General features: G+C 70.0%; 109 protein-coding genes, 5 tRNA genes, 1 pseudogene and 1 riboswitch (1 of these 116 cut by a window edge). Of the genes and pseudogenes, 56 read left to right on the forward strand and 59 right to left on the reverse strand.

Annotated features, from left to right (window positions below; all coding sequences use genetic code 11):
- Positions 1-130 precede the first annotated feature (130 nt).
- Complete coding sequence (locus AB0G47_RS31845; protein WP_360777109.1) at positions 131-583, reverse strand: GNAT family N-acetyltransferase; 453 nt, start codon at positions 581-583, stop codon at positions 131-133.
- A 40-nt stretch (positions 584-623) separates the two neighbouring features.
- Complete coding sequence (locus AB0G47_RS31850) at positions 624-1,082, reverse strand: MarR family transcriptional regulator (protein WP_135331205.1); 459 nt, start codon at positions 1,080-1,082, stop codon at positions 624-626.
- Between the two features lie 140 nt (positions 1,083-1,222).
- Here AB0G47_RS31850 and AB0G47_RS31855 point away from each other — a divergent pair, with 140 nt between their 5' ends.
- Positions 1,223-2,434 carry an MFS transporter gene (locus tag AB0G47_RS31855; protein WP_360777111.1) on the forward strand — a complete coding sequence of 404 codons (1,212 nt, stop codon included), beginning with the start codon at positions 1,223-1,225 and terminating at the stop codon, positions 2,432-2,434.
- Between the two features lie 57 nt (positions 2,435-2,491).
- Positions 2,492-2,917 carry a heme-binding protein gene (locus tag AB0G47_RS31860; protein WP_360777113.1) on the forward strand — a complete coding sequence of 142 codons (426 nt, stop codon included), beginning with the start codon at positions 2,492-2,494 and terminating at the stop codon, positions 2,915-2,917.
- Between the two features lie 124 nt (positions 2,918-3,041).
- Here AB0G47_RS31860 and AB0G47_RS31865 read toward each other — a convergent pair whose 3' ends face one another.
- Positions 3,042-3,911 (reverse strand): GNAT family N-acetyltransferase, encoded by an 870-nt coding sequence (locus AB0G47_RS31865; protein ID WP_360777115.1) that lies wholly within the window; start codon positions 3,909-3,911, stop codon positions 3,042-3,044.
- A gap of 5 nt (positions 3,912-3,916) precedes the next feature.
- A complete protein-coding gene (locus AB0G47_RS31870; protein WP_360777117.1) occupies positions 3,917-4,468 on the reverse strand; it encodes a DUF2269 domain-containing protein in 552 nt (183 codons plus the stop codon).
- Between the two features lie 76 nt (positions 4,469-4,544).
- Between AB0G47_RS31870 and AB0G47_RS31875 the strand changes: the two genes are divergently transcribed.
- Together AB0G47_RS31875 and AB0G47_RS31880 are read left to right on the forward strand one after the other, a co-directional pair.
- A complete protein-coding gene (locus AB0G47_RS31875; RefSeq protein ID WP_360777119.1) occupies positions 4,545-5,177 on the forward strand; it encodes an HAD-IB family phosphatase in 633 nt (210 codons plus the stop codon).
- A 396-nt stretch (positions 5,178-5,573) separates the two neighbouring features.
- A complete protein-coding gene (locus AB0G47_RS31880) occupies positions 5,574-7,115 on the forward strand; it encodes a globin domain-containing protein (protein ID WP_360777120.1) in 1,542 nt (513 codons plus the stop codon).
- A 20-nt stretch (positions 7,116-7,135) separates the two neighbouring features.
- Here AB0G47_RS31880 and AB0G47_RS31885 read toward each other — a convergent pair whose 3' ends face one another.
- From AB0G47_RS31885 to AB0G47_RS31905, 5 genes are all read right to left on the reverse strand, one after another.
- Complete coding sequence (locus AB0G47_RS31885) at positions 7,136-7,618, reverse strand: NUDIX hydrolase (protein ID WP_266864526.1); 483 nt, start codon at positions 7,616-7,618, stop codon at positions 7,136-7,138.
- Positions 7,619-7,677: 59 nt separating this feature from the next.
- Positions 7,678-8,583, reverse strand: a complete 906-nt coding sequence (locus tag AB0G47_RS31890) for a LysR family transcriptional regulator (protein ID WP_360777123.1) — start codon at positions 8,581-8,583, stop codon at positions 7,678-7,680.
- Between the two features lie 224 nt (positions 8,584-8,807).
- Entirely contained in the window at positions 8,808-10,031 is a 1,224-nt protein-coding gene (locus tag AB0G47_RS31895) for a cystathionine gamma-lyase (protein ID WP_360777124.1), read from the reverse strand.
- A complete protein-coding gene (locus AB0G47_RS31900) occupies positions 10,028-10,516 on the reverse strand; it encodes a low molecular weight protein-tyrosine-phosphatase (protein ID WP_360777443.1) in 489 nt (162 codons plus the stop codon). The genes AB0G47_RS31895 and AB0G47_RS31900 overlap by 4 nt, the downstream gene beginning before the upstream one ends.
- A gap of 15 nt (positions 10,517-10,531) precedes the next feature.
- The gene (locus AB0G47_RS31905) at positions 10,532-10,912 is read right to left on the reverse strand and encodes a phage holin family protein (protein ID WP_135331215.1); all 381 of its coding nucleotides are present in this window, start codon (positions 10,910-10,912) and stop codon (positions 10,532-10,534) included.
- A gap of 71 nt (positions 10,913-10,983) precedes the next feature.
- Here AB0G47_RS31905 and AB0G47_RS31910 point away from each other — a divergent pair, with 71 nt between their 5' ends.
- From AB0G47_RS31910 to AB0G47_RS31925, 4 genes are all read left to right on the forward strand, one after another.
- Positions 10,984-11,301 (forward strand): cupin domain-containing protein, encoded by a 318-nt coding sequence (locus tag AB0G47_RS31910; RefSeq protein WP_266864536.1) that lies wholly within the window; start codon positions 10,984-10,986, stop codon positions 11,299-11,301.
- 167 nt (positions 11,302-11,468) lie between these two features.
- The gene (locus AB0G47_RS31915) at positions 11,469-11,690 is read left to right on the forward strand and encodes a DUF5326 family protein (protein ID WP_360777127.1); all 222 of its coding nucleotides are present in this window, start codon (positions 11,469-11,471) and stop codon (positions 11,688-11,690) included.
- 234 nt (positions 11,691-11,924) lie between these two features.
- On the forward strand, positions 11,925-12,650 hold the full coding sequence (locus AB0G47_RS31920) for an IclR family transcriptional regulator C-terminal domain-containing protein (protein ID WP_360777445.1): 726 nt from the start codon (positions 11,925-11,927) through the stop codon (positions 12,648-12,650).
- Positions 12,651-12,753: 103 nt separating this feature from the next.
- Positions 12,754-13,197 (forward strand): SsgA family sporulation/cell division regulator, encoded by a 444-nt coding sequence (locus AB0G47_RS31925; protein WP_266864540.1) that lies wholly within the window; start codon positions 12,754-12,756, stop codon positions 13,195-13,197.
- Between the two features lie 122 nt (positions 13,198-13,319).
- Here the strand turns inward: AB0G47_RS31925 and AB0G47_RS31930 are convergent, their stop codons facing one another.
- Positions 13,320-14,738, reverse strand: coding sequence for a YibE/F family protein (locus tag AB0G47_RS31930; protein WP_360777129.1), 1,419 nt, complete (start codon positions 14,736-14,738; stop codon positions 13,320-13,322).
- A 71-nt stretch (positions 14,739-14,809) separates the two neighbouring features.
- Positions 14,810-14,965, forward strand: a riboswitch (TPP riboswitch).
- Here AB0G47_RS31930 and thiC point away from each other — a divergent pair.
- Complete coding sequence (gene thiC / locus AB0G47_RS31935) at positions 14,958-16,745, forward strand: phosphomethylpyrimidine synthase ThiC (RefSeq protein WP_360777131.1); 1,788 nt, start codon at positions 14,958-14,960, stop codon at positions 16,743-16,745. (Overlaps the previous riboswitch by 8 nt.)
- Positions 16,746-16,850: 105 nt before the next feature.
- Here thiC and AB0G47_RS31940 read toward each other — a convergent pair whose 3' ends face one another.
- The 3 genes from AB0G47_RS31940 to AB0G47_RS31950 form a co-directional block, all read right to left on the reverse strand.
- Positions 16,851-17,729: a hypothetical protein gene (locus AB0G47_RS31940; RefSeq protein WP_360777133.1), complete on the reverse strand. Its 879-nt coding sequence runs from the start codon at positions 17,727-17,729 to the stop codon at positions 16,851-16,853.
- A 182-nt stretch (positions 17,730-17,911) separates the two neighbouring features.
- Positions 17,912-19,015: a metallophosphoesterase gene (locus AB0G47_RS31945; RefSeq protein ID WP_360777135.1), complete on the reverse strand. Its 1,104-nt coding sequence runs from the start codon at positions 19,013-19,015 to the stop codon at positions 17,912-17,914.
- Positions 19,016-19,260: 245 nt separating this feature from the next.
- The gene (locus AB0G47_RS31950) at positions 19,261-20,382 is read right to left on the reverse strand and encodes a LacI family DNA-binding transcriptional regulator (protein WP_266864548.1); all 1,122 of its coding nucleotides are present in this window, start codon (positions 20,380-20,382) and stop codon (positions 19,261-19,263) included.
- Between the two features lie 378 nt (positions 20,383-20,760).
- On the opposite strand from AB0G47_RS31950, the gene hisC reads away from it, so the two are divergent.
- Positions 20,761-21,840, forward strand: a complete 1,080-nt coding sequence (gene hisC, locus AB0G47_RS31955; protein WP_360777138.1) for a histidinol-phosphate transaminase — start codon at positions 20,761-20,763, stop codon at positions 21,838-21,840.
- Positions 21,841-21,876: 36 nt separating this feature from the next.
- Here hisC and AB0G47_RS31960 read toward each other — a convergent pair whose 3' ends face one another.
- The gene (locus AB0G47_RS31960; protein WP_360777140.1) at positions 21,877-22,251 is read right to left on the reverse strand and encodes a cyclophilin-like fold protein; all 375 of its coding nucleotides are present in this window, start codon (positions 22,249-22,251) and stop codon (positions 21,877-21,879) included.
- 256 nt (positions 22,252-22,507) lie between these two features.
- On the opposite strand from AB0G47_RS31960, the gene AB0G47_RS31965 reads away from it, so the two are divergent.
- The 5 genes from AB0G47_RS31965 to AB0G47_RS31985 all read left to right on the forward strand — a co-directional run bounded on the left by AB0G47_RS31965 (position 22,508) and on the right by AB0G47_RS31985 (position 31,673).
- Complete coding sequence (locus tag AB0G47_RS31965; RefSeq protein ID WP_360777142.1) at positions 22,508-24,046, forward strand: cytochrome ubiquinol oxidase subunit I; 1,539 nt, start codon at positions 22,508-22,510, stop codon at positions 24,044-24,046.
- Between the two features lie 15 nt (positions 24,047-24,061).
- A complete protein-coding gene (gene cydB / locus AB0G47_RS31970) occupies positions 24,062-25,066 on the forward strand; it encodes a cytochrome d ubiquinol oxidase subunit II (RefSeq protein ID WP_360777144.1) in 1,005 nt (334 codons plus the stop codon).
- Between the two features lie 39 nt (positions 25,067-25,105).
- Positions 25,106-28,615 (forward strand): thiol reductant ABC exporter subunit CydD, encoded by a 3,510-nt coding sequence (gene cydD / locus AB0G47_RS31975; protein ID WP_360777146.1) that lies wholly within the window; start codon positions 25,106-25,108, stop codon positions 28,613-28,615.
- 101 nt (positions 28,616-28,716) lie between these two features.
- Entirely contained in the window at positions 28,717-30,453 is a 1,737-nt protein-coding gene (locus AB0G47_RS31980; protein ID WP_360777148.1) for a GAF domain-containing protein, read from the forward strand.
- Between the two features lie 182 nt (positions 30,454-30,635).
- Positions 30,636-31,673 (forward strand): M23 family metallopeptidase, encoded by a 1,038-nt coding sequence (locus tag AB0G47_RS31985; protein WP_360777150.1) that lies wholly within the window; start codon positions 30,636-30,638, stop codon positions 31,671-31,673.
- A gap of 66 nt (positions 31,674-31,739) precedes the next feature.
- Here AB0G47_RS31985 and AB0G47_RS31990 read toward each other — a convergent pair whose 3' ends face one another.
- The 7 genes from AB0G47_RS31990 to AB0G47_RS32020 form a co-directional block, all read right to left on the reverse strand.
- Entirely contained in the window at positions 31,740-32,627 is an 888-nt protein-coding gene (locus AB0G47_RS31990; protein ID WP_360777152.1) for a Cof-type HAD-IIB family hydrolase, read from the reverse strand.
- A gap of 61 nt (positions 32,628-32,688) precedes the next feature.
- Positions 32,689-33,612: an LLM class flavin-dependent oxidoreductase gene (locus tag AB0G47_RS31995; RefSeq protein ID WP_360777154.1), complete on the reverse strand. Its 924-nt coding sequence runs from the start codon at positions 33,610-33,612 to the stop codon at positions 32,689-32,691.
- Positions 33,613-33,696: 84 nt separating this feature from the next.
- The gene (locus AB0G47_RS32000) at positions 33,697-34,260 is read right to left on the reverse strand and encodes an RNA 2'-phosphotransferase (protein WP_360777447.1); all 564 of its coding nucleotides are present in this window, start codon (positions 34,258-34,260) and stop codon (positions 33,697-33,699) included.
- A 154-nt stretch (positions 34,261-34,414) separates the two neighbouring features.
- A complete protein-coding gene (locus tag AB0G47_RS32005) occupies positions 34,415-35,368 on the reverse strand; it encodes a MerR family transcriptional regulator (RefSeq protein ID WP_360777449.1) in 954 nt (317 codons plus the stop codon).
- Between the two features lie 61 nt (positions 35,369-35,429).
- On the reverse strand, positions 35,430-36,362 hold the full coding sequence (locus AB0G47_RS32010) for a metal-dependent hydrolase (RefSeq protein WP_360777156.1): 933 nt from the start codon (positions 36,360-36,362) through the stop codon (positions 35,430-35,432).
- Complete coding sequence (locus AB0G47_RS32015; protein WP_360777158.1) at positions 36,359-38,152, reverse strand: SDR family oxidoreductase; 1,794 nt, start codon at positions 38,150-38,152, stop codon at positions 36,359-36,361. The genes AB0G47_RS32010 and AB0G47_RS32015 overlap by 4 nt, the downstream gene beginning before the upstream one ends.
- Positions 38,149-39,000: a M24 family metallopeptidase gene (locus AB0G47_RS32020; protein WP_360777160.1), complete on the reverse strand. Its 852-nt coding sequence runs from the start codon at positions 38,998-39,000 to the stop codon at positions 38,149-38,151. The genes AB0G47_RS32015 and AB0G47_RS32020 overlap by 4 nt, the downstream gene beginning before the upstream one ends.
- Before the next feature lie 260 nt (positions 39,001-39,260).
- Between AB0G47_RS32020 and AB0G47_RS32025 the strand changes: the two genes are divergently transcribed.
- From AB0G47_RS32025 to AB0G47_RS32045, 5 genes are all read left to right on the forward strand, one after another.
- A complete protein-coding gene (locus AB0G47_RS32025; protein WP_360777451.1) occupies positions 39,261-40,262 on the forward strand; it encodes an ABC transporter ATP-binding protein in 1,002 nt (333 codons plus the stop codon).
- On the forward strand, positions 40,252-41,157 hold the full coding sequence (locus AB0G47_RS32030; RefSeq protein ID WP_360777161.1) for an ABC transporter permease: 906 nt from the start codon (positions 40,252-40,254) through the stop codon (positions 41,155-41,157). Before AB0G47_RS32025 ends, AB0G47_RS32030 begins: the two co-directional genes overlap by 11 nt.
- Positions 41,154-42,065, forward strand: a complete 912-nt coding sequence (locus tag AB0G47_RS32035) for an ABC transporter ATP-binding protein (protein ID WP_360777163.1) — start codon at positions 41,154-41,156, stop codon at positions 42,063-42,065. The genes AB0G47_RS32030 and AB0G47_RS32035 overlap by 4 nt, the downstream gene beginning before the upstream one ends.
- An 11-nt stretch (positions 42,066-42,076) precedes the next feature.
- Positions 42,077-42,796, forward strand: a complete 720-nt coding sequence (locus tag AB0G47_RS32040; RefSeq protein WP_360777165.1) for an ABC transporter permease — start codon at positions 42,077-42,079, stop codon at positions 42,794-42,796.
- A 346-nt stretch (positions 42,797-43,142) separates the two neighbouring features.
- Positions 43,143-43,229: transfer RNA gene (locus AB0G47_RS32045), tRNA-Ser, on the forward strand.
- Between the two features lie 52 nt (positions 43,230-43,281).
- Here the strand turns inward: AB0G47_RS32045 and AB0G47_RS32050 are convergent.
- From AB0G47_RS32050 to AB0G47_RS32090, 9 genes are all read right to left on the reverse strand, one after another.
- On the reverse strand, positions 43,282-44,106 hold the full coding sequence (locus AB0G47_RS32050; RefSeq protein WP_360777167.1) for an HAD family hydrolase: 825 nt from the start codon (positions 44,104-44,106) through the stop codon (positions 43,282-43,284).
- On the reverse strand, positions 44,103-45,380 hold the full coding sequence (gene serS / locus AB0G47_RS32055) for a serine--tRNA ligase (RefSeq protein WP_360777169.1): 1,278 nt from the start codon (positions 45,378-45,380) through the stop codon (positions 44,103-44,105). Before serS ends, AB0G47_RS32050 begins: the two co-directional genes overlap by 4 nt.
- Positions 45,381-45,965: 585 nt before the next feature.
- Positions 45,966-46,901: a prephenate dehydratase gene (gene pheA / locus AB0G47_RS32060; protein WP_266864587.1), complete on the reverse strand. Its 936-nt coding sequence runs from the start codon at positions 46,899-46,901 to the stop codon at positions 45,966-45,968.
- Between the two features lie 142 nt (positions 46,902-47,043).
- On the reverse strand, positions 47,044-48,315 hold the full coding sequence (efeB, locus tag AB0G47_RS32065; protein ID WP_360777171.1) for an iron uptake transporter deferrochelatase/peroxidase subunit: 1,272 nt from the start codon (positions 48,313-48,315) through the stop codon (positions 47,044-47,046).
- Between the two features lie 6 nt (positions 48,316-48,321).
- On the reverse strand, positions 48,322-50,559 hold the full coding sequence (locus tag AB0G47_RS32070) for a copper resistance protein CopC (protein WP_360777173.1): 2,238 nt from the start codon (positions 50,557-50,559) through the stop codon (positions 48,322-48,324).
- Between the two features lie 14 nt (positions 50,560-50,573).
- Entirely contained in the window at positions 50,574-51,077 is a 504-nt protein-coding gene (locus tag AB0G47_RS32075; RefSeq protein WP_360777175.1) for a copper chaperone PCu(A)C, read from the reverse strand.
- Positions 51,074-51,724 carry an SCO family protein gene (locus AB0G47_RS32080; RefSeq protein WP_360777177.1) on the reverse strand — a complete coding sequence of 217 codons (651 nt, stop codon included), beginning with the start codon at positions 51,722-51,724 and terminating at the stop codon, positions 51,074-51,076. The genes AB0G47_RS32075 and AB0G47_RS32080 overlap by 4 nt, the downstream gene beginning before the upstream one ends.
- A 78-nt stretch (positions 51,725-51,802) precedes the next feature.
- On the reverse strand, positions 51,803-52,531 hold the full coding sequence (locus AB0G47_RS32085) for a YcnI family protein (RefSeq protein ID WP_360777453.1): 729 nt from the start codon (positions 52,529-52,531) through the stop codon (positions 51,803-51,805).
- A 178-nt stretch (positions 52,532-52,709) separates the two neighbouring features.
- Positions 52,710-53,507, reverse strand: coding sequence for a hypothetical protein (locus tag AB0G47_RS32090; RefSeq protein WP_360777179.1), 798 nt, complete (start codon positions 53,505-53,507; stop codon positions 52,710-52,712).
- 257 nt (positions 53,508-53,764) lie between these two features.
- Here AB0G47_RS32090 and AB0G47_RS32095 point away from each other — a divergent pair, with 257 nt between their 5' ends.
- Positions 53,765-54,205: an ATP-binding protein gene (locus AB0G47_RS32095; RefSeq protein WP_360777181.1), complete on the forward strand. Its 441-nt coding sequence runs from the start codon at positions 53,765-53,767 to the stop codon at positions 54,203-54,205.
- A gap of 21 nt (positions 54,206-54,226) precedes the next feature.
- Here AB0G47_RS32095 and AB0G47_RS32100 read toward each other — a convergent pair whose 3' ends face one another.
- Entirely contained in the window at positions 54,227-55,693 is a 1,467-nt protein-coding gene (locus tag AB0G47_RS32100; RefSeq protein WP_360777183.1) for a PLP-dependent aminotransferase family protein, read from the reverse strand.
- 47 nt (positions 55,694-55,740) lie between these two features.
- Here AB0G47_RS32100 and AB0G47_RS32105 point away from each other — a divergent pair, with 47 nt between their 5' ends.
- Positions 55,741-56,217, forward strand: a complete 477-nt coding sequence (locus AB0G47_RS32105) for a carboxymuconolactone decarboxylase family protein (protein WP_360777185.1) — start codon at positions 55,741-55,743, stop codon at positions 56,215-56,217.
- 136 nt (positions 56,218-56,353) lie between these two features.
- On the opposite strand, the gene AB0G47_RS32110 is transcribed toward AB0G47_RS32105, so the two are convergent.
- On the reverse strand, positions 56,354-57,850 hold the full coding sequence (locus AB0G47_RS32110) for an aminopeptidase P family protein (protein ID WP_360777187.1): 1,497 nt from the start codon (positions 57,848-57,850) through the stop codon (positions 56,354-56,356).
- A gap of 122 nt (positions 57,851-57,972) precedes the next feature.
- A complete protein-coding gene (locus AB0G47_RS32115) occupies positions 57,973-59,415 on the reverse strand; it encodes a PP2C family protein-serine/threonine phosphatase (RefSeq protein WP_360777188.1) in 1,443 nt (480 codons plus the stop codon).
- 538 nt (positions 59,416-59,953) lie between these two features.
- Here AB0G47_RS32115 and AB0G47_RS32120 point away from each other — a divergent pair.
- A complete protein-coding gene (locus tag AB0G47_RS32120) occupies positions 59,954-60,667 on the forward strand; it encodes a bifunctional DNA primase/polymerase (RefSeq protein ID WP_360777190.1) in 714 nt (237 codons plus the stop codon).
- Positions 60,668-60,724: 57 nt separating this feature from the next.
- Entirely contained in the window at positions 60,725-61,327 is a 603-nt protein-coding gene (locus tag AB0G47_RS32125; protein WP_360777192.1) for a hypothetical protein, read from the forward strand.
- 205 nt (positions 61,328-61,532) lie between these two features.
- On the opposite strand, the gene AB0G47_RS32130 is transcribed toward AB0G47_RS32125, so the two are convergent.
- From AB0G47_RS32130 to AB0G47_RS32140, 3 genes are all read right to left on the reverse strand, one after another.
- Positions 61,533-62,501, reverse strand: coding sequence for a DUF5926 family protein (locus tag AB0G47_RS32130; RefSeq protein WP_360777194.1), 969 nt, complete (start codon positions 62,499-62,501; stop codon positions 61,533-61,535).
- A 128-nt stretch (positions 62,502-62,629) separates the two neighbouring features.
- Positions 62,630-63,247 (reverse strand): ATP-binding protein, encoded by a 618-nt coding sequence (locus AB0G47_RS32135; protein ID WP_360777196.1) that lies wholly within the window; start codon positions 63,245-63,247, stop codon positions 62,630-62,632.
- A 62-nt stretch (positions 63,248-63,309) separates the two neighbouring features.
- Positions 63,310-64,122 (reverse strand): glycerophosphodiester phosphodiesterase, encoded by an 813-nt coding sequence (locus tag AB0G47_RS32140; RefSeq protein WP_360777198.1) that lies wholly within the window; start codon positions 64,120-64,122, stop codon positions 63,310-63,312.
- 185 nt (positions 64,123-64,307) lie between these two features.
- Between AB0G47_RS32140 and AB0G47_RS32145 the strand changes: the two genes are divergently transcribed.
- Both AB0G47_RS32145 and AB0G47_RS32150 read left to right on the forward strand, forming a co-directional pair.
- Entirely contained in the window at positions 64,308-65,687 is a 1,380-nt protein-coding gene (locus AB0G47_RS32145; RefSeq protein WP_360777200.1) for a trypsin-like peptidase domain-containing protein, read from the forward strand.
- Between the two features lie 42 nt (positions 65,688-65,729).
- Positions 65,730-65,814: transfer RNA gene (locus AB0G47_RS32150), tRNA-Ser, on the forward strand.
- Positions 65,815-65,956: 142 nt separating this feature from the next.
- On the opposite strand, the gene AB0G47_RS32155 is transcribed toward AB0G47_RS32150, so the two are convergent.
- The 17 genes from AB0G47_RS32155 to AB0G47_RS32235 form a co-directional block, all read right to left on the reverse strand.
- Entirely contained in the window at positions 65,957-67,366 is a 1,410-nt protein-coding gene (locus AB0G47_RS32155) for a site-specific integrase (protein WP_360777202.1), read from the reverse strand.
- Positions 67,367-67,427: 61 nt separating this feature from the next.
- The gene (locus AB0G47_RS32160) at positions 67,428-67,616 is read right to left on the reverse strand and encodes a helix-turn-helix domain-containing protein (protein WP_360777204.1); all 189 of its coding nucleotides are present in this window, start codon (positions 67,614-67,616) and stop codon (positions 67,428-67,430) included.
- Positions 67,617-67,794: 178 nt separating this feature from the next.
- Positions 67,795-68,943 carry a DUF3631 domain-containing protein gene (locus tag AB0G47_RS32165; protein WP_360777206.1) on the reverse strand — a complete coding sequence of 383 codons (1,149 nt, stop codon included), beginning with the start codon at positions 68,941-68,943 and terminating at the stop codon, positions 67,795-67,797.
- On the reverse strand, positions 68,940-69,293 hold the full coding sequence (locus tag AB0G47_RS32170; RefSeq protein ID WP_360777208.1) for a hypothetical protein: 354 nt from the start codon (positions 69,291-69,293) through the stop codon (positions 68,940-68,942). The genes AB0G47_RS32165 and AB0G47_RS32170 overlap by 4 nt, the downstream gene beginning before the upstream one ends.
- A complete protein-coding gene (locus AB0G47_RS32175; protein WP_360777210.1) occupies positions 69,290-70,183 on the reverse strand; it encodes a bifunctional DNA primase/polymerase in 894 nt (297 codons plus the stop codon). Before AB0G47_RS32175 ends, AB0G47_RS32170 begins: the two co-directional genes overlap by 4 nt.
- The gene (locus AB0G47_RS32180; protein WP_360777212.1) at positions 70,180-70,908 is read right to left on the reverse strand and encodes a DNA methylase; all 729 of its coding nucleotides are present in this window, start codon (positions 70,906-70,908) and stop codon (positions 70,180-70,182) included. Before AB0G47_RS32180 ends, AB0G47_RS32175 begins: the two co-directional genes overlap by 4 nt.
- 89 nt (positions 70,909-70,997) lie before the next feature.
- Positions 70,998-71,243, reverse strand: coding sequence for a hypothetical protein (locus AB0G47_RS32185; protein ID WP_360777214.1), 246 nt, complete (start codon positions 71,241-71,243; stop codon positions 70,998-71,000).
- Between the two features lie 26 nt (positions 71,244-71,269).
- Positions 71,270-71,746 (reverse strand): hypothetical protein, encoded by a 477-nt coding sequence (locus tag AB0G47_RS32190; RefSeq protein ID WP_360777216.1) that lies wholly within the window; start codon positions 71,744-71,746, stop codon positions 71,270-71,272.
- Positions 71,747-71,950: 204 nt separating this feature from the next.
- Positions 71,951-74,074, reverse strand: coding sequence for an FtsK/SpoIIIE domain-containing protein (locus tag AB0G47_RS32195; RefSeq protein WP_360777218.1), 2,124 nt, complete (start codon positions 74,072-74,074; stop codon positions 71,951-71,953).
- A gap of 67 nt (positions 74,075-74,141) precedes the next feature.
- Positions 74,142-74,462, reverse strand: a complete 321-nt coding sequence (locus AB0G47_RS32200) for a hypothetical protein (RefSeq protein ID WP_360777220.1) — start codon at positions 74,460-74,462, stop codon at positions 74,142-74,144.
- Between the two features lie 2 nt (positions 74,463-74,464).
- The gene (locus tag AB0G47_RS32205; protein ID WP_360777222.1) at positions 74,465-74,869 is read right to left on the reverse strand and encodes an RRQRL motif-containing zinc-binding protein; all 405 of its coding nucleotides are present in this window, start codon (positions 74,867-74,869) and stop codon (positions 74,465-74,467) included.
- The gene (locus AB0G47_RS32210) at positions 74,869-75,762 is read right to left on the reverse strand and encodes a DUF2637 domain-containing protein (protein WP_360777224.1); all 894 of its coding nucleotides are present in this window, start codon (positions 75,760-75,762) and stop codon (positions 74,869-74,871) included. Before AB0G47_RS32210 ends, AB0G47_RS32205 begins: the two co-directional genes overlap by 1 nt.
- Positions 75,759-75,959 (reverse strand): hypothetical protein, encoded by a 201-nt coding sequence (locus tag AB0G47_RS32215; RefSeq protein ID WP_360777226.1) that lies wholly within the window; start codon positions 75,957-75,959, stop codon positions 75,759-75,761. The genes AB0G47_RS32210 and AB0G47_RS32215 overlap by 4 nt, the downstream gene beginning before the upstream one ends.
- On the reverse strand, positions 75,956-76,405 hold the full coding sequence (locus tag AB0G47_RS32220) for a Pycsar system effector family protein (RefSeq protein ID WP_360777228.1): 450 nt from the start codon (positions 76,403-76,405) through the stop codon (positions 75,956-75,958). Before AB0G47_RS32220 ends, AB0G47_RS32215 begins: the two co-directional genes overlap by 4 nt.
- Positions 76,402-76,668, reverse strand: coding sequence for a DUF6284 family protein (locus AB0G47_RS32225; protein WP_360777230.1), 267 nt, complete (start codon positions 76,666-76,668; stop codon positions 76,402-76,404). The genes AB0G47_RS32220 and AB0G47_RS32225 overlap by 4 nt, the downstream gene beginning before the upstream one ends.
- Positions 76,669-76,795: 127 nt before the next feature.
- Positions 76,796-76,966, reverse strand: a complete 171-nt coding sequence (locus tag AB0G47_RS32230; protein WP_360777232.1) for a pRL2-8 — start codon at positions 76,964-76,966, stop codon at positions 76,796-76,798.
- Complete coding sequence (locus tag AB0G47_RS32235) at positions 76,963-77,112, reverse strand: hypothetical protein (RefSeq protein ID WP_360777234.1); 150 nt, start codon at positions 77,110-77,112, stop codon at positions 76,963-76,965. The genes AB0G47_RS32230 and AB0G47_RS32235 overlap by 4 nt, the downstream gene beginning before the upstream one ends.
- Positions 77,113-77,511: 399 nt before the next feature.
- Between AB0G47_RS32235 and AB0G47_RS32240 the strand changes: the two genes are divergently transcribed.
- Together AB0G47_RS32240 and AB0G47_RS32245 are read left to right on the forward strand one after the other, a co-directional pair.
- The gene (locus AB0G47_RS32240; protein WP_360777236.1) at positions 77,512-78,282 is read left to right on the forward strand and encodes a GntR family transcriptional regulator; all 771 of its coding nucleotides are present in this window, start codon (positions 77,512-77,514) and stop codon (positions 78,280-78,282) included.
- Positions 78,272-78,826 carry a GNAT family N-acetyltransferase gene (locus tag AB0G47_RS32245; RefSeq protein WP_360777455.1) on the forward strand — a complete coding sequence of 185 codons (555 nt, stop codon included), beginning with the start codon at positions 78,272-78,274 and terminating at the stop codon, positions 78,824-78,826. The genes AB0G47_RS32240 and AB0G47_RS32245 overlap by 11 nt, the downstream gene beginning before the upstream one ends.
- Positions 78,827-78,890: 64 nt before the next feature.
- Here AB0G47_RS32245 and AB0G47_RS32250 read toward each other — a convergent pair whose 3' ends face one another.
- On the reverse strand, positions 78,891-79,118 hold the full coding sequence (locus tag AB0G47_RS32250; RefSeq protein ID WP_360777237.1) for a hypothetical protein: 228 nt from the start codon (positions 79,116-79,118) through the stop codon (positions 78,891-78,893).
- Positions 79,111-79,992, reverse strand: coding sequence for a RelA/SpoT domain-containing protein (locus AB0G47_RS32255; RefSeq protein WP_360777239.1), 882 nt, complete (start codon positions 79,990-79,992; stop codon positions 79,111-79,113). Before AB0G47_RS32255 ends, AB0G47_RS32250 begins: the two co-directional genes overlap by 8 nt.
- 282 nt (positions 79,993-80,274) lie before the next feature.
- Here AB0G47_RS32255 and AB0G47_RS32260 point away from each other — a divergent pair.
- A tRNA-Ser gene (locus tag AB0G47_RS32260) sits at positions 80,275-80,350 on the forward strand.
- A 249-nt stretch (positions 80,351-80,599) separates the two neighbouring features.
- Positions 80,600-81,316: a sensor domain-containing protein gene (locus AB0G47_RS32265; RefSeq protein ID WP_360777241.1), complete on the forward strand. Its 717-nt coding sequence runs from the start codon at positions 80,600-80,602 to the stop codon at positions 81,314-81,316.
- 7 nt (positions 81,317-81,323) lie between these two features.
- On the opposite strand, the gene AB0G47_RS32270 is transcribed toward AB0G47_RS32265, so the two are convergent.
- Complete coding sequence (locus AB0G47_RS32270) at positions 81,324-82,190, reverse strand: bifunctional DNA primase/polymerase (RefSeq protein ID WP_360777242.1); 867 nt, start codon at positions 82,188-82,190, stop codon at positions 81,324-81,326.
- A 370-nt stretch (positions 82,191-82,560) separates the two neighbouring features.
- Here AB0G47_RS32270 and AB0G47_RS32275 point away from each other — a divergent pair, with 370 nt between their 5' ends.
- The 9 genes from AB0G47_RS32275 (at position 82,561) to AB0G47_RS32315 (ending at position 91,412) form a co-directional block, all read left to right on the forward strand.
- Positions 82,561-82,872 (forward strand): hypothetical protein, encoded by a 312-nt coding sequence (locus AB0G47_RS32275; RefSeq protein WP_360777244.1) that lies wholly within the window; start codon positions 82,561-82,563, stop codon positions 82,870-82,872.
- 228 nt (positions 82,873-83,100) lie between these two features.
- Positions 83,101-84,291, forward strand: a complete 1,191-nt coding sequence (locus tag AB0G47_RS32280; protein WP_360777246.1) for an acyl-CoA dehydrogenase family protein — start codon at positions 83,101-83,103, stop codon at positions 84,289-84,291.
- Positions 84,288-85,196, forward strand: a complete 909-nt coding sequence (locus tag AB0G47_RS32285) for a bifunctional MaoC family dehydratase N-terminal/OB-fold nucleic acid binding domain-containing protein (RefSeq protein WP_360777248.1) — start codon at positions 84,288-84,290, stop codon at positions 85,194-85,196. Before AB0G47_RS32280 ends, AB0G47_RS32285 begins: the two co-directional genes overlap by 4 nt.
- Position 85,197: 1 nt before the next feature.
- On the forward strand, positions 85,198-86,364 hold the full coding sequence (locus AB0G47_RS32290) for an acyl-CoA dehydrogenase family protein (protein ID WP_360777250.1): 1,167 nt from the start codon (positions 85,198-85,200) through the stop codon (positions 86,362-86,364).
- Positions 86,365-86,378: 14 nt separating this feature from the next.
- On the forward strand, positions 86,379-86,834 hold the full coding sequence (locus AB0G47_RS32295; protein ID WP_360777252.1) for a MaoC family dehydratase: 456 nt from the start codon (positions 86,379-86,381) through the stop codon (positions 86,832-86,834).
- On the forward strand, positions 86,831-87,997 hold the full coding sequence (locus AB0G47_RS32300; RefSeq protein WP_360777254.1) for a lipid-transfer protein: 1,167 nt from the start codon (positions 86,831-86,833) through the stop codon (positions 87,995-87,997). The genes AB0G47_RS32295 and AB0G47_RS32300 overlap by 4 nt, the downstream gene beginning before the upstream one ends.
- Before the next feature lie 72 nt (positions 87,998-88,069).
- Positions 88,070-88,903: a DUF1906 domain-containing protein gene (locus AB0G47_RS32305; RefSeq protein ID WP_360777256.1), complete on the forward strand. Its 834-nt coding sequence runs from the start codon at positions 88,070-88,072 to the stop codon at positions 88,901-88,903.
- A 151-nt stretch (positions 88,904-89,054) separates the two neighbouring features.
- Positions 89,055-89,618 (forward strand): SigE family RNA polymerase sigma factor, encoded by a 564-nt coding sequence (locus AB0G47_RS32310; protein ID WP_209446289.1) that lies wholly within the window; start codon positions 89,055-89,057, stop codon positions 89,616-89,618.
- Between the two features lie 144 nt (positions 89,619-89,762).
- Positions 89,763-91,412: a long-chain fatty acid--CoA ligase gene (locus AB0G47_RS32315; RefSeq protein ID WP_360777258.1), complete on the forward strand. Its 1,650-nt coding sequence runs from the start codon at positions 89,763-89,765 to the stop codon at positions 91,410-91,412.
- A 102-nt stretch (positions 91,413-91,514) separates the two neighbouring features.
- Here the strand turns inward: AB0G47_RS32315 and AB0G47_RS32320 are convergent, their stop codons facing one another.
- Positions 91,515-92,651 carry an MFS transporter gene (locus tag AB0G47_RS32320; RefSeq protein ID WP_360777457.1) on the reverse strand — a complete coding sequence of 379 codons (1,137 nt, stop codon included), beginning with the start codon at positions 92,649-92,651 and terminating at the stop codon, positions 91,515-91,517.
- 241 nt (positions 92,652-92,892) lie between these two features.
- On the opposite strand from AB0G47_RS32320, the gene AB0G47_RS32325 reads away from it, so the two are divergent.
- Positions 92,893-93,468, forward strand: coding sequence for a TetR family transcriptional regulator (locus AB0G47_RS32325; RefSeq protein WP_360777260.1), 576 nt, complete (start codon positions 92,893-92,895; stop codon positions 93,466-93,468).
- Positions 93,469-93,529: 61 nt separating this feature from the next.
- Here the strand turns inward: AB0G47_RS32325 and AB0G47_RS32330 are convergent, their stop codons facing one another.
- Positions 93,530-97,945, reverse strand: coding sequence for a PAS domain-containing protein (locus AB0G47_RS32330; RefSeq protein ID WP_360777262.1), 4,416 nt, complete (start codon positions 97,943-97,945; stop codon positions 93,530-93,532).
- Between the two features lie 188 nt (positions 97,946-98,133).
- On the reverse strand, positions 98,134-98,577 hold the full coding sequence (locus AB0G47_RS32335) for an SSI family serine proteinase inhibitor (RefSeq protein ID WP_360777264.1): 444 nt from the start codon (positions 98,575-98,577) through the stop codon (positions 98,134-98,136).
- A 213-nt stretch (positions 98,578-98,790) separates the two neighbouring features.
- Between AB0G47_RS32335 and AB0G47_RS32340 the strand changes: the two genes are divergently transcribed.
- The 16 genes and pseudogenes from AB0G47_RS32340 to AB0G47_RS32415 form a co-directional block, all read left to right on the forward strand.
- A tRNA-Ser gene (locus tag AB0G47_RS32340) sits at positions 98,791-98,881 on the forward strand.
- 191 nt (positions 98,882-99,072) lie between these two features.
- Positions 99,073-99,145 (forward strand) — tRNA-Arg (locus AB0G47_RS32345).
- A 120-nt stretch (positions 99,146-99,265) separates the two neighbouring features.
- Positions 99,266-99,661 carry a VOC family protein gene (locus AB0G47_RS32350; protein ID WP_360777266.1) on the forward strand — a complete coding sequence of 132 codons (396 nt, stop codon included), beginning with the start codon at positions 99,266-99,268 and terminating at the stop codon, positions 99,659-99,661.
- 22 nt (positions 99,662-99,683) lie between these two features.
- Positions 99,684-100,235, forward strand: a complete 552-nt coding sequence (locus AB0G47_RS32355; RefSeq protein ID WP_360777268.1) for a GNAT family N-acetyltransferase — start codon at positions 99,684-99,686, stop codon at positions 100,233-100,235.
- 157 nt (positions 100,236-100,392) lie between these two features.
- Positions 100,393-100,812: a hypothetical protein gene (locus AB0G47_RS32360; RefSeq protein WP_360777270.1), complete on the forward strand. Its 420-nt coding sequence runs from the start codon at positions 100,393-100,395 to the stop codon at positions 100,810-100,812.
- Between the two features lie 38 nt (positions 100,813-100,850).
- Positions 100,851-101,651, forward strand: a complete 801-nt coding sequence (locus tag AB0G47_RS32365) for an ATP-binding cassette domain-containing protein (RefSeq protein ID WP_360777272.1) — start codon at positions 100,851-100,853, stop codon at positions 101,649-101,651.
- Entirely contained in the window at positions 101,651-102,952 is a 1,302-nt protein-coding gene (locus AB0G47_RS32370) for a hypothetical protein (protein WP_360777274.1), read from the forward strand. The genes AB0G47_RS32365 and AB0G47_RS32370 overlap by 1 nt, the downstream gene beginning before the upstream one ends.
- Positions 102,953-102,999: 47 nt before the next feature.
- A complete protein-coding gene (locus AB0G47_RS32375) occupies positions 103,000-103,605 on the forward strand; it encodes a hypothetical protein (RefSeq protein ID WP_360777276.1) in 606 nt (201 codons plus the stop codon).
- Positions 103,606-103,705: 100 nt separating this feature from the next.
- Positions 103,706-104,560 (forward strand): DUF2797 domain-containing protein, encoded by an 855-nt coding sequence (locus tag AB0G47_RS32380; protein ID WP_360777278.1) that lies wholly within the window; start codon positions 103,706-103,708, stop codon positions 104,558-104,560.
- Positions 104,561-104,674: 114 nt separating this feature from the next.
- Positions 104,675-105,019 (forward strand): antibiotic biosynthesis monooxygenase, encoded by a 345-nt coding sequence (locus tag AB0G47_RS32385; protein ID WP_360777280.1) that lies wholly within the window; start codon positions 104,675-104,677, stop codon positions 105,017-105,019.
- A 94-nt stretch (positions 105,020-105,113) separates the two neighbouring features.
- Positions 105,114-105,915: pseudogene (locus tag AB0G47_RS32390) on the forward strand (amidohydrolase family protein).
- Positions 105,916-106,003: 88 nt separating this feature from the next.
- Entirely contained in the window at positions 106,004-106,765 is a 762-nt protein-coding gene (locus tag AB0G47_RS32395; protein WP_360777282.1) for a response regulator transcription factor, read from the forward strand.
- Between the two features lie 10 nt (positions 106,766-106,775).
- Positions 106,776-108,401 carry a HAMP domain-containing sensor histidine kinase gene (locus AB0G47_RS32400; RefSeq protein ID WP_360777284.1) on the forward strand — a complete coding sequence of 542 codons (1,626 nt, stop codon included), beginning with the start codon at positions 106,776-106,778 and terminating at the stop codon, positions 108,399-108,401.
- 26 nt (positions 108,402-108,427) lie between these two features.
- The gene (locus AB0G47_RS32405; protein WP_360777286.1) at positions 108,428-109,738 is read left to right on the forward strand and encodes a bifunctional glycosyltransferase family 2/GtrA family protein; all 1,311 of its coding nucleotides are present in this window, start codon (positions 108,428-108,430) and stop codon (positions 109,736-109,738) included.
- Positions 109,735-111,807 (forward strand): glycosyltransferase family 39 protein, encoded by a 2,073-nt coding sequence (locus AB0G47_RS32410; protein ID WP_360777288.1) that lies wholly within the window; start codon positions 109,735-109,737, stop codon positions 111,805-111,807. Before AB0G47_RS32405 ends, AB0G47_RS32410 begins: the two co-directional genes overlap by 4 nt.
- Before the next feature lie 104 nt (positions 111,808-111,911).
- A protein-coding gene (locus tag AB0G47_RS32415) for an MFS transporter (RefSeq protein WP_360777290.1) crosses the window boundary here: on the forward strand, positions 111,912-112,774 show its 5' portion. It continues 643 nt past the right edge of the window; 863 of the gene's 1,506 nt are visible here — the first part of the coding sequence; the start codon lies at positions 111,912-111,914; the stop codon falls past the right edge of the window.

Raw genomic sequence — 112,774 nt, forward strand, 5'->3', positions numbered from 1 at the left:
TTTGGTGTTGTGCTTATCGCCGTTCCCCCTCCCGTCGGGGCCGGCCCACACCCCCCGCGCGCCCGGGGGGGGGCCGTCCTCAACCCCCCACCCCCCCCCCCCCCGCCCGTACGACACGTCAACGGTAGCGTCAGAGCTGCAACTTGAAGCCCACATGCGATGCCGTGAACCCGAGCCGCTCGTAGAAGCGATGGGCATCGGTGCGGGTGGCGTCGGAGGTCAGCTGCACCAACTGGCAGTTCTGGCGCCGGGATTCCTCGATGGCCCACTCGATGAAGCGGGTGCCGAGGCCGCTGCCTCGTTCGTCGGCGTGGATGCGTACGGCCTCGATGATCGACCGGGTGGCCCCCTTCCGGGACAGCCCGTGAATGATCGTGAGCTGAAGGGTGCCGACGACGCGTCCTTCGCGTACGGCGACGACCTGGTGCTGGTTCGGGTCGCCGGCCAGTCGCTCGTACGCGGCGAGGTACGGCGTGAGGTCGTCCGGCGACTCGCGATGGTTGCCCAGCGAGTCATCGGCGAGCATCTTCACGATGGCGGGGATGTCGTCGGCCACGGCCGGGCGTATCTCAAGATCTCCCATGAGCCGCAGCCTATGCGGCCAGCTGCCGGTCGGTCGGTCCTTACGCCGGTACGCGCACCGCTTCCACGGCCCTGACCAGCGGCGCGAGCTCCGGTTCCAATGCCGCCGCGTCGAGCGCCTCGCGCAGCGCGGTGTCATTGGTGGGCCGCGCCTCGGCGAGCAGCGCGGCGCCCGACTCGCTGACGTCCGTGTAGATGCCCCGGCGGTCGGTCGGGCACAGGTAGCGGGCGAGCAGCCCGCGGTCCTCGAGCCGGGTGACCAGGCGTGTGGTGGCGCTCTGGCTGAGCACGACGGCGTCGGCGACCTGCTTCATCTGCAGATGGCCGCCCTCTCCGTCGTGCTGTCGGCTGAGGACGTCGAGCAGGGAGTACTCGCGCACGCTCAGGCCGTGTTTGGCCTGCAGGGCGCGCTCGATGTGGGTCTCGATCTTCCCGTGAAGCAGGGAGAGCGCGCACCAGCCCTGTGCAAGGGCGGTCAGTGCGGGGTCCGTCGCTGTCATGGCTCTTGTTCCTCCGTCCCGGAGCGGCTGAAACCAGGATAGTGCACGTACGCAATATCCAGCGGTTGCAAGTATCCCGCGTCTGCAACTATTGTGTACGCAAGCTAAGCGCACCTGCAATCGTCTTGGAAGGTCGAACCATGCCTCTCGCGCTACTGGCCCTCGCGATCGGGGCCTTCGGAATCGGGACCACAGAGTTCGTGATCATGGGACTGCTCCCTGAGGTCGCGGGTGACTTCGGCGTCTCCATCCCCACGGCCGGTCTCCTCGTGACCGGCTACGCACTCGGCGTCGTCCTCGGCGCTCCCCTGATGACCGTTCTCGGCACCCGTATCTCACGCAAGCGGATGCTGATGATCCTTATGGGCCTGTTCATCGCGGGCAATCTGCTCTCCGCCGTGGCCCCGGCCTTCGGCGTGATGCTGGCGGGCCGGGTCGTCGCCTCGCTCGCCCACGGCGCCTTCTTCGGCATCGGCTCGGTCGTCGCGGCCGAACTGGTCGCACCGGAGAAGAAGGCCGGAGCGATCGCCATGATGTTCACGGGCCTCACCGTGGCCAATGTGGTCGGTGTGCCGCTCGGCACGCTCGTCGGGCAGACCCTCGGCTGGCGCATCACCTTCGCCATCGTGGCCGGCCTCGGCGTCATCGGCCTCGTGGGCATCGCCAAGCTGGTCCCGGACCTGCCCAAGCCCCAGGGCGTACGGCTCCGCCATGAGCTGGCCGCATTCCGCAACGTACAAGTACTGCTCGCCATGGCGATGACGATCCTCGGCTTCGGCGGTGTCTTCGCGGCCGTCACCTACCTCGCGCCGATGATGACGGACGTCGCGGGCTATGCGGACTCCTCCGTGACCTGGCTGCTCGTCCTCTTCGGCCTCGGCATGGTCGCGGGCAACCTGATCGGCGGGAAGTTCGCGGACCGCGCGCTGATGCCGCTGCTCTACGTCTCGTTGAGCGGGCTTGCCGTGGTGCTCGCCCTCTTCACCTTCACCGCGCACAACAAGATCGCGGCAGCCGTGACCATCGCCCTGATCGGCGCCCTGGGCTTCGCGACCGTGCCGCCGCTGCAGAAGCGGGTGCTCGACCAGGCCTCCGGCGCGCCCACGCTCGCCTCGGCCGTGAACATCGGCGCCTTCAACCTCGGCAACGCCCTCTCGGCCTGGCTCGGCGGCCTCGTGATCTCCGCGGGCCTCGGCTACACCGCCCCGAACTGGGTGGGCGCGGTCCTCGCGGGCTCCGCGCTCGTCCTGGCCGTGCTCTCGGCCGTGCTCGAGCGCCGCTCGGCCACCCCGAGCCTGGTCGTCGCGGGAGCGGCCCCGCTGGAGCAGCCGACGCCCGTCCTCCACCACTGACCCCACCCCCCCATAGCCCCCCCCCCGCGCAAGCACCACCGCACAAGGAGAATCCCCATGAGCACCACCGCCACCGCTGTCGCCCCGCTGACCATCGAGGACGCCGAGGCGCTCGTCTCCGCGGCCCATCGTGTGGCCGAGGCCGCCGGTGTCACGGTCAGCGTCACCGTCCTCGACGCGGGCGGGCATCTGCTGGCCTTCCGGCGTGACGACCGGGCCGTACTGATCTCCGGAGAGACCAGCACCCGCAAGGCGTATACGGCGCTTCAGCTCAACGCCCCGACCGCCGACCTCGTCGACCTGGTCAAGCCTGATGGCCCCTTCCACACCCTGCCGACCGCCCTCGACCGGCCGCTGCTCTTCATCGCCGGCGGCATCCCGGTCCACCGCGACGGCCGGCTGATCGGCGCCATCGGCATCGGCGGCGGAGCGCCCGAGCAGGACCACGGGTTCGCTACGGCGGCCGTGGAGGCCCTCGCGTAGTACGCCGCCATACGTCGCCGCGCGAGCACATGACGAAAGGCCCACCCCCAAGCGCCGAGATCTGTCCGGAACTTGGGGGTGGGCCTTTCGTCATGCGGTGGCCGCGTGGGTACGTGCTCGCCGCTCAGCCGGCCGCCACCGTCAGCGGCGCGAAGCGACGCGACCAGTCGCCGGGCAGCTCGGGGATGCCGTACGTCATCACGGCGTTGAAGGCGATGGGCTCCAAGCCGCGTTCCTTCACCCAGGCGAGCAGCTCTTCATGGCGTACGTCGATGTCGGTGCGCAGCGGTCGGTCCGAGCCGGCGGCGAGGGAGCCGATGAGGGCCTTTGCCGTATCCGTGTCGCGGGCGATCAGCGGGCCGATGACGTGGGTCTCCATGTTCGGCCAGGCGCCCGCGTAGCCGATGATCTCGCCGTCGGCCTCCGCGACCCGCAGCTGGTCGACGAAGGCCGGAAGGCGGGTGATCATGTGCGTGCGGTCGACGCCGAAGACCTCGTGGTCGAGCCGGAGGATCGCGGTCAGGTCCTCGGCGGTGGCTGGCCGGGTGGCGACGTCGGGCAGCGGGCCGTCCGCGGTGAACCGGCCGCGGACCATTTCGGCGCGGCCGGTGGTCTTGAAACCGAGCTCCTCATAGAGAGGGCGGCCGTTCGGCGTCGCATGAAGGGTGAGCGGGGTGGTGCCTGCCTCTTCGACGACGTGGCGCATGAGGCGGCGGCCGATGCCCTTGCGGGCGTGCCGCTCGGCGACGAGGACCATACCGATCGCTCCGAGGCCCGGGCGCTCATGCGGTCCGTACTCGGTCACCACACAGGCGGCGATGAGGCCGCTGCCGTCGGGGTCGTCGATGCCGAGGCCCGTACCGGCCGAGAGCAACAGCCCCCATTTGTGGTCCTCGCGTGGCCAGCCCCGGTCCTGGGAGAGGTCGGCGCAGGCGGTGACGTCGCGGAGGGTCAGCCGGCGGATGGGCAGTGCGGAGAGGGAAGGTGTCGACACTCGGGTCAGGCTGTCTGACGTACGTCCGTGACGTCCACCGGTTTGTGGGCAGAAGCACGCTGGTTCCGGCCACGTTGCTTCCGGCCACGGCGGGTCAGACCCCAGGGCTTGAGCACCGAGACGACCGTCATGAAGAGATAGGCGCTCAGGGAGACGATGGGCCCCGCGATCAGGTCGGTCGGATCCGCCACCGGTGAGCCCGCGGCCACCGTGGCGACCGTGTCGTTGATGCCCGGGCGCAGGGCGAAGGCCGATGCGGCGGTGGTGGCCAGGGTCAGCCAGAACTTCGTGTAGACCCAGCGGTGCTTGGCGAGTCCCCAAGGAGTTCCGAGGGAAAGCAGCAGTCCGCTCAGCAGCGTGAGCAGCGCCAGGGGGAGCACCAGCCAGTCCGCGAAGAGCTTCATGGAGCGGGCGGCGGCTTCGGTGGTCGCGGCTGAATCCGTGGTGATGGCGGCGAAGGCGAGCGCGAGCAGCCCGAGCGTGAGCCCGAGCCAGCCCGCGGCGGCGGCTACGTGGACGACGAGGGTGGCCCGGCGAGCGGGGCGGCTTAGTTTCACGTGAAACACGGTGCCGGGAAAGGCGGCCGGAGGCGTCTGACAGCGGGAGTAACCGTGGCTACTAGCCTCGGCGTACATGCCACGCCTTCACCTCTTCGACCTGGACGGAACGCTGCTGCACGGCACGGCAGCCCCCGTGGAGATCTCCCGTCGGCTCGGTCTCGACGCGGAGATCGCGGAGCTGGAACGCGACTTCGTGGCCCGGCGTATCGATCCGCCTCAGTACGCGGTCCGGGTGCGTGCCCTGTGGGCGGATCTCACCGAGGCGCACGTGACGGCGGCCTTCGAAGGGGCTCCCTGGCTCTCCGGGATACGGGAGACCTGGGCCGAGATCCGCGAGGGCGGTGACTATTGCGCCGTGATCTCGCTGTCGCCGTCGTTCTTCGTCGAGCGGCTTCTGGCATGGGGAGCGCATGCCGCGTACGGATCGCGATTTCCCTCCGTGCCGTTCACCGAGCCGGTGAATCCGGCGGGCATTCTCAATGCCGCGGCCAAGGTGAAGATCGCGGACCGGCTCTGTGAAGAGTTCGGGGTGGGCAGGTCCGATTGCGTCGCATATGGCGACTCGCTCTCGGACGTGGAGTTGTTCGGGACGGTGCCGGTTTCGGTCGCCGTCAATGCGGATCAGCGGCTGGTTGGGCTCGCTACCCACTCTTATGCCGGGCGGGATCTGCGTAAGGCGTATGAATTGGTGTGCCCCGCCCGGTAATTGGCGCAATTGGCAGGCGTGGTCCGCTGAATTCCAGGTGAAGGATGGCGGACTTGTGTGCCGGACGGCTGCCGGTATGGTCGAGTCCGGTTCGTGCCGGGTGTATCTCTGCGCACCCCTGGGGGCACGGACAGAGGTCAACGCAGCCTAACGGGGCGAAGAGATCGAAGACCTGAACTTTCGGTTATGCGGCCGGCGCGATGGCGATGGATGGGACGCTGCGGGGAGATGACTGCGGCCAATGTCACATTCCATCCCTACTTGTCCGTAGGGTCCGGAATCCAAGGTTCAATGCGGGCACACGGGGACACGGGGCGAGACGAAGCGGGGAAAGCAGGCAGCTTCCTACAGGGAAGTGCGCGGACCGACCGAGAGATGTTCGAGGCGAGGCACAGCATGGACTCTCCGACCACCACGTCGGCGGGCAACGGCACTTCCGGCGACAACGGCGGTGGAGGCGGCTGGTTCACCCCACGCAAGGCGCCGCAGCGCCCGGAGGACGTCGAGGCGTCGCGTCCCGCGGCCGATGAGTCCGAGACCCCCGAGGGGCGCCGTGTGGCGTCGATACGCCCCCTGAACAGGCCCGCCGCGGGGCCCGCCCCCGCGTCCCCCGCAACGGAATCCGCCGCTCCCGTGGAGCCCGCGCGCGACTCCGGGCCCCGGCCTGTGACCGAGGGGCGAATACCGGATGCACCCGAGCAGAGCGAGCCCGTCCGGAACGTGGTGGGAACGGCCACGGAGGCACCCCGCGCGGAGCCTCGTCCGGAGCGCGTGCCGGAACCACGCCCGATGCCGGAAGCCACGCCGCGGCCCGCGCCCGCCCCCCAGGGATCCCCCGACGCGATCCTCGTCCAGCGCACCATGGCCGAGATCGGCCCTGTCGCCGACAAGGTGACCTCGTACTTCTACGCGCTGCTCTTCACCCGGTACCCCGATCTGCGGCCCCTCTTCCCGGCGGCCATGGACACCCAGCGCGACCGGCTGCTCAAGGCGCTGCTGACCGCCGCCGAGAACGTGGACAACACCGCTGTGCTCGTCGCGTATCTGAAGAACCTCGGCCGCGGCCACCGCAAGTACGGGACGCAGCCCGAGCACTATCCGGCGGTCGGCGAGTGCCTGATCGGCTCGCTCAGCCGCTACGCGAGCGCGGTCTGGGACGACGAGACCGAGGCCGCCTGGGTCCGGACGTACACGACGATCTCCCAGGTCATGATCGACGCGGCGGCCGCGGACGAACTGCGCGCCCCCGCCTGGTGGTTCGCCGAGGTCGTCTCGCACGACCTCAGAACGCCCGACATCGCTGTCGTCACCGTCCGGCCCGACCAGCCTTATCCCTTCCTTGCCGGGCAGTACACGAGCCTGGAGACGCCGTGGTGGCCGCGGATCTGGCGGCACTACTCGTTCGCTTCGGCGCCGCGCTCCGACGGGCTGCTCTCGTTCCATGTGAAGGCCGTCCCCGCCGGCTGGGTGTCCAACGCCCTGGTGCACCACGCCCGCCCCGGTGACGTCATGCGGCTCGGCCCGCCCGCCGGTTCGATGACCGTCGACCACACCACCGACAGCGGACTGCTCTGTCTGGGCGGCGGCACTGGCATCGCCCCCATCAAGGCGCTCGTCGAGGACGTCGCCGAGCACGGCGAGCGGCGGCCCGTCGAGGTCTTCTACGGCGCTCGCACCGACCACGACCTGTACGACATCGACACGATGATGCGGCTCCAGAAGACCCATCCCTGGCTCGCGGTCCGCCCCGTCGTCGACGACCACGCACAGTTCCCGGACGCCGTGCGCGAGTACGGCCCCTGGAACGAGTACGACGCCTACCTCTCGGGTCCGCCCGGCATGATCCGCAGCGGTGTGGACGCCTTGCGGGACCTCGGCATTCCGGCCGGCCGGATCCGCCACGACTCCGTAGAGGAACTGGTGGCCGCGGGCGACTAGCCCGGTCCGGGAGCGTGCGGCTAGCCCAGGTCAGGCGCGTGCATCGCGCGTACGCCCTCGATGTTGCCGTCCAGATAGTGCCGCAGCGACAGCGGCACGAGATGGACCGAGGCGATCCCGACGCGGGTGAAGGGCACGTGGACGATCTCGTACTCGCCGCACGGCTCCTCCACCTCGGGGCCGTGCCGCAGTGCGGCGTCCATGGACTCCAGGCGGCAGACGAAGAAGTGCTGCACCTTCACACCGGTCGCGCCACCGTCCTCGCCGATGTGCTCGACGGTGTCGACGAAACAGGGCACCACATCCGAGATCTTGGCGCCGAGCTCTTCATGGACCTCGCGGTGGAGCGCGTCGACGACGGTTGCGTCCTCCGCCTCCACGCCGCCGCCCGGAGTGACCCAGTACGGATCGACGCCGGGCTTGGTCCGCTTGATCAGGATCAGGTCGTTGCCATCGAGCAGGACGGCGCGTGCGGTGCGCTTGACCACGGGTCGGACGGTCATGGGAGAAATGTGGCCCGGACTGTTCCACGTGAAACATCGCGAACCAGGCGGAGACCCCGTCAAGCCCAGTCGACGGCAGCACGCAGCAGCCACTCGTGCGCCCGCGCGATGTGCGGCATGGCCAGCGTGCCGGTGCGTACGACGAGGAAATAGGTGCGCAGCGGGGGCACCGCCGGGTCGTGCAGGGCCACGACCTCGCCACTCTCCAGGGCGGGCGCGCACAGATAGCGCGGCAGTACGGCGAGGCCCGCACCGGAGGCGGCGCAGGCGAGCACCGCCCGCAGGTCGGGCACGATGACGGCGCCCGATGCCGCCGGACGGGTGTCGAAGACGGCGGCCCAGTAACGGGCGACCAGCGGCAGCGACTCGTGAACCTCGACCACCGGCAGGTTCTCGAGGGCGGACGCGCCCTTCCGCCGCAGCTTCCCGGGGCCGATACGGGCGGCCCAGCGTGGGCCCGCGACCAGGACATGCTCCTCGTCGCAGAGTGGTGTCGCGGTCAGCAGGGCGCCGCGTGGACGGGCCGTGGTGATGGCCAGATCGTGGTGCCCCGCGGAGAGCCCTTCGAGGACCTCCTCCGCATTGCCGAACGAAGCACGCAGCGCGAAGCCCTGGCCGTCCTGCCCCGTCAGCGCGGTGAGGGCGGGCAGCGCAAGGGCAGCCGTGAACTCCGGTGGCCCCGCGAGGTGGAGCGTGCGCACCGAAGAGTCCTCGTCGAGCCCGGTCTCGGCGATCTCCACCAGGGCGTCGAGATGCGGGGCGGCCTTGTGCGCGAGTTCGTCGCCGATGGTCGTGGGGGTCACGCCGCGCGCCTGGCGCAGGAACAAGGGGCGGCCCAACTGCCGCTCAAGGGTGCGTATCTGGGAGGTCACCGCGGGCTGAGACAGGCCGAGCAGGGCGGCGGCGCGCGTGAAGGAACCGGCCCGGTGCACGGTGACAAATGTGCGCAGCAGGGCCAGATCCATGGCAGCGCCCTCCCCTCCAGGCCCCCGGGCCGCGCCCAACTATAAATATGTCGATAGGTCTCTGTCGCTACTGTGATTGGACACTGACACAGAGTCAACTAGCCTTGTTCGCGCGGTTCTTCGCGCGCAGAACCGGGACGGTCCGAGCCACGAGGGGGGAGGCTCGGGCCGTTCGTTGTGCGTAGCGGGGTACTAGCCGGGGGCCGGCAGAGCACCGGAATCGGTCAGTTGTCCGGCTCGGCGGACGCGGCCGCCTCGTCTGCTTCGTCGAGTGCCCGCAGCACGTCCGCCACCAGATCCGCCGGGTCCTCGGCCCCTGCGGAGAAGCGGACGAAGCCCTCCGCGACCGCGTCCCCGCCCCAGCGGCCGCGCCGCTCGGCAGTGGACCGTACGCCGCCGAAGCTCGTCGCGTCGTCCACCAGACGCAGCGCGTCGAGAAAACTATCGGCACGCGCGCGTGAGGGCAGCGTGAACGAGACCACGCACCCGAAGCGCCGCATCTGCTGCGAGGCGATCTTGTGCGAGGGATCGTCGGGCAGCCCCGGATAGCGAAGCCCCGTCACCTCGTCGCGGCCGCGCAGCGCTTCGGCGACGGCCAGGGCGTTGGCGTTCTGCCGCTCGGCGCGCAGCTGGAGTGTGGCGAGCGAGCGGTGCGCGAGCCAGGCCTCCATCGGGCCCGGAATCGCGCCGACGATCTTGCGCCAGCGCTTCACGGAAGCGGCCAGCTCGGCATCGCGGCAGACGACGTACCCGAGAAGGATGTCGCCGTGCCCCGTGAGCTGCTTGGTGCCGCTGGCCACGGAGAAGTCGGCGCCGAGCTCCAGGGGACGCTGGCCCAGCGGCGTGGCCAGGGTGTTGTCGACCGCGACCAGGGCGCCACGCGCGTGTGCCGCGTCGGCGAGGCGCCGCACGTCGCACACGTCGAGCCCCGGGTTGGACGGGGTCTCGATCCACAGCAGCTTCGCGCCGTCCAGGACGTCGAGCTGGGCGTCGCCGCCGGTCGGGGCGGTGCGCACCTCGATGCCGTACGCGGCGAGCTGCTCGTGGACCAGGGGCAGTGCTTGGTAGCCGTCGTTCGGCATGACCACCACGTCGCCGGCGCGCAGTTGCGAGAAGAGCACCGCCGAGATCGCGGCCATCCCGGAGGCGAAGACCAGGGTCTCGACGTCGTCGCCGGACTCCGGCGCCTCCAGCTCGCCGATGGCCCGCTCCAGGAGCGTCCAGGTCGGGTTCTCGTCGCGTCCGTAGGTGTACGGCCCCATGGGGTCGCCCGGCAGGTGGAAGTGCGCGGCGAACACCGGGCCCGGCAGCGTCGGCTCGTGTTTCACCGGCTCGGGGAGGCCGGCCCGCACCGCTCTCGTGCCGTCGCCGATCCCTGAGCCGATCCCTGAGCCGATCCCAGAGCCCGTTCCTGCGGCTGTGCCTGCGGTTCGTGCGGAATCCGTCATGCCGCCCGCCCTTCCATTACTTCGCGTACGGCGTCGAGCAGACCGTCGCTCGCCGCCTCGACCATTCTCAGGCACGCCTCGAAGCCGTCGTCGCCGCCGTAGTACGGGTCGGGAACGTCCAGGTCGGTCGCGGCGGGGTCGTACGAGCGCAGCAGCCGGACCTTGTCCGCGTCCGCGGATGTCGGCGCGAGGCGGCGCAGCGTACGCAGGTGGCCGGCGTCCAGGGCGATCACCAGATCGAGGCGCGGGAACCAGGAGACCTGGAAGCGCCGCGCCAGATGATCGCTCTCGTAGCCGGCCGCCTCCAGGACCGAGACGGTGCGCGGGTCGGCGCCGTCCCCCTCGTGCCAGCCGTCGGTGCCCGCGCTGTCCACCTGCACCAGGCCGCCGAGTCCGACCTCGTCGACCCGCGCGCGGAAGACGGACTCGGCGATGGGTGACCGGCAGATGTTGCCGGTGCAGACAAAACACACGGAGAAGGGCAGGGCCATCGGGCGGGCTCAGTCCTTGTCGTCGGGCAGGACGACGTTCATCGCCCAGGACACGACCGAGATGATCAGGCCGCCCAGGACGGCGGTCCAGAACCCGTCGACGTGGAAGCTCAGATCGAACTTGTCGGCCAGCCACGACGTGAGCAGCAGCATCAGGGCGTTGACCACGAGGGTGATCAGACCCAGGGTCAGGATGAACAGCGGGAAGGTGAGGACCTTCACGATCGGCTTGACCAGGAAGTTCACCAGGCCGAAGAGCAGGGCGACGACGATCAGCGTGCCGGCCTTCTTGCCGGTGCTGTCGCCGGTCAGGGTGATCTTGTCGAGCAGCCATACGGCGACGGCCAGGGCCGCCGCGTTGGCGATCGTCTTGACTACGAAATTCTTCATGTGTCTGATCGTGGCAGACGTAGGGCCGGAGCGGTCGGTCCGCGATCAGTGGCGAGGGGCGTACACGGACGATGAAGGCATTCCGACTGGATGAGCTGGAGGCGGAGCGCGCCGCGAACGACGGTGCGTATCTGCAGTTTCTGCGTGAGCGGAACATGTCGGTCGGGCTGTACGCGCTCGATGCCGGGGAGTCCGACCCCCAACTGCCCCACCAGCAGGACGAGGTGTACATGATCGTCAGCGGCAGGGCGTCGATCACCGTCGGCATGGAGACCACCCAGGTCGCGCGGGGCAGCGTCGTCTATGTGCCCGCGGGCGTGGCCCACAAGTTCCACCACATCAGCGAGGACCTGCGCGTCCTCGTGGTCTTCTCGCCGCCGGAGGGATGACTTCTCAGGGCCGGGACCTCGGGGTTCCCTAAGGGACGGATCAGGGGAGGACAAGGGATCCGAGGCCCCCGTCGAGGACTTCGCCGCCCTAGCATCGAATGCAGGAAGTCAGAGATGCAGAGACGCAGAGATGCGGAGATGCAAAGACGCGCAGAGAGGTAAGGAAGATGGCAGCACAGGAGATCTTCTCGGGATTGCCGTGGTGGGTGAAGTGGATCGCGGTGCCGGTCATCGCCCTGGTCGTGTTCGGCAGCGTGATAGCGACCGTTGTCGGATTCGTCGTCGGCCTGTTGTTCAAGGCACTGATTTTCGTGGCGCTCGTCGGTGGACTCATCTACGTCGTACGGAAGTTCATATCGGGATCGGCCTCGTCACGCAGCGATTGGTGACTTCTCGCAACAGTTCCCTCGGGCGGGGGAAGTTTCCCCGCATGGGGTCTCGGGCCGGTGTCCAGCGGTTAGAGTCCGAAATCCGACGCCGGGTCCGTCCCGCGCGCGGGCGCAATGCGCTTCCTCCCGCGTGATCGCGGGCACGGGCAGACATCCCACGCGCTTCGGGAGTGAACCTTGGCCACGGTTGATGCCGCACTTTCAACTGCCGCCGCGCCGACCCTCATCGGCTCCGTGCAGCGGGCGACGCGACTGCTGGAGGCCGCCGCCGCGCATGAGGGCGGGGCACCCGCCAAGCAGTTGGCCCGTGAGTCGGGGCTCGCGCTTCCCACGGCCTATCACCTGCTGCGCACGCTGACGCACGAAGGCTATCTGCGCCGGGAGAAGGGGCTGTTCGTGCTCGGTGAGGCCGCCGAGCGGCTGAGTGCCAGCGGGGCGCAGCAGAATCGTCGCGGCATGATCAGCGAGGCCTTGGCGCACTGGCGCGACGCCATCGGCGTACCGGTCTATTTCGCCGTCTACCGCGAGGGTGAGATCGAGATCGTGGCCGTCGCGGACACGCCCGGGAATCCGGCCGTCGAAGAGTGGGCGGACTTCCGCGAGACCGGTCATGCCCATGCGATCGGCCAGTGCCTGCTCGGCCAACTCGACGACGAGCAGCGCAAGGACCATCTCGACCGTCATCCGGTGCAGTCGATCACGCGGTACTCGGTCCGTGACGACCGGAGCTTTCTGCGCCGCCTGGACGCGATGGGCCGGATGAAACCCGTGGTGGAGCGGCAGGAGTACGCGCTGGGAACGGTCTGCGCCGCCATTCCGATCACGGCGGGCAACACGGCCGCCACGATGGCGATTTCCGTTCCCTCCTATCAAGCCGACCGGCTGCTGCCCGCAGCAGACCGGTTGCAGAATGAGATCGGAAAGCTACTAGGGACACTCGCCTTCTCTATCAGCATCTGAAAACTCACTCCTTGTGATCTGATGTGTACGTTAAGCAAGATGCCATGGGTGTCAGGGAGTTGGTTCCTGGCCGGTCGAGGTTTAGCGACGGGGTAGGCGGGCGATGCGAGAGCGCGAGTCGGTGCAGGCAGAGGTCATGATGAGCTTCCTTGTTTCCGAGGAGCTGTCGTTTCGCATCCCGGTGGAGCTGCGCTACGAGACCGGAGATCCCTATGCCGTCCGGCTGACCTTCCACCTTCCCGGCGACGCTCCTGTGACCTGGGCGTTCGGGCGGGAGTTGTTGATCGACGGGGTGGGCAGGGCGTGCGGCGACGGGGATGTGCGCATCGCGCCCACCGATCCCGAGCTGCTCGAAGAGGTCCTCATCAGGCTTCAGGTCGGCGGTGACCAGGCGTTGTTCCGGGTGGGGATTCCGCCGCTGCTCGCATTCCTCGACCGTACGGACAAGTTGGTGCCGCTCGGGCAGGAGCGGGCGCTCGCCGACTTCGAGACACACCTGGACGAGGCGTTGGACCGGATCCTCGCGGAGGAGCAGAGCGCGGGCTGACCTCCGGGGGGCCAACGGGCACAGCCGGATGGCAGATTGGTGCATTTCGCGGCATTGCCCTGAGGGCTCGGCGTCGGCTCCCCGTTGGCTGGCTCCCGGCCCCGGTTCGCGGCCCCGCCCCCTCACGGCTTGCGGCGTCGGCCACCGCCTCCGCCGCGGCGCTGCTTGGTGGCCGAGGGAGCCGCGGGGGCCGGGGCGGCCGACGCGGCGGTGGTGCCTCCGGTGCGGTCGGCCGAGACGACCAGGGCGGCCAGTGCCGTCGTCACCGGGACCGAGGCGACCAGGCCGATCGAGCCGATCAGGGTGCGCACGATCTCCTCGGCGACCAGCTCGCTGTTGGCCACCGTGCCCACGCTGCTCTGTGCGATCGAGAAGAGCAGGAGCAGCGGCAGCGCGGCGCCGGCGTACGCGAGGACCAGGGTGTTGACCACCGAGGCGATGTGGTCGCGGCCGATGCGGATGCCCGCCCGGTAGAGGCCGCGCCAGCCCATCGTCGGGTTGGCCTGGTGCAGTTCCCAGACCGCGGACGTCTGCGTGACGGTCACGTCGTCGAGGACACCGAGTGAGCCGATGATGACGCCCGCGAGCAGCAGACCGCTCATGTCGATATCCGGAAAAAGGCCGTGGATCAGGCCCGTGTTGTCGTCCGTGTTGCCGGTCAGCGAGGCCCAGCCGATGAAGACCGAGCCGAGCAGCCCGATGAGGAGGAGCGAGATCAGCGTGCCGATCACCGCGACCGATGTACGGGCCGTGAGCCCGTGGCACAGATAGAGCGCGATCAGCATGATCGCGCTGGCCCCGACCACCGCCACCACCAGCGGATTCGAGCCCTGAAGGATCGCGGGCAGGATGAAGAAGGTCAGTACGAAGAAGCTCAACGCCAGCGCCACCAGGGCCATGACGCCGCGCATCCGTCCCACCACGACGACGACGAGGGCGAAGATCCCGGCGAGCAGTGCCATGGGGACCGTGCGGTCCACATCGGTGACCGAGTACTGCAGCGCCTCCGGGGCCTTGGGCTCATAGGCGACCACCACCTCTTGCCCCTCGCGCAACTGCCGAGGCGAGTCCGGCTGGACGATCTCGGTGAACGTGCGGCCCTTGTCCTTGCCGCTGGTCACCTCGACCGTCGCCTTCTTGCACATGCCCTCCGCGCGCGACTGCGCGGTCTGGCCCTCGGGAGTGGAGGTGTCCCCGGTGGGCGGCGGCTGCGAGGCGTTCACGTCCTTGCAGGGCAGCTCCTGCACCTTCGTCACCGTCGCCGACTCGGTCTGCCGGTCGAAGCCGACCCCGGTGCGCTCATGGCCCGGCGCGCCACCGGGCCAGAGCACGACGAGGCCCACGACGACCGCCGTGGCGAAAGGAATCAGCACCGCGGCGATGACCTTGCGCAGATGCTTGGAGACGGGCGCCGCCGGGCCGTGGCTGTGCGAGTGCCCGTGCCCGTCCCCGCCCCCGGGCGGGTTCGAGAAGGGCGGCTGGGACGGCGGCTGAGACGGCGGCTCGGACGGCGGGCGGGGCGGCGGCTCTGTGGTGGTCACTGCCCGATCATCGCAAGAACGGAGGGGGCCCTCTGTTCAGCACGCCCGATATGACGCTAGCGTGGGGGCACCTTTGCAAACGCGGGAGCTCGGAGCACCGGGCTGAGAGGGCGCTGACCTCCGTACGAAACGGCACGAATGGTGCCGGTGCCGTACGGGATCCGCTGCGTCGACCGCCGAACCTGTTACCGGGTAATGCCGGCGTAGGGAGTAGGTCTCATGACCACATCGGACGCACGCACGCCTGCCTCGACGCAGAACCAGAGCGACGAGGCCGGGAAGTCCATCGGCTGGCACAAGGCGTACGTCGAGGGCTCACGCCCCGATCTGCGCGTGCCGGTCCGCCAAGTGCACCTCACCAACGGCAAGGCCGTGACCCTGTACGACACTTCGGGGCCGTACACCGACGAGTCCATCGACACCGACGTCCGCAGGGGTCTCGCACCCCTCCGCGAGAACTGGATCATCGCCCGCGGCGACACCGAGGAGTACGTGGGCCGCCCGCCCCGTCCCGAGGACGACGGCATCAAGCACACCTCGCCCCGCGGCGGGCTGAAGAACCTCGACGCGGTCTTCCCCGGCCGTCCCCGCCAGCCACGCCGCGGCCGTCAGGGTCAGGCGGTGACGCAGCTCGCGTACGCCCGTCGCGGCGAGATCACGCCCGAGATGGAGTTCATCGGGATCCGCGAGAACCTCGACCCCGAGGTCGTGCGCGCGGAGGTCGCCGCGGGCCGCGCGGTGATCCCGGCCAACGTCAACCACCCGGAGATCGAGCCGATGATCATCGGCAAGAAGTTCCTGGTGAAGGTGAACGCCAACATCGGCAACTCCGCGGTCACCTCCTCCATCGAGGAGGAGGTGGACAAGATGACCTGGGCCACCAAGTGGGGCGCCGACACGGTCATGGACCTGTCCACCGGCCGCAACATCCACACCACCCGCGAGTGGGTCCTGCGCAACTCCCCCGTCCCCATCGGCACCGTGCCGCTCTACCAGGCCCTGGAGAAGGTCGACGGCCAGGCCGAGGCGCTGACCTGGGAGATCTACAAGGACACGGTCATCGAGCAGGCCGAGCAGGGCGTGGACTACATGACGGTGCACGCGGGTGTGCGCCTTCCGTACGTCCCGCTCACCGCGCGCCGCAAGACCGGCATCGTCTCGCGCGGCGGCTCGATCATGGCCGCCTGGTGCCTGGCGCACCACAAGGAGAGCTTCCTCTACGAGAACTTCGAGGAGCTCTGCGAGATCCTCGCGGCGTACGACGTGACGTACTCGCTCGGCGACGGCCTGCGCCCCGGATCGATCGCGGACGCCAACGACGAGGCGCAGTTCGCCGAGTTGAAGACCCTCGGGGAACTCAACACGATCGCCAAGCGTCATAACGTACAGACGATGATCGAGGGCCCCGGTCACGTCCCGATGCACAAGATCAAGGAGAACATCGACCTCCAGCAGGAGATCTGCGAGGAGGCGCCGTTCTACACGCTCGGCCCGCTCACCACGGACATCGCGCCCGCCTACGACCACATCACCTCCGGCATCGGCGCCGCGATGATCGGCTGGTGGGGCACGGCGATGCTCTGCTACGTCACGCCCAAGGAGCACCTGGGCCTGCCGAACAGGGACGACGTGAAGACGGGCGTCATCACGTACAAGATCGCCGCGCATGCGGCGGACCTCGCCAAGGGGCACCCGGGCGCGCAGGACTGGGACGACGCGCTCTCGGACGCGCGCTTCGAGTTCCGCTGGGAGGACCAGTTCAACCTGGCCCTCGACCCGGTCACCGCACGGGAGTTCCACGACGAGACGCTGCCGGCCGAGCCCGCGAAGACGGCGCACTTCTGCTCGATGTGCGGGCCGAAGTTCTGCAGCATGAAGATCTCGCAGGACATCCGCCGCCAGCACGGCGGTGACCTTGAGCAGGACGAGATCGAGGCGGGCATGGAGCAGAAGTCCAAGGAGTTCGCCGCGGCGGGCAACCGGGTCTATCTGCCGATCGCGGACTGAACCGAGCAGGCCACTGAAACGGCCCACGAGGTTCCGGACAGCGCGAATCTGTGGGTCTCCCAACAGCCGTTGGGGGACCCACAGCCGTGCTCGCCCGCGGCCCCGCTACTCCGGCTTGTGGTCGGGCCCGCCGAAGTCGGGGCTTGAGAAGTCCGGACTCGAGTAGCTCGGCCGCGGCCCCGCTGAGGGACCGCCGTCCGGGCTGCTGAACCCGGGCCGGTGGTAGCCCAGTTGAGGCATGCGGCTGCTCGGGTCCGCCGACGGCGTACGGGCCACCTGTGCAGCCCCCGGATCCGCGAGCGCCTCCCGCAGGAACGGAAGGACGCCGCGCTCCAGAAGTGCCTCGCCCCAGGCTTCCCTGGCGCGGACCACCTCCTCGTTCCGTTCGCCGTGCGAGCCGGCCTGGAGCGAGGTCGAGCCATTGCGCAGAGCGGTCAGGAGCAGGCCGATCGCAGCGACCAGGATGCCCCCTGCGGTGAGCGCGCCGAACAGCCATCCCGCGGTGAGCAGGGTGTCCGCGAAGGCGGGCTCGGGGTTGAGCATCTTCAGGATGTAGCCCACGAGCAGGAAGATCGCGGCGGCCGCCCCGGCGAGCACGGGTGCGAGCACCGCGACCACGGCGATCGCCCCCGCCCCCGCCCCTGTCTCGGCGGTGACCTCCCCCATCGTGGTGGCGAGACCGAGGCCGCCCGAGCCGGCTTCCGCCTCGCTCTGGCTGCTCCGTTCCCGTATCGATGGTGCGGCAGATCCGCTTTCGCGCAGCTTCTCGCGGACCTTCACATAGTGCGTGTACTCGGTCGTGGCAGCGGCAGTGATCAGCGCAGTAGCGTTCAGTGCCATGGTGCGCAGCTGCTCGGGATTGAGCCGCTCGCCCACTGCGGCGAGATCCGGACGGTTCGGTGCGGTGCGCAGCGCCTCATCGAGGATCCGCTCGAACTCGGGGCGGTCCTCATTGAGCAGGTGTGGAGCGCTGTTCATGTGCATCCCCCGATGCTCCGTAGGGCTTGGTGGCTCGCATGGGTACGAGCCGTCGGGCAGAAACGGAGGGGAGCCTGCTACGGATAAGCCGATGGTAGAGCCGTGACGGCACGCGGTGACAGGGGGTTTCCAGAAATAGGCCCCCTGGCCAGCGTGATCCTGTAATGGATCGCCTGCCCAGCGAACGCTCAGCTATCCAAGGGGAGTTGGCAGACCAGTAGCTTTCCGGCCATGGTCACTCCGCCGTCCATGGCGATGGCCAGTCCGCCTGCGTAGATGTGCGGTCCCTCGATGACGGGCCCGCCGCCGTCCGAATCGTCCTCGGAGCCGACATCGCCCAGCAGATACGGGATGGGGCTGTGGCCATGGACGATGCGGTGGCCGCCGTACATGTCGAGGAGTTCGCGTACGGCCGCGGGGCCGGACTCGTCGCGGAAGGCGAAGCGCTTGGTGAACTTCCGGAAGAGGTCCCAGCACTCGTCCGCGTCGTTGCGCGTGAGTGTCTCGCGGACGGTGTCGTTCACGGCCTCGATCGAGTCGCCGTAATCCAGATAGGCGGTGGTGTCGGAGTGCATCAGGAGATGACCGTCCTCCGCCTCGATCGCGTCCAGGCGGGCCATCCACTGCAGGTGGTGGTCCTCCAGGCGCTCCATGTCGGTCTTCTGGCCGCCGTTGAGGAGCCAGGCGGCCTGGAACGTGGCGGTGCCCGCGCCCGAGTTGACCGGGGTGTCCCCGAACCGCTTGGCGCCGAGAAGGAGCAGCTCGTGGTTGCCCATCAGGGCCTTGCAGTAGCCGCCGGCTGCGGCGGCCTGGGCGGACAGGCGCATCACGAGGTCGATGACGCCGATGCCGTCGGGGCCGCGGTCGGTGAAGTCGCCGAGGAACCACAGTCGCGCGTTGCCCGCGGACCAGTTGCCGTCGGCGTCGATGAGGCCCTGCTCCTGGAGGGCCGCGAGCAGCTCCTCCAGATAGCCGTGCACATCGCCCACGACGTACAGCGGACCGTGCTCGTCGGACGCCGGCGCCTGTGGAGGCTCGGGCATGGCCTGCACCTCCACTTGCACGGTGTCGCCGCGGTTGATGACGGGCAGGTCGCGCTGGGTGGGGGTGTAGCCGTTGTCCGGCACCCCGGGAACCTCCCCGGAGCCGCCAGGACCCGCCGCGTCCCCCGCACTTCCCTCGACCGGACCGGTCTCATGGACGTACGCCGGTACGCGGAAGTCGCGCAGCGTCGCCGTCCGCACATCGGGTCCCTGACCGGCCCCCTGAGTCATCGACCCCTCCACCACCATTGCGCCGCATCTGCACCGAGATCGGACTGCCTGGTCGCAGCGGCCCGCGGTGTCGTCCGCCCATCATAGGAATGCGGCTCGCGCTGTGTGGTGCACCAGGGGTGGTGAATCAGTACTGAACCCCAGTTCACCGAGGTTTTCTCCCGAATTGGGTAGGGGTTTCCCCGTAGATCATGACCGGGCTGTGCTGGTGGGCGCCGGGCAGCGCGGGCCGACAGGGTGTCTCTCCCCGCCGGCCGGCACCGTCAACCAGGTCCTGGCGAACGGGGTGAGCTGACCGTCGTACGCGGTGGACGTCGCTCGGACGAGGTGCGCACGATCAGCTCCGTCGGTATCACCTGCTCGACCGGGCGGCCCGAATCGAGCCCTTCGATGGCGTCGATGAGCAGTTGGACGACGGCTGTGCCGATGCGCCGGGGTTTCAGCGAGAGCGTGGTGATGGGCGGTTCGGTGGTGGCGTAGACCGTCGACTCGCTGCAGCACACGAGCAGCAGATCGTCAGGGACGCGCAGTCCGTACCGGCGGGCGGCCGCGAGGAGATCGGTTCCGTTCGGATCGAACAGGCCGTAGACGGCGTCGGGCCGGTCGGGCCGGGCGAGCAGCCGGTCGGCCGCGACGGCGCCGGCGCACGGGTCGTGGGCCGGATAGGACTCGTACACCGGGTCCTGTCCGACGCGCTCGCACCAGCGCAGATAGGCGGTTGTGGACAGGTGGGTGTACGTGTCGGTGGTGGTCCCGGTGAGCAGTCCGATCCGCCGGGCGCCGGCCGCCGCGAGGTGGTCGAGGATCTCCAGGACCGCCGCCTCGTGGTCGTTGTCGACCCAGGCGGTGACGGGGAGAGACCCGGCTGGGCGGCCGTCGGAGACCACGGGCAGGCCCTGGCGGACCAGCTCGCTGACGACCGGGTCGTGGTCTGAAGGATCGACGACGACTGTGCCGTCGAGCGCGACGTTCGACCAGACGTCGACCGGGCTGCGCCGGGAGGTGGCGGGCAGGATGACAAGGGCGTAGCCGCGGGCCAGCGCGGCCGAGGTCGCGGCTCTGGCCATCTCCGCGAAGTACGCGAATTCGGTGAAGGTGAAAGGTTCATCCCCGTATGTCGTCACGGTCAGGCCGATGAGGCCCGACTTGCCGGTACGGAGCGTTCGGGCCGCCGCGGAGGGGCGATAGCCCAGCCGTTCGGCGACCTCGCGGACATGGCGTCGGGTGGCGTCCGGGAGGCGTCCCTTGCCGTTAAGAGCGTCGGAGACAGTCGTGATGGAGACACCGGCTGCGGCGGCGACGTCTCTGATGCCCGCTCGGCTCTGCCGGTTGCCCCGGCGGGCGGTCTCCGCTCGGCTCACCTGGTGGTTCCCTGCTGCTGTCATGGCGAGCCGATAGTAGGGCTCATGAGGGTGGGTAGTGCGGGCGCATATTCACTCGTTGACAGGCACGTTTCTGCATGGTGAGTACGGGCCAATGACCTTGGAATGCAAGGGAGTTGGCGGGATTCGGGGGAGTCGGTCCCTTGTCGTCGCGCACAGGCCTGCCAAATGAGCGATGTTTCGAAGAGGTCTCAACTCACCTTCACGGGTGATGCGCGCCACGGAGTGAGCCACCGGCGCGTGACGTAACGGGGAGCGCTCCCCCCTCATCGTGCGCCTTCGTATCTCGATGCCCCGGAACCCATTCGCAGCGGGGCTGAATCCTCATAAGGTGAGCAGTATTGAAGTCAGGGTGTTCAGGTGTTCAAGAGGAGGACTGCGGTGAGCGAGACGAACCCGAGGCTGCGCGCCGAGCTGGAGGGTATCCCCACCTACAAGCCCGGCAAGCCTGCCGCGGCCGATGGTCCGGTGGCGTACAAGCTGTCCTCGAACGAGAATCCGTACCCGCCGCTCCCCGGTGTCATGGAGAGCGCGCTCGCCGCGGCCGGTTCCTTCAACCGGTACCCGGACATGGCCTGCACCGGCCTGATGAGTGAGATCGCCGACCGCTTCGGGGTGCCGGTGTCGCATGTGGCGACGGGCACCGGTTCCATCGGCGTCGCGCAGCAGCTGCTTCAGGCCACGTGCGGACCGGGTGACGAGGTCATCTACGCCTGGCGGTCCTTCGAGGCGTACCCGATCATCACGCAGGTGAGCGGGGCCAAGTCGGTGAAGGTACCGCTGACGGCGGACGAGGTGCACGACCTGGACGCGATGGCCGAGGCCATCACCGACCGGACGCGGCTGATCTTCGTCTGCAACCCGAACAACCCGACCGGCACGGTCGTGCGCCGGGCCGAGCTCGAGCGGTTCCTCGACCGGGTGCCGAGCGATGTCCTTGTCGTCCTGGACGAGGCGTACATCGAGTTCATCCGTGATGTCGAGGTGCCGAACGGCATCGAGCTCTACCGCGAGCGTCCGAACGTCGCCGTGCTGCGTACGTTCTCCAAGGCGTACGGCCTGGCCGGCCTCCGCGTCGGTTTCGCGATCGCCCATGAGCCGGTGGCGGCCGCCCTGCGCAAGACGGCGGTGCCCTTCGGGGTGAGCCAGGTCGCGCAGGACGCGGCGGTGGCCTCGCTGCGGGCCGAGGACGAACTGATGGGCCGGGTCGGCTCGTTGGTGTCCGAGCGCACGCGGGTGGTCGAGACGCTGCGGGCGCAGGGCTGGACGGTCGCCGAGACGCAGGCGAACTTCGTGTGGCTGCGGCTCGGGGAGCGCACCGCCGACTTCGCGGACGCCTGCGAGAAGGCCGGTGTGGTCGTGCGGCCGTTCGCCGGCGAGGGGATGCGGGCCACGATCGGGGAGACCGAGGCCAACGACATCTTCCTGCAGACGGCGGAGGCGTTCCGCAAGGAGCTCTGAGCCTGCGCGGCTTTGCTGCAGCGCGGTTCGGCGTGGTCAGCCGGTGGTGAGCTCGACGCGGACGGGATCGCCGGAGCGGACGGTGGCCAGCAGGCGCGGGTCGCCGTCGATCCGGCCGAGGAGATTGCACGGGCTCGCGAGGCGGCACTCGTCGCCCCGTGAGATCGGGGTGGGTCCGTAGGGGAGGGCGAGCGCGTCGCCGTCGGTCCAGAAGGCGACCGTGCCGGGCTCGACGACCTGCTGGGCGCCGTCCTCGATCGGGACGCTCACGCCCGTGTCGAAGTAGACCTCCTCGCCCCAGGTGTGGGCGGTGGAGGCGAGCGGCAGGACCTTGCCCAGGGCCTGGGCGGTCGGGGTGTCCTCGATCGTCGCGGTCAGGTGGCCTGAGGGCCAGGAGATCCGTATCTGCATGGCGCGGATTCAACAATATGTTGAAGCCGTTGGGAAGGCCCCGGGGGACGCACCCCGGGGGCTTTCTTCGCGTTCCTGTCGATACGTCCCTGTGTACCGCCCGGTAGGGGACCCCCCCCTTACGGGTACCGACAGGCGGTACGACATAATGCTTGTGAATGTGAACGCGTTCACAAGCGTGTCTCGTTCATCCCGGAATCAGTGGGATTAAAAGCGCAAACTGCCGATGTGACTACGGCACGTAAGGAGAAGTCGCGTGGACCTGGCTCTGGCGCCGGAAACACTGGCGCGCTGGCAGTTCGGCATCACCACCGTCTACCACTTCCTGTTCGTACCGCTCACGATCTCGCTGGCCGCTCTCACGGCGATCCTCGAGACCGCCTGGGTGCGCACGGGCAAGGAGCACTACCTCAGGGCCACCAAGTTCTGGGGGAAGCTGTTCCTGATCAACATCGCGATGGGCGTCGTCACCGGCATCGTCCAGGAGTTCCAGTTCGGCATGAACTGGTCCGACTACTCGCGCTTCGTCGGTGACGTCTTCGGGGCCCCGCTCGCCTTCGAAGCCCTCATCGCCTTCTTCTTCGAGTCGACCTTCATCGGCCTGTGGATCTTCGGCTGGGACAAGCTCCCCAAGAAGCTGCACTGCGCCACGATCTGGATCGTCTCCATCGGGACCGTCCTGTCGGCGTACTTCATCATCGCGGCGAACGCCTTTATGCAGCACCCGGTCGGCTACAAGATCGTGGAGCGGGACGGCACCAAGCGCGCGGAGCTCACCGACTTCGCGGCGGTGCTCTTCCAGGAGACGACGCTCGTCAACTTCTTCCACGTCATCTCGGCCGCCATCCTGGTCGGTGGCGCCTTCATGACCGGCATCGCGATCTTCCACCTCCGTAAGAAGCAGCACATCCGCACCATGCGGATGTCGATGCGACTCGGCCTGGTCACCGCGTTCGTCGGCACGCTGCTCACCGTCATCAGCGCCGACACCCTCGGCAAGGTCATGTACGAGCAGCAGCCGATGAAGATGTCGGCCGCCGAGGCCCTGTGGGAGACGGAGAAGCCGGCGCCGTTCTCGCTCTTCGCGTACGGCGATGTCGCCAAGGGCCACAACACGGTCGCCATCGAGATCCCCGGGATACTGTCCTTCCTCGCCAAGAACAACTTCAGCGCCGAGATCCCGGGCATCAACGACATCAACAAGGAGTCGCAGGAGAAGTTCGGGCCCGGCGACTACCGGCCCAACATCCCCACCACGTACTGGTCCTACCGCTGGATGATCGGCTTCGGCGGCGTCTCGATGGCCCTGTGCACCGCCGGCCTCTGGCTCACGCGCAAGAAGTTCTGGCTCGCTCCGGAGCACCGCACCGGCGAGGACGACATCCCCAAGCTGATGCTCACCAAGAACAAGCAGCTTGCGCCGAAGCTCGGCAAGTGGTGGTGGCTGCTCTCCCAGTGGACGCTGATCTTCCCGCTCATCGGCACCGCCTGGGGCTGGATCTTCACCGAGACGGGGCGTCAGCCCTGGGTGGTCTACGGCGTGCTGCGCACCAGGGACGCGGTCTCGCCGGGAGTCTCGCAGGGTGAGGTGCTCACCTCGCTGATCGTGTTCACCGCGATCTACGCGATCCTCGCCGTGATCGAGGTGAAGCTGCTGCTCAAGTACGTCAAGCAGGGGCCGCCCGAGCTGACCGAGGCCGATCTCAACCCGCCGACCAAGATCGGCGGCCCGGGGTCGGGCAAGGACTCCGACGCAGATGACGACGCCGACCGGCCCATGGCCTTCTCGTACTGAAGGAGCTGATCGGACATGGAACTCCACGACGTCTGGTTCGTACTGATCGCCGTCCTGTGGATCGGCTACTTCTTCCTGGAGGGCTTCGACTTCGGGATCGGCATCCTGACCAAGCTGCTCGCCCGCGACCGGGTCGAGAAGCGGGTCCTGATCAACACCATCGGTCCCGTCTGGGACGGCAACGAGGTGTGGCTGCTCACGGCGGGCGGCGCGACCTTCGCCGCCTTCCCCGAGTGGTACGCGACGCTCTTCTCGGGCTTCTATCTGCCACTGCTGATCATCCTGCTCTGCCTGATCGTGCGCGGTGTCGCCTTCGAGTACCGCGCCAAGCGGCCCGAGGAGAACTGGCAGCGCAACTGGGAGCACGCGATCTTCTGGACCTCGCTGGTCCCCGCGGTGCTGTGGGGTGTGGCCTTCGGCAACATCGTGCGCGGCGTGAAGATCGATGCCCACAAGGAGTACGTGGGCAACTTCTGGGACCTGCTCAACCCGTACGCGATCCTCGGCGGGCTCGTCACGCTGACGCTCTTCACCTTCCACGGCGCGGTGTTCGCCTCGCTCAAGACGGTGGGCGACATCCGGGTCCGGGCACGGAAGATGGCGCTGGGGCTCGGCCTGGTCACGGCCGTGCTCGCGCTCGGCTTCCTGACCTGGACGCAGGTGGACAAGGGTGACGGCAAGAGCCTGGTCGCGATGATCGTGGCCGTGGCCGCGCTGGTGGGAGCCATCGGGGCGATCAAGGTCGGGCGCGAGGGCTGGTCGTTCACGCTGTCGGGCATCACGATCGTGGCCGCTGTCGCGATGCTCTTCCTGACGCTCTTCCCGAACGTCATGCCGTCGTCGCTGAACGAGGAGTGGAACCTCACAGTCACCAATGCCTCGTCGAGCCCGTACACCCTGAAGATCATGACCTGGTGCGCGGCGATCGCGACGCCGATCGTGCTGCTCTACCAGTCGTGGACCTACTGGGTGTTCCGCAAGCGGATCGGTACGCAGCACATCGCTGACGCCGCTCACTAGGTTCTGACGTCCCGTGGTTTCCCGGAAGGTGTGTTTCACGTGAAACCGATCGACCCGCGTCTGCTCCGGTACGCCCGTGCCACCCGGTTCTTCCTGATCGCGGTGGTGGTCCTCGGCGTCGCCGGGGCGGGCCTGGTCGTGGCCCAGGCGATGCTCATCGCCGAGGTCGTCGTGGGCGCCTTCCAGCGAGGGCTCTCCGTAGGCGACTTGGGGACCCCGCTCGTCCTGCTCGCGGTGGTCGCGGCGGGACGGGCCCTCGTCTCCTGGCTGACCGAACTCGCGGCGCACCGGGCGAGCGCGGCGGTCAAGTCGGAGCTGCGGGGGCGGCTGCTCGAACGGGCCGGACAGCTGGGTCCGGGGTGGCTGACCGGGCAGCGGGTCGGCTCGCTCGTCTCGTTGGCCACGCGCGGTGTGGACGCGCTCGACGACTACTTCTCGCGCTATCTGCCGCAGTTGGGGCTCGCGGTGGTCGTGCCGGTGGCGGTGCTCGCGAGAATCGTCACCGAGGACTGGGTGTCGGCGGCGATCATCGTCGTGACGCTGCCGCTGATCCCGGTCTTCATGATCCTGATCGGCTGGGCGACACAGAACAGGATGGACCGTCAGTGGCGGCTCCTCTCCCGCCTGTCGGGGCACTTCCTGGACGTGGTGGCGGGCCTGCCGACCCTGAAGGTGTTCGGGCGCGCCAAGGCGCAGGCCGAGTCGATCCGGCAGATCACGGGCGAGTACCGGCAGGCGACGATGCGTACGTTGCGCATTGCCTTCTTGTCGTCGTTCGCGCTGGAGCTGCTCGCGACGCTGTCGGTGGCGCTGGTCGCGGTGACCATCGGGATGCGGCTCGTCCATGGAGACATGGATCTGTACGTGGGGCTCGTCATCCTCGTCCTGGCGCCCGAGGCCTATCTGCCGTTGCGTCAGGTCGGTGCGCAGTACCACGCGGCGGCGGAGGGGCTCTCGGCCGCCGAGGAGATCTTCGAGGTCCTTGAGACTCCGGTGCGGGTCACGGGGGAGGCGGCGGCGCCTACGGGGACGCTGAGCGTGGAGGGCGTGACGGTCCGGTATCCGGGGCGGGCGTCGGACGCGGTCTCCGGAGTGTCGTTCGCGGTGGAGCCGGGCGAGACGGTGGCTCTGGTCGGGCCGAGCGGCGTGGGCAAGTCGACGCTGCTCGATGTCGTCCTTGGCTTTGTGGAACCCGCCGAGGGGCGGGTTCGGGTCGGCGGCGTCGACCTCGCGGACGTCTCGCCGGATCTGTGGCGTGAGCGCATCGCCTGGGTTCCGCAGCGGCCTCATCTGTTCGCCGGGTCCATCGCGGAGAACGTACGGCTCGCGCGGCCGGACGCGGACGATGCTTCCTTGCGGGGCGCATTGCGGGCCGCGGGGGCGTGGGAGTTCGTGTCCGCGCTGCCGGGCGGGGTGGAGACCGTACTCGGGGAGGACGGGTCGGGGCTTTCCGCGGGGCAGCGGCAGCGGCTTGCGCTGGCGCGGGCTTTCCTGGCCGATCGGCCTGTGGTGCTCCTTGATGAGCCGACCGCGGCTCTGGACGGGGAGACCGAGGAGGGGGTTGTCGAGGCGGTTCGGCGGTTGGCTGTCGGGCGGACGGTGCTGCTGGTGGTGCATCGGCCGGCGTTGCTTGGCGTTGCCGACCGGGTCGTACGGCTGGACGCCTTGGACATCGCGGCCGCCCGGGTGCCCGTCCAGATGGGCGGGGCGGCCGACGGACAAGGGGCTGCCGAAGGCACTTCTGGCGACCCGGTGGTGACGGGTGATCAGGCGGGGGCCTGGGGTGGCTCGCACTCCGGGGGCGGGGTTCTGGCCCGGCTGCGGGGGACGGCGCGCCAGCGGAAGGGCAAGCTCGGGCTCGCCCTCCTGCTGGGCGCCCTCGCGATCGGCAGCTCCGTAGGGCTGATGGGCACCTCCGGGTGGCTGATCAGCCGGGCTTCGGAGCAGCCCCCGGTGATGTACCTGATGATCGCCGTGACGGCGACCCGCGCCTTCGGCATGGGGCGCGCCGTCTTCCGCTACGCCGAGCGCCTCGTCTCGCACGACGCCGTCCTGAGGATGCTGGCCGACACCCGTGTCGCCGTCTACCGGCGCCTGGAACGCCTCGCCCCCGCCGGGCTCAGAAACCGCCACCGCGGCGACCTCCTGTCCCGTCTCGTCGCGGACGTCGACGCCCTGCAGGACTACTGGCTGCGCTGGCTGCTTCCCGCGTCGGCAGCCGCCGTCGTGGGCGCCGGAGCCGTCGGCTTCACCGCCTGGCTGCTGCCGGAAGCGGGCGCCGTCCTCGCCGTCGGCCTGCTGCTCGCAGGCGTGGGCGTACCGCTGCTCTCCGGAGGCGTCGCCCGCCGCGCCGAGCGGAAGCTCGCTCCCGCGCGCGGGGTGCTCGCCACAAGGGTGGCCGATCTGCTCACCGGGACCGCCGAGTTGACGGTTGCGGGCGCGCTGCCCCGGCGTACCGCGGCGGCGAAGGAAGCCGATGCCGAGCTGACCCGGATCGCGTCACGGACCGCCACGGCCACCGCGCTCGGCGACGGACTCGGTGCGCTCGCGTCCGGGCTCACCGTGGCCGCCGCCGCCCTCGTCGGCGTACAGGCGGTGCACGAGGGCCGGTTGAGCGGGGTCGCGCTCGCCGTCGTCGTCCTCACGCCGCTCGCCGCCTTCGAGGCGGTCATCGGGATGCCGCTCGCCGTGCAGTACCGCCAGCGCGTCAGGAAGAGCGCTGAGCGCGTCTACGAGGTCCTCGACGCCCCCGAACCCGTACCCGAGCCTGCCGAGCCGGCACAGCGTCCGCAGTCACCCTTCCCGCTCCGTCTCGAAGGACTGCACGCCCGCTACGAGGGACAGGACCGGGACGCCCTCGCGGGTGTCGGCCTGACGCTGGAGCAGGGCCGGCGGATCGCCGTGGTCGGCCCGTCCGGCTCCGGCAAGACGACGCTCGCCCAGGTCCTGCTGCGCTTCCTGGGGACGACCGAGGGCACGTACACGCTGGGCGGCACCGAAGCGGCCGTCCTGGACGGTGACACCGTGCGCGAACTGGTCGGGCTCTGCGCCCAGGACGCGCACATCTTCGACAGCTCCGTACGCGAGAACCTGCTCATCGCGCGGAAGGACGCGAGCGACGCCCAACTGCGCGACGCCCTGACGCGGGCCAGGCTCACGGAGTGGACCGACTCGCTGCCCGAAGGCCTCGACACCCTGGTCGGTGAGCACGGGGCGCGCCTCTCCGGAGGCCAGCGCCAGCGCATCGCCCTGGCCCGCGCGCTGCTCGCCGACTTCCCCGTCCTCGTCCTCGACGAGCCGGCCGAGCACCTCGACCTGCCGACCGCGGACGCCCTCACCGATGACCTGCTGGCTGCCACCGAGGGGCGTACGACGCTGCTCATCACGCACCGTCTCGCCGGGCTCGACGCGGTGGACGAGGTGATCGTCCTCGACGCGGGCCGGATCGTGCAGCGCGGCGCGTACGCGGACCTCGTGGCGGTGGACGGGCCGCTGGCGCGCATGCGGGAGCGGGAGAGCGCGGCGGACCTGCTGCTGACCGCCGGGTAGGGCGGGACTCCGGTGCCGACCGGGCAGGGGCGTCAGCCCCGACTTTCCTCGCCAAACAGCCCCGACTTTCCTCGCCAAATAGGACTAACTACTCTCAAAGCATGTCAGCCCCATCGGCCTCCGCCGCCTCACCGCCTCCCGACGGCACTCCGGACCCGATCGAGGCGGCGAAGCGGGCGACCCGCAGCCTCCAGGGGCTCTCCCCCGAGCTGACCGCGCGGGTGCCGCAGCTGCTCGAGGCGATGCGGTCTGTCGGCGCAGGGCTCGAACTGCACACCACGCTCGACCGCATCTGCGAGACGGCCGCCGAGCTCGCGGACGCCCGTTACGCGGCCATCGGCGTCGTCTCCGAGGACGGCAAGGGGCTCTCGGACTTCGTCCACACCGGCATCGACGAGGAGACGGCCGAACGGATCGGGCACCTCCCCGACGGACACAAGGGGCTGCTCGGCGCCCTCATCCACCAGCCCGAGACCCTCCGCCTCGCGGACCTCTCCGCCGACCCGCGCTCCTGCGGCTTCCCGGCGAACCACCCGCCGATGCGGACCTTCCTCGGCGTCCCCATCCGCGTCCAGGGCGAGATCTTCGGCAACCTCTATCTCACCGAGAAGCGGGACGGCGCCGAGTTCAACGAGTACGACGTGCACATGGTCCGCGTGCTCGCCACGGAGGCGGGCATCGCCATCGGCAACGCACGCCTCTACGAAGCAGCCATGCAGCGCGAGCGCTGGATCGACGGCTCCGTGGCCGTCACCACGGCGCTGCTCTCGGGCAGCGATGCGGAAGAGGCCCTCTCCGTAGTGGCCGAACAAGCCCGGCATCTCGCCGACTCGGCCGCCGGGATCGTGCTGCTGCCCGAGGACGAGGGCGGCATGGAGATCGTCGCCGTCTCCTCGGACGAACCCCTGGGCGCGCTCGGCATGGTCATCCCCGCGGAGAGCCGGATCGTCACCGATCTCCTGGCCGGGGAGTCCGTGTTCGTCGACGACGCGGCCACGGACCCGCGGATCATGACCGACCTGGCCCGCGGCTACGGCCCAGTGATGATGCTGCCGCTGCAGAGCGACGGCCGTGTCATGGGGACGCTCGTGACGCCACGCGCGCGTGGCGCCCGCCCGTTCAGCGAGACCGAGCGGACGCTGGCCACCCAGTTCGCCTCGCAGGCCGCGCTCGCCCTGATGATGGCCGAGGCGCAGCGCGACCGTGAACGGCTCGCCGTGTACGAGGACCGGGACCGCATCGCACGGGACCTGCACGACCTGGTCATCCAGCGCCTGTTCGCCACCGGGATGATGCTGGAGAGCGCACAGCGCAGGTCCGTCGTCCCCGAGGTGCGGACCGGTGTGGGCAAGGCCGTCGACGAGCTCGACGTGACGATCCAGGAGATCCGTACGGCGATCTTCGCCTTGCAGCAGGGGCCCGCTGAGGCCCCTTCGGGGCTGCGCACACGTGTCCTGCGCGAGATCAACATGGCCGCCGTGCCGCTCGGCTTCAAGCCGTCGCACCACTTCGTGGGGCCCGTCGACACGGTGGTCGGCGAGCTCGCGGGCAAGAACCTCATCGCCGCGCTCCGGGAGGCGCTGTCCAACGCGTTCCGGCATGCGCGGGCCGACCACATCGACGTCGTCGTCGACGCGACGGTGATCCTGCCCGACGGGCAGCAGGGCGTCCGTCTGACGGTCTCGGACGACGGCGTCGGCATCGCGCAGGGCGGCCGGCGCAGCGGCCTGAAGAACCTCAAGAGGCGTGCGGAGTCGCTGGGCGGCGACAGTTGGTACGGCCCGGGCATCGGTGAGGACGGCGGCGGTACGACGGTGGTGTGGCAGGCGCCGTACTGAACCGGTCTCTGCGGCGGATCTGCGGGGACTGAATCGACCTCTACGGGTGGGGCGTTACCGAACCCGGCCTCTCCGTAGAGCCCTGTTCGGCCGTACGGCAGTGGGCCGTTCGGGGCACCGGGTGCCCCGGGTGTACGAGTTGAGCAGGACCGGGTGAGGGTGGCGGGACAACGATCCGTGACATGCGCCTGAGCCACCGCGGTATCCACCCTCTCGTCACCGTGTCGGTACTGCTGTGCGCACTCCTTGTCCCCACGCCGGCCCCTGCCTCCGAAGGGCCGGGCGCCAGTGCCGAGGTGGCGCGGCTCTACGAAGAGGCGTCCGCGGCGACCGTGCACTACGAAGCGGGGCAGCGGGCCGCAGAGGTGCAGCGGGCCGAGGTCCGGAAACTGGACCGACTCCTCACGAAGGAGCAGCACGCCGTCGCGGTGCTGCAGGGCGACCTCGGCCGGATGGCCAGCGCGCAGTACCGCACCGGTGGCGGACTCCCCCAGACCGCCCAACTGCTGCTCGCCGACAGCCCCGAGGAACTGATGCGAGGTCAGCGGGTCCTGTGGCAGGTGGATCTCGCGGTCAGCAACGCCGTCGTCAAGACCCAGCGGGCAGCAGCCAGACTCGCCGACGCCAAGCACGCGGCGGACCGGGCCAAGCGCACGCTCGACCGGCGCAACGCACATCTGGCGAGACTGAAGCGCGGCATCGAGAGCAAGCTGGCGTCGGCGCAGTGGGCCCTGCAGGGCGAGGCCGACCGGTCCGCGGCCGCCGGGCAGTGCCGCGGTGCCGTACGCCTGGAGCAGCCGCACATCGTCGACACGCGCGCGTGGGTGCCGCCTGTGGAGACGTACGAACTCTCGGCGGGCTTCGCCAGTGCGGGCGCGCGCTGGGCGAGCCGGCACACGGGGCAGGACTTCGCGGTCGGCATCGGGACACCGGTGCGGTCGGTCGGCGCGGGCCGGGTGGTGAAGGTGTCGTGCGGGGGCGCCTTCGGCATCGAGGTCGTGGTGGAGCACGAGGGCGGCTACTACACGCAGTACGCGCATCTGGCCGCCGTCACCGTCGACCAGGGGGACCTGGTGGCTCCGGGGCAGTGGGTCGGGCAGGCGGGCACGACGGGCAACTCGACGGGGCCGCACCTCCACTTCGAGGTGCGGCTCACGCCGTATCTGGGGTCCGGGATCGATCCGGCGACGTGGCTGGCCGAGCGGGGGGTGCCGCTCTGACGCCGGGTGGCTCAGCCGCTCAGGCGGTCAGGCGCTCGGGGCGGTCCCACAGGATCGGTCAGTCGGTCAGCCGGTCAGTCGGTCCTGCAGGATCTGCTCGATGACGACCGCGACGCCGTCTTCGTTGTTGGCCACCGTGCGCCCCGACGCGGCGGCGATCACGTCCGGGTGCGCGTTGCCCATCGCGTACGAAGTGCCCGCCCAGGAGAGCATCTCGATGTCGTTCGGCATGTCCCCGAAGGCGACGACCTCAGCGGGCGTGATGCCGCGCTCGGCGCAGCACAGCTCCAGGGTGCTGGCCTTGGAGACGCCGGGGCCGCTGATCTCCAGGAGCGCGCTCGGGCTCGAGCGGGTGATCTCGACGCGGCCGTCCACAGCGGTGCGGGCCACGGCGAGGAACTCATCGGGGGCGAGCTCGGGGTGGTAGGCGAGGACCTTCAGGACGGGCTGGTCCACGGCGTCGGAGTCCTCCGCCAGGAGCTTCTCGGCGGGCGCGACGCTCTCCCCGGGCTCCAAGTGCAGGGGCGGGTACGTCGGTTCGTGGTGCAGCCCGCCGGTGCGCTCGACCGCGAAGGACGTACCGGGGGCCGCGTCGCGCAGGACGTGCACGACGTCGAGCGCGTCCTCGCGCCGAAGCTCCCGCAGCTTGACGAAGCTATGGCTGCCGGCGCCGCCGTGCAGATCGACGACGGCCGCGCCGTTGCCGCAGATGGCGAGGCCGTGGCCGTGGACATGGTCGCTGACGACATCCATCCAGCGGGCCGGTCGGCCGGTGACGAAGAAGACCTCGATGCCGGCCTCCTCGGCGGCGGCGAGCGCGGCCACGGTGCGGTCCGATACGGACTTGTCGTCGCGCAGCAGAGTGCCGTCCAGGTCCGTGGCGATCAGCCGTGCCTTGGGTCGGTGCGGGACGGAGGCGGCCGGGGTCTGGGGCCGTGGGGTAGCTGAGGTCACGCCACCGATTGTCCCGCATCTGGGTGCACGGGCGTGCGCTGGGGCGCACATTTGAGTGCCTTTACGCCTCTGGTGTGGCGCCGCCCAGCTGGACCAGGGCCTCCGTCGCGATCCGCTCGAAGAGCTTCTCGTCCGCCGCGAAGTCCGTCCCCGGCAGCGGCCAGTGCAGCACGATCTCGTTGAAGCCCAGCTCAGCGTGGTTGCCGGCGAAGTCGATGAACGCGTCGAAGGAGTCGAGAGGGCGATCCGGCGTGAAACCGGTGAGAAGGATCTTGTCGAGCTCGGCGACATCGCGGCCGATCGCCTCGCATGCGGCGCCGAGCTTCTCGGCCTGGCCGCGAATGGCTTGAAGTGACTGCTCCGGGGTGCCGTTCTCGAAGAGCTTCGGGTCGCCGGTGGTCACCCATGCCTGGCCGTGGCGCGCGGCCAGCTTCAGCCCGCGCGGTCCGGTGGCGGCCACCGCGAAGGGCAGCCGGGGGCGCTGCACGCAGCCCGGGATGTTCCGCACCTCGGACGCCGAGTAGTACTCGCCGTCGTACGAAACGACGTCTTCTGTAAGAAGGCGGTCGAGCAGCGGAACGAACTCTCCGAAGTGGTCGGCCCGCTCGCGCGGCGTCCAGGGCTCCTCGCCGGTCTTGAGCAGCGAGGTGGCGTCGAAGCCGTTGCCGCCCGCGCCGATGCCGAGGGTGATCCGGCCGTCGGACACATCGTCGAGGGTGATCAGGTCCTTGGCGAGGGTCACCGGATGCCGGAAGTTCGGCGAGGTGACCAGCGTGCCCAGGCGCAGCCGGTCTGTGGCGGCCGCGGCGGCGGTCAGGGTCGGCACCGCGCCGAACCAGGGCCCGTCACGGAAGGTCCGCCAGGAGAGGTGGTCGTAGGTGTACGCGGTGTGGAAGCCCAGCTCCTCGGCCCGCTGCCAGCGCTGCTTGCCGCCCTCGTGCCAGCGGGTGACGGGCAGGATCACTGTGCTCAGACGCAAACTCATGTATCAGAGCGTATGCCCGGTCAGTCCCGGTCGGGAAAGTGATCATTGCCGGTCGGGGAAGCGGTCAGTGCCGGCTGGGAAGGATCAGTGCCGGTCGGGGAAGCGGATATAGCCGGGTGGCACGGCGGCGGTGAGCCAGACGCCGTTGGCGCTGACCTGGAAGGTGTGCCCGTCGCGGTGCATCGCCCCCGCGTCCACGGAGAGCACGACGGGGCGGCCACGGCGGGCGCCGACCCGGGTGGCGGTCTCGCGGTCGGGCGAGAGATGTACGGCATGGCGGTTCATGGGCCGCAGGCCCTCGGCGCGGATCGCGGCGACATTGCGGGCCACTGTGCCGTGGAAGAGATACGCGGGCGGGGTCGCCGGCGGCAGTTTGAGGTCCACGTCGATCGAGTGGCCCTGGCTGGCGCGGATCCGGCCGTTCTCGACGGCGAAGCGCTGTTTGTCGTTGGCGGCCACCACATGGTCGAGCTCGGCGCGGGTGAAGCGGAATCCGTGCCGAGCGGCCGCGGCGATGAGGGTGTCGATCTCCACCCACCCGCTCTCGTCGAGCGCGAGACCGATCCGCTCGGGCTGATGGCGCAGGTGTTTCGACAGGTATTTCGACACCTTCACGGTGCGTCGTTCGTCGGTGGGGGGTTCTTCAATCACCCGTTCAGAGTCGCGCACGGGCCGTTCTCCCCGCACTTGATTTTCGTCCACCGACTTTTCATCGGTCGATTTGCGTCCACAGGTTTGATCCACAGCCAAGTCCAGTTATCCACAGGGGAATTGGCGATTCTGTGGACAACACACAGGCTGTTTAGGTGCTTTGGGCAACAGATCCTGGATTGGTATGAGTTGCGGCAAGTGAGTCCAATGTCCTGGCCTGCAGCTCACGTTCGGTGGCCGCCGCGATGAACGCCGCGACGTTCTCCCGACCAACCAGGGCCTCCACGGCCCGGGTTGTCGACGCGGGCAGCGCTACGGGAAGCGCCTCATCCGTACGAGATGCCGGCATCCCCGATGTGAGGTGCTGCTGGAGGTGGCGGGTGGCGAACAGGCGCATGGCTCGGGCCAGTTCGGCGTCGACCGACTGCTGCGCCAGCGGCCGCAGCCGACGGACGAGCGAGGCGGCCTCCGCGGCATCTGCGTCGGTCGGCGGGTGGTGTCCGAGATAGCGCGCGAAGACATGCTCGGTGGTGAACTCGAGGAAACGGGAGGCTATGTGCTCCACCTGCCCCCTCAACTCCCGCAGATGGCCGGAGATTGCCAGAAGCGGAACTCCCGCCGCGTGCAACTCCACTGCCACAGCGAGCTCTTGGGGACTCGGAACCAAGTACTCGTCGTCCCGCCCCGGCATCGGCTCCAGCACACCGAGCGCGACCGCGTCGGCGACCGCCGCGTCGTCCGGCTTGCCGCCGAACGCCGCGTCCAGCTCAGCCCGCGTGATCCGGTCGGCCTTCTCGTCCGTCCACGGACCGCCGACCTCCGCGGCCAGCCCCAGCACACCGCCGAGACCCCGGCCCGCGTCCCAGGCCTCAAGCAGCTCCTTGATGGAGGCCAAGGTGTAGCCGCGGTCGAGCAGATCGGCTATCTGCCTCAACCGCGCCAGATGCGCGTCGCCGTACACATTGGCCCGCCCGCGCCGCTCGGGCCGGGGGAGCAGCCCTCGGTCCTGGTAGGCGCGGATCGTGCGCACCGTGGCGCCGCTGTGATGTGCCAGGTCCTCGATGCGGTACTCCACCGGTCTGTGCCCGGTGCCGTCGTGCTCCACCAGTCTGTGCCCGGCGCCCGACTGCTCGTCCACGCTCCCCGCCCCTCCACGAACCCTTGTGCTAGGCGATGGCCGCCCTGCCGACAGCGGCCGCCGCGGCCCGCGCCGCGGGCGACTCGGCCAGATACTCCACGGCCCTGCGCAGGGAGCCCTCCTGCGAGGGATGGTACGACCGCCGCAGATAGCGGGGTATCGCCGCACCCAGCTCACGCCATGTGGGCAGCAGACCCTTGCGCACCGCCCTGTTGTGCTCGGCCAGGGAGTAGCGCAGGCGTCCCGCCAGCTGCGGGTCGCGGCGCATCAGGTAGGCCGTGCCCCAGACCCACAGGTACAGCATCACGGGTGCCGTGACCGCCATGCCCGCGATACGACGGGCGTAGCGGGGCAGGCCCTCGCCGCCGCAGTGCTGGTACATGTCGAAGGCGACCGAGCGGTGCTCGACCTCCTCCGCGCCGTGCCAGCGCAGCAGGTCCAGCATGACCTCGTCGGCGTCCGCGTGGTCCAGGCCGTCGGCGTGCAGCACCCAGTTGCCCAGGACGGCGGTGAACTGCTCGATCGCCGCGACGATCGACAGGCGGTAGCGCAGCCACTCCTGCGTCGGTATCGGCACTCCGAGCGGCGGCTTCTCGCCGAGGATCTTCTCGAAGAGCAGGTCGACGTACTTGGTGAACGCCGCGGTGTCGAGCCGCTGCGCCGCCAGGTGGTCGAGCACATGCGCGTGCTGCACGCTGTGCGTGGCCTCCTGGCCCATGAACCCTTTGACGTCCTTGAGCAGCACCGGATCGGTGACCAGGGGCAGGCCTTCCTTGAAGACCTTCACGAACCACCGCTCCCCCGCCGGAAGCAGCAGATGCAGCACGTTGATGACGTGGGTGGCGGTGGGCTCGTCCGGTATCCAGTGCAGCGGGGTCTCTTCCCAGTCGAAGGAGACCCGGCGCGGAACGATCGTGTAGTGCTCCTCGGTGCTCGTCTCGGCGTTCTTCTCCGTGCTCACAACGGTGGCTCCAATCGGGCTATCGCACGCAGGGCCTTGGGAGTGAAGCGGGACATGAGGTGGGCGCCGCGGGCCTCCGGGGTGACCGGGACCACCGCCTGGTTCTTGACGACCGCGCGCAGGACCGCGTCGGCGACCTTCTCCGGCGGGTAGTTGCGCAGGCCGTACAGCCGCGACGTCTTCTTCTGGCGGCGCTTCTCCTCGTCGGTGTCGACACCGACGAAGCGGGACGTCGCCGTGATGTTCGTGTTCACGAAGCCCGGGCATATCGCGGAGACCCCGATGTCCTGGCCCGCGAGCTCGGCGCGCAGGCACTCGCTGAGCATCAGGACCGCCGCCTTGGACGTGCTGTAGGCGGGCAGCGCCTTCGACGGCTGGTACGCCGCAGCGGACGCGGTGTTCACGATGTGACCGCCCTGGCCGCGCTCGGCCATCTGCCTGCCGAAGAGCCGGCAGCCGTGGATCACGCCCCACAGATTGACGTCCAGGACCTTCTTCCAGTCCTCGGCGCTCGTGTCGAGGAACGAGCCGGAGAGGCCTATGCCCGCGTTGTTCACCAGGACGTCGACGATGCCGTACTCCCTGGCGACCTTCTCGGCGAGCTTCTCCATGGCCTGCTCGTCGCTGACGTCGACCGTCTCGCCCCAGGCCTGCGGGGCGCCGATCAGGCGGGACATCTCCGCGGTGCGCGCCGCGCTCTCCGCGTCCCGGTCGACGGCCACCACGCGAGCTCCCGCCTCGGCGAACGCGAAGGCGGTGGCCCGGCCGATGCCGCTGCCCGCGCCCGTGACCAGGACCAGTTGGCCGCCGAAACGATCGGCGTGCTTCCCTGTGGCCACACTGTCGTTGGCGGGCACGCCGTCCTCGTTGGTCGTCACGAACTCGCTGATCCAGCCGGCCAGTTGGTCGGGGCGGGTGCGCGGCACCCAGTGCTTGGCCGGCAGGCTGCGGCGCACCAACTGCGGGGCCCACAGCTCCAGTTCGTCATAGAGCCGCTCCGAAAGGAAGATGTCCCCGGACGGCGTGATGAGCTGCACGGGCGCGTGCGCGTAGGCGTCCGCGCGGGGCCTGCGCAACCGGGCGCGGACGTTGTCCCGGTAGAGCCAGGCGCCGTGCGCGGCGTCGGAGGGCAGCGACGGCGTCGGATAGTCACCCGCCGGGACCTTCTCCACGCGCTGGAGGATCTTCGGCCACTGCTTGCCGAGCGGCCCGCGCCAGGCCAGCTCGGGGAGCACCGGCGTGTGCAGCATGTACACGTACCAGGACTTGGCGCCCTGGCCGAGCAGCTGACCCACCTTGCGCGGAGTCGGCCGTGACATCCGCTTCTTGATCCAGTGCCCGAAGTGGTCGAGCGAGGGTCCCGACATCGAGGTGAAGGAGGCGATCCGCCCCTCCGTCCGCCTGACCGTGACGAACTCCCAGGACTGCACCGACCCCCAGTCGTGCCCGACCAGGTGCACCGGCTTGTCCGGGCTCACCGCGTCGGCGACGGCCAGGAAGTCGTCGGTCAGCTTCTCCAGGGTGAAGCCGCCGCGCAGCGGCTTCGGGGCCGTCGACCTGCCGTGTCCGCGCACGTCGTACAGGACGACATGGAAGCGGTCGGCGAGACGCTCGGCGACCTCAGACCACACCTCCTTGGAGTCCGGATAGCCGTGCACGAGCAGCACCGTGGGCAGCGTCGGGTCACCGAGCTCGGCGACGCACAGCTCCACTCCGCCCGTACGCACCCAGCGCTCGCGCGCGCCGTTGAGTCCCTTGGCGACTCCGTTGGTGAATCCCCCCGCGCTCATGCGACGGCCCTTTCCTCAGCCCAGCGCCGCACATGCGGCAGATCGTCGTCCAGCCAGAAGGCGCTCTGCTCGGGGTCCTTGGAGTCGGTGACGACCAGGATCTCCTCGAACTTCGCGCCCGTGCCCCGGAATCCGAGGTGCGGCTCGACCGCCCACAGCCCCTTCTGGGGCGGGTGGTCGGAGAACTTGTACGGCGACCAGAGCGGCGACCAGCCGTCCCGGTGGCCATGGATCGCGTCGCTCGCCAGGCCCTTGAGGGACTGGGTGCCGAAGCCGAAGACATGCGGCGTCAGGCGGCGCTCCTTCACACGGTCGACCTTGTGCGCGATGACGCCGAAGGGATACGCGCGGTGGCGGTTGGCGTACCCCTGGCGGACCATGAGGCGGTCCACGTCCTCATAGATCTCGCGCAGCGGGCGGCGCTCACGCACCTCGCGCAGGATCAGCTCACGGTGCGCCTCGAGGTCCGCGAGCAGCTTGTCGTGCACGGGGTTGAGGCCGAGACAGCCCGAGTAGCCGATATCCGCCGTATATCCCTTGTAGACCGGGGCCATGTCGAGGATGAAGGGCATCCCCGGCTCCAGCCTGCGGTTGGTGGGAAAGAACTGCAGTGGTATCCGGAAGTTCACGAACGCCGTGCGGTCCCCGAACCAGGCGAAGGGCAGGTGGAACCAGTCCCGCACGCCCCGCTCGCGCAGCCACTCACGCTGCATCCGCGCCGCCTCGCGCTCGGTCACCCCGGGCTTGAGCTGCGCCGCGACCGCCTCCGCGCATTCATACGCGAGGGTCTGCACTTCCCTGAACCCCCGCAGTTCCGCCGAGAGTTCGCCTGCCACTGCTGAGGTCATGCCACCGTCCGTCCCGTGTCCGGTCCACCCGTGTCCGGTCCATCGCCGTACGCGGTCGTAACTTGACACTGATGAATGTGACAATGCTCAGCGGCTGCGTCAATAGTTCTGCACAACCCTGCGGGACAGGTCCGGAAGATCCCCCAGGGGTCGACTTCCGGACGACCCTTACGGGCCCGTAATACTCCAGAGTGAGGGCAGGGCAAGCCCGTGGTCTGACGACTGGTGTGGTCTGCGCCACTACCGTCGAATGCGTGACTGTGATCGCGACCGAAAGCCTGAGCAAGCGGTTCCCGAGGGTGACCGCGCTTGACCGGCTCTCCATGGATATCGGGCCCGGTGTGACCGGACTCGTCGGAGCCAATGGAGCCGGCAAGTCCACACTGATCAAGATCCTGCTGGGTCTGTCCCCCGCCACGGAGGGCACGGCCGCCGTGCTCGGACTCGACGTCGCAACGCGCGGCGGCCAGATCCGTGAGCGCGTCGGCTACATGCCCGAGCACGACTGCCTGCCGCCCGACGTGTCGGCCACCGAGTTCGTCGTCCACATGGCGCGCATGTCGGGGCTGCCGCCCGCCGCGGCCCGCGAGCGCACGGCGGACACCCTGCGGCACGTGGGCCTGTACGAGGAGCGCTACCGCCCCATCGGGGGCTATTCGACGGGCATGAAGCAGCGCGTGAAACTCGCGCAGGCGCTTGTGCACGACCCCGACCTGGTCTTCCTGGACGAGCCGACCAACGGCCTCGATCCCGTGGGCCGTGACGAGATGCTGGGCCTGATCCGCCGGGTCCACACGGACTTCGGCATCTCCGTCCTGGTCACCTCGCACCTCCTCGGCGAGCTGGAGCGCACCTGTGACCACGTCGTCGTCATCGACGGCGGCAAGCTGCTGCGCTCCAGCTCCACCACCGACTTCACCCAGACCACCACGACGCTGGCCGTCGAGGTGACGGACACCGACGAGCACCCGGACGGCACCAGCGCGTTGCGCGAGGCGCTGAAGGGACGCGGAGTCGCCACCCACGAGGGCGGCACCCTCCCCGGCGCCGGGCACACCGTGCTGCTCGAAGCGGAGAGCGAGGAGACGTACGACCTGGTGCGCGACCTCGTCGCGGACCTCGGCCTCGGCCTCGTCCGGATGGAACAGCGCAGGCACCACATCGCGGAGGTCTTCCACTCCGGTCAGTCCGATCAAGCCGATGACGCCGATCACGCCGATCACGAAGCAGAGGGGAAGGAGGCGGTCCGTCATGGCGGTTGAGCAGACCCCGGCACGCGCCGGTGAACAGACCCGGATCCACAACATCGGGTATCGCAACTACGACGGTCCGCGCCTTGGCCGCGCCTACGCCACCCGCTCGCTCTTCTCACAGAGCCTGCGCGGCGCGTACGGCCTGGGCCGCTCCGCCAAGTCCAAGGTCCTCCCCATGATCCTCTTCGCGGTGATGTGCGTCCCCGCAGCGATCATGGTGGCGGTCGCCGTGACCACGAAGGCGAACGACCTCCCCCTCGACTACACGCGCTACGCGATCGTGCTGCAAGCCGTCATCAGCCTCTACCTGGCGGCCCAGGCCCCGCAGACCGTCTCCCGCGACCTGCGCTTCAAGACCGTTCCGCTCTACTTCTCCCGGCCCATCGAGCACAGTGACTACGTACGCGCCAAGTTCGCGGCGATGGCATCCGCCCTCTTCATCCTCACGGCCGCCCCGCTGCTCGTGCTCTACGTAGGGGCGCTGCTCGCCAAGCTCGACTTCGCGGACCAGACGAAGGGCTTCGGCCAGGGACTGGTCTCCGTGGCGCTGCTCTCGCTCCTCTTCGCCGGCATCGCCCTGGTCATCTCGGCGATCACCCCCCGCCGCGGCTTCGGGATCGCCGCCGTCATCGCCGTGCTGACCATCTCCTACGGAGCGGTGTCCACGGTCCAGGCGATCGCCTACGAACAGGGCAGCACCGATGCCATCGCCTGGCTCGGTCTCTTCTCGCCGATCACGCTCATCGACGGCGTACAGACCGCCTTCCTCGGCGCGACCTCCGCCTTCCCCGGAGGGGAAGGCCCCTCGTCCGGCACGGGCGTGGTCTACGTGATCGTCGTCCTCGCCCTCATCGCGGGCTGCTACGGCGCGATGATGCGCCGCTACCGGAAGGTCGGACTGTGAGCACCATCAACATCGATCACACCTCACGCTGGTTCGGCAACGTGGTGGCGGTCAACGACATCACGATGAACGTGGGCCCCGGCGTCACCGGCCTCCTCGGGCCGAACGGCGCGGGGAAGTCCACCCTCATCAACATGATGGGGGGCTTCCTCGCCCCCTCCACCGGCAGCGTCACGCTCGACGCCAAGCCGATCTGGCGCAATGAACAGATCTACAAGGACATCGGCATCGTCCCCGAGCGCGAGGCGATGTACGACTTCCTCACGGGCCGCGAATTCGTCGTCGCCAACGCCGAGTTGCACGGCCTGGACGAGCGCGCCGCCCACCGGGCGCTCGCCACGGTGGAGATGGAGTACGCGCAGGACCGCAAGATCTCGACGTACAGCAAGGGCATGCGCCAGCGCGTGAAGATGGCATCTGCCCTCGTCCACGAGCCGTCCGTGCTGCTGCTCGACGAGCCGTTCAACGGCATGGACCCCCGCCAGCGCATGCAGCTGATGGACCTCCTGCGGCGCATGGGGGACGAGGGCCGCACGGTCCTGTTCTCGTCGCACATCCTCGAAGAGGTCGAGCAACTGGCCTCGCACATCGAGGTGATCGTGGCCGGACGGCACGCGGCGAGCGGCGACTTCCGCAAGATCCGCCGCCTGATGACGGACCGCCCGCACCGCTACCTGGTCCGTTCCAGCGACGACCGCGCTCTGGCCGCCGCACTGATCGCCGACCCGTCGACCGCCGGCATCGAAGTCGACCTCAAGGAAGGCGCGTTGCGCATCCAGGCCGTCGACTTCGGCCGTTTCACCGCCCTGTTGCCACGCATCGCCCGCGATCACGACATCCGGCTCCTCACGGTCTCGCCCTCGGACGAGTCCCTCGAGTCGGTCTTCTCCTATCTCGTCGCGGCCTGAAGGGAGCCACCGTGTACGACCCCACTGTCGCCCGGCTCACCTACCGGGCCCTGCTCGGCCGCCGCCGGGCTCTGATCCTCTTCGCCCTGCCCGTCCTGCTGATCGTGATCGCCGCGGCGGTCCGCGGATTCAGCGGCGCCGACGACCAGATCGCCGTCGACCTCCTGGGCGGATTCGCGCTCGCCACGATGGTGCCGATCATCGGCGTCATCGCCGGCACCGGCGCGATCGGTCCCGAGATCGACGACGGTTCCGTCGTCTATCTCCTGTCCAAGCCGGTCAAGCGGCCGACGATCATCTTCACCAAGCTGATCGTCGCCATCGCCGTGACCATGGCCTTCTCGGCGATCCCGACCTTCATCGCGGGCATGATCCTGAACGGCAACGGCCAGCAGATCGCCGTGGCGTACACCATCGCCGCCCTGGTCGCCTCCATCGCGTACGCGGCGATGTTCCTGCTCCTCGGCACGATCACCCGGCACGCGGTGGTCTTCGGCCTGGTCTACGCCCTCGTCTGGGAGGCCGTCTTCGGGTCGCTGGTCTCCGGGGCGCGCACGCTCAGCGTCCAGCAGTGGTCCCTCGCCGTCGCGCAGAGGACAGCGGAGGGCGATCTGGTCACCTCGGACGTCGGCCTGCCCGTCGCCACGGTCCTCCTCGTCGGCGTCACGGTGCTCGCCACCTGGTACGCGGGACAGAAGCTGCGGTCGCTGACGCTGGCCGGGGAGGAGTAGCCGCCCGGTTCGGTCTTGACGGCGTCTTCACCCTCCTGCCAGGACACTGGTGGGAGGGTGCGCTGTTTCCAGGGAGCCGTCGGCGGCGGCTCCGCCAGGGCGGATTAATTCGGTGGCGGTGAACTTCCGGCGCGGGCAGAGTAGTTGATGTCACCGCGCCACAGCCTGGCGCCCACCTTCTGGGAGAGGAGCCGACGTGTCCATCAGCAGTAGTCCGTCGAGTTCCCAGCAGGGCAGCCCGCGGCAGGCTTCGGAGTAGTTACTCACTCCGTAGAGCCCCGCCCACGGGGGAGATGCCCGGGGCGGCCGCTTCGAGCGCGCACTTCGCTGCGCGGGCCGCCCACCCGGAGGATTGGCCGAGTGGTAAGGCAGCGGCTTGCTAAGCCGTCGTCAGGGCTGACACCCTGCGCGCGTTCGATCCGCGCATCCTCCGCGAGACGTTGCACTGGGCTTGGGCCCCATCAAGGCGCCCGGGGTGAAACCCCTCAGCCCAGCATCCGTTCCAGCACCGCCGCGATTCCGTCGTCCTCGTTGGATGCCGTCACCTCGTCCGCCACCGCCTTGAGTTCCTCGTGGGCGTTGGCCATGGCTACGCCATGTGCTGACCAGCCGAACATCGGGATGTCGTTGGGCATGTCGCCGAAGGCGATCGTGTCCGCGGCCTTCGCGCCCAGGCGGCGGGCCGCCAGGGAGAGGCCGGTCGCCTTGGAGAGGCCGAGCGGGAGCAGCTCGACGATGCCCTCGCCGGCCATCGTCACGCCGACCAGACCGCCGGCCACCTCCCGCGCCACAGCGGCCAGCGCGTCATCGCTCAGGCCCGGATGCTGGACGTACACCTTGTTCAAAGGAGCCGCCCACAGCTCGGCGACATCGGTGAACGGGACGGCGGGCAGCGGGCCGTCCTGGACCGCGTACCCGGGACCGACGATCACTTCGCCGTCGAGGCCGTCCCGGCTCGCGGCCAGTGCAAGCGGGCCGATCTCCGCCTCTATCTTGGCGAGCGCGATGCCCGCAAGCTGCCGGTCGAGCGTGACCGACGTCAGCAGGCGGTGCTCCCCCGCGTGGTAGACCTGCGCGCCCTGCCCGCAGACCGCCAGGCCCTCATAGCCCAGGTCGTCGAGGATGTGCCGGGTCCAGGGCACGGCACGGCCGGTGACGATGATGTGCGCGGCGCCCGCCGCGGTGGCCGCGGTGAGCGCGTCGCGCGTACGCGCCGAGACCGTGTCGTCGGAGCGCAGGAGCGTTCCGTCGAGGTCGGTCGCGACGAGTTTGTACGGGAAGGACGGGACGTCGGGAGCAGGGTGGCTCACTTGTTGATGGGCTCCAGGATCTCTCGTCCCCCCAGGTACGGACGCAGCACCTCGGGCACCCACACGGAACCGTCGGCCTGCTGGTGATTCTCCAGGATGGCGACGATGGTGCGCGGGACGGCGCAGAGCGTGCCGTTCAGCGTCGAGAGCGGCTGCACCTTCTTGCCGTCGCGGACCCGGATCGAGAGGCGGCGGGCCTGGAAGCCGTCGCAGTTCGAGGCGGAGGTCAGCTCGCGGTACTTGCCCTGGGTGGGGATCCACGCCTCGCAGTCGTACTTGCGCGACGCCGAGGAACCGAGGTCACCGGTGGCCACATCGATCACCTGGAAGGGCAGGCCGAGGCCGGTCAGCCACTGCTTCTCCCACTCCAGGAGCCGCTTGTGCTCGTTCTCCGCGTCCGCCGGGTCGACGTACGAGAACATCTCGACCTTGTCGAACTGGTGCACGCGGAAGATGCCGCGGGTGTCCTTGCCGTACGTGCCGGCCTCGCGGCGGTAGCAGGGCGAGAAGCCCGCGTACCGCAGGGGCAGCTTGTCGGCGTCGATGATCTCGTCCATGTGGTACGCCGCGAGCGGGACCTCGGAGGTGCCGACCAGGTAGTAGTCGTCCTTCTCCAGGTGGTACACGTTCTCGGCGGCCTGGCCGAGGAAGCCCGTGCCCTCCATGGCGCGCGGGCGGACCAGCGAAGGCGTCAGCATCGGGATGAACCCGGCCTCCGTGGCCTGCGCGATCGCCGCGTTGACCAGGGCCAGCTCGAGCAGCGCGCCGACGCCCGTCAGGTAGTAGAAGCGCGATCCGGAGACCTTCGCGCCGCGCTCGACGTCGATGGCGCCGAGCGCCTCGCCGAGCTCCAGGTGGTCCTTCGGCTCGAAGCCCTCGGCCGCGAAGTCGCGCGGGGTGCCGATGGTGTCGAGGACGACGAAGTCCTCCTCGCCGCCGACCGGGACGTCCGGGTGGACGATGTTGCCCAGCTGCTTGAGGAGGTGCTTGGTCTCCTCGTCGGCCTCGTCCTGGGCGGCGTCGGCCGCCTTGACGGCGGCGGAGAGCTCGCCGGCCTTCTTGAGGAGCTCGGCCTTCTCGTCACCCGAGGCCTTGGGGATCAGCTTGCCGAGCGCCTTCTGCTCGGAACGGAGCTCGTCGAAGCGGAGCCCGGACGACCTGCGCCGCTCGTCGGCGGAGAGCAGGGCGTCGACGAGGGCGACGTCCTCTCCACGGGCGCGCTGGGAGGCGCGAACACGGTCGGGGTCCTCACGGAGCAGGCGAAGGTCAATCACCCCACAAGGCTACCGGTGCCCGCTTCCGGCCCACGACTCGATATTCCACTCTGTGTGGTTATGTCCCATTTGCCGGAGTGTGAATTCCGGATAGAGGTGCGGCTGGAATGGTTCGCCATGGGGCGACAAGTGTCGATCGGGTGCCGGTCGGGCGCCGGTCAATAAAAAGGGCGTCATTCCCCGAAACGGGGCAGAGGAGGCGCACTGCCTTGACTCGATCCCCTTGTGGGAAGCGGGACTTGAGGGTGCCGTTGTCCACAGGAATGGGCGCTCCGGAAAAGTTATCCACAGGGTGTGCGAAAGATCTGTGGATGCCGGAAGTGATCATTCCGAAAGCCGCATGTGCGACGAAGGATTCCCGCCCCAAACCATCTCCACACCCACTTTCGAGTGGAAATGGTTCGCTCCAAAGAGTTGATCAAAGGAAAAGGGTGGACGAGGGGTGACGTGCTCGGCTGTGGATGGACTTGCGGGGTGTAGGGCGATTTGTCGACCATGTCGTGGATCGTTGTCGACTTGTCCCCAGGTCGAGAACCCAGCCTGTGGATAACTTTGTGGACAACGTAAATCTGCAGGTAAGACTGGTCAGAACCGGCCGTCTTGGCACTGCGTCAGCCAGTCCGACGCCGCAAGGAACTCGCTGTCGGACGTACCGGGCCGCAGCGTGCGTACGTCGTCGGGTGCGACCCCCGCACGCGGGTACGAGCCGAGGAAGCGCACCTGTGGGCAGATCCGCTTCAGACCCATCAGGGCCTCGCCCACACGGCGGTCCGTGATGTGTCCCTCGGCGTCCACGGAGAAGCAGTAGTTGCCGATGCCCCGACCGGTCGGCCGCGATTCGATCCGCATCAGGTTGACCCCGCGAACGGCGAACTCCTGGAGCAGTTCGAGCAGGGCGCCCGGGTGGTCGTCGCCGAGCCAGATGACCACCGAGGTCTTGTCCGCGCCGGTCGGCGCCGCGGGGCGGGCCGGGCGGCCGACCAGGACGAACCGGGTCTCGGCGTTCGCCGCGTCGTGGATCTCGCTGACCAGCGGCTGAAGGCCGTACGTCGCCGCCGCGAACTCGCCCGCGAAGGCCGCGTCGAAGCGTCCCTCCTGGACCAGGCGGGCGCCGTCCGCGTTCGAGGCCGCCGACTCCCACAGGGCGTCCGGCAGGTTCGCGGCGAGCCAGTTGCGGACCTGGGGCTGGGCCACGGGGTGGCCGGTCACCGTCTTGATGTCCTTGATCTGCGTGCCGGGCCGCACGAGCAGCGCGAAGGCGATCGGCAGGACGACCTCGCGGTAGATCATCAGCGGCTCGCCCTTGGCGAGCTCGTCGACGGTGGTCGTGACGCCGCCCTCTACGGAGTTCTCGATCGGCACCAGCGCGGCCGCCGCGTCGCCGTTACGGACCGCGTCCAGCGCGGCCGGCACGGACACCATCGGGACGAGCTCCCGGGTGGCAGCTTCCGGGAGCGTGCGGAGGGCGGCCTCGGTGAAGGTGCCCTCGGGGCCGAGATAGGTGTAGCGCATCGCCGACATACCGTCACCCTAATGGCCTGCCCGTGGCGCGGCTCACGCGTCTCACGGAGCGGCACCCGTCCCACGTAACGGAGCGGCACCCGTCCCACGTACGAGAAACCGCACAAGTCCCAGGTACGAGAAACCCGCACAAGGGGCAGGCCTACGCCTCCAGCAGTCGCTGCCCCACGTACTCGCCCTTCGCGGCCCCGCCCGGCACGGCGTAGAGCCCGCTCGACTCGTGCCGGATGAACTCCGAGAGCGCGTCCCCCCGGTCGAGTTTCCGCTGCACCGGTACGAAACCGCGGAGCGGGTCGGCCTGCCAGCAGATGAACAGGAGCCCGGCGTCCGGCTCCCCGTCCTTGCCGAAGCCGTCGTGGTACGAGAAGGGGCGGCGCAGCATGGCGGCGCCGCCGTTCTGGTCGGGCCGTGTGATGCGGGCATGCGCGTTGAGGGCGATGACGTACTCGTCGTCCGCGCCGGCCTTCTCCAGCTTCGGCTCGGTCGTCTCCGTGCCGCCGGTCAGCGGTGAGCCGTCGGACTTGTGCCGCCCGATGACCGCCTCCTGATGCTTCAGGTCCAGCTTCTCCCAGTCGTCGAGGAGCATCCGGATGCGGCGTACGACGGCGTAGGAACCGCCGGCCATCCACGCGGGGTCCCCGTCGCCCGGCACATAGATCCGCTGGTCGAAGTCCTTCTCGGACGGCTTCGGGTTGTTCGTGCCGTCGATCTGGCCCATCAGATTGCGGGTCGTCATGGGCTGCGCGGTCGCGCCGGGCGATCGGTTGAAGCCGTCCATCTGCCAGCGGATCCGGGCCGCGTCGCCCGCGTCCTTCTGGACGGCGCGCAGGGCGTGGAAGGCGACGAGCGCGTCGTTCGCGCCGATCTGCACCCACAGGTCGCCGTCGCTGCGGGCCTTGTCGAGACGGTCGGATGAGAAGTCCGGCAGCGGGTCGAGCGCGGCCGGGCGCTGCTTCTCCAGGCCGGTGCGCCCGAAGAAGCTGCGGCCGAAGCCGAAGGTGACCGTCAGGGACGAGGGGCCCGCGTCCCGCGCGACATCTGTGTCGTCGCTCGCGGCGGCCTCGCCCGCCATGAGCCGCTCGGCCGTCGCCGACCAGCGGCGCAGCAGGGCCGCCGCTTCCTTGCGGCCCGCGCCCGCCTTCAGGTCGAAGGCGACGAGGTGGCCGCGGGACTGGTTGGGCGTCGTGATGCCCGGCTGATGTTTCCCGTGAAACATGACCTCGTCCGCGCCCAGCGACGTCAACGCCGCCGCCCGGGACGGGCTGTCCGACGGCGCCGCGGCATATCCGGCCGCGCCGCCCGCGGCCCCGAGCGCGAGGCCGGTGGCGCCCGCGGTGCCGAGCAGCCGCCGCCGCGAGATGCTGCGGTGGTTCTCGACGCGGTCCGCCTCGCGGGCCGTCTCGTTGTCCGCCATGGTCGTTCAGCCGATCTGCGCGTTCTTGTTCACGGTCACTTGGTCGATGTCGGAGGTCCGCACGGTCACTGCGACCTTCCATTTGCCTGCCATCGGGAGCTGGACGCCGGTCGCGCTCCAGTGTCCGGTGGCGACGCGGTCGGGGGAGACCGGCAGCGGGCCGAGGTCCTTCGACTTGAGGGTGAAGGAGACCTTCACCTCCGGGACGTCGAAGGCGCTGCCGTTGGGCCGCTTCACGTAGAGGTGGAAGTCATTGCTGCCGGTGCGGCCGGGGTCGAGGTCGAGTCGGACCGTGCCCTTGCCGTCTTCGGCGCCCGTGTCGAAGGGGATGGTGACGATGAGCGGCCCGGACCGCTGGGCGGCCGCGGCGGCCGTCTTCGAGGCGGCCGCTTCCTCCTCCGTGCGCCCGGGCTCGGTGGAGGTGAGGACCGTCGTCACGGCGAGCAGGACGACGGCGACGCCCGCCTCGGCGAGCACGGAGCGGCGCAGGCCCGATCGGAGCGGGTCGGCGTCGCGGATCCGCTTCTCGCGGGCGGTGTTCATGGCGGCCTGCTGGCGGGCGAGCTGAGCGGCGCGCTGCGAGTCCTTGGCTTCCTTGGCGGGGGCCTTCGACGCGTTCTTGGAAGACGGCGAGTTCTTGGAAGACGAGGCGTCGGACGACGGGCTGTCGGAAGCCGCGTCCTCCGTAGACGGCTCCTCCGAATCCATGCCCTCCGTAGACGGCGCCTTCGAGGACGAGCTCTCCGTAGACGGCGCTTTGGAAGATGCGCTCTCCGAAGACAGCGCCTTGGAAGAGGAGCCCTTAGAAGAGGCGCCCTTCGAAGACGGGCCCTCCGAAGAGGCGGCCTCAGAAGAAGCCTCCGTGGACCCCGCCCCAGAGCCACCGGCACCCCCGACAGGCACCGTCACCGGCTTCCTCCGCGCCCGCTGCTCGACCACCGTGGCGGCCGCCGCCTCGGGAGCCATCCCGCCCGCCGTGCCCGCGATCCGCGCCGTCCAGCGCCGCGAGATCCAGGCGATGCCGACAAGGACGACGACCAGGCCGATCTTGACGAGGAGCAGCTGTCCGTACGACGTACCGGTGAGCGCCGACCACGAACCGACCTGCCGCCAGGACTGGTAGAGCCCGGTCGCGGCCAGGGCGACGACGCTGCAGAACGCCACGCGTGAGAAGCGCCGCACCGCCCCGGAGTCCACCGACGGCGCGAAGTAGAGGGCGACGACCAGGGCCGCGAGCCCGCCGAGCCAGGCGGCGACGGCGAGCAGATGGACGACGTCCACGGGCATCGCGATCCCCGCCTGGATGCCGGTCGACGCGTGCTCGGACATCGCCCAGGTCGCGCCGAGCCCGATGGCGACGACCGTGCCGCCGATCCCGAGCCCGAAGGCGAGATCCTTGCGCTCCTTGGGGTCGGTTCGCTTTTCGTACGCACCGAAGAGCACGGCGATGAAGAGGGCGGCCGCGGCGAGCAGCAGCAGTCGGGAGACCAGCGCGGCGCCCGTCTTCGTCTGGAGCACATCGCCGAGCTTGGCCATGTCGAAGGCGTCGGCGATCTTCCCCGACCCGGTGTAGGGCGCGCGGAGCAGCAGCATCACGAGGGTCGACGCGGTGAGCGTGAGCCAGCCGGACACCACCAGGCGCTGCACGGGCCGCACCCCGGCGCCGCGCGGCCAGCAGCCGAGCACGAACGCCGCCCCGCCGACGACGAGGATGAATCCGGCGTACGAGAGGTAGCGCGCGAAGTCGTAGAGACCGCCGACGAATCCGCCGCCCACCTCCTGGTCCGGCAGCGCGACCTTCGTGTCGGACGGCGCGCCCACGGAGAAGGTGAACGCCCCGGAGATCGGGTGGCTGTCGGCGGAGACGACTTGGTAGGCGACGGTGAAGGTGCCGTCGGGCAGCCCCTTGTGCAGCTTCACGCCGTACGTGTTGGACCCGAAGTCACTGGTCTTGCCCGAGTCGACGCGCTTGCCGGACGGATCGAGCACCCGCACCGAGCCGTCGGACATGGCGACGCTCTCGGAGAAGGTCAGTGACACCCGGTCCGGCGCCTTGTCGACCACCGCCCCCTGCTTGGGGTCGCTGCCCGTCAGCGCGGCGTGCGCGGAGACGGGCGTCGCCGCGGCGAGCAGGGCGCCGAGGAAGAGGGCGACGACGAGCAGGAGCCGCCCGGCACCGGGAGTGATCCCGAGCCGGGAGACAGCTCCGGAGTGGGCTCCGAAGCGGGGAGCGATGGTCCGCATCAACGATCAGTCCCTCAGTGCGACGAGTGCTTGCCGTGCTCGGGGTTGTACGTTGCGGCCTTCACCGGAACCTCAACCTCGATCGGGTCCGACTTCTCGAAGCGCAGCAGCACCGCGATCTTCTCGCCCTGCTTCGGCTTGTGGTTGAGCTTCTCGAACATGAGGTGGTTGCCGCCCCGGGCGAAGTCGAGTTCGCCGTCGGCCGGCACGTCGAACGACTTCTGCTCGCGCATCGCGTTGTTCGTGGTGCTGTGCAGCGTGACCTTCTTCGCCAAGGGGCTGGTCACCGAGACGAGCTTGTCGGCGCCGCCCTTGTTCGTGAGGGTGAAGAAGCCGGAGGCCATGGTGTCCATGGTGGGCTCGGGCACGAAGGCCCCGCTGACCTTGAGCTCGGGCTTGTCCGATGTCGACACCGATGCCTTGCCTGCGGACGAGTCCGAGCAGCCCGCGAGGGTGAGCCCCGCCGTCAGCGCTATGGAACCGGCGAGGAGGGCACGGCGGTTTGCGGGGGTCTTCACGGGGTCTCTCCCTTGATGAGCTTGGGGAGGTCCTTGACGTAGTCGTCCACGGAGGCGTCCTCGCCGTACAGGACGTATCCCGCGTCGGTCTTCGGGGAGAACGCGATGACCTGAGTGCCGTGCATCGAGACGATCTTGCCCTTCTCCTTCTTGGAGGGCTCGATGCTGATGCCGAGGGTGCGGGCGCTGGCCTGGATGGTGTCGAAGTCACCGCTCAGGCCGATGAAGTCGGTGTCCTGGGCCTTGAGCCACTTGCCGAGGGCGGCGGGGGTGTCCCGTTCGGGGTCGGTGGTGACGAAGACGACCTGGAGCTTGTCCTGCTCCGCCTTGGGCAGCTTCTTCTTGGCGACGGCGATGTTGTTCATCGTCAGCGGGCAGACGTCGGGGCAGTTGGTGTACCCGAAGTAGACGAGCGTCGGCTTGCCCTTGGTCTGCGCGCGCAGGTCGTACTTCTTGCCGTGGGTGTCCGTGAGGACCATGTCCGGCTTCTCGAAGGGCTTGTCGAGAACGGTCGCGGCCTTGTCTCCGTCGGACTCGACGGAGACGTCCGCGACGGGCTTCTTGCCGTCGTCACCGCCGCCGCAGGCGGAGAGGGTGAGGGCGGCCGCGGCCAGCATGGCGGCGGCGAGCAGCTTCTTCTTGCGCATACGAAAATGTCCCAGATGTGAGGAGGCCCGGCCGCACCGGGGCGCTGGAGCGCCCGCGGTGCGGTCCGATGGGTTGGCTCAGCTGTTGGCGCGCCGGCGGCCGGCGAGCACTCCGAAGGCCACGCCCGCGGCGCCGACGACGATGCCGACGATGCCGAGGACGCGGGCGGTCGAGTCGCTGCTGTCGGCGGACGCCGTCTCGCTCTTGTCGTCCGACTCGGCGTCTTCCTTGGCGTCGTCGTGCGATGCGGCGGCGCCGTGACCGTCCTCGGACGCGGCGACCAGCGCAAGGGTCGGCGCCGGGAATTCCGGCTCCTCCTGGCCCTTCTGCTGGGGCTCGATCCAGCGGACGACGTCCTTGTTGTCGTACGTCTGGACGGCCTTGAAGACGAGTTCGTCTGCGTCCTCGGGCAGCGCGCCGATGGAGAGCGGGAACTTCTGGAAGGAGCCCGGCTGGACGCCCTTGCCGTCGGCGGTCCAGGTGACCTTGGAGACGGCCTCGGTGATCTTCTCGCCGTGCATCTCCAGAGGCTTGTCGAGCTTCTCCTTGGTGACCTTCGCGGTCCAGCCAGGGACGGGCTGCGTCATCACGGACGCGAGCGGGTGGTCCTTCGGGAAGGAGATCTCGAGCTTGTTCGTCGAGGCGTCGTCCTGCTCGTTCGGCACCTTGAAGTTGACCGTGGCGTACCCGCCCTTGGCGGCCTCGCCCTCGGCGGTGACGCTGACGTGCGCGAAGGCGGGGACGGAGAGCAGCAGGACGGCGGTGGCGGCGACGCCACCGACGACGGAGACGCGGGAGGCCTTCACGGAGGACAGAGCAGACAGAGCAGACATGGCGGAACACTCCACTTTCGGCAGCGGTGATCAGTCGGGGAGGGGCGCGCGGCGACGAACCGAGCGGGCACGCGCGCGTGGGGGCCACCGGCCGCGATGCGCCTCTCCGTAGTACTGCGTTGGAGCGAGTACGAGGGTGGAGTGCGTCGCGTCAGGCGGCGAGTACGAGTGCGGCGGCCGTCGGCGGGCCGCGCCTGATCACCGTGTGCTGCAGCGCCGTGGTGTGCGGCTTCGGCGGTACGAGATGTCCGGTGCGCGGGGTCAGGGGACCCGTCTCGGGCGCCCCGGGAAGGCCTGCCCGCAGGGCGCGCACAAGGGCGAGGGCCCCGCGCAGGGAACGTACGAGCGCTCCTTCGGCGACTCCATGCGCCCCGTCCGCCGAGAGCCGGACGAGCCGGAGCAGCGCGACGTCGCCGCGGCGCAGCAGCCATCCGGCGGCGACCGCGGCGAGCACGTGCCCGAGCAGCATGGGCAGCGAGGGAAGCAGCGACATCGAGCCCATCGCGGTGTCCGCGGTGCCGTGGTGCGGGGAGTGGGCGGTGCCCTGTACACCGGCGTTCGTCAGGATCCGCTGGGCCTCGGCGGGGCTGAGCGTCGCCGCGCCCGCACCGCACACGAGCCGCGCGGCCCGCTCCACCAGGGAGGCGTCGCCGGACTGCGGCACGGCGCCGCCGTGCTGGCCGACGGCGAACAGCGCGTGCAGACCCACCTGGCCCGCGGCGAGCGCGGCGGCGATGCCGGGCAGCGAACGCTCCCGCCCGGCCAGCGGCGCCGCGACGGCGAGAACGGCGAGGAAGCCCGCCCCGAGCGTCCACAGCGGGACGCTCGCGCAGGAAGCGAGCACATGGCCCCCGGCGGACAGCACGACGCAGAGCACGGCGAACACCGCGGCTCTCAGCAGCCGTACGTCGAATCCGGCGCGCGCTTCGCGCTGGTGGGGGGCAGTCATGGCCGGGCCATCATCGCACTGGGCCCACCGGCCGCACACGGCAGGTCCACAAGCTCCCGGGGATGCCGTTCGGCACCGTTCGGCTCCGATGAATGGTCATGAGGGGGGAAATGCGCACCTTTGGGTGACCCGGCTACACCGTTGCGCGCGGTCCGCGCGTCGGCCGTATGGGCGGCATCACTTCAGCTACGCGCTTATTGACGGGCGCTTGCGGCAATACGTATCGGTATGTCGAGCCGCGGCCAGGAGGCTGGAGCATGAGCATGTGGTGGTCTCTCCATTTGCGGCGCGAAGCTGCGAGCGTCCCGCTGGCCCGTCGACTGCTGATCGGCACGATGGAGACTGCGGGGGTGGATCCGGACGTCTCCTACGACCTGTCGGTGGCTCTCAGCGAGGCCTGTGCCAACGCGGTGGAGCACGGCGGGGCGCCGGCCTCCGGGGGGCGGGCCGGGGCGTACCGGGTCACGGCGTATCTGGACGGCGAGAAGTGCCGTATCGAAGTGGCCGATTCCGGCCCGGGGTTCGTCCCCGTCACGCTGCCCGCCTCCGAGACGGCCGAGCACGGCCGGGGGCTGTGCCTCATCCAGGAGCTGGCCGATCATGTGCACTTCGGCAACAAGCCGGGACGAGGCGGCGCGGTGATCAGCTTCGACAAGATCCTCAAATGGCGCGAGGACACGCCACTGGTCACCGCCTGACGGGGTCTGCCACGGTCTGCTTCAGCCGGGCGGCAGCGCCCTGCACAGCGCCTCAAGTGCCGCGCCGTACGCGTGCTCTGGAGGCGTCGAGTAGCCGACCACCAGCCCGTCCGGAGCAGGCATCGTGGCGTCCGGGTGGCGGAAGTCGGCGAGGCCGTCCAGCGCGAGGCCCTGCCAGGCGGCCGCCTTGGTCGTGGACTGTTCGGTGCCCGGCGGCAGCCGCAGGACGGCGTGCAGGCCCGCGGCGACGCCGGTCGGGCTGATGTGCGGGGCGTGCGCGGCCAGGGCGTCGACGAGCTGGTCGCGGCGCCGCCGGTAGCGCTGACGCATCCGGCGGATGTGGCGGTCGTAGTGGCCCGACTCGATGAGGTCGGCGAGGGTCAGCTGGTCGATCACACTGGCCCACGCCTCCCGTTCCCCCTTGGCTGCGAGTACGTCGTCGATGAGGTGTTCGGGCAGCACCAGCCACCCCAGACGTACCCCTGGAGAGAGGCTCTTGCTGACCGAGCCCATGTAGATGACGCGTTCGGAATCCAAACCCTGTACGGCGCCCACCGGCTCCCGGTCGTAGCGGAATTCGCCGTCGTAGTCGTCCTCCAGGACGAGGCCGTCCTGGGTGCGCGCCCAGTCGATGACCGCGGTGCGCCGGGTCGGGTGCAGCGGGCCGCCGGTGGGGAACTGGTGAGCGGGCGTGAGCAGCACTCCACGGACGCGCTGTCCCTCGGTCAGTTCGTCGATCCGGGCGCCCTGTTCGTCGAGGCCGAGCGGGACCGTGCGGACGCCGGCGGTCTCCAGGATCGAGCGGTGGAAGCTGAGGCCGTACGACTCCAGGGCGATGGGGTATCCCCTGCTCGAGCGGAGCCGAGAGCTTGGCGAACGCCCTCGCAGCACGCCGCCTCTTCCGGCGCCGAACAGCAGCCGCAAGGCATGCGCGAACCCGGAGCACACCACGATCCGCTCCGGATCGGTGCGCACCCCACGCGCGCGCCCCAGATACTCGGCGAGCGCCCGGCGCAGCTCCACGCGCCCCTGCGGGTCACCGGGCCCGAAGGCCTCGTTCGGCGCCGAGTTGAGGGCACGCCGGGCCGCGGCGAGCCACGCGGCGCGGGGGAAGGACGCGGCGTCCGGCTGGCCCTGGCGCAGGTTGTACGTCGGCGTGGCGGGCCGCGCGGGCGCCCGCTTGGGGACGCGGGCCCGCTGGGGCGGCGCCGCCCGGTCGGCCACCTGCGTACCGGAACCCTGCCGCGCGGTCAGCCAGCCCTCGGCGACCAGCTCGGCGTAGGCGTCGGCGACGGTGTTGCGGGCGATGCCCAGATCGGCGGCGAGGGAGCGGTAGGGCGGGAGCCGCGTCCCCGGAGCGAGCCGTCCCTCGCGCACGGCGTCCCGCAGGGCGCGGATGAGGACGGCGCGGCGGCCCCCTGCCCCGGAGAGCTCCAGGTGCAGGTCACTGCCGAGACGCTCCGCCAAATTGACCCATGTTTCTGGCACGGGAATGCACCCTACCCAAGGTCTATCCGCCCCGTAGATTCATGGTCATGACGAACAACGAGAACGCCGCGCAGCCCCTGACCCGCATCAACTTCGCCAAGGCCGCCCCGAAGGCCTTCAAGGCCCTCATCGGCTTCGACGCCGCTGCGCGCGACGGTCTCGACCCGGCCCTGGTCGAGCTGATCCAGATCCGCGCCTCGCTCCTGAACGGCTGCGCGTACTGCCTCCACATGCACACCTCCGACGCCCGCAAGGCGGGCGAGGACGAGGCCCGCCTGCACATGGTCGGCGTATGGCGCGAGGCCCGGAACTTCTTCACGGAGAAGGAGCAGGCGGCGCTCGCCCTGACCGAGTCCGTCACGCTCGTCGACCGGGGCGGTGTCCCGGACGACGTCTACGCCCGCGCCGCCGAGCACTTCGACGCGGAGGAGCTGGCCCGCGTCCTGGCGCTGATCTTCACCATCAACACCTGGAACCGCATCGCCCTGAGCACCGCCAAGGTCGCGGGCGAGGACGAGCGCTGAGCCCCTCCCTGGGGGCAACGCGAAGGGGCCGGGCATCCAACAGGATGCCCGGCCCCTTCTTAAGAAGACGCTCGGTTTGAGAAGCAGACCCTCAGCCCCTGAACCCTCAGCCCTTGAGCCCTCAGCCCTTGAACCCTCAGCCCTTGAGCTCAGCCATCCACGCCTCGACGTCGTCGGCACGCCGCGGCAGCGCCGCGGACAGGTTCGTGTTGCCGTCCGCCGTCACGAGAATGTCGTCCTCGATCCGCACGCCGATGCCGCGGTACTCCTCCGGCACCGTCAGGTCGTCCGCCTGGAAGTACAGGCCGGGCTCGACGGTCAGGCACATGCCGGGCTCAAGGACGCCGTCCGCGTACGTCTCGCGGCGCGCGACCGCGCAGTCGTGGACGTCCATGCCGAGCATGTGACCGGTGCCGTGCAGCGTCCAGCGACGCTGCAGCCCCAGCTCCAGGACCCGCTCGACCGGACCCTCCACCAGGCCCCACTCGACGAGCTTCTCGGCGAGCACACGCTGCGCGGCGTCGTGGAAGTCGCGGTACTTGCCACCGGGCTTGACCGCCGCGATGCCGGCCTCCTGGGCCTCGTACACGGCGTCGTAGATCTTCCGCTGCAGCTCGTTGAAGCGGCCGTTGATCGGCAGCGTCCGCGTAACGTCGGCCGTGTAGTACGTGTGCGTCTCCACGCCGGCGTCGAGCAGCAGCAGCTCTCCGGAGCGCACCGCGCCGTCGTTGCGCACCCAGTGCAGCGTGGTGGCGTGCGGTCCTGCGGCGCAGATCGAGCCGTAGCCGATGTCGTTGCCGTCGACCCGGGCGCGCAGGAAGAACGTGCCCTCGATGTAGCGCTCGCTGGTCGCCTCGGCCTTGTCCAGGACGCGGACGACGTCCTCGAAGCCGCGGGCCGTCGCGTCGCACGCCTTCTGCAGCTCGCCGACCTCGAACTCGTCCTTGACCAGACGGGCCTCGGAGAGGAAGACGCGCAGCTCTTCGTCGCGCTCGGCGGTGACCTTGTCGGTCAGCGCGGCCTCGATGCCGGCGTCGTAGCCGCGGACGACCCGGACGGGACCGGTCGCCTCGCGCAGCGCCCCGGCGAGCTCACGCACGTCGGACGCCGGGATGCCGTACAGCGTCTCGGCCTCGGTGAGGGAGTGCCGGCGGCCGACCCACAGCTCGCCCTGGCCGTCCAGCCAGAACTCGCCGTTCTCACGGTTGGAGCGCGGCAGCAGGTAGATGGTGGCCTCGTGGCCGCTGGTCCCGTCCGCGAAGTCGGTGGGCTCCAGGACGAGGACGCCGTCCTCCGTCTGGTTGCCGGTCAGGTACGCGTACTCGACGGAGGCGCGGAAGGCGTACTCGGTGTCGTTCGAACGGGTCTTCAAATTGCCCGCGGGGACAACGAGCCGCTCGCCCGGGAAACGCGCGGAGAGCGCGGCGCGGCGGGCAGCGGTGTGTGCGGCCTGGGCGATCGGCTGCAGATCGTGCAGCTCCGTGTCGGCCCAGCCGGACTTCATGTTCTCGGCGAGCTCGTCGGAGACGCCCGGGTACAGGCCGTTCTTGCGCTGCTTGATCGGCTCTTCTTCGGACTCGATCTCCAGGGTTTCCGGGGTCTCCGGGTACTCCGGAATGAGCTCCTCCGACACGATCTGCCTCCTATGTACGACACTGGGCCCTCTCCATCGTACGGGCGTACGGAAGGGGGCCCAGGGCCGGAAGGCCTGTTACATGCCGTATTGCGGGGGTCACGGTGACCCCCGTCCGGGCGTCACTCGAACCGGGCCGCCAGGAGCACCACGTCCTCGTCGCTCTCGACCGCGTCGAGCCCGTCCGGCAGGACGGTCCGCAGCACATGGTCGACGAGCGCGTCCGGGTCGGCGCGGACGGATCTCGGCACGCTCGCGGCGGCCGAGTGCAGCCGCGCGAAGGCCCGGTCCATCGGATCCCCGGTGCGGTGCAACAGCCCGTCCGTATAAAGAAGCACCGTTTCTCCGGGCTCCGGCTGGATCTCCACGCTCGGCGCCTCCCAGCACGCGAGCATCCCGAGCGGCGCCGAGAGCGAGGTCTCCACGAACTCCGTGCGCCGCTCGCCGATCACGAGCGGCGGGCTGTGCCCGGCCCCGGCCAGGACGATCTTGCGCAGGGCCGGCTCGCAGAACGCGAAGAGGGCCGTCGCCGACCGGGCGGGTTCGGTGAGACGCAGCAGCAGCTCCAGATCGGACAGTACGGCGACGGGGTCCTCGCCCTCCATCACGGCGTACGCCCGCAAGGAAGCCCGCAGCCGCCCCATCGCGGCGACGGCGCTCGGCCCGGACCCGGTGACGGACCCGACCGCGAGGCCGAGCGCGGCGTCGGGCAGCGGCAGCGCGTCGAACCAGTCGCCGCCCCCGCGCGCGCTGGTGCGGTGCCGGGCGGCGAGCTGCACCCCGGCGACCCGCGGCAGCCGCGAGGGAAGCAGCTCCTCGCGCAGCGTGGCCTCCGTGGTGCGGGCCCGGTCCAGCTCGACCAGCCGCGCCAGGTGCTCGGCGGCGTGCCGTGTGTAGAGGCCGATGAGGTGGCGCTGGCGCTCGACGGGCGCCGCGGGCTCGTCGTACAGCCAGACCGCGGCGCCGACCCGGCCCGCGGCCTCGGCGGTCAGCGGCAGCGCGTAGCTGGCGGCGTAGCCGAGCCGGGTGGCGACCTCGCGGTGCCGGGGGTCGAGGCCGTCGTCGGCGAGCAGGTCGGCGTCGACGATCTCGGTCTGGGTGCCGGGCGGCGCGGGCGGGGCGTCGAGCAGCCGCCCGAAGGAGGTGGAGCCGCGGGGCACCGTCTCGATGTGGCCGAGGTCGGCGCGGGCCAGGCCGAGGCCGACCGTGGTGTCGGGGCCGAGGCCGTCGGAGGGCTCCAGGACGAAGAGGCCGCGGCGGGCGCCGACCAGGGCTGCGCCGGCCCGCAGGAGCTCCTGCAGGGCCTCGTCGAGGGTGGCCGTGCGGCCCAGGCGTTCGGTGAGTTCGTGCAGTGTCGTCAGATCGGAGACCCAGCCCGCGAGCCGGTCCTGGATCATGACCGTCGGTGCGGCCGAGGCGCTCTGGGCGTGCGGGACAGGCGCGACAGTGTGGGCTGGTGGCGGAACAGTTGAATCGATTCCGGCCACTTTCGGGAGGTGCGGAGCGTTCATGGCTGACGGCTTTCCGGCCGGTGCGTATTGCTCAATAGCATCGCAAACCCCCATGTGATTCTGCGCCGCTAGCAATGTTCTCCACATCTACACGCACTGGAGAGGGGATGTCCAGCATTGTCCAGCTGGGATTCCTGGTGTCCGTGGGAATTCTGTGGCGTTCTGGCGATCTTGGTAACTTGGCTCAAAAGTGCCTGAGGCGACGGCATATTGCGGTCGACTGACATTGTTCAGCAAGGGGTACCTCCCAGCCCTCAGGCACGGGAGGCGCGTCACAGCGGCCGTGTTGGGTACGTACTCGGTGATGACCAGGGGCAGTTGAGATCCGCCCGGAACCTGGCGACGGACCCGGGCGTCTTAACTCACGACGACCGTGCCCCATCCTCCCGTGGGGGAGGCGGCGAGTAATACGCGGGACAGCAATCGCCAGGCACCGCCACCCCACGCCACGTTAACGCTCGGCCCATAGGGGTTCCCCATGCCGCAGGCTGGGGTGTGATGCGCCAGTTGTACGCACAGCGAAGTGATCCACACATGGTGTGATGTGGCCCGCCGTGTTCCTCGGCGTGTAAACGGAAAGGAACGAGCGCTCATGCGCGAGATCCTCGGAAGGCGACGCAGGCTCCTGTCCAGGCTCATTGGGCTCACCGGTTTCACCGGGCTCACTGGGTTCACCGGCAGGAAGCCTGACCAGAGTCCCGGTCTGATCGGCGCGGCCCTGACCTTCGCGACGGCATGGAAATGGCCGGTGCTGCCAGGTGTCGGTCTCGACCGGCAGGACGGCACCCGCTGCGCCTGCCCCGACCCCGACTGCACGGTGCCAGGAGCGCATCCCCTCGACCCCGGCCTGCTGGCCGCGACCACCGACGCGCGCATGGTGCGCTGGTGGTGGACGAACCGCCCGGCCGCGCCCATCGTGCTCGCCACCGGCGCCGGCGCCCCGTGCGCCGTCAGCCTTCCCGCGCTCGCGGGCGCGCGCGCCCTGGCCGCGCTCGACGAGGCGGGCATCAGGCTCGGCCCGGTTGTGGCGACCCCGGCCCGGCTCTTCCTGCTCGTCGCGCCCTACTCCATGGAGCAGTTGGGCGAGCTGCTGTACGCCAAGGACTGGGTGCCCGGCTCGCTGCGCTTCCACGGAGAGGGCGGATATCTCGCGCTGCCGCCCTCCGAGACGGGACAGGGGCCGGTGCGCTGGGAGCGGGCTCCGCTGCCCGGCTCCGCGGCGCCGTGGGTGCCCGATGTCGAGGCCGTGGTGGACGCCGTGGTGGACGCGCTCACTCGTACGGGTGTGAGCGCGCCCGAGTTGTAGGGGAAATGGGCGCGCGGCGAGCCGTGCGCCCATCAATCGTCGTTAATGTCAGGGCCCATGAACCCCCGCCTGATCGCGCTCATGGGCGTAGTGGCCATCACGGTTCTCCTGCCGTTCGCCGGCGCGTCCGCGGGGCCCGTGGGCGACGACGACGCCGGCGCCGGGCAAGCGGAGCGGCCGACGGATCCGGCGCCGAGTCCTGACGCGAAACAGCCCTCCAAGGGGCGGCCGTCTTCGAACCAGCCCGCTCCGGAGAGGCCGAATTCGAACCAGTCCGCCACGAAGGAGCCGTCGCTCCTCTCGGGGCTCGGACTCAGCAGCACCGCCCGGTGCGGCCCCGAGCTCACCTCTTCGGAGGGCATCGAGGCCCAGACCTGCGTCCTGACCCAGCAGAGCGACACCTGGGCGCGCACGTACTACCGCAACGCGACCGGTGATGAGCTCAGCGCCGTACTGACCGTTATGGCCCCGGGCGGGCGCACCGTGCAGATGCATTGCGCGGTGAGCGCGGAGGACGAGCCAGGCACGTGCGAGACGCCACGGGAGCGCACTGTGGGGAATGCCGCGGCGTATTCGGCGGTGGTGGAGTTCGCTGACGGGAGTGGCGGACCGTTGCTCCTGCGCTCGGGGAGCAACTCGGCGCGGCCGAAGGTCAGTTGAGACCGCAGGTCAGACCCGATATGGGGCCGGATATGGAAGCGCCCGGTTGCTGGCGACGGGGGATGCACCAGCAACCGGGCTACCTGAACGGTAACAAGAGATCTGCTCTTGGCAAATTCGATCTCGGTTATCCGGACAGGGATTTACCTGCGACGACGGGGAGTTGTGACAGGAGTCACCCATTCCCCTCCGACTGACTGGTGGGTCAGCTCAAGGTCACCTGGCGGTTCGTGAGACCCCCGCGAGCCCTGCGCTCCTCCGGGGTCAGCGGGGCGTCCGTGGCGAGCGCCGCGGCCAGCCGCTCGGCGAACTCGGCGGCGGGCTTCTCGATGTCGTCCGCGCCCATCCCGGTCGGCAGATCCCACACCGGCACGGTCAGACCGTGCGCCCGGAAGGAGCCGACGAGGCGGGTTCCCTCACCGAGGCTCGACGTGCCGGCCGCGTGCAGCCGGGCGAGCGCGTCCAGGAGCTGCTCCTCGGGGTGCGGCATGACCCAGCGCAGGTGGTTCTTCTCCGGGGTCTCGCACCAGTAGGCGGATTCCACGCCGGAGAGCTTCACGGTCGGGATGGCGGCGGCGTTCGCCCGCTCCAGGGACGCGGAGACCTCCGTGGACGTGTTCTCCGAATCCGGCACCCAGAACTCGAAGCCCTCGTGCACGACCGGCTCGAAGGCGCCGTCGGGGTCGAGGATGTCCTGCAGGCGCGGTCCGTCCGCAGGCGCGCGCCGGGACTGCACCGGCGATCCCGGCTTGGCGGCGAGCGCCCGCAAGAGGGTGTCGGCGAGGTCGCGGCTGATGTCGCCGGACGCGGTGTCGTTCTGCAGGCCGAGCAGGACCGAGCCGTCGTCGCGGCGCAGGGCGGGCCAGGCCATCGGCAGGACCGTCGCCAGCGAGACGGAGGGCACCCCGTCGGGCAGCCCGTCCTTGAGCGGCAGTTCGACGGTCGCCGCGGGGACGAGCTCGCGCAGCGCCACCCAGTCGCCCTCACCGGCCAGGCCCTCGAAGGGGCGGTGCACCAGCTCGGTCACCGCGTGCGCGGCGGCCCGGCCGTGACAGGCCTTGTAACGGCGGCCCGAACCGCAGGGGCAGGGTTCGCGGGCGCCGACGACGGGAACCTCTCCGTCCTTCAGCTGCGGCTGCTGCTTGCCCTTGGTCTGAGGGCGCTTCTTGGCCATCTTGGGTGTCTCCCGGATGCGGCTCTCTTGCGTGGCTCTTCGTACGTCTTGGGCGTACGGGCGCGAGCCTAGCCGCTCGCCCAGGGGGCGTCGGGAACACACCGGAACGGCTGTCGGGCGAGGGGCCGTCAGTCGAGATCGTCGAACGGGTCCGCGTACGCGAGGTCGGGTATCGAGGCGGCCGACGGGGCCGCGACGCGCGTAGCGAAATCCTCAAGGCGGTGCCCGGCATGTACGACGACCCACACCGTGACCTCGCCATGGGTGTCGTCGCGCACGCCCCAGGCATCCGCGAGAGCCGTGATGATGTTGAGCCCGCGGCCGCCGTGCGCGGTGACCGAGGGTGTGGCCGGAACGGGGCGGGTCGGTCCTCCGCCGTCCGTCACCTCGACCGTCAGCCGGCCCGCCGCATCCACGCGCCAGGCGGCCCGGACATCACCGTCGCCGACCAGTCCCTGGCCCAGCGGCCTGCCATGCCGGCAGGCATTGCTGAGCAGTTCCGAAAGAATCAGTACGGCATCGTCGATGACCGAATCCGACACCCCGCTCCTGCGCAATTGCTCGCGCATCCGGTGTCTCGCTTCTCCCACGCCCGCCGGGCCATGGGGTACGGCCATGCTCGACGACGCGGGCACCTCCCGTGCCACCACCAACGCCACCCCCGAGACCTCCTTCGCCCCACGCCACGGTGTGAATGCCCCAATGGACTGGACCGGAAACCGGCCAATCCCTGTGCGGTGACGCACTCGTAACGATCGAATACGGACCGAACGCGCCGGTGCACTCCCTGTAACCGAAGGGGCTCCCGTTAGTCGCGGCCCAGTTGGGACAGGACTTGCTTGGGGCGGTTGGTGATGATCGCGTCGACGCCGAGTTCTGCGCAGAGCTCGACATCCTCGGGTTCGTTCACGGTCCAGACGTGGACCTGGTGGCCGGCGCGCTTGAGTTTGGCCACGTAGGAGGGGTGGTTGCGCACGATCCGCATACCGGGGCCCGCGATCCGTACGCCCTGGGGCAGACGGCCGTCGCGGTGGCGCGGCGAGACGAACTGCATCAGGTAGACCGTGGGCAGGGTGGGGGACGCGGCCCGCACCCGGTGCAGGGAGCGCGCGGAGAAGCTCATGATGCGCACCGGGGACGGGCCTTCGGCGGGTGGGGCATCCAGACCGAAGCGCTTCAGTAGAAGCAGCAGCCTTTCCTCGACCTGGCCCGCCCAGCGCGTGGGGTGCTTCGTCTCGATGGCCAGCTGGACGTTGCGCCCCGAGGCGTTGCTATCGGCCACCAGCTCAAGGAGCCGCTCCAGGGTGAGGACGGAGGTGTCCTCCCAGTCGGGGCCTTCGTCGGCCTCGGCGTGGTTTCTCTTCCAGGAGCCGAAGTCCAGCGTGGCGAGATCGGCGAGCTCCAGGGCGGAGACGGCTCCTCGGCCGTTCGACGTACGGTTGACGCGTCGGTCGTGGACGCAGACGAGATGGCCGTCCGCGGTCAGGCGTACATCGCATTCGAGGGCGTCGGCACCGTCCTCGACCGCTTTCTTGTACGCGGCCAGCGTGTGCTCGGGAGCGTCTTCGGATGCTCCGCGGTGGGCGACGACCTGGATCTGTTGCTGTCGTGCGAGAGTCACCGCGTCATCGTGCCATCACGGGGTACGCGCAGGCTCACCCGAGGCCGGGTGCACACAGCGCCGGATCCACAGGATCGGCTTATGGTGCCCTGACAGCCCATGGGAAAAGCTGACTGCAGACAGAATCACAGTTGGCCACAGCCAGGCCGTGACCGAGAACGACAGCGTGGACCGAGGAGAGAGCTGTGAGCACCGAGAACGAGGGCAACGAGGTACCCAAGGCCCCGTCCGCACCTCCCGTGCCGGTGGACACTCCCGCTGCTTCCGCCGATCCCGCGCCCCCCGCGGGACCGGCGCCGCACGCGCCGGGCGCCGCGGCCGGAGCCTGGCCGCCGCCCCCGCCGCCGCCCGCCGTTCCTTCGTACGCGCAGGGCGCAGGAGCGGGCTCCACGTGGGGCGCCTCGTACGCGGCGCAGCACCCCGAAGGGCCGAAGCCCGCGGGCCGGCGCGGTGGCCTGATCGCAGCGGTGCTCGTGGCCGCGCTGGTCGCGGGTGGAATCGGCGGCGGCATCGGCTTCTGGGCGGCCGACCGCAACGACGACGACGCCACGGACTCGACCACGGTCTCCGCATCGGACACCCCGGCCGACCTCAAGCGGGAGCCCGGCTCGGTCGCCGGCATCGCCAACAAGGCGCTCCCGAGCGTCGTCACCATAGACGCCCAGGGGGGCAACGGCGAGGGCGGCACGGGCACCGGCTTCGTCTACGACAAGCAGGGCCACATCCTCACCAACAACCACGTGGTGGCCTCCGCCGCCGACGGCGGAAAGCTCGCGGCGACGTTCTCGAACGGCAAGAAGTACGACGCCGAGGTGGTCGGCCGTGCCGAGGGCTACGACGTGGCGGTCATCAAGCTCAAGAGCAAGCCCGCGGACCTGAAGCCGCTGCCCCTCGGCAACTCGGACCGGGTGGCGGTCGGCGACTCGACGATCGCCATCGGCGCCCCCTTCGGCCTCTCGAACACGGTCACGACCGGCATCGTCAGCGCCAAGGACCGCCCGGTGACCTCCAGCGACGGCGCCACCAGCAAGAGTTCGTACATGAGCGCCCTGCAGACCGACGCCTCCATCAACCCGGGCAACTCCGGAGGCCCGCTGCTCGACGCGCGGGGCGCGGTCATCGGCATCAACTCCGCGATCAAGCCCGCGGAGAGCGGCGGCGGCCTCGGCGGCGGCGGCCAGTCCGGTTCCATCGGCCTGGGCTTCGCGATCCCGGTCAACCAGGCCAAGTACGTCGCCGAGCAGCTGATCAAGAACGGCCAGGCGGTCTACCCGGTCATCGGCGCCTCGGTCTCCCTGGGCGAGGACACGGGCGGTGCCACGATCTCCCAGGAGGGCGCGAGTGGTTCGCAGGCGGTCACCCCGAACGGCCCGGCGGACCAGGCGGGCCTCAAGCCCGGCGACGTCATCACGAAGCTCGACGACACGGTGATCGACAGCGGTCCGACCCTGATCGGCCAGATCTGGACCCACAAGCCGGGCGACAAGGTCAAGATCACGTTCGAACGCGACGGCAAGGAGCGCACGGTCGACGTGGTCCTGGGCCAGCGCAAGGGCGAGAGCTGACCCGCTACTCTTGACCCCGCACCGCCCTGACCGGCGGTGCGGGGTGGGTTGCCCGAGCGGCCTAAGGGAACGGTCTTGAAAACCGTCGTGGCGCGAGTCACCGTGGGTTCAAATCCCACACCCACCGCTTGCAGGTCAGAGTATTGACTGGTCAGAAGGGGTGTCTCTCACTGAGAGGCACCCCTTCTGCGTTGAGCCTGTCTCACCCTGACTCGCCCGTATCCCACCTTTGACCAGTACGTATGGGCCATCTGTGGGCCAGGACGGCACTACTCGTCATCGGCCAACCCTTGGGCGATGAGCTGGTTCGAGCGCCCCTGATTGCCCTTGAGGATCTTGGCGTAGAAGCGGTAGAGCACGGCGATGCTGTGCCCTGCTCGCGCCGCGACCTCCACGGGGTCTACGCCCGACTTGATCCAGAGGGAGACGCCAGCGTGGCGGAGCGAATACGGCACCTTTGCGAGGGGAGTTGCCGCATCCTCCTCGGACAGAACCTCAGCACGAGCCGCCTCCCACAGATCGCAGTACTCGGTCGAGCGAACCCGCCCACCCCCGGCAGCACGGAACAGACGACCATCTGATGCAGTCCCGTGCTCCGCGAGGTGCGCCCGCAGCAGCCGCACGAGGACGGGCGGAATCGGCACTGAGCGGGTCGCCCCCCGAGCCCTTCGCTTCAAGCTTCGCGCCTCGTACGAAGCCCCGTCATCCGTCCATCCACCACCCACTTCCGGGCGGCTTTCACCGAGCAACAGCTCACCCCAATGCTCCCGAGATTCCTCGTCGTCTGGAGGCAGCGTGCAATCCACATGCTTCAACGAAGCGATCTCAGCGGGACGCATCGCGGCGTAGTACAGGCACCCGAAGAACGCTTCGAGATGACGGCCGCGCCGCCCGGAATCCCGCACGGCCTTGAGGAACGAGCGCGCCAGAGCGGGGCCAGGGACGTACCGGAAATCGATCTCGTCATCGGTCTCGGGGGGCGTCCAGTCGACGCGAGCGAGGGGGTTCGCGGACAGAAGGCCTTTCTCCTCGACGGTGTACCGAAGGAAGTTGCTCAGGACCATGCGCTTTCTGCGGGCCGTGTTCTCTGCTGCCTTCTTGCCGTCCATCCGGCGGGAGAGAGCTTCCAGGGCAGGGCGAAGCAGCGCGGGGTCCTCCAGCGCGCTGACCTTCATCGAGTGGCCAGAGAGCCAGGACAGGGCTTCACGGATCTCTGCCGTCGGCTCCTCGACCTTGTGGCGAGAGGCCAGCTTGCCGTCAGGGTCCGGCAGAGCCCGGAAGGCCCACTGATAGAGAGCCGCTCGCAAGACCTTCGCGTCCGGCGCCCCACGGGTCGTGGTGACGAGCGTCGGCGTGACGACCGCGAGTGCTTCGGCGATGCCGGCGCGGTGCTTGGCCGCAGCGCGGGGCCACTTCATGAGCGCGTATGCGGTCGCGTGCTCGTACCAGGTGGGAGAGGAGAGAGCGGCCAACTCGCGTGCAGGCAGGCCGGTTTCCTCGTCGAACTGCTCTCGCTCCCGCAGGGCGGTCAACAGTTCTGACTGACGTCCTTCTGCCTGCGGCTTGAGCTTGTAGCTGCGTGAGTGCGGGCGGGGGCCCACCCTCCAACGGAGTTCGAAAGGCTTCGGACGCCCCGCGCGCTTGCGGATGGACCAGACATCAACGTCGTACGTGAGCATGAGGCTCCCAATGGCGAGGGGCCCACCGGATCGGTGGGCCCCTGGGGTCAGTTGAGTTGGACTAGGCGGCGTTCTGCTCGCAGAGTTCCCACCACACGTCCAGGTCGCGGCGGCTCACGCGAACCTGCCCGTTGGGGAGCTTGCGGAGCTTGGGGGCACGGCCGCGTGCGCGCATGCGGTAGAAGGCGGCGCGGCTCATGCCGATCTCGTCGAGGACTTCGGGGAGCTTGAGCATCTGGGGGCGTGCCACGGGTGCGACTCCTTCATGCGAGAGCGAGGGGGCGACGCCCCCTACCTGTCAGGTCCGCTACTTCCGCTACCGCCGCTACCGCGCAGGTCAGGGGCCTGTTGGAGGTAGCGGGAAGGGGTAGCGGTAGCGGATAGGTAGCGGCAACCGTGGTCGGTTGCCGCTACCGCATCGCTGCTGGTCAGGCCGCGTTTTCGGTGCCGGGTAGCGGAGGTAGCGGACTTTCAGGGGGTGGGGGGCAGTACCGCTGCCACGCGTCGTGGAGATCACTGGCGTAGTAGCCCTTGAGGACCCCGCCTCCGGTCTTGATGTTGCGGGAGGTGACGGGGTCGCCGTCGGCGGTGACGTACTCGCTGAGCATCCGAGACAGGCGCCGGTTGTCGAGGGGCTTGCCGCCGATGTCGGCCCATGGGGCGTCGTCCAGGGCGTTGAGCCGGTCGAGGATGGCGACGGTGGGAAGTCGGTCGATGCCGCTCAGGACGTGGTCGCGCAGGTCCGTGAGCAGGCGGATGCCGATGCTGCCTTTGTCGTTGATCCGGGAGGCTTTGACGAAGGCGATGCAGGCTTCGCGGGCGCGGTCGGGCCAGTGGCCACCGGCCGCGTCTGCGATGGCGAGCAGCGGTTCCCACACGTCGGCGGGCCGGTCTGCCACGCCTTCGGGCATCTCGGGGAAGACGTCGGTGACTTGCTCCTGGATGCCTTCCGTCCACTTGGCGAGGCGGTCACGGATCTTGTTGCCTTCGCGCACGTGGATGCGGGTGCGGAAGGCTTCGACCTTCTCGTTCCTGGCCCGGCGGCGCATGCGGACGATGACCGAGCGAGTCATGATCGTGTCGGGTAGCCTGCCGAGCCCTGCGACAGCCACGGCGCAGTACGAGGGGAAGGCCTGTACTTGCTGGTTGGCGCCGTCTCCGACACACCGGTAGGTGTCGCGCCCCCGGGTGTGGCCTGCGTTGATGAACCCTCGGAGCTGCTCGTTCTCTCCGGCCTTGGGGCCAAAGATGGTGTCGATCTCGTCGAACAGGATCGTGGGGCGTCCGCCGTCGATGCCCGAGACGGACCGGAACAGGGCTGCGGCGGATGCGTCCACGGCCGCCATGGCGCGCGGCACGAGCGTCTCAACCACTTCCAGAGCGCGCGACTTCCCTGATCCCGGTTCAGGGCTCAGGAAGGCGAGCCGCGGGGTGGAGTCGAAGGCATCGAGCAGATGCGCGTGCGCGTCCCACAGCGTGACCGCGACGTATCCGGCTTCGGAGGGGAAGACGTTGAAGCGGCGGTGGAAGGCTTCCACCTCGTCCAGCAGTGCGGCGCCGTCGGTGTGGTCGGTCATGCGGCGGCCCTTCCTTCCTGGGGAGTGCGCAGGGGACATGCCTCGCGGTGTGCGGCGTGGTCGTCGATGAGGGCGAGCACCTTGCGGTGGCCGACGGCGCTGCGGTCACGGCCGCACAGGCACCGTGACGTCGCGGTGGGGACGGCGCCCTTCGGAGCGACGATGTGCAGCCACGCCACGGGGAACCGTCCGTCGCCGCGTGGCGGGTCAGGGAGAAGAGCTGAAAGGACGCCTTCGGCGACGCCCTTCGGCTCGCCCACGGCCGTCCGGGGCGCGGCTTGTTCGGCGCGGCGGGGGCCCGTCGGGGCAGGGGTGATGCTCTTCAGAGGGGGGCGGGTCGGGGCGCTCATGCCGCGTCCCGGCGACGCTGGTTGTGTGCGATGGACCAGTTCAGTGCGCTGCGCAGAGTCGATCGGCACTCGGATGCGGACAGGCCGGCCGCCTCCCCCGCCTCCTGAAGAGCCTCCTCAACCACGTACTGGGGCAGGTCGCCCCACGCGACGAACCGCCCCAGGGCTCGCGCCGCCGCGAACAACCTTGCCTCGCGCTCCCCGAGTTGAGCCCCGGAGACGTTGCGGGTCTCATTGGCGAGCGCGATGTCAGCGTATCGACGGGATTCTGCCGTTACGGCCACTGAGGGAGCCCGTGACGGCTTGGGGGCGGGCTTGAGGATGCTCAGCAGCCATCCGGGCAGTGAGGCCGCCACAGGGCCTCCTGCGGCTTCGTACCGTCCGGCGGGGGTGATGCTGCCCGCCCCGACGACGTAGCCGCCCCATGCGCGGGTGTCGACCAACGGCGCGATGGTGCCTGCGGTATTGGTCAGCCGCACGCCGGACGGAGCAGCGAAGTACAGGTGCTGTCCGCCGCTTGCGGTCCGCGTCCGGCAGGTGTCGGGGACGGTGTGGCCGGTGCGCTCGCAGAGCGCCTTGAAGGTCGTCACGCCGCAAGGCGTGTCCGAACTGCCGTTGTCCTTGGGCATGTCGAGATCGACGACCAGCAGCCCAGACGGGCCGGTGGCGATACCGACGTTGAACGCACCGTGCGACCAGGTGGCGCGGATACGCTCCGGGTCGGTGGTGGCGCGCTGCTCCCACTTGCGGTGTCCGTTCGCGCAGACGCCGGTGCGGGGGCAGGCGGTTTCGCCGTGCAGGGCAGGCCGCTTGGTGCCGGGGCGGAGCGGGAAGACGTGCCAGCCACGCTCAGCAGCCGCCAGAGCAGCGTTCAGCAGGCGCTCACTCATGCCGCCACCCCCAACGATGCGTGGGAGGTGAGGAAGGCGCGGCCGATGTGCTCGCTATAGGCGGGCGGGATGGCTTCGGTCAGTTCCTCGCGGACGTCGGTCCAGTCGATGCCCATGGCGACCTGAAGCTCCGAGACGGACGGTTTACCCCCGCCGTTGCCGTAGGCGGCCACGTACGGGCCGTCGAAGTACCGGCCGTGGCGGTAGCCGCGCACCCGACCCCGGTGAGGGACGTGCGCCGGCTGCTCGATGCTCCAGCCGCCCAACTCGAAGTTGCGGTGGCGGATGACGCCCAGTCCGAACATCTCGCCGCACAGGGTGAGGTCTTTGCGGATGGCGGCGCGGCCGTTGGGCTGCTCGATGACGTAGGGCAGACCTGTCTTGTCGAGCAGCTCACGCGTGGGCGCCACCAGGTCGACGTGCGAGCCGCCCCATCCCTGCGACCGGTTGGTTCCCACGGTCAGCGCGCACCCTGCCTGGCACGGGCAGGAAGCATGGACGAACGCGTACTGCTTGATCTCGCCCGTGGTGATGAGGTGGGCGAGGTGTTCGAGGGCGTCGCCCTTGTGCTGCGGGAAGGGGTAGTTGGGTCGGTCGGCGATGTCGCAGCCGTGCACGGCGAAGCCAGCGTGGGCGTAGCCCGTGGCGGCGCCGCCGGCGCAGGAGAACAGGTCCAGCAGTAACGGCCGATGGCCGTCTCGCCGGATGTCAGTGGGTTGCGTCATGCTGGGGTATCTCCAGTTCCTTGGTTGGTTCTGGCTGGCAAGGGCGGCCCCGGTTCTTTGGCGAGATGCGGGGGCCGCCCTTGGCGTAGCTAGAAGGGCGGTTCGTCGCTGAAGCCGGCGGGCGGCTTCGGGCGCGGGAGCGGCAGGATGAGCAAGCACCAGAGCTCGTTCCAGCACGAGCACGGCTCCCAGTCGGAATCGACGTACTCGCTGTCGCCGTAGAAGTGCTCGATGGCACCCAGGCCCGAGCAGCGCGAGCAATTCGGGCGGGGCGTGTCGGTCAAGGCCAGCGCCCGGCGGGGGCAGCCGACGACCGTGAGGCGGAGTCGGAGCATGGGGGTGGGTCTCCTTTCAGGGCAGTTCAGGGCTGGTTGTTGGTCTTGGCCCACACGCCGCTCGTGCGGCTGTGGACGGTTCGCCGGTCCTGGTGGACGGGGCCCTGGTAGTGGTGGTGGATGTCCGGGGCGGGCTTGGCGCGCTTGGCGAGCCGGGCGAGGGCGAGCACGAGCGCGGTCGGGGCGCCGAAGACGAGGCCGCACACGATCGGGTCGGCGAACTGGGACACGTACATGAGCACGGCGGCCGTGCCGCCGACCATGGCGGTGGTGGTGCCGCCGGCGAGCATGAGCACGCTGGCGTCGGTGGCGCCCTGGCTCATCGGGGGCCGTCCGGGCTGGGCGACGGCTGGCGTGTCGCCGTGGGCGGGCACGGGGGTGTCGTCGCGGTAGGCGGTGGGCCGGTAGGCGTCGGCGATGATCCGGCGAGCCTCGATCTGGGCCTGAACGTCACTCAGTCCAGTACCTGTGGACGTCGCTTCCGGGGTGGTATCGGAGTGCATGCGGAATCCCTTCGGGAGAACGGGCAGGGAGGCGAAGGCACCCCCTGCCGGTGGCGGTGTGGAGGGGGTTTCCGGGGGCTGACCTGCGGTGCCTCCCTGCCTCCCTGATGGGTAATTTGTGCAGGTCAGGGCCAGGGATGCGGGCCAGGGAGGGGTTCAGGGAGTTCTCCCTGCCTCCCTGACCCGCAGGGGGTGCGTCTCCCTCTACTTCGTGGCGGAAGCGGAACCGTCGCCGTCGCGGTTCTTGAGGGCGCGGGCGAGGCGCTCGCGGCCTACGACCATGACGCCGTCGGACTTGTAGGGCTCGGCGCCGGTGCCGTCGAGGGCGCGCTTGAGGTTGAGGAACGACCACGTGCCGTACGCGTCCTCGTTGAGCGCGGCGAGCCGCTTGAGGACGTCCTGGGTGCGCACGCGCGAGGCATCCCCGAGCACGGAGAAGATGTCGGCGAGCTGGTCGCGCTGCTTGCCGCGCTCGATGACGTGCAGGGTGGTGACGCCGTCGCGCAGGGCCTTGGCGCGCTCGGTGATGGCTTCGGCCGCGTCGTCGTCGATGTAGTGCGTGCGCACCGTGATGGACGACTGTCCGGCGGGGATGGCGATGCCGTCGGACGCAACGACCAGCGTTCCCCGGTCCAGGCCCGGACGCAGCAGATTCGGCGCGGCCCCGCCGTCCACCGCCTTGTCCCCGAGCGCCATGCGGGCCTGCGACTCGGTGCCCAGCGCGAGGGAGGCGCGGGTGTGGGCGCCCTCGCGGACCAGCTTGGGCAGGTTCTCGTTGGTGGGGTCCTGGGTGCCCTGCCACATCAGCACGTTCACGGCCCGGCCCTGGTTGTGGATTTTGCGGACGGCCATGAAGTAGCGGGAGTTGGCCTTGGAGCCGCCGTAGGGGCGCTTGTCGTCGTCCTTGGCCGGGCACATGAACGCCACCTGCGCCTCATCCACCAGCACGATCAGCGGCGGGAACACGGTGCCGGGCGGGGCCTGGATGCGGCGGTTCATCTCGTCGACCGCGCCCTCGACCATCTCGGTGACCTGGATGACGTGCTCGTCGGTCGGGCCCTGGATCAGGGTGGTGGCGAGGCCGTCGAACATGGCCCAGTCGCCCACGCCCTTGAGGTCGCCCATGAGGAACTGCACCGACTTGTCCAGCGCGAGCCACAGGGCGAGCGAGCGCAGGGCGACGGTCTTGCCCTGGTTGGACAGGCCGGTGATGAGCAGATGGCGCTGGTACAGGCTCAGCGCCGCCGCATCGCCGCGCAGGTCCTGACCCCAGGGGGCGCGGCCCTTGGCGTAGTCGGCGGTCATCGTGTCGTCGGTGACCAGCGGCGAGGGGCCGATCGGCTCATCCAGCGCGCCGGAGTCGGCGATCCACAGCCGCACCGTGCGGGCGGCTTCGGGGATGGTGATGAACACCTCGTGCTCGTGCCGGGTCAGGTTCTCCGCGAGCTTGCGGCGCTTGTTCTGCACCTCGATCGTCGACACCCCCGAGGGGAGGGTGACATCGACTTCCACGCCGCATCCGGCGATCCGGATCGGGCCGAGCATGGCGGCGCCGGCGTCGCCCATCTCCTTGATGGCGTTGCGCAGCGCGGGCACCCCCAGGTCGCCCAGGGCCTTGACGACGATGGAGGGGGTGATGGGCTCGCCCTCGCCGTTGCGCACTCGTTCAGGCAGTGCCCAGTTGGGGGCGGCCTGCTGGTGCCGTCCCACGCTCCACAGCGCGAGCAGCGCGAGGAACGGGCCGATCGTGAGCGCGGGGCCCCATACGACCTGCACGATGCGTATCAACAGAGCGATGAAGTCGATCGTGGCCGCGAGCGGGGTCAGGACGTCTTTGGCCTCCCCGTTGTTGATGGCCATCACGATGCCGAGCGCGACCAGCGAACCGATGCCCATCCCGGTGCCGACCACGACGCCCTTGGCCGCGTCGACCGGGGAGTGCAGCAGGTCCATGCGGCGGCGGTGACGGGCCTCGCGGAAGCGCTGAAGGCGGTCCTCCCACTCTTCGGCCACCTCGTAGTTGCCGGCCGCCTCGGCCGCACGGAGCAGGCGCTCGTAGCGGGCCCCGGTACGGCCATCCCACGTACGACGGCCCACGATCCTGGTGCCGCCCACCACGTACATGGTGTGGCGGACCGCCAACCGGCCCGCGCCCTTGGTGCGTTCGTGCGTCGCGGCGGTCTTGATGGCGCGTCCGGAGCGCACCCACAGCGGCACCACCGGCGCGGGCGGAACCGTGGGCATCGGCGGGACGACGGTCAGGGCCGGGGTGGTGTCGGGGGTGGACGGTTCGGGGTTCTTGTGCAGGTGAACGACGTTCTCGCTCATGACGGACAAACTCCTGACTACCCCTACAGGGGCGGGAAGTTGAGGGGGCGGGGCGCCCGCGGGCGGGTCACCACCAGCAGCCGGAGGACTTCTTGGCGGCCTTGGCGGTGGCGGCCTCGTTCACCACGCGCTGCCGCTCGCTCTGCAAGGCGGTGATCTCCGCCTCCAGCCGGGTGACGGCCGCGTCCCAGGCCGTGTCCGCCCGCTCCTCGTCGCGGTCGCCGCTCTTGTGCCGCGCGACCTTCATCGAGCCGCTCGCGGCGGCGGAAAGGAGGGCGCGGCGCTCACGGCCGGTCAGCGGCCACAACTGCCGATCCCGGGCGGCCTCCAGCTTGCGGGTGGTCACCCGGATCTCACGGTCCAGACGGCGGGTATCGGGCTTGCCCATGGTCAACCCCTCCTCGGGGACATGTAGTTGAGGTCAGCGGGTTGTTCGTCGCGGCGGATGCACGGTTCGCAGGCGCCTTGGGAGGTGCGGATGACGTATCCGGCATCGACGTGGCAGCGGGGGCAGATCCGGCGGGGCCGCATCATCGCCTCGTGCGCCCGCCAGCGGGCCGGGGTCATCGGCCGTACGGGCTTGGCCCGGTCGACGCGGTAGAGGTAGGCCACCCCCAGACCGCGCGACCAGCGCCACAGCACCTGAGCGGCCACGTCCTGCCCGCCGGGCCGCAGGCCCCGCGCCCGCAGCTGCGTGCGGGTCGCCAAGCCGTCGGGGGCGCAGTGCAGGGGGTAGGTGGGGATGCCGTACTTCTCGCCGTCCGGATCGAAGTACCGGGCCAGCGAGCGGGCCATCAGGCCGCCGCCGCAGCGTGCTGAGCGCGTTCGGCCTTGAGCGTGTCGCGCAGCATGCGGGCGTTCTTCGGCGAGGTGTGCACCGCCAGGCGGATGCCCTCAGCGGTCAGCCTCGCATCCGGCCAGTCGGTCGTCACCGTGCGCGCCTCATCGAGCAGCTGCTCCGGGGTGCGCTTGGGGCGAGGTGATCGGGCAGCGTCGGGGACGCGGCCGGTGGCCCCGCGCGGGCGGGTCGATTCCGCCGCCACCGCGCGCGGCTCGATCGGGGCGGCCGGGGTCGGCTCGATCGCCGGAAGCGGCTTGAGCGGGAGAGTCGACTTCAGGAAGCCGACCGGCACCGGAGTCGGCAGCGCCACCCGGTTCACGGTGATCGGCGCGGGGGTCGATACCGGCAGGTCAGCCGTAGACTGATTACTGATGGTATCGGTAGATTCCTCCGCATTTGTGGTCGGAGGATCGATCGGGGCGGGCCGGTGGTGCAGGACCTTGGCGACCAGATCCGATCCGAAGTAGATCGACCCGACCGGCAACGAGGTAGCCAGCAGCACCAGGGCCCAGTTCGCCGGGTCCCAGTCCGCGAGCCGACCCCAGTCGACCGTCCGGCCGTGCAGTTCCGGCACCAGCCCGTGGACGTAGTTCAGGACCAGCGAGGCGAGGGTGTAGGTGCCCAGCACGCGCAGCGCGAACGTCCGATCCCGCCCGGCGAGCACGAGGGTGGCGACCAGGGCGAGCGCCATCAACCCGTCGACCACGAACGGGTAGAGCGTCGCCGCCGTGGCATCGGCGCCCACCGCGTTGGCGATGTCCCGCAGCGCGTTCCACGAGACGCGGAAAGCCATGCCGACCACCGCGACCAGCGCGGCAATCAGGAGGATCTTTCCCTTGCGGTTCATGCCGCACCGCCGATCCGACGCAGCCGACGGCCGTGCAGCAGCCAACCGGCGAACTGCACCGCAGCCCCGCCCACCACCGTGAACCGGCAGGCGGGCTCATGCAGCACGAGCAGGCCGACGGCCGCGCCCATCATGGCCAGCGAGCCCAGCATGATCAGGGCCAGAGCCCAGCCGCCGGGGGAAGGCTTCGCGCTCATACCAGCGCACCCCCGACCTGGATGAGGGCGGCGAGGATGAGCAGGGCGCCGCCCGCGCGGGTCAGGTCGATCGCGCGCTGAAGGCCGGTGAACTTGACCACCGCGATGCGAGACAGACCCGCGATGTCCGCGCTGAGGTCCATGGCCAGGGTGGCGCTGATCTCCTCAGCGGTGAGCGTGGCCCACAGCGGGAAGCCGTGCCGGCCACCCAGGTTGGGACGCACCGACTTCAGCAGCAGCGCGGCCGCCGCGAGCAGCAGCCCCGTGCCCAGACCGCCCGCGATGTAGGCGGGCACCGAGAGAGGCGCGTCCTTGGCGACCGTCCAAGTACCGGCGAGCAGCGCGCCGATGAAGGCGAGCAGCAGGCTGGTCTTGGTATCGGTCCGGGCGATCTCCGCTTTCACTTCGGCGTGCGCGGCCCGCAGATTCGACTCAGTGGCACTCACGCGCCCACCCCCGCGGTAGCCGTGGCGGCGGTGTTGGCGAGCGTCACGCGGGCGGCGAGGGCCTTGCGGCGGGCCCGGCGAAGGCGCCGTGCGTCCAGATCGTTGGGCGTGCGGTCAAGGGTGATGATCTGCGCGTCCAGCAGCTCGACGTCCGCCAGGATGACGGGCATCTCCAGCTCGATGGCCTCCAGCTCAGCGGCCGTCGGCTCCATGAACGGCTCGAACGCGGTAACAGCCTCTTGAACAGTGACGATGTGCTTCATGGGTCGTGACTCCTTAGAGGTGGAACGGCCCGAACAGCGGCTCCTGGGAGGCACCCCAGGAGCCGCGCGCCGTTAAGTGGGGAAAGCCGCGTCTCTTCGCGCGGCACGGTCGCCGGGGCGACCGCGGTCACCGCCAGATGGACTGCTTCTTGGGCGCCTTGCCCTCGGGCGGGCAGCCGTTGTGCAGGTGATCCAGGCACGGCCCGCAGTCCTCGCCGGGCTTCAGCCGGCGGTGGATGCTCTTGTCGTGGGCGTGCGTCCAGCACTGCCGGCACTGGCCAGGAGGCGGCGGCTTCATCGGTTGGCCTTCTTGTGCTGCTGGGCGATGTTGGCGGCGGTGAGGCTGTTCCGGCCCGCGTACTTGTGGAACCCGCAGCGGCACTTGACGACCCAGGTGCCGTCAAGCGCGGTCGAACGTCGGATGGACGTGACGTGCTTCGCCATGACAGTCCTCTCGGGAAGGAGTTCGGGTCTCTCCCGGCTCCCCCCGCCCCGCCCGTACGACAACGTGAGCGGCCGGACGGGCGAAGGAGGCAACCGGCCGCAGCGCATGGGCGCTGCGAAGGATGTGGTTGCGCTGTACATCACGCGGAGGTTCCGCGTAGCCGCCTACTTGGCCGAGGAGAGGCGGCGTGATCCCCATTCAGTTGTCAAAGACCAACCACTCCCCAGCGAGCACTCCCGCGTGAAGCGGGACCCGCCGGGCATGGTGCTGTACGTGACACCCCGTACGCCTTGTCTGGAGGAGTGCCGTGACATGAGAATGCCCACTGGCACTTGGAGAGTCAAGCCCCCTGGTCTAACTTGTATGGAGTAGTTGGAGCGGTGAGACGGAGGGGACACATGCGGCGCGGACTTACGAAGGCGCAAGAGATCGCGGCTGACCTGCGAGAGCAGATCGATTCGGGTCAGCTAGAGGGCGGTCAAGCGCTTCCCAGTGAAGCCAAGCTGATGAGCCAGTACGGCTACAGCCGCGAAACCGTTCGTGCCGGCGTCCGGGCCCTGGTTGATGAGGGCCTGGTCGTGACGGGGCAGGGGCAGGGGAAGTACGTCCGTGAGGACTACCCACCGGTCGTTTGGAACTGGACGACCCTAGAGAGCCGCAAACGTCACGCCACCGCCGTGGAAGGGCAGACGGCTGGCGACCAATGGGCCAGCGCCGTTGCCGATGAGGGCAAGAGCCCCCGGCAGGAGATCAGCGTCTCCATCGTCGAGCCTCCCAAGCATGTCCATGCAGCGCTAGCTCTGCCTGAGGGCGGCCTTGCGGTGGCGCGCAAGCGGGTGCGATACGTCGACAACCGGCCGTACGCCCTCGCGGACTCGTACTTTCCGCAGGAACTCGTTTCCGGTACCCCGCTGATGGAACCCCGTGACGTGTCCGCACCTGGAGGAGTCCTCGCATCCGTCGGTCTCGTTCAAGCGAAGTACCGCGATGAGATCGCCGTACGGATGCCGACCCTCAAGGAGGCTGAGCTGCTGGCACTGCCATCAGCAACCCCGGTCGCCGAGCACACCCGGACTGGTTACGACGGAGACGGAAAGCCTCTCCGCTGCATGGTCACGATCCTCCCAGGAGACAGGCACAAGATCCTCTATGAAGTCGATGCCGACTGAGTACCTTCGCCCTGCCGCAGCTGAGGACGTACCCGCGCTCATGGCGTTGAGGACGGAAGCTGAGCAGTGGCTGCACGCAAGAGGCACGGATCAGTGGAATGACCGCGAGGCTGGTGAGAGAGCGATCAGCAAATGGCACGCCACGATCGATGACGGACGGGCTTGGATTGTCGTAGACGACAGCGGGGCAGCGCTGGCCACCGTCAGCCGGGGGCCCATTGATCGCGACTTCTGGAACGACGACGACAGGCCGGAATCCGCGTTCTACCTCTACAAACTGATCGTGGCGAGGTCGGCGGCAGGGAGGCAGCTCGGCGTTCGAATCGTCGACTGGGCTTCCCGCGTCGCCGCCCTGGAGGGGCGCGACTGGGTCCGCATCGACACCTGGCGTACGAACACGGGACTGCATGCCTACTACGAGCGTCTGGGCTTCAAGCATGTTCGGACGGAGGCGCCTTCGCACCGCCGGTCCGGGTGGCTTGCACAGAGATCGTCAGACGCCATCTCGCTGCCGGACCATCCTTTGGCCGTAGGTAGGCATTGACAATCGCGAGCCCTCGATAAAAAACGGCCCTGGTCTGTTGACCAGGGCCGTTCTTCGTAAGCCTTCACTGTGCTCCGGCTAGCTCATCCAGCGTCTGGAAGTAGCGGGCGTGAGTCTTAAGCAGGTCATCTCGACTGCGTGCCGTGAGAACGACCACTTCGATGTTGTCGTGATCACCCTGCTCGCGCTCGACGCGGAATCGCGCTGCCAAGGCATCCTTGCGATGCGTGAACTCTTGCTCGCGCAGGAGGCGGCCCGCAGCGCGGTCGTACACCACAAGCACGTTAGTCATGCTCCGAGCGTACACGTCCGAAGCGCTCAGCGAGAGACCTCGCTTCCCGCTCAAGCGTCTTGTAGCCAGTGATGCTGACCTCGACACCTTCGATCACCGACCGTGCCTCATCGAGGTGCTCTCCCATCGTCGCCTTCAAGGCTTCCGCTCGCTTGGGTGGCGTAAGCGGGTCGGTAAGAAGGTCCTCCAGCTCAGCGACGTTGGCGCTCATTTCCAGGAGGAGTTTGATCAAAGTATTTACGTTCTTCTTGGTGAAGCTGATCGCTTCAATAGTTCTTTTCAGTGGAGGATCAGCCTCGGGGCTCAGCCCTAGGAGCTGAGGAACCTCACGCTCCCCCGGCAGCCACCATTCTTCGCCGTACCGGATCTCGCGCCCGACGAGGTCAGCCAACTTCTCAAACACTTCCGCCCAATTGTGCTGAAAGCGAGTGCGAACTTGCACCTCAACTGGGACGCCGTCAGGGAAGACGATCACGTGTACTGCACGGTAGCCCTGCCGAGGGTCTTCCCTGCGATCAATCAGCTTGGGAGTCTTCGCACACCCTGAGAAGCGCTGCATGACTTCCTCGGCTACCTGATCTTGCGCGCGCAACCCACCTTCGATGACCACACGCAGGCCAGCTAGATCCTGAATGCTCTTCAACCAGGTTCCACCGTGCCGCCGCAGTTTTTCCAAGATCGTTCCGGTGTTTTTCAAGCGCCCCGTTGGCGCATAGCCAAGGTCGCGAACCTCACTACTGGCAGCATCAAGTACCTCGTCATAAGCGCCAAGCAGTGCAGCGAGGTCATCAAGATCAGCCTGAGCAGGAGGCGACTGGTCGACCAGACGCCGACCCAAGCGCTCAATCTGCGACTTCGAGAAGGGCAGGACCATACCCCCTCTTGTAGCACCTTCCGCAGCCTAGCCAGCTCGATTTAGCACCTCACGGAGGGCAGGACCCTACGCTGACCACAGCGCACATCGTGCACCGTTCGGTACAGGCATTCGCCCTAAGGTCCGGGAGTGATGGCGCTTGCCGTGCGCTGGATCCTCGCCCAGCTCTGAGCGGACCAAGCGAGGAGGGGAGCGGGAGCCCATTTCAGGACCTGGTGGGCCATGTGTGGGCCAGAAGGCGCCTGCGGGTGGGACGTGACGGCGTTTTAGCAGCTCAATGCAGGTGTAGGGGGCGATGGCGCGGCGGTCTTGAAAACCGTCGTGGCGCGAGTCACCGTGGGTTCAAATCCCACACCCACCGCTTAAGGGGCCTGTTGGGCCTGGTGAGAAGGGGCGTCCGGAAGTTTCCGGGCGCCCCTTCCTCGTGCCGTCTCGCGCCGGTTCATTGCGCCGGTTCCCCGTGCCGTCCTCGCGCCGGGGGTGGGGCTGGCGACACCCCCAAGAGGCCGGGTCGCCGTATGTCGGCGGGCGCGCGGATTCGCGAACGTGGAGGACATCAGCACGGCACGTCCCCACCGTCCTCACCGCGAAGATCTGAGGCCCCGCCATGAGCACAAGCACCCTGCCGTACGCAGCCGATCCCTCTGCTCCGTCCGCTCCGTCCGCCGCGGGTCCTGCGCGGTCCCCCGGCTTCTGGCGGGCGCCGTTCGCCGCCACGACCTACCGGGAGATCGGCTACACCGTCGCCTCGCTGCCCATCGCCGTCGTCGGTTTCACCTTCGCCGTGACGATGTTCTCGCTCGGCATGGGGCTGTTCGTCACCGTGCTCGGACTGCCGGTGCTTGCCGCCGCGTTGGCGGGCGCGCGGGGGCTCGGTGCCGCCGAGCGGGGGCGGGCGCGGGCCGGCCTCGGGGTCGACGTCGCCGGGCCCGCCCCGGTGCGGACCTCGCCGGGAGAGGGAGTGTGGGCCGGGATGCGCGCCCGGCTCGCGGACGCCGCGGGCTGGCGGGCGCTGCTCTTCCAGGTCGTGATGTTCCCCGCGCGCGTGACGTCTTTCGTGCTCACCGTGACCTTCCTGGTCACCGGCTGGGTGGTCGCGCTCCTGCCGGCGTACTCCTGGGTGTTCCCGCACTACCTCGACTGGCCGGGCTACCGGCTGTTCGACTACACATCGGGCGGCGAGCACCACGCGTACTACCTGGAGTCGCCGTTGCAGATCGCCGGTGCCTCCTTGCTCGGCCTCGCCATCGTCTTCCTCACCCCGAAGCTGGTCCGCGCCCTGACGAACATCGACCGCGCGGCGGTGCGTTCGCTGCTCGGGTAGTGGCCCCCTACGCGTGACCGGTGAGGCGGGCCGCCGACGCGATCGTCGAGCGGGCCTCGCGTTCCGTCAGGCCGACCCGGAGTGCGGCATCGGTGAGTTCGCCCGACAGGGCCTCGCCGATGCCGTTCTCGTACGCGCGGCAAGCGGCCCAGAAGAGACGGGTGTTGCGCTGGCCCTCGTGCGCGGCGAGCACGAACTGGACGAGCCCCTGGCCGTGCTGGACCTGCGGCTTCGCAGGTCCCGTGTGGTGCGCGCGGGGCGGCGGCATGAGCAGCCGCAGGAGCGCGGGCGGGCATGCGCCGGGCGGGAGTTGAGCGGTGCCCGGCACGGTGCTGTAGACGCCGTGTTCGGTGCGCGAGCCGGGGCCGACGAGATAGCCGCCGGCGCCCCGGATGTCGATGCCGGGGGCGAGGCGGCCCGCGGAGTTGGGGATGACGGCGTCGGGCGGGCCCGAAAGCCAGATGTGGCGGCCGCCGCTCGGGGTCACCACGACGACCGTGGCCGGGATGGTGAACAGGTGGCGCAGCGCCAGTTCCCGCAGGGCGGCCGAGGCGTCCGTACCGGACTTGGTGTCCAGGTCGATGCCGATCAGATGGTGTGGGGGCAGCCCGCAGGCGATGCCGTATCCGCTGGCCCAAGGGGCGGCGGCGAAGAGCTCGCGGATACGGCGCGGGTCGGTCGACGCGTCGTACACGCCGTGTCCGAGGCGGCCGCATTCGCCGTGGCAGGGCGTCGGTTCGGGCTGCTCGTGGTGGGGGGAGCGCAGGGCGGGCAGCTTGGTGCGGGAGAGCGGGATGACGGCGAGGCCGCGCTCGGCGGCGGACAGGGCGTGGGCGAGTGCGAGCGCTGTGGCATGGCGGTCGATGGTGGCCATGCCACCATTTTCGTACGAGTGTTCGAAGAAGGGAAGAGGGGGAGGCCCCGACACGCGCCGGAAGCGCGGATGGGAGCCCTCTTCTTCGTGGGACGCCGGAACGCTTCAGCGCTTGCGGCGCCTGGGTTTGGGCGGGTTGCACGGGGCTGAGCTGGGGCTTTGGCGGCGCGAAGCGTGTTTATCGACTTGTACTCACGCTTGCGGGGGAATCGGGGCTTCCGGGGTGGTTCGCCGGGGATTCGGTGGGCAACTCTGGACTCGCGACGTCGTGCAGAACCCGAGGCGGTCGGCCAACTGCCTTGGAACAAGCCGTACTTCTGGTACTCCCGGCACATTGCCGGTGCGTACCTCCCGTTCTGGAGGAATTGACATGGCAAGCATCCGTACCGCCCGCGTCATCGCCGCTGCCGCGGCCCTGCCCTTGGCCGCCGCGCTCTTCTCCGGTGTCGCGATGGCTGACAACGGCTCCTTCGCGGACGACGGATCGAACGCGGGCGTGGCCACCGTCAACGGCAGTGGTGTCGGCGACGACAACAGCGGCAACTCGAACACGACGCAGCAGCAGGCGGTCGGCAACGGAGCCTCGAACCAGAACAACAATGCTCAGGTGAACGGCTCCGGGTTCACGGCGATCGACCAGGCGAACGCGAACGTCGCGGTCAACTTCACCGAACTCTGGTGAGGTAACGGCCGTCTGGGGGTTGCTCCTTGGGCCGGCTCGACGGGGTGTGTGTGACGGTCTGCGCGGCGGTGCGAGTGCACCGCCGCGCAGGCGTGTTCGGCCCCGCATTGCCGCCGGGGGTCCCGCCCTTCGTATCCGGGGTGATCTCTTGACACTCACACAGTTCCTGACGGACAGTCAGAAACCCTTGTCGGTGCGACGCCCGTACGCGAAGGAGAGGCCGCCGCCGTGCACCTCGCCCCCACCGAACGCCAGCAGCAGCTGCGCTCAGAACTGCGCGCGTACTTCCGCGATCTGATGCCGGGAGGGCCGCCCGAAGGCGACGATCTGGAGGGGCAACGCCGCCTGCTGCGGCGCATCGGGGCCGACGGCATGCTCGGCCTCGGCTGGCCCGTCGAGTACGGCGGTCAGGGGCGGGGCGCCGACGAGCAGTTCGTCTTCTTCGACGAGGCCTATCGCGCGGGCGCGCCGGTGTCGATGGTCACGCTGAACACCGTCGGCCCGACGCTCATGAAGTACGGCACGCAGGAGCAGAAGGCCTCCTTCCTGCCGCGCATACTCAGCGGCGATCTCGTCTTCGCGATCGGCTACAGCGAGCCGTCGGCGGGGACGGACCTCGCCTCGCTGCGTACGCGGGCGGTGCGCGTCAAGGATGGATCCGACGACGCGTGGCTCATCGACGGGCAGAAGATCTTCACGTCGAACGCGCAGAACGCCGACTGGATCTGGCTCGCCTGCCGCACCGACCCGCAGGCGCCCAAGCACCAGGGCATCTCGATCATCCTCGTACCGACGGCGGCGCCCGGTTTCTCGTGGACGCCGATAGAGACCGTGGGCGGGCTGACCACGACGGCGACGTACTACGACGGGATACGCGTGCCCGCCACGAACCTCGTCGGCGAGGAGAACGGCGGCTGGGGGCTCATCACCAACCAGCTGAACCATGAGCGGGTGGCACTCGCCGCGATCGGCATGCAGGCCGAGGACTTCTACGCGGCGGCCCTCGCCTTCGCGCGTACACCCGATCCGGTGACGGGCGAGCGTCGGATTGACGCTCCGTGGGTCCGTTCCAGACTGGCCGAAGCACGGGCACGGCTGGCGGCTACGCGCCTGGTCAACTGGCGTTTGGTGGGCGACGTGGGGGCGGGCCGGCTGGCGCCCGGAGACGCGAGCGGCGTGAAATTCATGGGAACCGAATCGGCCGTTGAGGTGTACCGGATATGTCAGGAAGTCACGGGCGGCGCGGGTCTGGTGAGAGCCGGATCGCCCGGGGCCCTGGCGCTCGGCACGGGCGGTGAGGGGGAGTTGGAGCGGATGAACAGGGCGGCGCAGATCAATACGTTCGGCGGCGGGGTGAGCGAGGTGCAGCGGGAGATCGTGGCAACGATGCGGCTCGGGATGCGGAGGGGACGGCGGTGAGCGATCTTTCGTACGAGGCGCTGAAGGTCTTCGAGGGCAGGGCGGCCGCGACCTCGGGCGTGGGCAAGGACCGGGTCAACGAGCCGATGATCCGGCACTGGTGCGAGGCGATGGGGGACGCCAACTCCGCCTACTCCGGGGCGGATCCGATCGCGCCGCCGACCATGCTCCAGGCCTGGACGATGGGCGGGCTCTCCGGACACCAGGGGCGCTCGGCCGCCCACGACGAACTGTTCGCCCTGCTCGACGGCGCGGGCTACACATCGGTGGTCGCCACCGACTGCGAGCAGGAGTATCTGCGGCCGCTGCGACCGGGGGACGAGATCACCTTCGACGCGGTCATCGAATCGGTCTCGGAGCGCAAGACGACGAAGCTGGGCACGGGCCACTTCGTCACGACGCGGATGGATGTCAGGGCGGGCGGCGAACCGGCCGGGACCCACCGCTTCCGGATCCTCAAGTACGCACCAGCGCGGCGCAAACCGCAGGGCAGGCGACCTCGCCCGGTCATCAACAGGGACAACGCCGGATTCTGGGAGGGCGTGGCGCGCCACCAGCTCCTGATCCAGCGCTGCGGTGACTGCCGGGCACTGCGCTTCCCCTGGCTGCCGGGCTGCAATGCCTGCGGATCGCTGGAGTGGGACACGGTCGAGGCGAGCGGCCAGGGCACCGTCTACTCGTACGTCGTCATGCACCATCCGCCCTTCCCCGCCTTCGATCCCCCGTACGCCGTCGCACTCATCGACCTGGCGGAGGGTGTGCGCATGGTCAGCAATGTGGTGGGCGTGCCCAGCGACAAGGTGCGGATCGGGCAGCCCGTCCGGCTCGAATTCCAGCGGGTGGACGAGGAGTTGGAGCTTCCGGTGTTCCGGCCCGCCGAGGCCATGGAAGAGGGTGGGGTCTGACATGGACTTCACACCCACGGACGAGCAGACGGCCGCGCGGGAGCTCGCGGCGGAGATCTTCGGGGATCTGTCCACGCCCGATCGGCTCGCGGCGGCGGGGACGGGATCGGACGCCGAGCTGTGGAAGGCGCTGTGCGCCGCGGGGCTGCCGGGTGCGGTGGAGGACGTCGGGCTGCTGGGGCTCGTGCTGCTGCTGGAGGAGCAGGGGCGGGTGACGGCACAGGTGCCCCTGGCGGCGAGCTGTGTCTACGGCCTGCTCGCCGTGGCGGTCCATGGCACGGAGGAGCAGCGGGGGCGGCTGCTGCCGGGGCTGCGGGACGGCACGGCGGTCGCCACCGGGGCGTTTCCGGCGGGCGGTGGCGTGGTGGTGGCGTCCGCGCAGGAAGGTGCGACGGGGTCGTTGGAAGGGCAGGCGGGGTCGCTGGATGCGCCGATGGGATTGCCGGAAGGGCCGACGGGATCGACGGAAGCGCCGACGGGGTTGCCGGAAGGGCCGACGGGTTCGCTGACCGGAGCGGTGCCGTGGGTGCCGTGGCTGCGGGATGCCACACACGTCCTGGTGGCCGTGCCGGATCGCATACGGCGGGGCGGCCACAGCCTGTGGATGGTGCGGGTGGCCGACGCGGCGACCGAGCCGGTCGAGCTGACGGCGCCCTGGGCGGCCGGGCGGCTGGTGCTCGACGGGACTCCCGGGGAGCGGATCGGCGGGGACGGGGCCTACGCCGATGTGCTGGCGAGTGCGCGGACGGCCTTCGCGGGGCTGCAGGCAGGTGTGTGCGCCGGATCGCTGGCCCGCGCGGTCGCCCACACGAACGAACGGGAGCAGTTCGGCCGGCCACTCGCGGCCAAGCAGGGGGTCCAACTCCGGGCTGCGGACGCCTATATGGACACCGAGGCGATACGTGTCACGGCGTACGAGGCGGCTTGGCGGCGCGACGCGTCGTTGGCGTACGGCGAGCATGCGCTGACCGCGGCGTGGTGGGCGTCGGAGGCGGGCAAGCGGGTCGTGCACGCGGGCCAGCATCTGCACGGAGGCATGGGCGCCGACCTTGACCACCCCGTGCACCGGCACTTCCTGTGGGGGCGCCAGCTGGACGCGTATCTGGGCTGCGGGAGCGAAGTCCTCGCGGAACTGGGCGACTTGATCGCCGAGGAGGAGTCGGTATGAGAGGAGGCGGTGAGATGAGCGGGGGTGAGGAGATGAGCAGGGGCGTTGGGGTTCGCGTGGGCGACAGGCTGCCCGAGCTCACCATCCCGGTGACCCGGACGCTGATCGTCTCCGGTGCGATCGCGTCGCGGGACTACCAGGACGTGCACCACGACGCGGTGGCGGCGCAGGAGAAGGGGTCCCCCGACATCTTCATGAACATCCTGACCACGAACGGCCTGGTCGGTCGGTACGTCACCGATCATTTCGGGTCCGGCGCCGTGCTCCGCAAGGTGGCGATAAGGCTCGGGGCGCCCAACTACCCGGGGGACACAATGGTGTTCACGGGCTCCGTCGAGCAGGTCGAGGGCGACACGGCCACGGTCAAGGTGGTCGGGGCCAACGGCATCGGCAAGCACGTCACCGGGACGGTCACGGTCTCGGTCACGGCGCCGGCTTCGGGTGGCGCGTCGGCGGGAGGCACGGCATGAGCGTGCGGACGCGCGATCGGCTCGGCGGGAAGGCGGCCGTCGTCGGCATCGGGGCCACCGAGTTCTCCAAGGACTCGGGGCGCAGCGAGCTCAGACTCGCCGTGGAGGCGGTGGGCGCGGCACTCGACGACGCGGGACTCGGGCCCGGCGATGTCGACGGCATGGTCACGTTCACGATGGACACCAACCCGGAGATCACCGTCGCGCAGGCGGCCGGGATCGGGGAGCTCTCCTTCTTCTCGCGTGTCCACTACGGAGGTGGCGCGGCGTGCGCGACCGTCCAGCAGGCGGCGCTCGCGGTGGTGAGCGGAGTGGCCGAAGTGGTGGTCTGCTACCGGGCGTTCAACGAACGTTCGGGCCGCAGATTCGGCTCGGGGGTGCAGCATCGTGAGCCGTCGGCGGAGGGCGCGGCGCTCGGCTGGTCCCTGCCGTTCGGACTGCTGACTCCCGCGTCGTGGGTGGCGATGGCGGCCCAGCGCTATCTCCACACCTACGGCCTGACTCCGGATGCCTTCGGCCATGTCGCGGTCACCGACCGGAAGTACGCGGCGACGAACCCCGCGGCCTACTTCCACGGCAAGCCGATCACCCTCGCCGATCACGCCGAGTCCCGCTGGATCGTCGAGCCGCTGCGGCTCCTCGACTGCTGCCAGGAGACCGACGGCGGCCAGGCGATCGTCGTGACGAGCGTGGAGCGGGCCCGGGATCTGCCGCATCCGCCGGCCGTGATCACGGCGGCGGCCCAGGGTGCGGGGCGGGCGCAGGAGCAGATGACCAGTTTCTACCGCGACGATCTGAGCGGGCTGCCCGAAATGAGCGTGGTGGCACGGCAGTTGTGGCGGAGCTCGGGTCTGGCGCCCTCGGACATCGACGTGGGCATTCTCTACGACCACTTCACGCCGTTCGTGCTGATGCAGCTGGAGGAGTTCGGCTTCTGCGGGCCGGGTGAGGCGGCCGGCTTCGTCGCGGAGGAGCGGCTGCCGCTGAACACGCACGGGGGACAGCTCGGGGAGGCGTATCTGCACGGGATGAACGGGATAGCGGAGGCGGTACGACAGGTGCGCGGCACGTCCGTGAACCAGATACCGGGCGCCGCGCGCACCCTGGTCACCGCGGGCACCGGGGTCCCCACATCGGGGCTGATTCTGGGGTCGGACGGCTGAACGCGCGCGTGTCCCGGACGGGGTGCGCGACCTTGGCCCTTCACTCGGCGTATGCGCTGCCAAAAAACGATCATGGGACTTGTCCTCGCTCTCGCCCTGACCACGCTGGCCCTGTGCGCGGTGCCGACGGGCGCCACGAGCAGACCTGACGGCACGTCGGAGGCCGGGCGCGGCCGGGCGGCCGCCAGGGTGTCGACCTTCCACGGGCGGGGCTTCGACACCTGCCACACCCCGCCCGTGGGCACCATGCGCCGCTGGCTGAGCTCCGACTACCGAGCGGTGGGCGTCTACTTCGGAGGCCGGGGCCGGGCGTGCAAGCGGCAGGCCCATCTGAGCCGCGACTGGATGCGTGCGGTGCGGGGGATGGGCTGGCGGGTGCTGCCGCTGTACGTGGGGTCGCAGTCCCCCTGTGTCATCGCGAAGAACAAGCAGGGCGTACGCATCGGACGGAACGCCTGGAGGCAGGGGACGGGCGAGGGGCGCGACGCGGTCAGCAGGGCGAAGGCGCTCGGGATGCTGCGGCACAGCGCCCTCTATTTGGACATGGAGGCGTATGGATACCGGAACGAGAAGTGCGCGCGCACCACGCTCGCCTTCGTGCGGGCGTGGGACCGGGAGGTGCGAAGGCGGGGGTATGTGCCGGGGTTCTACAGCGGCGCGGACTCCGGGGTGCGGCACATGGAGACGGCGCGGCGTGCGGGGGTGCGGGACCTGCCGGCGGTGATGTGGTTCGCACGCTGGCACGCACCCCGGCACCTGTACCGTGAGCCCGCGCTGCGGCGGGACGCCTGGCGCCCCGCGCGTCGCATCCACCAGTACGCGGGGAACGTACGGGAGCGGCACAGCGGACGTTCCCTGATGATCGACCGGAACCTCGTGCACGCGCCGGTGGCCCGGATCCGCTGAGGACCGTCTCAGGGATGAACCCTCAGGGGTGCGCTCTGTCTCCTCCACCTTCAGGAGGTGGGGCTACCACCCTTCCTACAACCTGAGGCGGACACCGCTTCGGGACCTGCGGCCGATCCGCTGAAGTAGGGGGCGCTTCTAGCGTGGAGCCATGACCGTATCCATGGTGCCCATGTGCACCAGCGCATCGAAGGCCGCGACGCGGACGGCGAGTCCTTCGGCGTATCCGTCGTTCGCGTCCTACGTACGGGCACGTCAGCCCGTGTTGCTGCGCACCGCACGCTCGCTGACCGCGAATCCGAGCGATGCAGAGGATCTGCTGCAGACCGCTCTCACCAAGACGTATGTCGCATGGGACCGCATCGAGGACCACCGTGCCCTCGACGGCTATGTGCGCAGGGCCCTGCTCAACACCCGTACTTCGCAGTGGCGCAAGCGCAAGGTCGACGAGTTCGCATGCGACGAGCTGCCCGAGCCCGAGGTGACGCCGGTCGGGGATCCGGCGGAGCAGCAGGTGCTCCGGGACGCGATGTGGCGCGCGATCATGAAGCTGCCGGCGCGGCAACGGGCGATGGTCGTCCTTCGGTATTACGAGGATCTCAGCGAGGCGCAGACGGCCGAGGTGCTCGGGGTCTCCATCGGCACCGTCAAGAGCGCGGTGTCGCGTGCGCTCGGCAAGCTCCGCGAGGACCCGGAACTGACGCCCGTCAGGTGATCCATGCTGCTCCGCCGGACCTTTCTTCTCCCGGACTAGTGACATACCGTGCGGTATGCGGCAAGAATCTGGCGAGCCCTACTGCCAGGTAGGTCATCCGGGAGCCGCCCCGGATGAATGCCGCGCGCCCACCGGGAGGACGCCGTGCTGAGCACGATGCAGGACGTACCGCTGACAGTCACCCGCATCCTTCGGCACGGGACGACCGTGCACGGGTCGTCGCAGGTCACAACATGGACGGGCGAAACCGCTCCACAGCGGCGCAGCTTCCGCGAGATCGGTGAACGCTCGGCCCGGCTGGCGCACGCGCTGCGCGAGGACCTCGGGGTCGTCGGCGACGAACGCGTGGCCACCTTCATGTGGAACAACGCCGAGCATGTCGAGGCCTACTTCGCGGTCCCCTGTATGGGAGCCGTCCTGCACACCCTCAATCTGCGGCTGCCCGCCGACCAGTTGACCTGGATCGTGAACCACGCGGCCGACCGCGTCATCATCGTCAACGGCTCCCTCATCCCCCTGCTCGCGCCTCTGCTCCCGCAGCTGCCGACCGTCGAGCACCTGGTGGTCTCGGGCCCCGGCGACCGCGCCCCGCTGGCCGGAGTCACCGCGCAGGTGCACGAGTACGAGGACCTGATCGCCGGTAAGCCCACGGTCTACGACTGGCCCGAGCTTGACGAGCGCACGGCCGCCGCCATGTGCTACACCTCCGGCACCACCGGCGACCCCAAGGGCGTCGTCTACTCGCACCGCTCCATCTATCTGCACTCGATGCAGGTCAACATGAGCGAGTCGATGGGGCTCACGGACGCGGACACCACCCTCGTCGTCGTCCCGCAGTTCCACGTCAACGCCTGGGGCCTGCCGCACGCCACGCTCATGGCGGGCGTGAACATGCTGATGCCGGACCGCTTCCTGCAGCCCGCGCCGCTCGCCGAGATGATCGAGTCGGAGCGGCCCACGCACGCGGCCGCCGTCCCCACCATCTGGCAGGGCCTGCTCGCCGAACTCACCGCGAAGCCCCGTGACGTCAGCTCCCTCGGCCAGGTCACCATCGGCGGCTCGGCCTGCCCGCCCTCGCTGATGGCGGCGTTCGACAAGCTGGGCATGCGGGTCTGTCACGCCTGGGGCATGACGGAGACCTCCCCGCTCGGCACGGTGGCCCGCCCGCCGGCCAAGGCGATCGGCACCGACGAGGAGTTCAGCTACCGCCTCACCCAGGGCCGCTTTCCGGCCGGCGTCGAGGCGCGCCTGGTCGGCCCCGGCGGCGAACACCTGCCGTGGGACGGCGAGTCGGCGGGTGAGCTGGAGGTGCGCGGCCCGTGGATCGCGGCGGCGTACTACGGCGGGGCCGGCGAGGACGTGCTCAAGCCCGAGGACAAGTTCAGCGCGGACGGCTGGCTGAAGACCGGTGACGTCGGTGTCATCACCGTCGACGGATTCCTGACCCTCACGGACCGCGCCAAGGACGTCATCAAGTCGGGCGGGGAGTGGATCTCCAGCGTCGAGCTGGAGAACGCGATCATGTCCCACCCGGATGTCGCTGAGGCGGCGGTCGTCGCCGTCCCCGACGACAAGTGGGGCGAACGCCCGCTCGCCACCGTCGTGCTGAAGGAGAACGCGAGCGTCGACTACCTCGCCCTGCGCGACTTCCTCGCGGGCACCATCGCCAAGTGGCAGCTGCCCGAGCGCTGGGCGATCGTGCAGGCCGTGCCGAAGACGAGCGTCGGCAAGTTCGACAAGAAGGTGCTGCGCAGGCAGTACGCGGAGGGGGAGCTGGACGTCACCCAGCTCTGAGCCGGGCGCCGGGTGCCGGGTGTCGAGTGATGCCCGGCAGCCCCAGGCCTGACCCGGCCGCCGAACGACCGCACGGCACCGGCCCCGCGCGATACGCCGCTCTCACGTGGAGCGGCGTATCGCCGTGACCCAGCCCAGGGCCAGCCACACCGTCGCGATGACGCACACCCCGCCCCAGCCGCCGTGGGTGAAGGCGGTCCCGGCGAGGGCCGAGGCCAGCGCGCCGCTCGCGAATCCGCCCACCACATAGGCGGTGTTGGCGGTGGCGGGCAGGCTGGTGGCGGTCAGCGCCAGGGTCTGGTTGGCGACATGGCTCGCCACGAGCGCCGCGTGGATCAGGATCCCGGCCGCGCACAGCGCCCACAACTGCCGCCCGCCGAGCCAGAACAGCGGCAGACAGACGGCCGCACCCGCATAGGCGGTCGCCGTCACGCGCGCCGCCCCGAACCGGTCGACGAGACCGCCGGCCAGCGGCGCGACCACGGTCGCGGAGAGCCCGAGGAGGCCGAAGAGTCCCGCGGCGCCCGTCGACATGTCGTACGCATCGCTCGTGAGGAGCAGGGCGAGCGAGGTCCACACCGCGCTCCACGCGCCGTACATCCCGCCTTGGCGCAGGCAGGCGCGGCGCAGCTCGGGCGACTCCTTCAGGACTTGGGGCAGCCGGGCAAGACCGGCCAGGGCCGGACCGCTGTGCCGCGGCCGGGTCTCGGCGGGCAGCAGGGCGGCGGTGACAAGACCGAGCACCAGGGTCAGCGCGGCCGCGCCCACGAAGACGACGCGCCAGCCGTGCGCCTGCGCCACGAGACCGCCGAGCACCCGCGCGGCGACGACCCCTGCGAAGAGCCCGGCGATCACGGCAGCCACATGCCGGGCCCGGCGGTCGGCGGGTGCGCGCTCGGCGACGAGCGGCACGAGGAGCTGCGGTATGACGCTCGCCGCGGCGGCCACGAACAGGGCGCAGGCGAGCGCGACGGGTCCCGGGCAGACGGCGGCCGCGCCCATGGCCAGGGCGGCGACGGCCGACAGTATGCCGACGAGGCGGCGGCGGTCGGCCGTGTCGCCGAGCGGGGCGAAGAACAGCAGCCCCGCCGCGTACCCGAGAAGGGAGACCGAGGCGAGCCAGGCCAGGGCGGAGGGTTCGCTGCCGAAGCCGTGCGCGATGAGGGGCAGCAGGGGCGCGGCCAGGTAGATGTTGGCGACGGTCACCGCGGTGCAGACCGCCACCACGGCGAGCAGCAGCCCGGGCGGGACGGCGCGTCCGGGCGGGACGGCCCGCCCGGACGGTGCGTCCGCGTCCCGGGCGATCACAGGCGTCCGATTCCTGGTGTCTGAGGGCGGCATGAGGGGCGGCATGAGGGGCATGACTCCTTGCGTCAAGCGACAACCAACTGGTTGGTTGGAAAAAGTCTGCGCCCGTGACCAGCGCGCTGTCAAGCAACCAACCAGTTGGTTACCCGAAAGGATTGGCTACCCTGTCCCCATGGCAGTGAGAGACCCCGAGGCCACCAAGGCCCGGATCTTCGAGGCGGCGGTGGCCGAATTCGCGCGGTACGGCATCGCGGGTGCCCGCATGGACCGCATCGCGACCGAGGCGAAGGCCAACAAGCAGCTCATCTACGCCTATTTCGGCAACAAGGCCGAGCTCTTCACGCAGGTCCTCGAGAAGCGCATGCTCGACATGGCGATCAGCAACCCCGTCGACGCCGACGACATGGACGGCTGGATGGACCGGCTGATGGACCACCACGCCGCCCATCCCGAACTGCTGCGGCTGCTCTTCTGGGAGGGCATCGAGTACGGCACGGACGAGCTCCCGGACGAACGGGAGCGGGCCGACCACTACGACCGGAAGGTCGCCGTGCTCGCCGACGCTCAGGCCCGCGGCGTCATCAGCGACGAGATCCCGGCCGCCCACCTGCTGTTCATCGTGGTCGCGCTGGCCGGCTGGTCCACGGCCGTACCGCAGATGCGGCGGATCCTCGTCGGCGACGAGCAAGCCGACAAGGAACGGCTGCGCGCCAGCATCAAGGCCGCGGTGCGCCGCATCACCGCCTGAGCCCCGGGCGACTACCGCTCGAGCCCGGGGGCCTACCGCTCGAGCCCGGGGCGCCGGGACGTTAGTTCGTGCCGATCTTCGCCAGCAGATCCACGATGCGCCCCTGCACCTCGCCGCTCGTCGAGCGCTCCGCGAGGAACAGCACCGTCTCCCCCGCCGCGAGCCGCGGCAGCTCCGTCTCGTCGACGGCTGCCGTGTAGACGACGAGCGGGGTGCGGTTCAACTGGCCGTTCGCGCGCAGCCAGTCGATGATCCCGGCCCTGCGGCGACGCACCTGCATCAGGTCCATCACCACCAGGTTCGGCCGCATCTGCGCCGCGAGCGTCACCGCGTCGGCGTCGCTCTCGGCCCGCGCCACCTGCATCCCGCGCCGCTCCAGTGTCGCGGTCAGGGCCAGCGCGATCTCCTCGTGCTCCTCGATGAGCAGGACGCGCGGCGGGTGCTGCTCGCTGTCGCGGGGCGCGAGCGCCTTCAGGAGTACGGCGGGGTCAGCGCCGTACGCGGCCTCGCGGGTCGCCTGGCCGAGTCCCGCCGTGACGAGTACGGGAACTTCCGCGGCGACGGCGGCCGTGCGCAGCGACTGCAGGGCCGTACGCGTGATGGGGCCGGTCAGCGGGTCCACGAAGAGCGCGGCGGGGAAGGCCGCGATCTGGGCGTCGACCTCTTCGCGCGAATGAACGATGACCGGACGGTAGCCGCGGTCGCTGAGCGCCTGCTGGGTGGTGACGTCGGGCGCGGGCCAGACGAGGAGCCTGCGCGGGTTGTCCAGCGGCTCGGGCGGCAGTTCGTCGTCCATGGGCTGCGGCTGGGGCCGGTTGGCGACCTCGACCGCGCCGCCGGGACCGTCCAGCGGCTCCGGGCCCTCGTCGGCGTCCTCGTCCGGAGCGCCGATCGCGTACGCACGGCCCGCGCCCTCGGTGGCGGATCCGATACGGGACTGCGGCTGGGCACCGGGAGCCGCACCCGGAGTGGAGGCGGAAGCGGGAGCCGGAGCCGGAGCGGCCTGCGGATGCGCGCGCGCCGCCGTCTCGGGGCGCTCATCGGCGGTCGGCTCCGGAGGCGTGGACAGCCTGCGCCGACGACCGGAGCCGCCGAGAGTGTGCCCCTGGGCCGACGGCTGCGCGGGAGCCTGCTCCGGAAGCGGTCCTGCGGCCGGGGTGCCCGAGGCGGTGGCCGGAGCCGGAGCCTGGGGCGGCAGCGGCCCGGCAGCTCCGGACGCCTGCTTGGCCTGCCCCGTCGCGGACTTGGCCGGCCCCTGGGCAGCCTGAGCAGGAGCCTGCGGAGGCTGCGGCGCCTGCGGGATACGCGGACTCTGCGTGCCCTGCGGACTCTGCGGCGACGCCTGCTGGGCCTGGCCCTGCGCCGCCCCCGGCTGATTGCGCTGCTGCTCGGCGATCTGCTGGCCGAACGGCACGCCCTGCCCGAGCGTACGCACGCTGATCGCGCGCCCCTGCGTCGAGTTGGGGTCGCCGGGCGCGGCGGCCTCGGCGGGCAGCGGCTGCGCGGCACGTGCCTGCGTCCCGCGCTCGGGCGGCAGCGCGACGCCCCGGCCGGGTGTCGGAACACCCTTGGCGGCAGCGGAAGTTCCTTCGCCGTACGTGGTGGCCTGCGTGGGCACACCCGCGGCCGGGGTGCTCTGCGCGGCGGCCTCCCCGGCAGGCGCCGAAGCAGGTGCAGCCGCAGCGGGAGCAGCCGAAGCAGCCGCAGCCGAAGCAGCTGCAGCCGGCGCCGCTGCCGGACGCGACCGTCGGCGTCCCGTCGGCGCATCCGCCGGGTGCGGCTGCGGCGGGGTGTGGTCGTCGCCCGGGTGGTGCAGCGCCGCCTCGTGCTGCCCGGTGTCGTCCTGGTCCGCCGTGGCGGGCGGCAGCGCGAACACGCGCCCGCTGGGTGCCTCGTCGGCGGCGGCCCGCTCCTTGGCGGCGGCCAGCGCACGGCGTCGACGCCCGGTCGGACGCGGCGCGGCCTCGCCGGACTCACCGGCAGGCGCACCCGCGACGGCAACAGCGGTACCGGCCCCCTCGGCGGCCCCGGCATCCTGCCCACCGCCCGAAGGCAACGCGGGCAACGCCAACTGATCACCGTCACGCCGCGCACGCCGCCCCGAAGCCGAAGCCCTCGGAGCCGTCGCGCCCGCGGGAACGGGAACGCCCTGCGGCGGCACCGTCTCCCCCAGCGCGGCGGACCCGGCCGCATGCTCGGCAGCGGTCACCACCGAGCCGACGGCGCCCACGGACTCCACAGCACCCGCCGACCCACCGGCACCTTCAGCCGCACTGGGCCGAGCACGCCGCCGCCCCGTACCGCCAGAGCCAGAGCCGGAGCCGGAGCCAGAGCCGGCGCCGATGCCGGTTCCGGAGCCGGAAGTCCGCGCCCCCTCGCCCTGCGCAGCCGCACCGGCCACCTCAGAAGCACCCGGCACCCCAGCCCCAGTGGCAGCAGCAGCGGCAGCCTCAACACCCTGCCCAGCCTCAACACCCTGCCCAGCCTCAACACCCTGCGGTGCCTCAGCCGCACGCCGCCCCCGACGCCGCCCGGTCCCACCGGACGCAGCCACGCCCGCGGAGGAAGATCCCCCCGATGTGCCGTCGCCAGGAACTCCACTCTCCAAGAACGAGTCCACCGAAGGCCCGGAAGCCCGCCGGGCCCGCCGCCGCCCGCCACCGGACGTGGTGGCCGAGGCCTGCTCGGGCACGGTGACCCCTGCGCCCACCGAGGCATCGGCGGCCTCGGGAGCAACAGAAACCGCATCGGCAACAGCCCCGGCCCCCGCCCCGATAGGCACCTCAAGCACATACGCGCTGCCGCTCATCCCCGGCACTTCATGCGTCTGCAGCACGCCTCCGTGCGCCCGCACGATGCCCCGCACGATCGGCTCGTGCACCGGGTCTCCGCCGGCGTAGGGGCCCCGCACCTCGATGCGTACGACCTCACCGCGCTGAGCCGCGGCCACGACGATCGTCGAGTCCACGTACCCACCGGCGGCCGGGGCCGAAGCGCCCGCGCCCGCCCGGGCGTTCCCCGTGGCGTCGATCCCCGCGACGTCCGCGACCAGGTGGGCCAGTGCCGTGGCGAGCCGCCCCGGGTCGACCTCGACCTCCAGCGGCGGCGCGTGCACCGCGAACTGCGCGCGGCCGGGCCCGATCAGCTCGACCGCGCCCTCCACGCCGTTCGCGACGACCGCGTCGAGCATGACTTTCGCGCACGAAAGCTGATCGGCACCCGAGTCGAGCAGCTGGAACCCCAGCACATTGTCGACAAGCGTGGTGATCCGCGCGTACCCGGCCGAAAGGTGATGGAGCACCTGATTCGCCTCGGGCCACAACTGCCCGGCGTCATCCGCCGCCAGAGCCGAAAGCTCGCGCCGCAGCTCGTCCAACGGGCCCCGCAACGACGAGCCGAGCACGGCGAGCAGCTGCTCGTGCCGGGCGGCAAGAGCGTCGTACCGCGTCTTCTCGCGCTCGGTCAGTTCCTCGAACCGGTCCTTCTCGCGTTCGGCGAGCGCCGCGTACCGCTCCTGCTCGGCCGCGGCCTCCTCGGCGCGCTGCTCGGCGGCGGCGGCCAGTTCGGCGGCGTGCCTCTCGGTGGCGGCCCGCAGCTCCTCCGTGCGCCGTTCGGTCGCGGCCCGCATCTCCTCGGCGTGCTGCGCGAGCGCGGCCTCGTGCTCCTCGGCAAGGGCGTCGTAGGGCCGCCGGTCGGTGAACGTCATGACCGCGCCGACGAGCTGGTCGCCGTCCCGCACCGGAGCCGTCGTCAGGTCGACCGCGACCCGGTCGCCGCTCTTGGACCACAGGACCTGCCCGCGCACCCGGTGCTTGCGCCCCGAGCGGAGCGTGTCCGCGAGCGGGGATTCGTCGTACGGGAAGGGCTCGCCGTCAGCGCGCGAGTGCAGCACCAGGTTGTGCAGCTCCTGCCCGCCCAGATCGCTGGCCCGGAAGCCCAGTATCTGCGCGGCGGCGGGGTTGACGAGAACGACCCGCCCCTCGGTGTCGGTCCCGACAACACCCTCGGCGGCGGCGCGCAGGATCATCTCGGTCTGCCGCTGCGAGCGCGCGAGTTCGGCCTCGGTGTCCACGGCGCCCGAAAGGTCGCGGACGACGAGCATGAGCAACTCGTCGCCGGTGTAGCCGTAATTGTCGTAGGCGTCCCGGATGTCCTCGAGGTTCGAGCTGGTGACCTCGACCGGGAACTCGCTGCCGTCCGTGCGCCGCGCGGTCATCCGCTTCGGCTTGGTGCGCCCGCGCTCGTCGATGGAGTCGGGCCTGCGCATCGATCCGGGAATCAGCCGGGAGTCGAACTCCGGCAGCAGATCGAGCAGCCCGCGCCCCACGAGGGCGGTGCCCGGCGCCTCGAACGCCTCAAGCGCGATCGCGTTCGCGTTCACGACGGTCCCGTTGGCGTTGACGAGGACCAGCGCGTCCGGGAGCGCGTCGAGTATCGCTGCGAGGCGAGCAGCGCCTCGGGATGGCCTGCTGCTCACGACGACGCTTCCTCCCTGATTACTGCTGCTTGCCGACCCGCTCAGGCCATCTTGCCCCTCGGCCCGTGGCGTGTCACGGGAGGGAGTCTACGGGGAGTGGTTGTGCGTGCGAGGCCGGATGAGAGGGAGGTCGCACGCAGAAGATGTGAGCGGGGAATGAAGACGGGTGAACGCAAGGCCCTCTTGAGCTAGGCCGTGACCTCGGGCAATACCGGTACGAGCCGGTCCCAGCGGCCGATCTCGCAGCCGTTGCTGCGGTCGAACTTCGCGTCGACGGGCCGCCCGTTCCAGGTCCCGGTGATGTGCGCGGTGGCGGGCCCGCCGTACTGCATGGTGCAGATCGAGTCGGCCGGCACGGGTGCGAACCTGTCGCTCCCCCATGTCCCCTCGTCGAGCTTCCCGCACGCCTTCGCCGGGTCCCGGTGCGTGCCGCCCGTCGGGTGGCATTCCAGCTTGTACGTTCCGTCCCCCGCGCCTCCCGAGCCGGTGACCTTCACGGTGAGCCGGTCGGGGGTCGGCTCCGTGAGCGGCGTCAACAGGTGCAGCGGGCCCATGTCGGCGTGGGCGGCGGCGGGCACGGCGCAGAGCGCGGCGACGGACGCGGCGGCGGTGAGGGCGATGCGGCGCAACATAACGGGGCTCCACTGGGTGCGGGGTACCGGGTACGCGAACACGTACGGGCTCTACGGCTTCTAACGCCGCCCGGTGCGCGACGTTGCGGGCGCGCGGGACGCTTTGCCCTGTGGGCCTGACCACTAGTACCGTGGAGTCCGCGATTGGTGACACACCGCTCGGCTGTGTCATCATCTGCACGCACCCCTCGCGCTCGCGCAGGTGTGCAAGCTGGAGGCGTCGCCTAGTCCGGTCTATGGCGCCGCACTGCTAATGCGGTTTGGGACTTAAATCCCATCGAGGGTTCAAATCCCTCCGCCTCCGCTTCATGATCCGAAGCCCCGGTCCTGCTGGACCGGGGCTTCGGTGTTTCCTCGCCGTGAAGCACGTTTCCGCAGGTCGCAAGGGGTGCGGCAAACGGATTTCACATGGCGGCGGCGGTCATGTAATGTTCTTCCTGTCGCCGCGAGCGGGCCGAAAGGCCGGGGAGCGAAGACAGACAAAAGAAAAATCAAGCACTCGTAGCTTAACGGATAGAGCATCTGACTACGGATCAGAAGGTTGCAGGTTCGAATCCTGCCGAGTGCACAGCAGACCAGAGGCCCCGACGAGAAATCGTCGGGGCCTCTGGCTTTTGCGGTGACGGCGGTCGTTGACGGCAACCGTCCTACTAGAGTCTGGGCGCCGTCCGCACTATCTGGGGGAGTCATGACGAGCAGGTTCACCGAGTTGACCGTTGACTGCCATGATCCGGAGGGGCTCGCGGCCTTCTGGTGCGCGGTCCTGGACTTCACAGTGATCGACCGGGGCGAGGGCAGGGTCGAGATCGGCTCCTGGGTGCCGACCGTCGAGGACATTCGGGCCCGCCAGATGCCGCCGACCCTGCAGTTCATCCAGGTGCCCGAGGGCAAGACCGTCAAGAACCGGCTTCACCTCGACGTCAGCCCGATCGACGGCAGCACCGAGGACGAGGTGACCAGGCTGCTCGCCCTCGGCGCGACCACGACGGACGTGGGCCAGGGCGCAGACCGGAACTGGGTGGTCATGGCCGACCCCGAGGGCAACGAGTTCGACGTCCTGCGCACCCTGGCACCGCAGAAGTAGGCCGCGAGGGGGCACCCGCACCATGACTGGACCAGAGTCCGTCGCCTGGCCGCCTGCCCCGATCGAGACCGAGCGGCTGGTGCTCCGCGAGTCCGAGTCCCGGGACCGTGCGGCGTTCATCGAGCTGTTCGCATCGCCAGAGGTGGGCACCTACCTGGGCGGCCCTCGACCGCGTGCGGAGCTCGAACGCTCAGTCCCTGAGGTGCCCGGGCGGCGCCCCGGCCTTTTCGTGATCGAGGTCGACGGAGCGATGATCGGCACCGTCGAGCTCAACCGGCGCGACGCGGAGCGTCGGAGCCATGTCCGCCCGGATGCCGGGGAGGCCGAACTCGGCTACCTGCTCCTGCCGGAGGCATGGGGACGCGGGTACGCCGCCGAGGCGTGCGCGGCGGCGCTCGACTGGTTTGCCGGCGCGCTTCCCGGTGAGCCGGTGGTGCTCTGCACCCAGACCGCCAACGACCGCTCGATGCGCCTCGCGGCGAAGCTGGGGTTCACCGAGGTGCAGCGGTACGAGGCGTGGGGCGCCGAACAGTGGATGGGTGTGTGGGTCTCGGGCACGCCGTCCGGCGAGTGATCGCGGCCGTCGGCGATCACCCGGACCGGCCGTCGAGCCGCCGCCCCGTGATCGTCAGTGTGATCGCCAGCACAGCTGAGGCATTGGTCAGCGGAGTCACGTATTCCGCACATAGCGTGATCAACGACCAAGTAAGTCCTGCTTTATTGGAGGATCGATGCGCAAGGTTTTGACGGGGAAGCGCAAGCTGGCGGTCGTGGCGCTGACGGCTGTGGCCATCGGGCTGCCGGCCGTGGGTGCGGTCGCGGGGGAGATCAGCGGGAGCAGGCTTCCGTTCTCCATAGCCACCGCGGGCAGCAAGGAAGACGGTGACCGCTGGAAGGGCAAGAGCAGCGGTCACGCCAAGGCCTGTGGCGATGTGCCGGTGAACGACACCCGGACGTTCAGCGCCTACATCTACCAGGACAAGAGCTTCCGCCCTGACCCGCAGATCGCCGGCACCTCCCGCAGCTACAAGCAGGGGTACGGCTGTGGTGGCTACAAGGGCACCAGCACGGGTGGCAAGTACTACACCAAGGCCACCTGGGCCGGGATCCCCGGCAGCCGGGCCTACGGTTACGTGAACGCCCAGAACTGATCAGTAATCAGGATCAGTAATCAGGAATCAGGAATCACGTGACCAGTAGTAACAGCGCTGCCGCGGCCGGCTCCCAGCCGGTCGCGGCGGTCGCGGCCGTGACCGTCCGGTATGGGTCCACGGTCGCCCTCGATGACGTTTCCCTTGAATTCCCCTCCGGGGTCACCGGGCTGCTCGGGCCCAACGGGGCGGGAAAGAGCACCCTGTTGTCGCTGTTGAGCACGGCGCGCAGACCCAAGTCCGGCTCGGTCAGCCTCCTCGGGGACGAGGCGCCGGGGCGGGCCAGGGTGCAGCACATCAGACAGCGGATCGGGGTACTTCCGCAGTCCTTCGGGTTCTATCCCCGCTTCACCGTCCTGGAGTTCACCGAGTACGCGGCCTGGCTGCGCAAGGTGCCCGCCGCCCGGCGCCGTGAGCGGGCCCGCGAGGCGCTGCGGCTCGTGGAGATGGAGAAGCACGCAGGGAAGAAGATGGGGGCCTTGTCCGGCGGCATGCTGCGGCGCGTCGGCATCGCCCAGGCCATGGTCAACGAACCGTCTCTGGTGCTCCTCGACGAACCGACCGTCGGCCTCGACCCGGCCCAGCGCGTCGGATTCCGGGGTCTTATCCGGGAGTTGGGCGAGCGGTCCGCGGTCGTGATGAGCACCCATCTCGCCGAGGACGTCGCCCATGTGTGTGATCGGGTTGCCGTGCTCCTGGAGGGTTCGGTCCGGTTCACGGGGACGGTCGGCGAGTTGTGCGCACTCCCGGACGGGGGCGTGGACGGCACGGACGTCGACGGGGGAGCCGTGGAAGCCGGGTATCTGCATCTGGCCGGTACGGAAGCGGTGGCGACCTGATGCGTGTGCTGCTGACCGAGATGCGGCGCGGCGAGGCCAAGTGGGCCGCAGCGCTCATGGGCGCGATCGGCGTGTACTACTTCACCGCCGAGAGCCCCGCCGAAAGCGACTGGATCGGCTGGTGGACCCAGACCAGCCTGCAGGTCCAGCTCTACGCGGTGATCGTGATGGGCTCGGTGATGAGCGCCGCGGCCGCCTGGGGAGCGGGCCGCGCCTTCCGGCACCGGACGCGGGTCTGGGCGGACACCGCGGCCCGCGGCGGCTGGGCGCAGGCGCTGCTGCTCTGGCTCGCGGTGTGGCTGTGGGCGCTGATCGCGTACGCCGTGCTGATTGCTGTGGCGTTCTCGCGGACCGCTGGGGTGAGTGAGGTCGGCGGGCCCTCGTGGACGCCGTTGTTGCTCGGGGCCGCGATGCTGGGCCTGGAGATCGCCGTGGGCGTCGCGATCGGTTCGGCGCTGCCGTCCCGTGTGGTCGCGCCCTTCGCGGGGATCTTCTGGTACGGGCTTTTTGTCTTTGTGGCGTTTGTTCCGGACACCCCGCTCGACAAGCTCTTTCCCGCGATCGACGAGTTCTGGAGTTCGGAGTTCGAGCCGAACACCACGCGCATGCTGATCGCCGTCGCCTGGTGTCTGGCCTTCGGTCTGCTCCTGACCGCGCTGCCCGCGCTGCGGCGCCGTGCCGCGCTCGCGCCGCGGCCCCTCGCCCTGGGGGCGCTCGCGGTGGCCGCGCTCGTCGCGGGCGGCACGCTGGTGGGCTTCCGTACGCCGGTACCGGATTCGTACTGGGCGGTGCGCAAGGCCCAGCCCGCGCAGCCGCTGTGCGCCACCAGCGGACGTACGAAGGTGTGCCTGTGGCCGGATGACCGCCATCTGCTGCCGCAGGCCAAGGGCGCCGTGCGGACCGTCGACGAGCGGCTCGGCTTGCTGAAGGGGCTCAACCGCGCCTTCTACGCGACCGGCCTTGACAGGCCCAAGGGTCACACCGCCGAGCTGTCCCTGATGACGCCCGCCGAGACCGAGGCCGACCTGACCGACGCCCTGTTCGCGGCCTCCCTGCCGCAGCCCGCAGCCACGGACTGCGAGCCGCCGGTGCTCAAGGAGACCGGCGGCTACCCGGGCACGTTCCTCTTCGAAGCCGTCATCCGTGCCCGCGCCGGCGCGCCGAGCGACTACTACGGAGAGAAGTTCGGGCGGGCCCTGGAGCGCATCACCAGTGCCCCGCGCGAGAAGCAGGACAAGTGGATCGAGGCGGCGGCGCACGACATCCGTGCCTGCCGTGCGCTTCCGGAGCTGCCGCGGTGACCCCTGTGCGGACCCTCCTCGCGCCACGGAGTCCTCAGACGTGGGCCGTGCTCGCCTTCGTACGCTGTCGGGGCCTGCCCCGGGCCACGGGCGTCGCGCTGATCGTCGCCCTGGTGGCGACCGCGTTCGCCGGGCAGCGGATGGCGGTGCCCGAGTTCCGCTATCTGGTCGACTTCAGCGTGCCGGTGGCCGAGGTCGTGCCGATGGCCCACGCGGTGATCCTCGCGACCACGCTGTTCTCGCCGATGGCGGACCTGGAGCAGACGTCGGCCCAGCCGATGATCCGCCACCGGGGCCTGTACCTGGTGGTGCTGCTCGCCCTCGCGGTCGGCCTGAGCGCGCTGCCGCTGCTCACCGGGGCGACCGCGGAGGTGTTCGGCTCCGCGGCGCGCAATGTCGTCGGCTATCTCGGCCTCGGCATGATCAGCGCCCGGCTCTTCGGCAGCGGGCTCGCCTGGCTGCTTCCGCTCGGCATGTTCGGGCCCACGCTGCTGCTGGGCGTCGACAGCAACAACACGCCGGAGTCGTGGGCCTGGTCGCTGCATGCGTCGTCCAGTACGTCGGCTGCTGTCGTGGCTGCGGCGCTGTGGGTGATTGGCGTGGCCGCGGCTGCCACCGGGCGGCCCCGTCAGACGGAGCGTGCGGAGCAGTAGCGCTCCGCTGGGTGTGCGGTCTTCGGCTGCGGGTCCGTCTTGGCTGGTCGCGCAGTTCCCCGCGCCCCTTCGGGGCACGGACTTCGACAAGACTGGCCCCATGGAGTGGCGTAGTGCAGGGCTGAGCTGGGCGGACGGGGCGCCGGTGCTCGGTTGGGAGCGGGGGGACGTCAGCCCCTTGGTGGTGGGGCGGCACGTTGGGTTCCGGGCCGCCGGGCCGCGGCGGTGCGTGGGGGCGCGGGGGAATCCGTGCCCCGATGCCGCCGTGGTGGCGGGGCGGGCGACGCAGGCCCGGTGTGCGCAGTGCGCGCGGCTCGACCGGGCGCACTCGGTGGCCGCCGACACCATCGCCGACGATCCGCGGACCTACCGGGTCTATCTGGCGTGGTTCGGCCCCGGCATGGTGAAGGTCGGGATCACCCGGGAGGAGCGTGGCGCCGCGCGGCTGCTCGAACAGGGGGCCGTGGCGTTCGCCTGGCTGGGCCGGGGTCCTTTGATGGCGGCGCGGCGGGCCGAGGAGCTGCTGCGGGTCGCGCTCAAGGTGCCCGACCGGATCTCGTACGCCAGGAAGCGCGCGGTCAGGTCCGCGCTGCCCGGAGAGGCGGCGCGGCGGGGCGAGTTGGAGCGGATGCACGGCTTCGCCGTCGCGCTCGACGGGTGGCCCGAATCGCTGGAGCGGCTGTCCGCCGGGATCGTGGACCACGGGGAGGCGTTCGGGGTGGAGCGGCTCGCGGGGACCCGTGGGTACGCCGTCACGGAACTCGTCGACGGCGGGGTGGTCTCGGGGGAGCTGGTCGCCGTGGCGGGGCCCGATCTGTGTCTGGATGACGCGGGGCGGCTCGTCGTGCTCGACAGCAGGCTGCTGCGGGGGTGGCGGCTCGAAGGGGTGCGGGGCGCGACGCGTACGACGGTTCCGGTGCGGGAGGTGCCGGTCGAGCAGGGCGGGCTGTTCTGAGACGTATGCCGTACGCCGCCGAAGCTGACCGGAGGGTCAAGTCTCGCCTCCCGTACGGCAATGAAGGCGGGGAAGGGGTGGACAGTGCGGGGCGCGTGGCCGAGCCTGAGGGACATGAGTGATCTTCCGGTGTCTCCTGTCCCGCCCTTCGAACCCCCTTACTACACCGTCGTGTTCACCTCCCTGCGGACCGAGAGCGACCACGGCTACGGCGAGACCGCCGAGCACATGGAAGAGCTGGTCGCGAAGATCCCCGGCTTCCTGGGCATGGACTCCGCGCACACGCCCGGCGGCCTCGGCATCACCGTCGGGTACTTCCGCGACGAGGACGCGATCAAGGAGTGGCGCGCCGTGACGGAGCACCGTGCGGCGCAGCGGCGGGGGCGCGCGGAGTGGTACGAGACGTACTCCGTCCATGTCGCCAAGGTGGAGCGGAGCTATGGCTTTGAGCGGGGATGACTCGGCGAGCCCGGACGGCAGGGAGGCCGCAGGCGTCGTCCGCTTCTGGGAGCGGCTCGGTCTTCCCGGACTCGTCGACGTACACACGCACTTCATGCCCGAGCGGGTCCTGTCGAAGGTGTGGGAGTACTTCGACTCGGCTGGGCCGCTGGTCGGGATGACGTGGCCGGTCGTCTACCGCCAGGAGGAGGAGCAACGCATCGCGCTGCTCCGGGAGTTCGGGGTGCGGGCCTTCACGTCGATGGTCTACCCGCACAAGGCGGGCATGGCGCGGTGGCTCAACGGCTGGGCGGCCGAGTTCGCCCGCCGGACGCCCGACTGTCTGCACACGGCGACGTTCTATCCCGAGCCGGGCGTCGAGGCATATGTGCGCGAGGCCGTCGACGCCGGTGCTCGGGTCTTCAAGTCCCATGTGCAGGTGGGGGGTTACGACCCGGGCGACCCGCTGCTCGATCCTGTGTGGGGGCTGCTCGCCGATGCGGGCATTCCCGTGGTGGCGCACTGCGGTTCGGGGCCCGCGCCGGGCAAGCACACCGGGCCCGAGCCCATCGGCCGGCTGCTCGCCCGGCATCCCCGGCTGCGGCTCGTCGTGGCGCACATGGGGATGCCCGAGTACGCCGACTTCCTGACGCTCGCCGAGCGCTTCACGGAGGTCCGCCTGGACACGACCATGGTGTTCACCGACTTCACCGAGCGGCTCAGCCCCTTCCCGCGCGCAGCTGCCGCGGCTCGCGGATCTGGGGGAGCGGATCCTGCTCGGCACGGACTTCCCGAACATCCCCTACGGGTACGTCCATCAGCTCGACGCCCTCGAACCGCTCGGCCTGGGGGACGACTGGCTGCGGGCCGTCTGTCACGGGAACGGGGCACGGCTTTTCGGGCTGCCCGTCGTCTAGGGCTGCCCACCTGGCCGGGGCGCGTTTCTCAGGGAATTCACAGGTTCCGGCAAGAGGTCTCTCAGGGGCGCGGCGCAGGCTGTCGGCCATGACTACGACCTCGCCCCAGGGGCGTACCGAACTGCTCAGGCCGGACGGGAGTCCCGTACGCGTGCTCGTCGTGGACGACGAGGTGTCGCTGACCGAGCTGCTGTCCATGACCCTGCGCTACGAGGGCTGGCAGATCCGCAGCGCGGGCGACGGGGCCGGTGCGGTGCGGACCGCGCGGTCCTTCAGGCCCGACGCCGTGGTGCTCGACATGATGCTGCCCGACATGGACGGCCTCGCCGTGCTCGGCAGGCTGCGGCGCGAGCTGCCCGACGTACCGGTGCTCTTCCTGACGGCCAAGGACGCCGTCGAGGACCGTATCGCCGGGCTCACGGCGGGCGGCGACGACTATGTCACCAAGCCCTTCAGTCTCGAAGAAGTCGTGGCGCGGCTTCGCGGGCTCATCCGGCGGGCCGGGGCGAGCGGCCGGCGCAGCGAGTCCGTGCTCGCCGTCGGGGACCTCACCCTGGACGAGGACAGCCACGAGGTGACGCGGGGCGGGGACTCCATCCATCTCACGGCCACCGAGTTCGAGCTGCTGCGCTATCTGATGCGCAATCCGCGGCGCGTGCTCAGCAAGGCGCAGATCCTCGACCGGGTGTGGAGCTATGACTTCGGGGGCCAGGCCAACGTCGTCGAGCTCTACATCTCGTATCTGAGGAGGAAGATCGACGCAGGACGCGAGCCGATGATCCACACACGGCGCGGCGCCGGGTATCTGATCAAGGCCGCCCCATCGGTCGAGGGCGCGGCCGCGTCATGAAGCAGGTCTCATGACGCGGCGGCGGCAGCCGCGGTCGCTGCGGACGCGGCTCGTCGTCTCGGCGGTGGCGCTGATCGCCGTCGTCTGCGCGGTGATCGCGACGGTGACGACCGTCGCGCTGCGCTCCCATCTGTACGAGCAGCTGGACACCTCGCTCGGCACGGTCGCGATGCGCGCGTCCGGGCCGCCCGGTGACGCGGGCGCGCTGCCCGAGCGCCACCGGCTGCCGGACGACGGTGATCCGCTGCAGTTCGTCTCCAAGGGGCCCCAGGAGGTCGGCACGATCGGAGCCGTCGTCCGGGGCGACGGCTCGGTCGGCGAGGCCATCGTCAGCACCGAGCCGGACACCGACAGCGGAAGCCCCGCGCCGCAGACCGAGCGGCTCGACGCGGTCCAGTCCGGCGCGCTGGGCTCCGTGCCGCGCGACGGGAAGCCGCACAACGTCGGCATCGCCGGCCTCGGCGAGTACCGCGTCGAGTACGCGACCGGCGTCAACGGCGACTTCCTCGTCGGCATCCCCACGGCCAAGGTGCAGAACACCCTCAGTACGTTGATCATCGTCGAGGTCAGTGTCACCGCCGCGGGCCTGGTCGCGGCCTCGCTCGCCGGTGCCGCGATGGTCGGCGTCGCGCTCCGGCCGCTGCGCCGGGTCGCCGCGACCGCGACCCGGGTCTCCGAACTCCCCCTGCACACCGGCGAGGTGGCGCTGCACGAGCGCGTCCCCGACGCGGATGCGAGCACGGAGGTCGGGCAGGTGGGCGCGTCCCTCAACCGGATGCTCGACCATGTGCACTCCGCGCTGCACGCGCGCCAGGAGAGCGAGACGCGGGTGCGGCGGTTCGTCGCGGACGCCAGCCATGAGCTGCGTACGCCGCTCGCCTCGATCCGCGGCTACGCCGAACTGACCCGCCGGGGGCGGGAGACCACCGGGCCGGACACGCGGCACGCCCTCGGGCGCATCGAGTCCGAGGCCCAGCGGATGACGGGGCTCGTGGAGGACCTGCTGCTGCTCGCCCGCCTTGACGAGGGGCGGGACGGCGGGTTTCCCGGGGCCGTCGGTGCTGCCGGTGCCGCTGGTGCCGCCGGGGCCGCCGGGGCGAGACAACCGCTCACGTACGAGAGCACTGATCTCTCACCCCTGGTCGTCGACGCCGTCAGCGACGCGCGCGCCGCCGGCCTCGACCACCACTGGAGCCTCGAACTCCCCGACGATCCTGCCCTGGTGCTCGCCGACGCCGCCCGCCTCCACCAGGTCGTCGTCAACCTCCTCGCCAACGCCCGCACCCACACACCGCCGGGCACGAAGGTCACGGCCCGCGTGCTGCGGGACACCGGGCACGGCGTACGCCTTGAGGTCCAGGACGACGGTCCGGGCATCGCCCCCGCCCTCCTCCCCCACGTCTTCGAACGGTTCGCCCGCGGCGACGCCTCGCGCTCCCGCACCGCCGGTTCCACCGGACTCGGCCTCGCCCTCGTGCACGCGATCGTGGCCGCGCACGGCGGCACCGTGGCGGTGGAGAGCGTGCCGGGACGGACGGTGTTCGCGGTGACGCTGCCCGTCGCGTGCGCCGCGCACGCCGCGAACCGCGAGGTCACGGACTCACAGTCGGACCACAGGCTCACCACACGGCCCTGACAGGCCACTTGACGAATGTCGGTGGCATGCAAACCACCGACTCTTCCCCGGGCGGCGCTTGCTCGGTCACTCTGCCGGCGCGGGCGCACCTTCCCGCCGGATGGCGCGACGTGCCCGTCCTGGACATCGTGATCCCCGTCTACAACGAGGAGAAGGACCTCGGGCCGTGTGTGCGGCGCCTGCACGGCCACCTCGTCCGCACCTTCCCCTATCCCTTCCGCATCACCGTCGCGGACAACGCCTCGACGGACGCCACGCCCCAGGTGGCCGCGGGACTCGCCGCCGCAAGCCCCGAGGTCGAGTACCGACGGCTCGAACAGAAGGGCCGCGGCCGGGCGTTGCGCGCCGTCTGGTCCGCATCGGACGCCCCCGTCCTCGCCTATATGGACGTCGACCTCTCCACCGACCTCAACGCGCTGCTCCCGCTGGTGGCGCCGCTGATCTCCGGCCACTCCGACCTGGCGATCGGCTCCCGGCTCGCGCGCAGCTCACGCGTGGTGCGCGGCCCCAAGCGCGAGTTCATCTCGCGTATGTACAACCTCATCCTGCGCGGCTCGCTGCACGCCCGCTTCTCCGACGCCCAGTGCGGATTCAAGGCGATCAGGGGCGATGTGGCGGGGGTGCTGCTTCCGCTGGTCGAGGACACCGGATGGTTCTTCGACACCGAGATGCTGGTGCTCGCCGAGCGCGCGGGGCTTCGTATTCACGAGGTGCCGGTCGACTGGGTCGACGACCCGAACTCAACGGTCCACCTGGTCAAGACCGCCACGGACGACCTGAAGGGGGTGTGGCGGGTCGGGCGCGCCCTCGCGGTCGGCGCGCTGCCCCTCGACCGGCTCGCCCGCCCCTTCGGCGACGATCCGCGGGACCGGCAGCTGACCGGCGTGCCCGGCGGACTCGCCCGCCAGCTGGTCGGCTTCTGCGTGGTGGGCGCGCTCTCCACGCTCTTCTATCTCCTTCTCTACTCCGGCTTCCGTACGTTCACGGGGTCGCAGGTGGCGAACGCGCTTGCCCTGCTGGTCTCCGCGGTCGCCAACACCGCGGCCAACCGGCGGCTCACCTTCGGGGTGCGCGGCCGCGACCGCGCGATGCGCCACCAGGCACAGGGCCTGGTCGTCTTCGCCATCGGCCTCGCCCTGACCAGCGGTTCCCTGGCCGCCCTCGGCGCGGCCTCCGGCGACCCCTCTCACGCCACGGAGCTCGCGGTCCTTGTCGCGGCCAACCTCGCGGCGACGGTCCTGCGGTTCCTGCTGCTGCGGGCGTGGGTGTTCCCGGAGCGGCGCACGAACTCCGCGTACGACATGAACTCCGCCGACGAACCGAGGAACGCACGATGACGACAACTACCCAGGTGGCTACCCCACTTCACGTGGCGGAGCCGCGCGACCCCCGCTGGGCCCGCCCGGCCTTCCTCGGTCTGCTGCTCGCCACCGCCGTCCTCTACTTCTGGAACCTCAGCGCGTCCGGTTACGCCAACTCCTTCTACTCCGCGGCCGTCCAGGCGGGCAGCCAGAGCTGGAAGGCGATGTTCTTCGGCTCGCTCGACGCGGGCAACGCGATCACCGTCGACAAGCCGCCGGCCTCGCTCTGGCCGATGGCCCTTTCGGTACGCCTCTTCGGGCTCAACTCCTGGGCGGTGCTTGCCCCGCAGGTCCTGATGGGCGTCGCGACGGTCGGCGTGCTCTACGCGGCGGTGCGCCGCCGTTTCAGCCCGGTGGCCGGGCTGATCGCGGGCGCCGTGCTCGCGCTCACGCCCGTCGCCGCGCTGATGTTCCGCTTCAACAACCCGGACGCGCTGCTTGCGCTCCTGATGACCGTCACCGTGTACTGCGTGCTCCGCGCCCTGGAGCACGGCCGCACCAAGTGGCTGGTCTGGGCGGGCGTCGCGGTCGGTCTCGCCTTCCTGGCCAAGACGTTGCAGGCGTTCCTGATCCTGCCGCCGCTCGTGGTCCTCTACGCGGTGTGCGCGCCGGTCCGCCTTCGCAAGCGCTTCGGTCAACTCGCCCTCTCCGGCCTTGCGATGGTCGTCGCGGGCGGCTGGTGGGTCGCGATCGTGGAGCTGTGGCCCGCGTCGTCGCGTCCGTACATCGGAGGCTCGCAGAACAACTCCTTCCTGGAGCTGACCTTCGGCTACAACGGCCTCGGCCGCATCAACGGCGAGGAGACCGGCAGCGTCGGCGGCGGCCCCGGTGGCGGTGGCGGCGGTCAGTGGGGCGAGACCGGCATCGGCCGGATGTTCAACTCCGAGATCGGCAGCCAGATCTCGTGGCTGCTTCCCGCGGCGCTGATCCTCCTGGTCGGCGGCATCGTCCTCACCTGGAAGGCCCGCAGGACCGACACCACGCGCTCGGCGTTCGTGGCGTGGGGCGGCTCGCTGCTGATGACAGCGGCCGTCTTCAGCTTCATGGCGGGCATCTTCCACCAGTACTACACGATCGCCCTCGCCCCCTACATCGCGGCGCTGATCGGCATGGGCGCCACGGTCCTGTGGGAGGAGCGCGCCAAGTGGTGGGCGGGCGCGCTGCTCGGCGCGGCCGTCGCGGGCACGGCCTGGTGGGGGTACGTCCTGCTCGGGCGGACCCCGGACCATGTGCCGTGGCTGCGCTGGGCGGTCCTGACCGGCGGCCTCGCGGGGGCGCTCGGCCTGCTGCTCGCCGCGCGCCTCGGGCGCCAACTGGCCATCGCCGCCATCGGTTTGAGCTTCGCCGCTGCGGTCGCGGGCCCGGTCGCGTACACGCTCTCCACCGTGAACAGCGCGCACACGGGGTCGATCGTGACGGCGGGCCCGGCGTCGGCGGGCGGGATGGGCGGACCCGGCGGACCCGGCGGCGGTGGCGGCCGGCCCGGCGGTGGCGGCGGTGGCGGGATGCAGCCGCCGGGCCAGCAAGGTGGTCAGTGGGGCAACGCCATGCAGCCCCCGACGGGCGGCCAGAACGGCGGCGGCATGGGCCGGCCTCCCGGCGGCGGACTGGGTGAGCGTGGCGCCGCCGGCATGGGCGGCCTCCTGAACGGCGCCCAGGTCGGCGCCAAGGCGAAGAAGCTCCTGGAGGCGAACGCCGGGGACTACACCTGGGCGGCGGCCGCCATCGGCGCGCAGAACGCCGCGAGCTATCAGCTCGCCACCGGCGACCCGGTGATGGCGATCGGCGGCTTCAACGGCAGCGACCCGTCCCCGACGCTGGCCCAGTTCAAGCAGTACGTGGCCGACGGGAAGGTGCACTACTTCATCTCGGGCGGCCAGGGCGGCCAGGGCGGCCAGAGCGGCCAGAGCGGCCAGGGCGGAGGCGGCGGCATGGGCGGCGACAGCGGCACCGCATCGAAGATCACCTCCTGGGTGGAGGACTCCTTCGAGAAGGTCACGGTCGGCAGCGCCACGTTCTACGACCTGACGCAGCCCAGGACCTGACGCAGCCCAAGAGCTGACGGAAACCTTCTTGTACGGCGTACGGGAGATGCCTTACGGTGTACATCGCTCACCTCCCATACGCCGTACAAGAAGAAGGAGAGGGTATGACGGCAACGACGACCGCCGAGACCCCCACCACCCCCCAGGCACACCCTCAGCGTTGGCTGATCCTCGGCGTCATCTGCCTCGCCACGCTCACCGTCCTCCTGGACAACACCGTCCTGAACGTCGCGATCCCCTCCCTCACCAAGGAGCTGGACGCGTCCACGGCCGACATCCAGTGGATGATCAACGCCTACTCGCTCGTCCAGTCCGGCCTCCTGCTCACCGCGGGAAGCGCCGCCGACCGCTACGGCCGCAAGAAGATGCTCGCCGCGGGCCTCGCCCTCTTCGGCATCGGCTCGCTGGTCGCGGGTCTCGCCCAGTCCTCCACGCAGCTCATCGCCGCGCGGGCCGGGATGGGCATCGGCGGCGCGCTCCTGATGACCACCACGCTCGCCGTGATCGTGCAGATCTTCGACGACAGCGAGCGGATGAAGGCGATCGGCCTCTGGTCGACCGTCAACTCCCTCGGCTTCGCGATCGGCCCGCTGGTCGGCGGCGTCATGCTCGACCACTTCTGGTGGGGCGCGATCTTCCTGATCAACATCCCCGTCGCGGTCCTCGGCTTCGTCGCCGTCGTGAAGCTGATCCCCGAGTCCAAGAACCCGCAGGGCGACCGGCCCGACCTGCTCGGCGCGGTGTTCTCCACCATCGGCATGGCGTCGGTCGTCTACGCGATCATCTCCGGGCCCGAGCACGGCTGGACGTCGACGCAGGTGCTGGTTGCGGCCGCGGTGGGCGTCGTGGTCCTCGGCGTCTTCGTCTGGTGGGAGCTGCGCATCCCGTACCCGATGCTGGACATGCACTTCTTCCGCAACCAGCGCTTCATCGGCGCCGTCGCGGGCGCCATCCTGGTCGCCTTCGG

Source organism: Streptomyces sp. NPDC021622, from assembly GCF_040640795.1.
Lineage (GTDB): Bacteria > Actinomycetota > Actinomycetes > Streptomycetales > Streptomycetaceae > Streptomyces.

Coding starts and splice junctions, on each gene's coding strand:
- AB0G47_RS31960 (WP_360777140.1), bottom strand. CDS start 22,251: ATGCAGATACGGATCTCCTGGCCCTCAGGCCACCTGACCGCGACGATC.
- AB0G47_RS32175 (WP_360777210.1), bottom strand. CDS start 70,183: ATGAGTGAGCGCCTGCTGAACGCTGCTCTGGCGGCTGCTGAGCGTGGC.
- AB0G47_RS32290 (WP_360777250.1), top strand. CDS start 85,198: ATGGACTTCACACCCACGGACGAGCAGACGGCCGCGCGGGAGCTCGCG.
- AB0G47_RS32200 (WP_360777220.1), bottom strand. CDS start 74,462: ATGGGCAAGCCCGATACCCGCCGTCTGGACCGTGAGATCCGGGTGACC.
- AB0G47_RS32380 (WP_360777278.1), top strand. CDS start 103,706: ATGGAGTGGCGTAGTGCAGGGCTGAGCTGGGCGGACGGGGCGCCGGTG.
- AB0G47_RS31875 (WP_360777119.1), top strand. CDS start 4,545: ATGCCACGCCTTCACCTCTTCGACCTGGACGGAACGCTGCTGCACGGC.
- AB0G47_RS32130 (WP_360777194.1), bottom strand. CDS start 62,501: ATGGCCAAGAAGCGCCCTCAGACCAAGGGCAAGCAGCAGCCGCAGCTG.
- AB0G47_RS32385 (WP_360777280.1), top strand. CDS start 104,675: ATGAGTGATCTTCCGGTGTCTCCTGTCCCGCCCTTCGAACCCCCTTAC.
- AB0G47_RS32090 (WP_360777179.1), bottom strand. CDS start 53,507: ATGACTGCCCCCCACCAGCGCGAAGCGCGCGCCGGATTCGACGTACGG.
- AB0G47_RS31890 (WP_360777123.1), bottom strand. CDS start 8,583: ATGGATCTGGCCCTGCTGCGCACATTTGTCACCGTGCACCGGGCCGGT.
- AB0G47_RS32185 (WP_360777214.1), bottom strand. CDS start 71,243: ATGCTCCGACTCCGCCTCACGGTCGTCGGCTGCCCCCGCCGGGCGCTG.
- AB0G47_RS32255 (WP_360777239.1), bottom strand. CDS start 79,992: ATGGTCCTGCCCTTCTCGAAGTCGCAGATTGAGCGCTTGGGTCGGCGT.
- AB0G47_RS31885 (WP_266864526.1), bottom strand. CDS start 7,618: ATGACCGTCCGACCCGTGGTCAAGCGCACCGCACGCGCCGTCCTGCTC.
- AB0G47_RS31995 (WP_360777154.1), bottom strand. CDS start 33,612: ATGAGTTTGCGTCTGAGCACAGTGATCCTGCCCGTCACCCGCTGGCAC.
- AB0G47_RS31950 (WP_266864548.1), bottom strand. CDS start 20,382: ATGACAGCAGCAGGGAACCACCAGGTGAGCCGAGCGGAGACCGCCCGC.
- AB0G47_RS32225 (WP_360777230.1), bottom strand. CDS start 76,668: ATGAAGCACATCGTCACTGTTCAAGAGGCTGTTACCGCGTTCGAGCCG.
- AB0G47_RS31860 (WP_360777113.1), top strand. CDS start 2,492: ATGAGCACCACCGCCACCGCTGTCGCCCCGCTGACCATCGAGGACGCC.
- AB0G47_RS31910 (WP_266864536.1), top strand. CDS start 10,984: ATGAAGGCATTCCGACTGGATGAGCTGGAGGCGGAGCGCGCCGCGAAC.
- AB0G47_RS32335 (WP_360777264.1), bottom strand. CDS start 98,577: ATGTTGCGCCGCATCGCCCTCACCGCCGCCGCGTCCGTCGCCGCGCTC.
- AB0G47_RS32350 (WP_360777266.1), top strand. CDS start 99,266: ATGACGAGCAGGTTCACCGAGTTGACCGTTGACTGCCATGATCCGGAG.
- AB0G47_RS31940 (WP_360777133.1), bottom strand. CDS start 17,729: ATGCACATGAACAGCGCTCCACACCTGCTCAATGAGGACCGCCCCGAG.
- AB0G47_RS31985 (WP_360777150.1), top strand. CDS start 30,636: ATGCGCCTGAGCCACCGCGGTATCCACCCTCTCGTCACCGTGTCGGTA.
- AB0G47_RS32155 (WP_360777202.1), bottom strand. CDS start 67,366: ATGCTCACGTACGACGTTGATGTCTGGTCCATCCGCAAGCGCGCGGGG.
- AB0G47_RS32125 (WP_360777192.1), top strand. CDS start 60,725: ATGAACCCCCGCCTGATCGCGCTCATGGGCGTAGTGGCCATCACGGTT.
- AB0G47_RS32180 (WP_360777212.1), bottom strand. CDS start 70,908: ATGACGCAACCCACTGACATCCGGCGAGACGGCCATCGGCCGTTACTG.
- AB0G47_RS32310 (WP_209446289.1), top strand. CDS start 89,055: ATGACCGTATCCATGGTGCCCATGTGCACCAGCGCATCGAAGGCCGCG.
- AB0G47_RS32210 (WP_360777224.1), bottom strand. CDS start 75,762: ATGAACCGCAAGGGAAAGATCCTCCTGATTGCCGCGCTGGTCGCGGTG.
- AB0G47_RS32250 (WP_360777237.1), bottom strand. CDS start 79,118: ATGACTAACGTGCTTGTGGTGTACGACCGCGCTGCGGGCCGCCTCCTG.
- AB0G47_RS32355 (WP_360777268.1), top strand. CDS start 99,684: ATGACTGGACCAGAGTCCGTCGCCTGGCCGCCTGCCCCGATCGAGACC.
- AB0G47_RS32405 (WP_360777286.1), top strand. CDS start 108,428: ATGCAAACCACCGACTCTTCCCCGGGCGGCGCTTGCTCGGTCACTCTG.
- AB0G47_RS32240 (WP_360777236.1), top strand. CDS start 77,512: ATGCGGCGCGGACTTACGAAGGCGCAAGAGATCGCGGCTGACCTGCGA.
- pheA (WP_266864587.1), bottom strand. CDS start 46,901: ATGTCGGCGATGCGCTACACCTATCTCGGCCCCGAGGGCACCTTCACC.
- AB0G47_RS32105 (WP_360777185.1), top strand. CDS start 55,741: ATGACGAACAACGAGAACGCCGCGCAGCCCCTGACCCGCATCAACTTC.
- AB0G47_RS32270 (WP_360777242.1), bottom strand. CDS start 82,190: ATGGCCACCATCGACCGCCATGCCACAGCGCTCGCACTCGCCCACGCC.
- cydB (WP_360777144.1), top strand. CDS start 24,062: ATGGAACTCCACGACGTCTGGTTCGTACTGATCGCCGTCCTGTGGATC.
- AB0G47_RS32295 (WP_360777252.1), top strand. CDS start 86,379: ATGAGCGGGGGTGAGGAGATGAGCAGGGGCGTTGGGGTTCGCGTGGGC.
- AB0G47_RS32165 (WP_360777206.1), bottom strand. CDS start 68,943: ATGACCGACCACACCGACGGCGCCGCACTGCTGGACGAGGTGGAAGCC.
- AB0G47_RS31880 (WP_360777120.1), top strand. CDS start 5,574: ATGGACTCTCCGACCACCACGTCGGCGGGCAACGGCACTTCCGGCGAC.
- AB0G47_RS32070 (WP_360777173.1), bottom strand. CDS start 50,559: ATGCGGACCATCGCTCCCCGCTTCGGAGCCCACTCCGGAGCTGTCTCC.
- AB0G47_RS32245 (WP_360777455.1), top strand. CDS start 78,272: ATGCCGACTGAGTACCTTCGCCCTGCCGCAGCTGAGGACGTACCCGCG.
- AB0G47_RS32370 (WP_360777274.1), top strand. CDS start 101,651: ATGCGTGTGCTGCTGACCGAGATGCGGCGCGGCGAGGCCAAGTGGGCC.
- AB0G47_RS32235 (WP_360777234.1), bottom strand. CDS start 77,112: ATGGCGAAGCACGTCACGTCCATCCGACGTTCGACCGCGCTTGACGGC.
- AB0G47_RS32215 (WP_360777226.1), bottom strand. CDS start 75,959: ATGAGCGCGAAGCCTTCCCCCGGCGGCTGGGCTCTGGCCCTGATCATG.
- AB0G47_RS32400 (WP_360777284.1), top strand. CDS start 106,776: ATGACGCGGCGGCGGCAGCCGCGGTCGCTGCGGACGCGGCTCGTCGTC.
- AB0G47_RS32115 (WP_360777188.1), bottom strand. CDS start 59,415: ATGGGGGTTTGCGATGCTATTGAGCAATACGCACCGGCCGGAAAGCCG.
- AB0G47_RS31895 (WP_360777124.1), bottom strand. CDS start 10,031: ATGACGGATTCCGCACGAACCGCAGGCACAGCCGCAGGAACGGGCTCT.
- AB0G47_RS32015 (WP_360777158.1), bottom strand. CDS start 38,152: ATGAGCGCGGGGGGATTCACCAACGGAGTCGCCAAGGGACTCAACGGC.
- AB0G47_RS31915 (WP_360777127.1), top strand. CDS start 11,469: ATGGCAGCACAGGAGATCTTCTCGGGATTGCCGTGGTGGGTGAAGTGG.
- AB0G47_RS32395 (WP_360777282.1), top strand. CDS start 106,004: ATGACTACGACCTCGCCCCAGGGGCGTACCGAACTGCTCAGGCCGGAC.
- AB0G47_RS32410 (WP_360777288.1), top strand. CDS start 109,735: ATGACGACAACTACCCAGGTGGCTACCCCACTTCACGTGGCGGAGCCG.
- AB0G47_RS32195 (WP_360777218.1), bottom strand. CDS start 74,074: ATGAGCGAGAACGTCGTTCACCTGCACAAGAACCCCGAACCGTCCACC.
- AB0G47_RS32020 (WP_360777160.1), bottom strand. CDS start 39,000: ATGACCTCAGCAGTGGCAGGCGAACTCTCGGCGGAACTGCGGGGGTTC.
- AB0G47_RS32095 (WP_360777181.1), top strand. CDS start 53,765: ATGAGCATGTGGTGGTCTCTCCATTTGCGGCGCGAAGCTGCGAGCGTC.
- AB0G47_RS32265 (WP_360777241.1), top strand. CDS start 80,600: ATGAGCACAAGCACCCTGCCGTACGCAGCCGATCCCTCTGCTCCGTCC.
- AB0G47_RS32305 (WP_360777256.1), top strand. CDS start 88,070: ATGGGACTTGTCCTCGCTCTCGCCCTGACCACGCTGGCCCTGTGCGCG.
- AB0G47_RS31855 (WP_360777111.1), top strand. CDS start 1,223: ATGCCTCTCGCGCTACTGGCCCTCGCGATCGGGGCCTTCGGAATCGGG.
- AB0G47_RS32275 (WP_360777244.1), top strand. CDS start 82,561: ATGGCAAGCATCCGTACCGCCCGCGTCATCGCCGCTGCCGCGGCCCTG.
- AB0G47_RS32030 (WP_360777161.1), top strand. CDS start 40,252: ATGGCGGTTGAGCAGACCCCGGCACGCGCCGGTGAACAGACCCGGATC.
- AB0G47_RS31850 (WP_135331205.1), bottom strand. CDS start 1,082: ATGACAGCGACGGACCCCGCACTGACCGCCCTTGCACAGGGCTGGTGC.
- AB0G47_RS31845 (WP_360777109.1), bottom strand. CDS start 583: ATGGGAGATCTTGAGATACGCCCGGCCGTGGCCGACGACATCCCCGCC.
- AB0G47_RS31945 (WP_360777135.1), bottom strand. CDS start 19,015: ATGGTGGTGGAGGGGTCGATGACTCAGGGGGCCGGTCAGGGACCCGAT.
- AB0G47_RS32080 (WP_360777177.1), bottom strand. CDS start 51,724: ATGCGCAAGAAGAAGCTGCTCGCCGCCGCCATGCTGGCCGCGGCCGCC.
- AB0G47_RS32325 (WP_360777260.1), top strand. CDS start 92,893: ATGGCAGTGAGAGACCCCGAGGCCACCAAGGCCCGGATCTTCGAGGCG.
- AB0G47_RS32230 (WP_360777232.1), bottom strand. CDS start 76,966: ATGAAGCCGCCGCCTCCTGGCCAGTGCCGGCAGTGCTGGACGCACGCC.
- AB0G47_RS32190 (WP_360777216.1), bottom strand. CDS start 71,746: ATGCACTCCGATACCACCCCGGAAGCGACGTCCACAGGTACTGGACTG.
- AB0G47_RS31905 (WP_135331215.1), bottom strand. CDS start 10,912: ATGAAGAATTTCGTAGTCAAGACGATCGCCAACGCGGCGGCCCTGGCC.
- efeB (WP_360777171.1), bottom strand. CDS start 48,315: ATGGCGGACAACGAGACGGCCCGCGAGGCGGACCGCGTCGAGAACCAC.
- thiC (WP_360777131.1), top strand. CDS start 14,958: ATGACCACATCGGACGCACGCACGCCTGCCTCGACGCAGAACCAGAGC.
- AB0G47_RS31980 (WP_360777148.1), top strand. CDS start 28,717: ATGTCAGCCCCATCGGCCTCCGCCGCCTCACCGCCTCCCGACGGCACT.
- AB0G47_RS31925 (WP_266864540.1), top strand. CDS start 12,754: ATGCGAGAGCGCGAGTCGGTGCAGGCAGAGGTCATGATGAGCTTCCTT.
- AB0G47_RS32120 (WP_360777190.1), top strand. CDS start 59,954: ATGCGCGAGATCCTCGGAAGGCGACGCAGGCTCCTGTCCAGGCTCATT.
- AB0G47_RS32205 (WP_360777222.1), bottom strand. CDS start 74,869: ATGGCCCGCTCGCTGGCCCGGTACTTCGATCCGGACGGCGAGAAGTAC.
- AB0G47_RS32170 (WP_360777208.1), bottom strand. CDS start 69,293: ATGAGCGCCCCGACCCGCCCCCCTCTGAAGAGCATCACCCCTGCCCCG.
- AB0G47_RS32360 (WP_360777270.1), top strand. CDS start 100,393: ATGCGCAAGGTTTTGACGGGGAAGCGCAAGCTGGCGGTCGTGGCGCTG.
- AB0G47_RS32300 (WP_360777254.1), top strand. CDS start 86,831: ATGAGCGTGCGGACGCGCGATCGGCTCGGCGGGAAGGCGGCCGTCGTC.